Consider the following 111,731-nt stretch of genomic DNA (forward strand, 5'->3'; position numbering starts at 1 on the left):
TTCCACTGCTATTGCACAGGTTGGTACTATCTCTGCAAACTCCGACGAAACCGTAGGTAAACTGATCGCAGAAGCGATGGACAAAGTCGGTAAAGAAGGTGTAATCACCGTTGAAGAAGGTACTGGCCTGGAAGATGAGCTGGATGTTGTTGAAGGTATGCAGTTCGACCGTGGTTACCTGTCTCCTTATTTCATCAACAAACCAGAATCGGGTTCTGTTGAACTGGAAAACCCATACATCCTGCTGGTTGATAAGAAAATTTCCAACATCCGTGAACTACTGCCAGTTCTGGAAGGCGTCGCTAAGGCAAGCAAGCCTTTGATGATTATTGCTGAAGATGTTGAAGGCGAAGCATTGGCAACTCTGGTTGTTAACAACATGCGTGGTATCGTGAAAGTTGCTGCGGTTAAAGCACCTGGCTTCGGTGATCGCCGTAAAGCAATGTTGCAAGATATCGCTACCCTGACCAACGGTACTGTTATCTCTGAAGAGATTGGTCTGGAGCTGGAAAAAGCGACTCTGGAAGATCTGGGCCAAGCAAAACGTGTTGTTATCAACAAAGACACTACAACTATCATTGATGGTGTAGGTGAAGAAAGCGCAATTGCTGCACGTGTTACTCAGATCCGTCAGCAAATCGAAGAATCTACTTCTGATTATGACCGTGAAAAACTGCAAGAGCGTGTTGCTAAACTGGCAGGCGGTGTTGCTGTAATCAAAGTAGGTGCAGCAACTGAAGTTGAAATGAAAGAAAAACGCGCTCGCGTTGATGATGCATTGCACGCAACTCGTGCGGCTGTAGAAGAAGGTGTTGTTGCTGGTGGCGGTGTTGCTCTGGTTCGTGTTGCCAGCGCGATCACTGACCTGACTGGTGACAACGAAGATCAGAACGTCGGTATTCGCGTTGCACTGCGTGCAATGGAAGCACCAATGCGTCAGATCGTAGAAAACGCAGGTGAAGAACCTTCTGTTGTTGTAAACAACGTGAAAGCAGGTAAGGACAACTACGGTTATAACGCTGCAACTGAACAGTACGGCGATATGATCGAAATGGGTATTTTGGATCCAACTAAAGTAACCCGTTCTGCACTGCAATTCGCAGCTTCTATCGCTGGTTTGATGATCACTACCGAAGCAATGGTGACTGAACTACCTAAAGATGACAAAGCTGACTTAGGTGCTGCTGGTGGCATGGGCGGCATGGGTGGAATGGGCGGCATGATGTAGTGCTGTTCATCCTGATGATGGCATTGCCCATCCGTTAGGATAAGCCTTTAAAGGCGAGCAGGGAAAACTTGCTCGCCTTTTTATTGTTCCTATAACTAATGAGGGAAGTTATGCGAATTAAAATTTTGTTTGGTGCGTCAGTATTACTGTTGGCAGGGTGCACCACAACTCATCAATTAACCTCCGCTGGTGCTAATGTGCGTTTTGCGGATACCCAACCAGGAAGTGAATGCCAGCGGTTAGGTGAAGTGACTGGTACTCAAAGCAACTGGCTCAATGGCGTTAGTAATGAGAGCAGTTCTATGCGCAGTGCAGCCAATGACTTACGTAATAAAGCGGCTGAAATGGGCGGTAATGTTATTTATGGGATAAATAGTCCATCAGAGGGATTACTGGCAAGTTTTGTCCCCCTCGATAGCAAAATGGCTGGCCAGGTCTATAAGTGCCCTTAGATATTAATAGATGGGGCTAGTGAGAAAGTGGTTTGGGCAATGCCCAGAAAGAATGTTTCGAAACAGCAAGATTTGCGTATACATTCAGTTTCTGTGCGCTGCCCATTTAGAAGAACTCAATAATGATGGAATTAACCTAATCAGTTATCGATTGGCATAGGAACTATCACTAGTTTTGTGCTAGCCCTAAATCCAGCGGGGTTTTGCTTGGTTCTCCACCAATTTCCCTGGTCAGACTCGGAACCAGATAACCGGATACTTTAGTCAATAATTCTCGCATGATAGTTTTTGCCTCGTCATCGTCCACGAGAAAATGTGCGGCACCTTGAACTTTATCCAGCACGTGAATGTAGTAAGGTAATATGCCTGCGTCAAAGAGTGCATTACTTAAATCAGCCAAAGTATCTGCATTATTATTGACATCACGTAACATCACACTTTGATTCAGCAGTGTCACTCCAGCTTGTTTTAGTCGCATCATACTTGTGCGGAACGCATCATCAATTTCATTTGCATGGTTGATATGGGTCACCATGATCACCTGCAAACGAGTTTGTTCTAAACGATTACACAGTGAAAGCGTGATTCGATCAGGGATCACAACCGGCAAACGCGTATGGATACGTAATCGCTTAATGTGTGGAATTGACTCAAGGCGGCTGATTAACCAATCCAGTTCATGATCCTTAGCCATTAGCGGATCACCACCAGAGAAGATAATCTCGTCAAGTTCAGGGTGTTGTTCAATATAATCCAGAGCAAGCAGCCAATTGTTTTTATTGCCTTTATTGTCTCCGTAAGGGAAATGACGACGAAAACAATAGCGACAATTAACCGCGCAGCCCCCTTTGACCAATAGCAAGGCTCGATTGTGATATTTATGCAATAGACCTGGAACAACACTGCGTTGTTCATCCAACGGATCGGTGGAGAAACCAGGGGATATTGTAAACTCTTCCCGTAAGGTCAGGACTTGTAATAGAAGAGGATCACGGGGATCGCCCTTTTTCATCCGTGTTACAAATGCTCTTGGCACACGCAGAGGAAATAAGCGCTTTGCTTCATTGCCTTCTTGCAGCTTCGTGTGTGTATTTAAGGATAATAGTTGCAACAACTCATTGGGATCAGTAATAACATCCGCGAGTTGTTGTAGCCAGACTTCTCTGACGGGGTGAATATGGTTTATAATGTGTGCCATTTTTTGGCTAAGCCATTTTGTTAAAAATTAGAGGATCTCCATGGCTACTTATAGTACCAATGAATTCCGTTCAGGTCTTAAAATCATGTTAGATGGCGAGCCGTGCGCTATTCTTGACAGTGAATTTGTTAAACCAGGTAAAGGACAGGCATTCGCCCGTGTTCGTATTCGTAAACTGATCTCTGGTAAACTGCTAGAAAAAACTTTTAAATCAACAGATTCTGTTGAAAGTGCAGATGTCATGGATGTCAACCTGACTTATTTGTACAACGACGGTGAATTCTGGCATTTCATGAACAACGAAACTTTCGAGCAGTTGGCTGCGGATGAGAAAGCCGTTGGTGACAATGCAAAATGGCTGATCGATCAGGCAGAATGTATTCTGACTCTGTGGGATGGCCGTCCTATCGCTGTAACTCCACCAAACTTTGTTGAACTGGAAATCGTTGATACTGATCCAGGTCTGAAAGGTGATACTGCGGGTACTGGCGGTAAACCTGCAACCTTGAGCACCGGTGCTGTCGTTAAAGTCCCTCTGTTTGTACAGATTGGCGAAGTGATCAAAGTTGACACTCGTTCTGGCGAATACGTTTCTCGCGTGAAATAATCGCGTTTGCTATTCTAAAAAAACCGCAGCCTCTTCGTCCAGAGGCTGTGTTTTTTTTGTTATAACTCCTTGGTTATTATCATTGCAAGCTATCAGATCGGATAGCTATAATCCAATTTCATTTCTTATCGTTATCCTGGACGACCTGGATCAACGTCATTTCATCGGGGACGGCCCCACTTGTCTCATATAAAGGGCAAAATATGTCTTGGTTGATCCTTCTTATTGCTGGTTTATTAGAAGTAGTGTGGGCGGTAGGCCTAAAATATACCCACGGTTTTTCACGCTTGGTGCCGAGTTTAATTACGATCAGCGCGATGGTGGTCAGTATGGGGTTACTGGCCTATGCCATGAAAAATCTACCGGCAGGAACTGCCTATGCAGTGTGGACAGGTATTGGCGCGGTAGGTACGGCGATTTTCGGCATCATGGTGCTAGGGGAATCTGCAAATTTCACTCGGATATTGAGCCTTGGCCTGATTGTGATTGGCATTATTGGCTTAAAGTTGGCGAGCTGATTACTTATAAATAAACCCAGCGTAGTGCTGGGCTTATGATTATTTCTTTTCATAACGCGAAGGCCATATTTCTTCTGGCGTGCGTCCCAGCGCTGTTGCAATAAGACGCTCGCCTTTTGGCCAGTGTCGTTGCAATGCATTGGCAAGAGTTGATGACGCCAGTCCTGCTGCTCGCGATACTTCTGACAGTGTTGTCCCGCGTTTTTTCAATTCAGCGATGATGTCAGCAGAATGCCAGTCTTTTTTTTCCATCCTTAAGCTCTCCAGTTATCAATCATCTTTTCAATTAAAAAGTGAGTGAGTATTCAGTAGACTATAAGTCACACATCATAGCATAACTCTAGCTGAAACGTGACTCATAGTCCGTGGTCGGATAAGTAACATGAATCGATACTTATCGGATGAAAAAATCGAACAACATCAGATCCCTTTTTGGTCAAAGAATTAGGTATCTCAGGAGAGAGGCTGGGATGTCACAGGAGGCTTTTGCCGATAAGTGTGGACTGGATCGCACTTATGTCAGTGGTATTGAACGTGGTGTCAGGAACCCTACCTTGGAAATTATTAATGTGATAGCAAATGGATTACAGATTGAACTCAGTGAATTGTTCGATTTTGGGACAATACACCCTCCCCATTAAAACCAATGATCAAGATAAAATACAGATCGTTAGAAATATAAATTTCAGCAACTAATCCCCTATATTTTCATCTTCTTTACTTTCAATTGCAAAGTTGCAGCCAATAAAGCTGCGACTTGAAAGAATCGTGTTTCCTTGTCGTTTGGCCTTAGTACCAAACTGAGAGATATATTCTATTTTTGAATATGATATTTATTTTTGTCATATTATAAGCAATGCTTGCTGAAACTTGGTAAGAAAATGATCTTTGATTAGATATCAGCTGGGAACAAAATGATGTTAGTGATCCCTGAACTTGCGATTGGGGCGATTGTTGGTTTGATTATCAGTACTACCGGTGTTGGTGGTGGAGTGATAGTTTTGCCGATCCTGACCTATTTTTTTGGATTAGATGCACTAGCTTCTGTCGCGACGGCTAATTTTCTTTCAATGTTGATGAAAATATCATCTTCTTATATACACTTTCGCATGGGAAATATTCCCTTACGCCAATCTTTGATTATTCTGCTGATTATGATACCCGGTACGGTATTCGCCAGTTATGGCGTCACAATGCTGAGTCATTTAAGCCATAATCGAGTACAATTTGAATGGGGAATTAATTTACTGGTTTTATTGGCTATCTTGTTTTCCCTTTATCTTTTTTACTGCCGAATACGTCAGCCACAGTTACACATGAACCAAACGCAACCACAATTACAATCTGAGTTGATTAAGCCTTTTTTGCTGCCTGGTACGGGGGCTGGGTTGGTGCTTGGGGCGACAGGAGTTGGTGGTGGCATAGTGGTATTGCCACTATTATTACGCTATGGGCAAATGAGTATTAAACAAGCGGTTGGTGTTTCCCTTTTTATCACGATGATGTTATCCGGCTCATCTGCTTTTGCTTATGCCTATGGAGGGCATACGGATTGGAAACTGGCGTTGGTACTGTTTATTGGTTCTTTGCTGGCTATCCCTTTTGCCAGGTATTTGATAAAGCATTTGTCTGACAAAGCACTACAATATGCCACATTATTCCTGATCTTATGTAGTGCTGTGTTGATGGGTATCCGGTTAGTTTGATAGAAATTCTTTGACTATTGAGGCAGAGAGATAACCTCAATAGTCAAAGAATAAATTAATAATATCAGTAAGTTGTTTCACCAATGTTTTTCAGAGCATCAATCACTAATTGCCAGAATTTGGCATGATCCAATTTGACAGCAACTTGCGTATGGCAATCTTCAGGTGGTGGAAAACGGAAATCTGCAACTGTCATTCCTGTTGTTAAAGTTCCCATCAGTTCAATATTAACGGGGACTTTTTGGGTCGTCATAACATCAGGATTGATCACATAGGCTACAGCACAGGGATCATGCACAGGAGGATAGCCAAATCCTTGATGTTCACGATACCTGTCACCATAAAATTTCAGTGCATCCAAAACGAACTGGGCGGAACGTGTTTTAATCTGGGCAATTGCTTCGATAATTTCAGGTGTTGCTTGCGCTTGGTGAGTGAGATCTAAACCAACCATCGTCAGCGGCCATTTTTCATTAAAAACAATGTGAGCGGCTTCTGGATCGATCACGATATTGAATTCTGCAACTGCACTTCTGTTTCCTTTATGATAACCACCTCCCATTAATACAACTTCTTTTACACGCTCAACAATTTGCGGTGCTTTGCGTGCAGCCATAGCGATATTCGTCAAACCCGCAGTTGGCACCAAAGTCACACTTTTGGGCGGATTTTCCATAATCACATCAATAATGAGATCAACTGCGTGGCGCGCATCTAGTTTCATGTTAGGTTCAGGAAGAATAGGGCCATCCAGACCCGTTTCCCCATGAATGTCTGGAGCTGTATTGATCTCCCGAACAAGTGGACGGTGGCAACCTGCTGCGAAAGGAACGTTATGAATATTAGCGATGCGTGCAACGCAAAGAGCATTGCGGGTGACTTTATTCAGGGTTTGATTACCAACAACTGTCGTTACAGCCAATAATTCAATATTGGGGTTCCCGTGGGCAAGCAGGAGAGCAATGGCATCATCATGCCCGGGATCGCAGTCAAGGATAATTTTCTTGGGTAGCATACTTATTCCTTTCCAGTAATTATGAACTTCATTTCTCAAGTTGCTGTTTTGTCGGCTACAACTCGAAACCTATTAAGTACATATGTAAATATTTATGTTCAGGATAATTTACTAACAGAAAAAATTCCTTCCAACTCCATCACAAAATGAAAATGTAAAAATTACAATTTGTTAATAAACATTTTAATAATTGTGATTTGATTAACATGAAAACAACAAATGGTTTGAGCATTTCAAGTACATATGATTCATATATATATCAGACATGAAATGCATGGATGTCTGTTTTTATTAATTTATTAACTTATTAATATTTTGTTCTTTATTGTTTTGTTAATACACATGAACAACTAATGTTCAAAAAATGTGATAAGCACCCCTGATAAAAGGAGTAGCAAGGCAACACCATCAGGGGATAAGCAGATGCTCATGGGGTATAACATGAATAATAAACTTGATTCATTAACATATTATACGACGACGAAAAAATATGATCTTCGTTTTCCAATGCTGACAGAAGATTTGGATGTTGATGTAGTTATCATTGGCGGAGGCTTTTCCGGTATCAATACGGCATTAGAGCTGGCAGAAAAAGGCATCACCAATATTGCTATTTTGGAAGGCCGAACGTTGGGATATGGCGGTACAGGCCGTAATGGTGGACAGGTGATGACGGGTATTGGTCATGATTTGGATAAGATCAAACGCCATGTGGGTAAAAAAGGCCTGGAAACTATATTTAAAATCAGCAACTTGGGGGCGGGAATTATTCGTGATCGAATTGCCAAATATGATATTCAGGCTGACTTTTGCCAAGGTTATGCCTATCTTGGCTGGAATTCGCGACATGATAAAACCCTGCATAGTTGGTTACAGGAATTTCGTTCGGCTTCCCCTGATGAAGAAATTGAGCTTTATACTGGTGCAGATGTTAAAAAAGTCATTGGCTCAGACCGTTATACCAGTGCATTAAAACATATGGGGGGCGGGCATGTGCACTCACTCAACTTGCTGCTAGGAGAAGCCAAAGCTGTCACTGAATATGGCGTCAAAATCTTCGAAAACAGTCAGGTTGTGAGCGTAGAGTATGGTCCCAGGGTTATAGTACGTACAGTAACGGGATCAGTTCGTGCCAGTAAGATGCTGTGGGCATGTAATGCCTTTTTGGATGGGCTCGAACCGACTATTTATAGAAAGACGATCAATACTTATGCTTTTCAATTGATGACAGAAGAATTGTCGGACGATTTGATTGAAAAGATCAGCCCAATTCGTGGGGCATACAGTGATATTAGTCCGGTCATTGATTACTACCGTGTTACCAAAGAAAATCGCCTGTTATATGGCAGCGCGACACACTTTCTTGAATATATACCTTCCGATTTAAAAGCATGGAACCGCAATCTCATGCTCAAGACTTTCCCTTACTTGAAAGATGTGGAGATAGAACTGGCATGGGGCGGGCCATTATGTTGCAGCGCTAACCTGTTTCCGCAAATGGGTTCTCTGCCTAATCATAAAAATGTGTTCTATGTTCAAGGCTATTCGGGTTTTGGTGTAACGCCGAGCCACATCATCTGCAAAATTCTGGCTGAGGGAATGAGCGAAGGCTCAGAGCGTTATTCGCTACTCAGTTCGATTCCACACCTTGATATTATCGGGAAAGACAAACTGAGAAATGTATTGCTCTCTGTCGGTAAGACCTGGCACCAGGCTTCAGGTTACTGGAAAGGGCGTCGTTAGTTTTTCTTTTTACATTTTTGGAACGGTCACAGTTAAAGGTAAAAGTCATGATAAAGCCATTATTGTTAGATAAAGCTCTTCCTGAATTAATGCCAATTGGCAGTGTCACTCATCTTGGTTCTGTTGTGGTGGAAGGTGATCCGCAGGCAAGTGTAGCCATGATCTACGGGGAACCATCGGATAATCTGACATGTGGTATTTTTGCCTGTACCAAGGGCAAATTTAAAATGACCTATCCCTTTGATGAGATGGCAACGGTGCATGAGGGTTCAGTGAAATTGACCGATGTCAAAACAGGGGTGATGGTTGAATATCATAAAGGTGATTCGTGGTTTGCGGCAAAAGGAAGTGAAATATTGTGGGAAATCACCAGCGAGCGTTTTGTCAAACATTATATGGCTTGTATAAATGGGGAATTGTCTGACTAGACAGGGGAAAAGATGATGAGTGAAGTTAATTTGCTGGAGTCCGTTACAACTTTTTTGCAGCGCTCTCATGGTCATTATATTAATGGAGTCTCTGTTCTTGGTCAGGAAAATGAAGCTTTTTCTGTTATTAACCCTGCTTCTGGTGAAGTGATAGCTACGGTTAATCAAGGAGGAGAGCACGAAGTTAATCAGGCAATGCAGGCAGCATCAGATGCTTTTCACGGCGCATGGGCACAGATTTCTCCTATGGAACGGGGGAATTGCCTGAATCGGTTGGCTGATCTATTACAAAAAAATAGTGAGGAGTTGGCACAACTGGAAAGTTTATGCTCTGGTAAACCGATTCAATTATCCCGTATGTTGGATGTGGGAGCATCAGCCGATTATTTACGCTATTTTGCCGGATGGTCGACCAAAATCACGGGTGAAACACTGAATGTTTCATTGCCATCGCTTAAAGGGGAAAAATATTCCGCGTTCACGCGCCGTGAGCCTATCGGTGTCGTAGTTGGCATTATTCCGTGGAATTTTTCCATCATGATTGCGATCTGGAAATTGGGGGCGGCATTGGCCTGTGGTTGTACGATTGTGCTTAAACCCAGTGAATATACCCCCTTAACCATACTTCGTGTGGCGGAACTGGCAAAAGAAGCGGGAATTCCAGATGGTGTGATCAATATTGTCAATGGTTCAGGTGCTCACGTGGGTACTTCTCTCATTAATCATCCTCAATGTGCCAAAGTCACTTTTACAGGCTCTGTTCCAACAGGAATGAACGTGGGAAAATTGGCCTTGGAGCAGGGATTAAAGCGCACAACGCTGGAACTTGGCGGCAAAAACGCCGCGGCTTTTCTGTCTGATATGACAGTTGAAAAGATCGTTGATGGCATCCTGGAAGCGGGATATGTGTATCAAGGGCAAATTTGTGCAGCCGCAGAGCGCTTTTATATTCCATCCGTTCATATGGATGCGGTTTTGGTATTACTTTCTGAACGTTTATCTGCAATGAAAATTGGTTCCCCCCTTGATGAATCGACGGAAATGGGGCCTTTGGCAAATAAAGAACATTACGAAAAAATTCTGTCTATGTTTGAGACGGCGCGTCAGGAAGGCAATGAAATTGTCCACGGAGGCTATGCTTTGGAGGGGCCGGGATTTTTTGTCGCACCAACAGTGATTAAAGCCAATAGTGTTGAAGACACATTAATGAACGAGGAGACATTCGGGCCGATTGGCACTTTCCTCAGTTATGATGATGAGGAAGAGCTAATTACTATGATGAATGCAACGCCATTTGGTCTGTCAGCCAGCCTATGGACGAATGATATGAGCAAGGCGATGCGTATGATCCCTGATATTAAAGCGGGAATACTGTGGATTAATATGCATACGTTCCTGGATCCTGCGGTTCCATTTGGTGGGATTAAATCTTCAGGGATTGGTCGTGAGTTTGGCAGTGCATTCATTGAGCATTATACGGAGCTGAAATCGGTCATGATGCGTTATTGATGGATGCGTTAAGTCACCAATGGAATAGGGAATTATATTGGTAGAGCGCTGTTTGGCCTTTGTCTGCTGAGGCGCTCATTTTTTTCTTCTTGCCTTGCAGAAAAAATCGTTGTCACAAGAATGTCGCCATAGGTTCAAATAATTGTCATGTGACATATCTATTATCCGGGCAATTCAACATGATGATTTTTTTTATCCTATTCATCCGATTGCAAGGAAAATCCTATGTCGCGTAATCATGAAAAAAACCTGCTTGCTATGGTAGTTGCTGCATTGATGTCAGGGGTTACAGTGCCTGTATGGGCTGTCAGCGATTCAAATCACATTATGGCGCAACAGCGTGCAGCCCAAGGCAATATTACCGAATTTGGTGGTGCCCGCCGTCTTACCCAAGATCAAACTGAAGCGCTTAAGGCTGAATTAAGCAATAACAAAGCTAAAAATGTGATCCTGTTTATCGGTGATGGTATGGGGGATTCTGAAATAACCATTGCCCGTAATTATGCCGAAGGTGCAGGTGGATTCTTTAAAGGGATAGATGCCTTGCCATTCACGGGGCAATATACACACTACTCATTAGACAAGAAGACGAAGAAACCTAACTATGTTACAGATTCAGCGGCTTCTGCCACGGCCTGGGCAACAGGAGTAAAAACTTATAATGGGGCGTTGGGAATCGATGTCTTTGGCAACCCTCATCAATCTCTTTTGGAGCTGGCTAAAAAGAACGGTAAGGCAACGGGAAATATCACCACGGCCGAAATTCAGGATGCAACACCAGCGGCTTTATACGCCCATATTACGCATCGTAACTGCTACGGCCCTAAAGAAACTTCAAAGTATTGCGCCACAGATGCCCTGGAAAATGGAGGTAAAGGCTCTATTACTGAACAATTGCTGACCGCACGTGCGGATGTCACCTTGGGAGGTGGTGCAAAATCGTTTACCCAGCAATCGAGATCCGGCGCCAATAAAGGGAAGACATTGCAACAACAGGCATTGGAGCAGGGATACCAATGGGTAACGGATGCGAAGTCTTTGGCAGCCGTCAAAGACGCCAATCAACAACAACCCTTGTTGGGTTTATTCCATGATGGAAATATGGATGTCGCCTGGGAAGGGCCAAAAGCAGTTTACCACGGTAATATCAATGAAAAGCCAGTGAAATGTGCAGTGAATGCTAAATTAGATCCTAACGCACCTACATTGGAGCAAATGACAGAAAAGGCGATTGATTTACTGAAAAAGAATAAAAATGGCTTTTTCCTGCAAGTGGAAAGCGCTTCGATTGATAAACAGGATCATAATGCCAACCCTTGTGCACAAATTGGTGAAACAGTAGCTTTGGATAAGGCCGTACAAGCTGGCCTTAAGTTTGCCAAAGAACATGGTGATACTCTGGTGATTGTGACTGCCGATCATGCGCATGCTAGCCAAATCATTGAGCCTGATGTCAAATCCCCTGGCTTGACTCGATCGCTGATTACAAAAGATGGCGCAGTCATGACCGTAAACTATGGTAATTCGGAAGGAGATAGACAGGAACATACCGGTACACAGCTACGTGTTGCCGCTTATGGAGCACATGCTGCCAATGTTGTCGGTTTGACTGATCAGACCGATCTGTTCTTTACCATACGTGACGCAATGGCGTTAAAATAATCATATCTTGCTTATAATCCCTGTCATTTACTTTCAACTTGTGATTAATTCGCTACCATATATGGTATTGAGAATCATTATTGTTATAGTGGGTGGCTACTATGTTTAGCGAAAAGTGGAATTTAAAGCTGTTTTTTTGCCAAAGCATGATGGGATAAGGTATGACGGGATTCTGGGGATTACTGTTATTCAGCTTGATCGCATCGGTAGTGGTTGTGTCAGTGCTGGAAATAGTCTGTGCAGGTGTAGTGGTCAAGGAATTCCGGACACATTTTTAGCCTCTTCCCTCTGTTTTTCATATTCAGCCGGTGAAATTCCTCCATTAAGACTATGTGGGTGGGTGATTGTAATAACCTCCCAAATATTGAGTGATATCCCGTATAGCATCATGGATATCACGATATTTTCCACTGCATTTTCTCGATAAATCTGACCATCATCCTCGTGAAAAGTCGCATCTAATACCCAATGGAGATTATTCTCAATACGCCAATAGTTGCGTACTGCCTGTGCGAAGTTTTCTTCTGTCAATGTGGCTGAGCTAATGTAATAGCGATACCTGTGCCAGTGGCAAACTTACAGATACCCGTTCTTTCAGGCTCTATTCTGAACGTGGATAAGGGTAATCGGCACGAAAGTAGATAACTGAATCACTGGCATTGAGTTCATGCAAAAGCGTGGGAATATCACTTTGGGCACTGCTTGGCGCATTCTGTTAAGTTGGCCGAAACCAAGCCAGCTTAACTCTTTTTCAGGCGAAACACGGATGTCCGCAAGAAACGGTCATTGAACCCCATCGGTTTCAGCAGGAGACTCAGGCTGCTAAGCTTGATTTCACCTCCACGGTGGCTGAGGGTTTTCAATGCTTAATAAAAGAAATAATTCAATTGAAAGTGATTATAATTTGTGTTTATATTATCATTAATAGTATTAATCATTATGGATTTTTTTAAGTGTCAGACAATTTACTTACTGGATTAGTACTTATTGCGGGATACCATGGTGTAAATTTAGATAGTCAGATGATAAAACAGAGGTTTTGTGATAAAAATGGCAACGTTGGCGTGACTCAGTGTTTGCTGGCTGCTAAAAAAAAAAGCTATCACAAGTTGCAGCACCTATTATTAGATTAGCCCAATTGTGGCAAGATTTTCAGCAAGTAAGTATATCAGTTGCTAGATTGGGTGATATATTAAATTCTCCAATAGAGCACTCAAAAAATAGCTTAACGTTATCGAATCTACAAGGAAAAATCACTTTTGATAAGGTTAATTTTCGTTATAGTCCTAATGGTAAATGGAATATTGATAATATTTCATTAAATATTAGACCTGGTGAAATCATTGGTATTGTTGGAGAATCAGGTTCAGGTAAAAGTACAATAACAAAATTACTTCAACGTTTTTATACTCCAGAAACGGGAAATATTACTATTGATGATTTAGATCTTTCTTTAGTTGATCCAATCTGGTTACGCCAAAATGTAGGTGTTGTTCAACAAGAAAACGTTTTACTAAATCGGACAATAAAAGAAAACGTATCACTAACAAAACCATCAGCATCTTTAGAACAAATTATATTAGCATGCAAACAAGCTGGAGCGCATGATTTTATTATGCAATTATCAGAAGGATATAATACACAATTAGGAGAAAATGGTGTTGGATTATCGGGAGGCCAAAGACAAAGAATAGCCATCGCAAGAATATTACTAAATAACCCCAAAATACTTATTCTAGATGAAGCTACAAGTGCACTCGATTATGAGTCAGAAAAAATTATTATGAATAATATGCCTCTCATATGCCAGAATAAGACTGTGATTATAATTGCACATAGATTATCTACAGTAAGAATAGCGAACCGGATAATAGTAATGGATAAAGGCAGAGTCATTGAAGAGGGCACGCACGATAATTTAATGGCAATTGAAAATGGCGCTTATCGCAAAATGATTGAGTGTGTAAGATAATGAATATACTTACTAATATTCATATTCGGCTTAAAGGAGTAATATATTTTCTTCAGTATTATAAGTCGACTTTTTTTAAGGTTTAGCACATTCGCCATAAACTATCCTCAACCAAATATATTAAAGATGAAAGAGCATTTTTGCCTGATTATTTACAATTAATAGAAAATCCACCTTCGCCGACAGTAAGGTGGACCTCTTGCTCTATTGTCATCTTTTCATTATTAATCATTATATGGTCATTTATAGGTAAAATTGATATTCATGTTATTTCACAAGGGAAGATCATAAGTAATGGTAGAAGTAAGATTATTCAGCCTTTAGAAACCGGAAGAATAAAGGCTATATACGTTAATGAAGGGCAAATAGTAAATAAAGGCGACAAATTAATTAATATAGAAGTTATTGGCGCTGAAGAGATATATTTGCAAAATGAATCAGACTTAATTTCATCTTTTATTAACTATCAGATTGGTCATTCGGTAATAATAGCAATGTCTTCAACTTCATTTAATTTTGAATGGTTAAATGAGTTACTTCACAATGGAAAAAAGTATATAAAATCTGATATGAAAACCACTTACATTAAACAAAATCATGAGGGAGAGAAAATAGCTCTATCGATATATCAGTCATGGATAAATAAAATAAGAAAATTAACAGAAAGGAAAAAACAAATAGAATCAGAGATGTTGGCTACAAAAGAAGAGATAAAGTCATTGTCTTTTTCTATTAGTTTGGAATCTAATAAATTAAATGACTACCAAAAATTGAATAGTAAAAATTATTTATCACATCATGAATTAATTAACCAGAAAGATAAAATATCAAAATTAAATCATCAATGTGAAATTACAAAAAGCAAATACAATGAGCTTTCTTATAAAAACAATGAGATAGATAATGAAATGGAAATAAATACCCAAGAGGTATTAAGAAATGCTATTGAAATGAAAAGAAATGCCGATAATGAAATAAAGAAATTAATTATAGAAATGATAAAAAACAAAAAAAGATATCAGACAACAACCTTAACTAGTCCTGTTGATGGTAGAGTACAACAACTATCAGTTAATACGATTAATGGCGTGGTTACGACCGCCACACCTTTAATGGTTATTGTACCGAATGATTCACCATATGAAATAGAAATAATGATAGAAAATAAAGATATTGGATTTATTAGAGAAAATCAATCTGTCATTGTAAAAATAGATTCATTTCCTTATACAAGATATGGTTATTTAACGGGTAAAATAAAAAGTATCAGTTATGATTCAGTAAAAGATGATGATAAGGGATATGTATTCCCTGCAATAGTAAATCTTGTAAATAATAAAATAATTATCAATGGTGAGTCTGTAAATTTAAAAGCTGGAATGACTGTAACTTCAGAAATAAAAACAGGGGAAAGAAAGGTTATTGATTATGTAATTAGTCCATTACAAACAAAGATAGATGAAAGTTTTTGGGAAAGATAAGTTAATAATTCTAAAAAGAGGTAATGATGAATAATTTTTTTAAATCATTAATAATACCATTGTCAGTGTTAATGGGGGGATGTTCCCATAATAATGGGATGCCAAAAATGAATGATGGGGATTTATTAAAAGAAGCTAATGATCTTTATTGGAATAAAAAGGAATACAACAAAGCTTTCGACTATTACTTATATTTGTCTAACAAAGATGATATGGTTGCCATGAATAATCTAGGTTTCATGTATGAACGAGGGGAAGGGGTAAGACAAGACTATCAAAAGGCTTTTGAATATTATAGTAAAGCAGCAAAAAAAAGATCATTCTAGTGCTATAAGTAATTTGGCTGGGTTATATTTGAATGGACTAGGAGTAAAAAAAGATAAAGAAAAGGCCATTAATTTGCTAGAAAAGGCTGCAAAACTAGGAAATAAACAAGCAGCTGACGATTTATATTGGTTAACACACCCAGAATCAAAAGAAAATTATTAATATCTAAGGAAATATATTATGGAGAATATACTCAAAATACCAAATGAACATGGAGCCTATACTTTTCAACATGAAGTCACTGTGCATGTTGCTAAACCTGGAACTAAAATTAAAAATTCTAATGGTTCATATGATACTTCAAAAACGGGTCATGTTTGGCTTAGCATTGAAATGCCTGGCTCTACGAGGACTTTTAAAACTGATGCTGGGTGGTCAACAGGTGACTCAATGAAAGTTGGCGGTTATGATAATGTTAACCTAAATGATAGTGAAATGTATGATAAAAGTACAGTAAAAAGTGTCACCATTAATATGGCTTACTCAAACGTAGAAAAATTGGCAGAATTTGTTAATAAAGCTCCATTAGGATTAATAAAGGGTTTTTCCAGTAATTATAATCTTTTAACTAATAATTGTATTCACTTTGTAAGATTCGCTCTTAATTATGTGGATTCTAATGCAGGTAATAAAGTACTTCCATACTTCACACCAAATCAAAATTATGGAAGTCTAGAGTCAATGATAAATAATAATATTAATCTTCCTTCTCCATTAGTTATCGATTTAAATAATGATGGAGTTAAAACCATTGCAGAAGGAAGTGTATTTTTTGATCTTGATAATAATAACTCTAAAGAATCAGTTGGATGGATAGATAAAAATGATGGCTTCATCGTGTATGATAAAAATAATGATGGGAAAATTGATTCAGGTGCTTTTCTTTTTGGAAATCATACTGAAATTAATGGATTAAGTAATTTTAAAAATGGCTTTCATGCTTTATCACAATTAGATTCAAATAACGATTTGATTATATCAAAGGATGATAATGATTGGAATAACTTAAAGGTTTGGCAAGATAAAAATACTAATGGAATTGTGGATAATGATGAATTAAATACATTATCTGATATTGGAATTAAAGAGATTGATTTGAATTACAAAGGAAAACCTTTTATAGATGATAATAAAAACTTACATAAGGATATTTCACAAGTAACTTGGGATTATGGAGATAAAACTGATATCGTAGATGTTTGGTTTTTAACTCATCCTAAAGTTACGAAAGAAAATTCTAATCCAGTTATTCAGCAGGAAATTCATAAAATTGTTAATTCAATGGTTGAGTTTAATGGGGAAATATCAAGTTTTTCTGAAAATCAAATTTTATCTAGACAAAACACAATGTCTGAAATATTAACTATTCCTAACTAATTTCTTTAATTAACATTCTCGCTTTATGGGTTATATTGCGGGAATGTTTTTAGTTTGTGTCCCTTAATTATATAATTTCCGGCAACAGAGTCGAATACAGACTAATTTCACCATGGACAGGTAGTTTCGCGCTGTCTTTTCGTAACGTGTTACGATACTCTGTAGTGATGTGATGGACGTCCCCTTTTTCAGCAGCAAATAGTGCCATCTTTTTTTCCGATGCACTGAATTTCGGGAGAACATCTCATGAATGCGATTAAAGTCATTGGCATTGACCTCGCCAAAAACGTTTTTCAAGTCTGTGTCTGGATGGAGGACGGTTCTGTCGCCTCGAACCGAAAAATTTCACGGCAAAAATTGCTTGATACTGTGCGCACTTTTTCGCCAGGAACCCTCATTGCTATGGAGGCCTGTGCAACTTCTCACTATTGGGGCAGAACCCTTCAGGCGATGGGATTTATCATCAGGCTTGTGCCGACCCAGCATGTTAAAGCTTTCAGCCATCATCAAAAAAATGATGCCAATGATGCACTGGCTATCTGCGAAACGGCCTGCCGACCCGGTATCCATTTTGTTCCGGTCAAGACGGTGGAACAGCAAGATATCAAGGCACTGCGCAGTGCCCGACAACTCATGGTGGAACAACGTACCGCACTCGCCAACCAGATTCGGGCTTTCCTCGCTGAGGAGGGGGTGATCGTTCCTGCTGGTATTCAGAAACTGCAACAGTACCTGCCTGAGATTCTAGAAGAGGAGAGCCATGAGCTGTCCTCTGTACTACGACGTTTGCTTCATACTTTGGGGGAAGACCTACGGAATCTGAACATTCGCATTCATGAAATGGATAATGAAATAGCGGCACTTTCTCGTCAGCAAAGTGGTTATCACCATCTGCTCACGATCCCCGGCGTCGGTCCTCTTATTGCAGCCGCCTTCGTGAGTGAAGTCAGTGCGCCCCAATTTGCCAATGGCCGGCAACTTTCTGCCTGGTGTGGCCTGGTTCCCCGACAACACAGTTCAGGTGGAAAAAACCGGCTGTCTTCCCTGAGCAAAAATGGAAACCGTCATCTCCGAACGTTAATTATCCACGGTGCTCGTGCCGTGATGCGCTGTGTCCAAAATCGTGATGATTGTCTGGGAGAATGGTTGAGAAAACTGATTGCCCGATGTGGGTTTATGAAAGCCACGATCGCTTTAGCCAACAAACTGACCCGGATTATCTGGCGTGTTCTGCGGGATGAAGTGGATTTTAATATGCAAAAAGCTTTTACTATTAATTAATTGAGCAACAAAAATAGACGCATTATCGAGTTTGCAAACACTGATGAGAAAACGGCTACCGTCCCTGTAATAGCCTGTTCTTATACAAGGTAGTGATATACCGATGTGTGAGAAGGAAGCAGGGTGCGGATGACATCATGGCGCGGATAATTTTTCCATTATGACGCCGGATATATGGTCGCAAACCGTATAACTTAGTGCTTGCACAACTGGGGCGTCCATATATGGTATAAGAACCCTTGACACTTTATAATCCTGCTAAGTTTGTGTACAAGGCCTATAAAACAAAAGTGAAGTTAAATATTTTCGTAAAAATTCGATCTCCGGAACGTGACGACCTTGCCGCTTGGAAGAAGTGATATTCAGCTTATCTGCGAGATAGATGAACAATGGTCGTTTGTCGGAAGTAAGAAAAATCAGCGCTGGCTTTGGTATGCTTATTAGGAACCCCCGAATGAAACGCATTGTGGCGCATGTTTTTGGTGATCGCAGGAGGAAAACACGGGATAAATTACTAGCGCAGCTGTTTCCCTTTAACATTCGGTTCTATTGCACGGATGATTATGTTGTTTATCATTGCTTTCCGGAAGAAAACCAGCTTGTTGGAAAGACGTTTACCCAACGAATAGAGCGAAATAATCTCACTCATTGTACCCGGCTAAAAAAGCTGAATCGAAAAACAATAGGCTATTCTAAATCGGAAGAAATGCACGATAAAGTGATAGAGACATTTATTGAGTGTGAAAACTACGTTTAGCGAGTGATCTAACCATTCAATACATGACCAGATTTTTCACTCTGAATACGCGTATTGCCCTTTAAAACCCTTATCACAGTGAGTGGTTCTGTTGCATAAACCCAGTTGGCTCAATGGAAGCAAAGCTGTAAGATACGATATTTAAACATTGTTGAGAAGCTCAAGTTTTGTTATTGCCCCAGCAGTTCTCCATGCCAACATTTTACACGTATTATGAATAGACCTGTGCTTGCGTTATCTGGGACATTAAGGAAGATCGGGGAAACAACGAGAAAGAGAAGAAAAATGTAACAGTGGTGCGAAGGGGGGGACTTGAACCCCCACGTCCGTAAGGACACTAACACCTGAAGCTAGCGCGTCTACCAATTCCGCCACCCTCGCAGGTACTGCCATTTATCTAGTTTGTTTAATCGATAGCCATCTGATTTGGTGCGAAGGGGGGGACTTGAACCCCCACGTCCGTAAGAACACTAACACCTGAAGCTAGCGCGTCTACCAATTCCGCCACCCTCGCGTTAATCAGATACTATTACTTAAACGAATAGCATGGAGGCGCATTCTAGAGATTTTATGGCTGGCGTCAATCATTATTTAGGGAGAAAACGTGTGATTGGTGTAAAAATCAGCATGTCGATATGTTTGGCAAGGGCAGAAATGAAATGCCAGAAAATAGAAATTGCCTGCCCGTTAAGTTGAGGCAGGCAACACAGGAATTGCGTTTGCTGCTCCAATTATTTCTTAGTCGCTTGGTATACTTTGAATTTACCTGTTTGCGCAATAACTTCATGGTGGCCAAAGGCATTATCTAGCAGATCAGGATAAGGTAAGAAAGCGTTTGCAACGATCCGCAATTTACCGCCGGATTTTAGATAATTGGGTGCCATGCGGATCATATCTTCAGCCGCCACCAGGTTGGTTTTTATGCCATCATGGAAGGGGGGATTAGAAATGATCCAGTCAAATTTTTCTTCAATGGCAGAATACACATTACTTGTGACTACATTGCCTTTCAGTTTATTGGCTTGCAGGGTCGCCTTACTCGATACGATAGCGGCAGCATTGACATCACTCAATGTCAGGGACAAGTCGGGGTTCTTTTTACCCAATACGGTAGCCAGTACTCCGGCACCACAAGCCAAATCCAACAGACTGCCAGAGATAGGAGCATCGAAAGTAGAAAGTAGCAGACGACTGCCGATATCCAAATCATCCTGGCTAAATACGCCGGGCAGCGTATTGACGGTGACATCTCCCACCTGATAACTGTTCCACCAATTGTTTTGGTCAAACTGAACCTGGTTTTTCAATTGACCGTAAAACAGGCTGCAACGGCGTGCTGTATCAATTTTGCGGAAAGTAGCGATGCCTTCCATTAACTTATCAATACTGCGTACACCACTACGGTTTTCACCCACAATAAAGATATCAGTACCGGATGGCAGGATAGAAAATAGATTGCGTAGTTGAAAACGCGCTTCCTGTTTGCTTTTTGGCCAGTAATAAATCAGCGTATCACATCCTCCGATAAATGCGCTGTCCGCTACGAGGCCAAACCAGGCATTGTCACCAAGCTGGCGGATCAGGGATTGCCAGTGGTGATATTGGTTAGTATGCACACGCACACTTGCAGCTTCGATTTCCGTTGCCAGGTTATCCTGAAGATCACCGGCAAAAAGCAGATGATGGGAGCGAAATTGCTCATGATGGCGCAGGATAACTTCGCTGGCCGGGGTTAATACTGACATCTATGTATAGCTCCTTATAAATCTTTATCTGAATATCAATATCAGCGGGCAGTGCTGACAAGCTGGTTGGCGCAGAGCTAAGCCCTCTGATAATATATTACCTGTTATTTTTTATGGCAGATGGAATAAAACACGATGACAAAGCGTGACAGATTACTCTCCCGGTTGGGGATCACCCAATGGGTTTTGCGTAGCCCAATGGCTTTGCAAGGTGAATTATCTGTCCTCATCCCTGATTCAACCCGTCTATTGATCATTAGCCATGATCACATTGACTTAAGTCATTCATTGTTTGCTGATATTTTTACAGCCATGGGGATCGATGCCTCATCGGTATATTGCATCACGACAAAAGATGTTGAGCTACTTTCGGAATCAATCCACTGCCCAAGCTGGCTGCTGGGGGTTGATATTACCTTACCAGTACAAGGGATTTCTTTGAGAAGCCCGGCATTAAATGATTTATCTCTTGATGGGAATGCAAAACGCGCTCTTTGGCAACAAATTTACCATTATGAAGAATATTTCTCTATTAACTCCCGTTGATCTTCCCGCAGCATTTCAAATAGAACAGGCCAGTCATGCGTTTCCGTGGAGTGAAAAAACCTTTTACTCCAATCAGGGGGAACGTTATCTCAACTATAAGATATCGCAGAATGACCAGATTATCGGTTTTGCGATAACACAGTATGTCATGGATGAAGCAACACTATTTAATATCGCTATTCATCCTGAATATCAATCACGGGGATATGGCAGGGCATTGCTGGCGCATCTCATCAACATATTACCTGAAAAACAGATCAATACATTGTGGCTTGAAGTCCGACGCTCTAACCAGGCTGCCATTCGTTTATACGAAGAGATGGGTTTCAATGAAGTTTCCATCCGCAAGAATTATTACCCGACTGCGGCAGGTAAGGAAGATGCCATTATTATGGCATTGCCGTTGTTTGAAGTCGATTTGGATAATAAGTCGCAAAATCACTGATTGTTTATAAATCCAAGTTCAGCGAAAATAAGCGCCAATCACGACTAACACGACGGATTGAGGCGCTTTCCAAGTGATATCAATCCGCCTACGAACCAGAAGATTCTAATTGATGTCAAATTCCCCATTTCAGCAGGAAGTCGCGAAACGGCGCACTTTTGCAATAATTTCTCACCCCAATCATTGCTCTGGTTTTATTTGCTTTTAACTGCTTGCACCTGCATTCACTTACCTTCATGGATTCCTCTTAACTTCAAGTGAAATAGCTATTGTTGTTTTATTTTTGCTCTAACAATTTTCAAGTAGATCTAACTTGCTTCGAGTGTTGTACATAATTTTATGTACAGAGTTTTGTACATAATGCTATAACAAGCCATTGACACATAAAAATATGTACAAGGTGAGTTATGGCGCTATCAGATACGTGGCTTAGGTCTATTGTTGGGAAAGAAAGAGATAAACAAATAGTTAAATCGGATAGAGACGGTTTATCTGTCAGGATCACCCCAAAAGGAAAGGTGATTTTCCAATTTAGATTTCAGTGGGGTGGTAAAGGAGAAAGAGTCGATATCGGTACATACCCAGCAACAACTCTGAAAGATGCCAGAGATGAAGTGATTAGGCTCAAGGGGGAAATTGAATCCAATCGTAACCCTAGGTTTGTAAAAAAGCAGCAAAAAATAACTGCCTTCACCGAAGAAACAAATGAGGGGATTATCAGGAAGTGGCATGAGGCATATTGCGTAAAAAACAAAAAAGATGCTGTGGGGATAATCCGCTCTTTTGAGCTTCATGTCTTTCCAAAAATCGGTAATAGACCGCATAGTTTAACCACATTACATGATTGGTTAGAGTTATTAGAAGGGTTAGCTGTACACTCTGAATCAATAGCTGACAGAATACTCATAAATACAAAGCAAGCTCATAAGTGGGGTGTAAAGAGGGAGTTGATACTCGGTGAGCCTCTAATGCAGATGACGGGAAAGGATCTAGGGGTTCATAAGCGAGAAGGAACTAGAGTTCTGGACGATAGAGAAATAAAAATTCTGTTTCATGCGTTAGAAAAATCAAGAGCATCATTAAAATATGAGCTGCTTGTTAAATTACTGCTACTTTTTGCTTGCAGGCTTGGTGAGCTGATTAATGCTGAAATAAGTCATTTTGATCTTGATAACAAGTTATGGACTATTCCGCCAGAAGGCCATAAAACCGGCTCTTCTACGGGGAGGTCACTAATTCGCCCAATCATCCCTCAAGCAGAAGAGATGATTAGGCAATTAATGGGTATGAGTAAAGGGTCAAAATATTTAATAACAAAAGATAAAAGCATTGAAAAGATAAGAGGAAGTTCATTAAGTTCTTTGCCATATAATTTAATGAGATTTGCATGGAAAAAGCTAGACTACCAATTCCCGCATTGGTCTCTCCATGACTTAAGAAGAACCGCCAGAACTAACTTTTCTGATTTTACCGAGCCTCATGTTGCCGAAATTATGTTAGGTCACAAATTGCCAGGAGTTTGGCAGGTGTATGATAAAAGTTACTATATAGCCGAACAAAGGAAAGCTTATGGCTTATGGTGGGCGAGAGTTGAAACCATTGTATATGGGGATGGCAAAGTATCTTTATTAGTCGCCGGATAACCCAGCAAATTTCATGATCTTGTCTTTAGCCCATAGGTTGGGACAAGATCTTACATCTGGGTCTGGGAAATCTGGCTTATATTTTTTACCAGTCTTACCGTTGATGCTGTTCCACCGCTGAATGGTAGATTTAGATCTCCCGAACAAGTTTGCGACTTCCTCTGTATCCATAAAGTTACTCATCTTTCATCTCCTGTTGAATCATCCGCACATAATACGCCAGCACTGATTTAGCGCTAAATCGCATATGGTTGAGTGGTTTAAATTTGGGGGTGTATTTATCGAGAATTGCGGTTACTGATTTGTCGTCGTATTTGGGCAGGGCGGTTAATTCTTTCAGGCAATCCCTCGCCACCTTCCTCCTTGCGTTCTCGAATTCGCTAGTCATCGGTGATTTTGACTGTGACGTCTTCCAGTTTTATTCCCTGAAATCCAGCTCTCAATAAAATAGTTTTCACATCGCCACGGATTAATTCTGGATATTCAGATTCAGGCACAGGATAATCACTATTAACATATTCCCGAACTTCTTTTTTGTTCATATCAATTGTTACTTTCATGCCATTTTCCTTATTTCGTTATTACCTATATTGAATAGGTGTTCTTTATCAACAGTGGTTATTAATTTTCGTGGGGTAATAAAAGAACGCCAAATTAAAAACATGGAGCCTTTTGTATTGGAATTTCTCTTTCTTTGTTCTACTGGTATAAATTGAACTCTTCCACCAGTTATTAACCTGACCTCATCAACCGTCTCCAGCGCCAATTTAAACCAGCCCACAGAGGTATCAGCGGGAACTAACATAACGATTGGTTGTAATTGTTTCTGGCATTCTATAGCCGCTTTTTCTACCCACGGCGTAATATTAGAATAGGGGGGATTACACCAAATAGAACCGTAACTCACCCAATCACATTCCAGTGCATTATCTCGTTCCGTGAGATAATGGGCGCACAGGGTATTTTGAGTAGATGCAGCCGCATCTAAATAAAATCCGAATTCTAAATTGAGTGCCAGAAATAACGGGAGTGGAGTTTGCCAGAGGTCGCGAAGTTCTTTTGGTGTATTACTTCCTCCGAAATCGCTCATAATCCTCCCCGCACTCCCGGCTACAGAATGCACCACATGTCGCTGGCTCCGTCTCACACCACCGGCACATACCGTTGACGCTGGTTAGTGCTGGTGGTCTGTTCTGGAGGGCATGAGATATATTCAGCTCATTTAATTCATTCGCTGCGTCGATAATATCCATGATGTTCTCACTGTTTGTTGGGGTGGCGTATCTTGTAAACTGAGTTTTGAGTTTTTATATACCCGTCAGTTTTATAGGTTTTATTATTTATTACTGGTGATGTCATTATTTCAGTTCCATCCTCCCATCGTTTTTTGCTGTCATTGAATATTTTTCCATACGCTAATGCCAGCTCACCATTATCAATAAAATCAGTCATCTCTATTTCAGCGGTGTATTGAAACGCCTCCCTGCATAAATCTGAATTAGTCATTATTATTCTCTCTCAATTCTTCTATTATAAAATAATCATTAGCTCCACATTTAGGACAAATAGAAATTAACCATGTTGGAAATTCAGGGTCTGGAACTTCAAGCCGATCATTTTCATAATGAATATGTTTACACTTGCGTTTAGCGCATTCTATTTTGTCATTTCTCATTTAAACTCCCTGCATATATTCGCTGCTTTATTACACATATCAGTATCAAACCAGCCGAAATGACACTCGTTGAAACTGATATCTAGTTTGTTTGCTAACCATTGATACGCGTCCGTGCGCTCTAAATTACGACTCCTAACGACATCATCGAAATGCCGATGTGCTGAGAGCCTCGCTATCCGTGTCGGCCTATCTGCCAGTGACCCCATCGGGATATCGGTTCCCGGATGAATACCAACACGCGCACCGCACGTCCAACAGTGGTATAACCACGGCCAGCGGTTATCATGTACTCGATTAAACACATTCAAATGGTGCGCAATCATGACGTGCCTGCCACAATATCGGCAGTGTGTCGGAATGGGATAGGGATCGTTAACTCTGAGGATGGCTATTGGGTTGGGATTCCACGGTGTGAACATACAACCTCCTTAATGCTGCTTTCACGGCATTTAGACGAGAATCCATCCTTTTGTATTTTGGAGTGTCAGTTTCTAGCTTAGGAGCAAGGTATCTAATGAGATACCCGTTATCAGCCTTGAGAACGAAATTAGTTAATGAGCCGCCCATTGCAGTCCAAAATGCACTCCATGAGTCACCGTACTCAGAGATTGTTATCCGGCCCATCTTATTACCATAATCTTCCAAATAAACATGAATAGGGTCATGTCGCGGTATATCCGTGATTTGTAATTTCACGACATTTGATGTTTCAATTTGCACAATAATCCTCCCGCCACTGAGGTGGCGTTAGTTAATGGGGTTAAAATAAATTGAGCTGGCATTCACACAGCGCATTTTGCATCGCGGCGCGAATATATTGTTTTTGCGACGGCATACGGGCGGCTAATTCATCCCGTCCATCATCGGCGAACATTTGTATGATGCCGTCAAATGAGTTTTTACCACGGTACATAATGAGGTCGGTTCCATTTCGATTTTCCATTTTTCTAACCTCATTTGAGGCGAGGATCTCTCGGAACTGGGCGGCGAGTTCCGGCTCATCCTTGGCGGCTAATGCGATTTTCTGAATGCTTTTCTTGATGCAGAAACAGCAATTACCGAGATGCTCCGGTATTTGCAGGTCGAACGGTTGGCGACTCCACCAATCGATAATGCCGTGTTTATCAATGTCAGAAATATCTGCTAAATAACTCACGCGCGGCTTGTGTTTTATCCGTTTTGGCTCATCTGCACGAATGCCAATCCATGTGTGATACGATTTTTTCCCGATATGCTCGTCACAATATTTCTGAAATGGAACCAATTTCATTCTGTCCGTGCAGAACTCGCCGCCAACGTAGGGCGTACCATATTTTTTTAGCATTGCCTTCCATGGCGCCAGGTCATTCGTTATTTTATCCAGACTCAGAATTTCATACCCGTTTCCTTTACCCAGCTCTGGATTAATAACCACTCGCAGACAAACTAAATTAATTTTCCAATACCGAACTAAATCACGAATAAATTCGTAGGTTTTAGGGTGCTCCGCGCCCGTGTCCATAAACACATAGCGGACATTCTCACCTCGTTTGCGGCGCCGTTCCATGAGATATACGAGGTACGCCGATGTCCTGCCGCCAGAGAAACTGACAACATTTATCATGTTATATCCTAGATGGGGGGTTAGATGGTTTTGTTTGGGTTGTTGAATGGACTAGAACGGAATATCGTCGTCAAAATCCACTGGAGGCGCTGACTGCGATTGCTGCCCCTGCGGTTGCTGTGGCGCGCCCCATCCGTGAGACTGTTGCTGCCCCGAATGTGGCTGCTGGGGTTGCTGATTTCCCTGTCTGCCACCCAGCATTTGCAGAGTGCCGCCTATAGGATTAACTGCAACTTCCGTGGTGTATCTGTCCTGTCCCTGTTGATCCTGCCATTTGCGAGTCTGTAAAGAACCTTCGATATATACCTGAGAACCCTTGCGCAGGTATTCACCGGCAACCTCTGCCAATTTGCCGAATATGACTACGCGATGCCATTCGGTTTTCTCTCTCATCTCGCCTGACTGTTTATCACGCCACGTTTCCGATGTAGCCAGAGTGATATTGGCGACTGCACCGCCATTCGGTAGATAGCGAACTTCCGGGTCTTGCCCCAAATTACCCACTAAAATAACTTTGTTTATGCCGCGACTAGCCATGCTCTACCTCCTGTGGCTCAAATTCTGATTTCCTGAGTTCATATATTTCCTGCGCTGTTCCTTGCTCTGGCGTATTTCTGAGAGAATTATATGCCTCAGCGAATGCAGTTTTAAGTTCGTCCATGTTTTGGGCTTTTGCTGCACTATCAGCAAAGTGAGTCAGATCTATTTCGGCTTTACTTCTTCCATCGTTCAGCCAATCCGTTAACCGTTTCCCCGTGTTTTCATCAATGACAGTGAAATCAGCATTACTGAATAATCCTGTTCTGTCTTTACTGGCTGTCGCTGTGTGAGTCTCATGGTTCAAATCCAGAACGGTAGTAAATTCATATTCAACCCCGTCGCGTTGCTCTGACTTCATGCCCAGCTTATCGACTCGCTTTTTCCCGCTACCATTATCAACTTGTGCCGTTTCTGTCTTACTGCGCATCGTGGCGATGATGTTCATATCCGAACGCAATATGGCATCTAAAAATTTATTGTGGCGGGGGGTAATATCGCTCCATGCTGACCATGTATTCCCACGATATTTTGCTTTAGCTAATCCATCCAGTATTTCCAGACAGCCACCCGTTCCACTCCATTCGTGAGTGATACTATCGATGATAAGGTTATCGTATCCGGCGTCTTGTGCCGCGCTGATAGCCTCAATGAATCGTTCTGGCGTGAAAGGAGGAGCTAACTCCAGAACATCAAAATTGAATCGGTCAGAATACAGTGAGGCACTGCCTTTTTCGGTATCAATAACCGCTGTTGTGCCACCAAGCCCCCTGGCAATGATTAAAGCCCCGTAGGTTTTACCTGATCCGCTGGGACCTGTTAAGGCCAGTCTTAATTTGGCCTGTTTTCTCATGGCTTTTGCAAATTTCATAACTACCTCGATAACCAATAATTGAGGGTAAATTCAATATCAGGATCAATGTCAGGCTGCTTTAATAGCCATGTAAAATAGCTGGGGTTAGTTTTTTTAACCTCTTCGAATGTCATGCCTTTGTGCTTGCCAAATCTGAACTTGTGCAGCAATGAGGGCTGGTGACTCATTTCCAGTATTTCCTCATCAGACCAACCTGATTCATCCTTGATACGCTTAAATAGTGCGGCGGTGACTATGCAGTCATACAGCGCCCTGTGTGCATGTAACCCATCCGGTACAAAAACATCCAGTTTTAGTGCATACCGGAGATATTGGTTGCTGTGACTTTCCATGTCTGGCCATAAACGCTTGGCTAATTTCAATGTGCAGATAAACGGTGCATCCATCTCCGGCATCATGTGCGAATCGAAAGCGGCATTATGTGCAACTAGAAAGTCAGCCCCTTTGTATTTATCAATAACATCATCAATTAGCGGAGAATTAGCGACCATATCATCCGTAATATGGTGAATAGCCATCGCGCTAATTGAAATAGGTTTTTGAGGGTCTACGAAATGAGATTGTTTTTCGATGTAATTGATTGTGTTATTCACAATATCAATACTGGCTATCTCAACAATCCCGCTCTCCATATCACAGGTTTCTGTGTCTACTACTCTGTAAATTGTCAAAATTAATCTCCTGTCCAAACGCCACCATGATGGCGGCTCGGTGATTCACCACGATATAAATCGTGTTCCGTGTGATGGGTTGCGTAGTAATCCCTCCACTCCTGCCGTTTTTGTTCGGTGCGTTGTTCTGCTATGTGCTGGGGTAGCGGGGGGTGATTTAATGCGGCGTAATGATTGATATTTCGTAGCCGTTCTGCTTTAACTTGTTCTGCTATAGGTAACTCAGCGGGGTGAGAGGTGTTACTGGTGATGGCGGCGATCAGATCCCTGAGATATTATTGACGCTCTGTTGGGTCTTTCGGCACATAACAGCCAGTTGAGCGCCGAGGGTACAGGTTCATGTGAAATCCCCCGCGAAATCCTGAGCACTGGCGGGTAATCCCTCCATACCCAACACCTCCCGCTTGTATTCCAGCTCCCTATGCTGGGCTATTTGTTCGTCTGTATATTTACGTTTCTGCTGCTCATCCTTAGCATTGTAAGGGTTGCAATCGAAATGTCTCATAATGGAACCTCCGCGAATTTGAGAGAGCGTTGGTTATTTCGTGCCTTAAATTGGCGAATTTGTATTTCATCCATAAGGTGTTTCAGCTCAAATTCAGATAACTCTAATTCCTGAGCGATCCGCGCTATTTTTTCCATGCCATGACGTTTTTTAATTGGAAATGTTGCTAATGACATTGTTATTTCTCCTAAACCGGAATAAATACGACTATTGAGATGATGAGTAATGCAACTAGGCGCTTCCATGCGCGCCGGTTCCTGACTGCCTGTGGTTTTTTGGGTACGACTGCGCACCCATCAAACATGTTGTTACGCACGTAAAAATCCCTCGTTAGTGAAAACGATTAATGATTTATGGTTTGAATTATTTAGAGGTTAGAGAAATAAGCGCCTTAGCGTGCAGCTCGGCGGATTCGCGTTTGAGGTGAACAAGCCCATTTTCTAAATGTGCCATCTCATAGATAAGACAATTTTCTTCGCCCCATTCATAATTAAATGTATATTTGCAAGGCTCTGTTTTTATATATCCTATATTTGGTATCCAGTACATAGTTCCTACTTTGGGCGCTTCTCTTTCTGGCTCCGGTACATCATATTCCCCGATTTTGATAGTAGGAGTTACTATGCGATATTCATTAAGACTGTTAAAAGTTAAGTTTTGACCGCATTTTTTCCAAGTTTCATAGTTATACTTTCTATGTTCAAAATACTCCCACGGCCTATCGGTAATATGAGACAATCTGGCGTACTCAGATATTAAATCAGCGTGAATGTGTTTAGGCATTATTTATCCTCCCAATCATCTTCGTCCTCTTGGCAAACACAGTCATTTATTTTTTCAGCTAAATCAGCCATATCTGAGGCAATTGCTACTTTAGCTGCTAATTCATTCTCTATTTGTTTTTTCATGGTTAATGCCAACGCCGCGAATGCAATTGATGGCTTACCACCCTCCAAGAGACTTTTAAATTGAGTCTTTATTTCACCATCATCTGACTCAGATAATGTTATTGTTATTATGAATTCATTTTTCATTATTTACTTTCCTATATTCAGGTAATAAAAAGCCCCGCATTGGCGAGGCTGTTATTTAACTCACCACAGCCCACTCGGAAATGGGCTGGAGTTAGTCAACTGAGAGCCGCCCATTCACGATAGTACTTACGTTCGACCCAACACAGTTTTGCCAAACGACGACGAATTTCAGAACGCGGCGCTTCGGATATAGCCCACTGACGATAACGTTCAAATTTTTCTTTATGTTCAGCCACAAATTTCATTGCTGTAGTCATTTTTATTCCCTCAGAATTAATATTGTTTATTTGGAATGAGCTGGAGTTAGTTGCCTGATTTGATAACCCACTCAGGCGGCGTGGGATTCCTCACTTAACTCACCACAGCCCACTCGGAAATGAGCTGTAATTAGTTAACTGAGAGCCAACCATTTACGATAACGTGCACGTTGATTCCAACACAATTGTGTCAAACTACGACGAAACATAGAGCGCGGTTCATGAGATAACGCACGAGCACGATAATACTCATAGTCTTCTTTACATTCAGCCGCAAATTTCATTGGTGTAGTCATTTTTATTTCCTTTCAGAATTAATGCTGTTTATTTGGAATTAGCTGGAGTTAGTTAATTTCCACCGACAGTTAAATCGAATTCTCTTTTAGTAATGGCTGGCTGCAACCCGTTTACAAACAGTATTTCATTCTCCGGTTCTGGTGACTTTATAAAACGCCAGCCTTTGAATAACCTCCCTGTGAAAATGTTATCCATGTAACTTGGGAAGCAACCTATTTCATCCCGTAAAAATTCCAGTGCTGCCATTCTTTCCGCTATATCGGATTTCATGCGATTAATTTCGTATTCAGTCATCACACCCTCGCAGTAACCCCGCCTGACTCCAAACGACGGCGGGATTTGGTTTTGGTTGAAACTGACTTTTTCGATGGAGCGCCGTTAACTGTCGTAATGAAACTGGTTAATGCGTTAACAGTGTCGCGTTCCTGCTGGGTCATGCGTTGTTTGGGCTGGCGATTATTTCGGAAATTCTCGCATTGTTTTTGCCGAGACTGAAAAAAGAAATTGTCGAGAGTATTTTCCAGCCAGTAATCTTTATCGTTCATGGAATTTCTCCGTTAATTAACTCACCATAGATCACTCATTGAATGACCTACAGTCAATCAACCACACTTTCGCAGTGGCCTCGCTCATGCCCTTGAGTTCCTGTCGCATCTTTGCCGCTAATAACCGGTGCAAGTTGGCTGCCTTGCTGCTTTACCGGAGCTACTTTTCATCATTAACCCTAACCCGTCGCTACACAGGCTCACCGCAATGTGATTCGGAGCTGTGTCATTACCACAGCGTCAAGTTAAACTTCGCGGCCTATCCGCTTTGCTAAACCATGATTAATTCTCCTTTGGTTAATTACAGCGCTTTCTCTGATAGTGCTGCCCGTTCGCGCTCTTCCGAGGCTAATCTTCTCACTGGCATACCGATCAACTACCAGTGATACATCGCATTTGTGCGTTGGGGGATAACAGAGTGAATACGCTGTTTGGGGTTCGGATTGTTAAAGAGCGTGTTACAGATTGGTACTTCTCTTACTGCCTATCGAATCATCTACCTCTTCATATGCCGGTAGCGGCTACTTCGTGGGCGTCCTGCCTGTTCGATGCAAATAGTTAAACATAAAACTTAATGCGCAGTCAACATTAAGTTTAAATAATTTTAAGTTTAATGCTTAATGTTTTGGTGTGAGTATAAAAAACCAGCACTAGGCTGGTTTGAATACATAGTCAGGAGGGTGATCTCTGCTAAGAAGTTTTAGCTCTTGAGATTGGAATTCATCTGTATCAAGAATTCCCTTATTTTTTAGTTCAGTTAGTCGTTCTAACTTAACGATTAGATCGTTATTTGTATTAATTATTTGTTTTAATTCTATTTATTCTATTTATTCTATTTATTCTATTTTTGATCTTAGGGGAGGGTGGTTCTTGCTTCAGTGGCTGATATCAAATTTATCAATAACTTACTGTCATAAAGAAAGCATAAAGTCTAACTAATAATCATGTGTGGTTACAATGAGTTAATAATTAAAAGATAGGATATTTATGCTTTCTTTTGCCTTCTTTTATGTAATAATTCTTCTAGTAAACCATCGTAATGCCGTTTTTTCTCTTCAAGATTTTTTAACAGCAAATCAGCTTCCTCATCGGGCAACTCATTGAAAAGCTCTAATAAAATCCTTTCTCTATTGGTTAATTCTGGTCTTGGCAAGATTGCATCATTAATATTTACATTCTCGTCGCTTTCTCCTAGTAGCCAGGCAACAGAAACTCCAAGTGAATCAGCAAGTTTCATTGCTGATTCCTTTCCTATGCTTCCCCTTGTATACCAACCATTGACTGATTGTGGTGTAACACCACAAATTTTAGCCATATCAGATTTAGATATACCACGGGTTTTTATCAGCTGATCTAACCGCACTGAGAGTGGGTTGATATTCATATGTTGTTTTTTCATCCGTATATTTTAAACAAAAAGTTTAATATTTGAAATAAACTGCAAATTGACTTTTAGTTAAGCTTTATGTTTAAATTCTCATTATTAAATTATGAGGAGATAAACATGACAGCTTTAACCAAGGCCATTCACCTTGCCGGTTCGGCAACTAATCTTGCAAGAAGATTGGGGGTATCCAACATGACAGTGAGTCAATGGAAAAATCGTTATAGAGGCATTGTTCCTGCTGAACGAGTTATCCCAATTTACAAATTAACAGGGGTTACACCTCATGAATTGCGCCCCGATATATACCCAAATCTCAAAGATGGGTTATCTGATTCCACTGAACCAAGTGGCGTAGATATTAACCATAAGTTTTGAATAAATATCATTTTTAAATTATTTCGCTCTTTAACAATCTACCCTCACGACAGCCTACTGGTGATCCCTAGCAAACTGAAATAGCGCCGGGTAGTCACTCAGGCAATCGGGGATCCCCCGTAAAGGCTCACTCACCATGATGCTGATCGTGTTAACCATCATCTATCCCAAGATAGCTGATACCTATGTTTATCAATTAACAAAATTTAATGTTAGGTAATTTAACTTATGGAACACGCAAACGCACGCAAAACACGTAATGCGAGTAAAAAGTTTATAAGTAACCATTTGCTTTCATCGGTATTGCAACCAATACGCGATATAACTCAACAAGTTATAGCCAGTAATCTAGGTGTAGCAGATTCAACTATAACCCGAAGAATAATTCATTTCCCTAAACTCACTGAAATTATGGCTGAAGCTGGAATAACAGATTTAGTAATGAAAGGTGAGAGGAAGATTGGTGAAGAAGAGTATCGATACTGGATCACTCGGATGATGCAGGCTTCTATCCAGAATCTGGAACTGAATTTTAATGGAGAAGTGAAAATATCTAACGAGGAATATCGATATTTGCTTAAGCAGCAGATTGAATTATCAGAAATAAAACTCAGAGATGTTATATGAAAAAGCCTCAACTATTGCGAGTAGCTGAGGCCTGTAAAGCATTCATGAAGTAGAAAACATTACGAGGTAATTATACATGAAAAATAAATTTAATCACAGTGCTGTGCATAAAAACAACATGTGCGACAGGTTGGCTCGTTCCATTACTGAGGATGGAATGAAGAAACTACGTGATGCTCTGGAAGAAGCGAAGTTGCGCAAGGAACATCGGGAAGAGCTGACAGGGGAAGATCGCCATGAGTAATGTTGCATACGCTGATTTTGGAGCTAAAAGAAAACAAGAAGAGAGGCCAGTAGTGGCAGATCTTGATAATGGATACACTAGGGTAGCTGATGAGATTCTAGAGGCTACTATGGCCTCTGGTTTAAATGAAACAGAGCTTTGTATCATCTTAGCTGTATGGAGAAAGACATATGGCTACAACAAAAAAATTGATTGGATAAGCAACGAACAATTTGAATCAATGATAGCAAAACACAGCACTCATTGTTCCACTGCTAAAAATCAACTTATTAACAAGAAAGTGCTTATTCAACAAGGCCGTAAGGTTGGTATAAACACTAATCTGAATGAGTGGGAAACAAAGAATAACGGATTCTGCAAAACATTAGCTAAATCTGCTAAGAAAAGTTTAGCAGGTTCTGCTAAAGCAACTAAGCAGAAGTTGCTAAACACAAAAGACAATATTACAAAAGACAAGAAAGACAATAATACACCCCTAACCCCTCACGAGGGGAATGAGGGTGAGGTTGCTAAACCTAAAAAGCGAAAACCCACACCCCAAATCAACTATGACGACTATCTCAATGCCTACAACGAAGAAGTGGGCGACCGACTGCCTCACGCTGTAGAAGCCAATACCAAGCGCCAAAGAGCCTTAAAGAAAATCATTTCAAAGCTGGCTACTCAGAACGTGGACGGCTGGAGAGCTTACGTTAGGGCATTTGTGAAGATGGCTCGTCCGTTTTACTTCGGAGGGGGTGATCGAGGATGGACGGCAGATATTGATTTTTTGCTGAAAGAGACAACGTTAACAGGTGTTCGTGAGGGAAAATTTGCGGGGAAAGATGATGAATAATTACATCGAAAACAGCCATGAATATGAAACCAGTGTGATTGGTGGGTTGCTGGTCGGAGGGTTAACGCCAGATGCCAGCGATGTACTGGCAACGCTGGAGCCAGAAATATTTAGATCGCCGTTCTGCCGTGAGGTGTTCAAGATTATTCGCTCACAGGCCAAGACCAGAGGTCTGATTGATTCTCTAATGGTGGCTGATGCGATGGGGGACGGTAATTTCGCTAATGTCATGATGACAGCCAAGAACTGTCCCAGCGCTGCTAACCTCAGCGGCTACGCGAACATGGTCTCAGCCAATCATGAGCGCAGGCGAATGATTGAGCTGATGGACGAGGCCAGACAGCGTATTCTGAGTGGAACGATTGAAAGCGCGGCGGAATCTATGGACTGGTTTATTTCCCAAGTGTTCGAGGTGCGCAAACCACGTGATGAGATCCAGCCACTGCACATATCTGAGTTACTGGATGATTACACCGAAGTGCTGGAGAAGAGACTCAAGAACGGTGAGCAATCTGACACGTTGAAGACCGGCATTGATGAGCTGGACGAAATCACAGGTGGTATAAACCCAGTTGATTTGGTGATTGTTGCCGCCCGCCCTGCCATGGGTAAAACAGAATTCGCATTGAAGGTTGCCGAGGGTGTGGCAAGTCAAACGGTTACAGGAACTGACCAGAAACGCGGCGTGTTGGTTTTCTCAATGGAAATGGATTCCCAGCAAATTATCGAGCGTCAGTTAGCGGGAGCCTCCAATCTGTCTGTTTCAGTATTACGAAATCCGGCGCGGTTGGATGATGAGGGTTGGAACTGGGTTACTGTTGGTCTGGGAAAATTGCAACAGCTAGATATTTGGGTTGTCGATGCCAGCAAATTGACTGTTGAACAGATTGCTGCAATTTCAAGGCGACACAAGAAAGCTCATCCGGCATTGTCACTCATCATGGTTGATTATCTGGGGCTGATTGGCAAACCCAAAGCCGAACGTAATGATCTGGCTATCGCGCACATCTCATCCAGTCTGAAACGTTTAGCGAAAGACCTCAAGACGCCTGTTATGTCATTGAGTCAACTCTCGCGTGATGTTGAGAAACGCCCCAATAAACGCCCAACAAACGCTGATTTACGAGATTCGGGCAGCATTGAACAAGATGCGGACAGTATCATCATGCTGTATCGCGATGCAGTGTACAATGAGAATTCCCCCGCAGCGCCCTATGCTGAAATTATCGTAACGAAAAACAGGTTCGGGCAACTCGGCACGGTTTACCAGCGGTTCCGCAATGGTCATTTTATGCCAACCGATCAGGACGAGGCCGCCAGAGTTTGCCAGAGCAACGACAACAAACCGCATAAACGTTTTGCTAAAGGAGCAAATGTATGAGTCAGGATTACATAGATTACCTAGAACAACTTGATAAATTGGTTCGTGTTGATGAAACGCACATCATTCTAAATACCGATCCAGGCGGAACAAACAACGAGTATGAAATACTGTTACAAGAATGCGGCACACCAGAACAAATACTGTGGTGGACATTTCATTTGACCGAAAAAAATTGGGTAACAACAGACATGTTACGCAGATTCATTCGACTAGCGACAGTTAAGGCGAAGATAAAAATTGATTAATTAACGGTTCCTGCGGGGGAATTCACCATAAGGACTTTTGAGATGAGATATTACAAACAATATCCCGTGACGCTAGAGCATTATTTAGATAATCCGGCGTGGGCTGTAATTGCTGGGTATGATTACACGTTCGGTGATGTCATCTGCTTTCAGGTTAATGCCTTTCTGGGAACAATAAAATATGTGTTCAGTAGAGATGGATTAGATGATTTTTTGGATTATCAAATCAGGGAGCTGCCTGAATTTATAGCAAAATTAATTGGATTCTTGTTGCTGATAGTTTTATATCCAACATCATTCTGGCTTTTCGCCATCATCCAAATGAATTACCACAAAAGCACCAGAGAAAAATATCGTAATGGTCTACCCGACGATGTGAATAATCACATTATTTATTGGCTCAGGAGATTCAAGAAATGAAAATCAAAACGAGGGAACTGACAGGTAGGGCGTTGGACTGGGCTGTAGCGGTTGCAACTAATATGGATATTTATATTTGCGGGCGTTCGCGTGATGCTGAATATGGCTGGATTGGTAATTATAACGTCACCGCGGCGGCATTTAAGAAACCGGTTATCACCGTTAGCCCCTGTGGCGATGTTTATATTGAATTTCAGGCAGAGGTAAAATTGTATTCCCCTTCAACTGATTGGGCGCAGTGTGGGGAGTTGATCGAGAAGTACGAAATGGACTTATGCCCAGTTATGGGCGGGTCGTATTGTGCTGGTTTATCAATCACTACAGGTGCGTTATGTACTGATGATTATGTGAGCATAGATATGTACGGAAAAACACCACAAATCGCCATCTGCCGCGCTGTCGTCGCTGCGAAATTGGGTGACGAGGTTGAAATTCCTGATGAGCTGGAGGGGGCTGATAATGAAAACATTGAAAATTGACTGGTTAGGTCGTTGTGATAGATGCGAGCGAGAGGACGCGTTGGTCGAAACTGAAAATGGAACGTCAGATTGGCTGTATGAGGGCGATCGGGTAATGTGCAGCTGCGGACATACAGGTTACGTCGCCGTTTCATCATGTGAACCAGTTGCCTATGCAGTATGGGATGAATTGGTGGAGGGGTATGACCGGAGGGCAAATGACGATGGCTAGAAATGCAATTGAACGACTGAACAATTCAGCAGGCCATAATTACCAATGGTCAGTAATGTGTCGGGTTCACATCTGTGAAAAATGCGGCACAGCAGAGCATCGCAGTGGTTGGTATTGGTGGGCGGGTTACAAATCGAAAGTTGAGCCACCGTGTTACCAGCGATGTACTGAGGGTGATCTACTGAAATGGCAAGAAGATGATGCTATTTTCGAGGGATTATAGGAGGTTAGATGAATGGCTAATCCGAAATTATGCAGTAATTGTGGAACGAATGAGCTTGTATTTATAGAGTCAAAATATTTTAAAAGAGAAAAAAAGTTTAAAAGTTTTGTTGTATGTAAATTGTGCAATAAAAGAGTTACTCCCGTGCAATGGTTAAGATGTGAAAGCGAAGTTAGAGATCAAGCATTAAGTAACTGGAATAATGAAAATTAAGGGCTTTTATGGAATGTGATTTTCTATTCCATGAATCAACCAAACAAGCCGCATGGCAACAACTCAAAGAGGTTCTCGCAACAAACCAACCTCACCGCCTCATCATCAAACCGTGGAAAAACACCAGAAGCCTATCTCAGAACGCGACTGCGCATATGTGGTTCGGCGAGATTAGTCGTTTCCTGAAATCTAACGGCGCGAAATATTCACCGGATGACGTCAAAGAAATGATGAAGCACACATTTCTAGGCTACGAGGTTGTGGAGCGGATTGATGTCAGAACTCAGGAGCCAGAGCGTGTCAGAACACTGCGTCAGACATCCAAATTGGATACAGGCGAAATGTTTCGATTCATGGAGCAGATTGAACGGTGGGCTGTGGATATCGGTTGCCTCGTGACAATACCCGACGACAGCGAATACATGAAACTCAAACAGGAGCAGGAACAGTGAAACTAGAAAAAGGCAAGATTTACGATGTCCTCCATGAAGAATGGATGGAGCATAACAGGGCTGAATATCACTCAACCCGATATCGGGAATCCGATAATGAGCCGCTTCACGACATGATCATTAGAATGGTGGACGGTAATTTAGATATGGGATCGTTTTTTACAAAAGAAGTTGTCGGGCTATCCAAAACTCAGGAAATTTAGGGGATCAGCAATGCTGATGATGGGATTTATGTTGATGTAGGGGGATGCAGTGGCAAAGGCAAAACTAAACATGCTGGATGCAATGAATAAGTGGATAGAACACTCTCACAAGTTAATACAACCTCATGAACCTCACGCCGAGCAACCCAAGAAACCGCCGCTGAAATTAACCAAAAAGCAGCGAGCGGTTATCCGGGAAAAATTCGGCGGTCGCTGTGCATATTGTGGACACGAATTACCCGCGACAGGCTGGCATGCTGACCATGCAGAGCCCGTGTTCAGGTTATCTAAATTTGTCAAAAATGAGAATGAGCGCGGTGGAAAATTCATTCCTACTGGAGAAATGATGAATCCAGAGAATGACACCATTGAAAATATGATGCCCGCCTGTCGTAGCTGCAATATTTATAAACACAGTGCAGATATCGAAACATTCAGACGAATGATCACCAGACAATTACAAAATTCAATTAACAGAACGCAATGCCTGAGAACAGGTCTACGGCTCGGTATATTGAAACTGGATGCTGCGCCAATTGTATTCTGGTTTGAGAAATATGGGGAAATGGAGAATGGCAAATCTACGCAAAGAAGCGCGGGGTCGAGAATGTCAGGTCAGGATACCGGGCATCTGTAACGGTAACAGCGAGACGGTGGTACTGGCTCATTACCGGATGGCTGGCATTTGTGGCATGGGGATGAAACCGCCCGATCTGTTTGGAGCATGGGCGTGTTCATGTTGTCACGATGAGATAGACCGCAGAACGAGCCTGACAGAGACTGACTATGCACACATGGCTCATTTGGAAGGTGTAATCAGGACGCAATCAATATTGCTATCGGAGGGTAAGATTTGACGTGAAAGCCTATGATATATCGCCAGTCCCCAAGCCACGGATGACGCAGGCGGACAGATGGCGAAAACGAAAGCCGGTATTAAATTACTACGCATTCAAGGATGAAGTCAGACTCAACAAAATTACTCTTCCCGAATCGAATTACCACATCATCTTTGTACTACCCATGCCGCCAAGCTGGAGCAAGAAAAAGCGCTCAGAAATGAACGGCAAGCCACACCAACAAAAACCCGATAAAGACAATCTTGAAAAAGCGTTGCTTGATGCCGTCTTTGATGATGACTCTCGCATCTGGGATGGTCGGGTTACGAAGATCTGGGGTGAAAAGGGGCAGATTATTATCAGGGAGCTGGAGATATGAATACTGAAATAACATCAATCCCCGAACTGCTTGTAAAACACAGGGGAAATCAAACCCAATTAGCCCATGAGTTAGGCATTAACCGAATGACAGTTGGCAAATTCGCACGTGATTTCAAATGTCAGTATCACATTATATGCAATGGGGTACTGATGACAAAATCAAAGCTGAAAGGGAACCAGAGAGGAATAAGATGAGGAGAAAAGAATCATTCCCGTTGCTGGCCTATGTTGCCAATAAAAAAGATTTGCGTCGGGTATGGGGTAAAGGCCGGAAAACCATTACATCAAGTCAGCGCGTTTGGGTTAGGTATTTAATGATGATTTGGGGTAAACAATACGGAGGGAATGAATATCCCGGTGAAGAATGTAGCGTCATAGGTCGATTAATGACTCGTGAAGATTGGACTGATGCCGAAGGTGAGCGGATCGTTAAGGTGGTTAAAGACCTGTATAAACTAGGCTATGACGGAGAGGAGTTATTCCAGAAGGCTCATGAAGTTTTAAACCCCAAGCAATCATTAAGTGACATCATCGCTCTCGCCAAAGAATCAGACGATGCCGCTTTCATTGAAATGGTACTGAATAAAACATTTAAACGAGGTAGCCCTATTCGGGATATCGCTATTAAACGATATTGCGAACGCAAATACCCGCAAAAGATCGCCCGTGAATTATCAGGGTTAACTGGCTGCGATGTTCAATGGGCTAGGAAACGCGCCGAATGGTCAGAGGAGTTACTGGAAGAGGAAATGTATTATGCTATTAGGAGGGAAATTAGAAAAGAAAACTGCGAAACATATCACTAAATATAAATATTTTCTAAATAAGCTTGATTTTGAGAAATTTAGGTGTATATTTTGTGTTATGCTCAGGCAGTAAAACCGAAAAGCAGTTAAGCCTCACTAAATCCAGTGGGGCTTTTTCATTTCTACCCGCCGTAAATCCAACTACGAAAAGATATTTCGTAGTTCGAAATCCGCAAGTCCGGGATGTTCAGAGGAATATTTCAAGGCTGCGCTCCGGCGTGGCCTTTTTTCGTATCTGCAATCCTAACTATTTGATATTCATTCGATACCGGAATTCCGGTAACGACCTCCTATTAACTCACTCGTGAGGTGAATGATGAAGATTATAGTAAATTTCCCTAAAGTGAATTCGAGATTGGAATTTAAAAACAATGATGGCATGAAACAGCAAAGCATATTGTCTTTTTCTTCTAAACGAGTGGCAACACTAGAAGCTGATGTTTATGTTTGCCTGCAAAAAGAAGATGAAGTCCTTTTTCATGAAACGCCTCATGTAAAATTATTTTATGTCGAAGACTATGATGAAAGATCGACGTTTTCAGATTTTGAACTCAGAGCAACAGAGTGGGCTAAAAGTAAGTCGTTAGAATTTGTGAGTCATATTAATAAGGTGCAATCACTTGCACCTTGATTTGCTATTTCAGAAGGTTGATTAAGTCCTTGCCAGCATGTCCCCTTGCGTGACTTGAGACGTGTTTTAATACCATCTTTTCTAACTTCTTCTTTGTCTCTTCTGGATTAGCGGATTCTGAGATAAGAAACTCAATTATTGCAACAGTTAATTCATAGCTTAATTGGGACTTGTCATAAAGAAAATTTTGTTCTGGTGACATTCTATGCCCGCCAATGACAATCATATTTTTTCCTTTGTTCAGAGGTAATCAGCCATCCCTCTATTGATTGATTGATTTTTGGCTGATCTAACAGCTTACCTTAACTATCAACCCATTACTTTTAACCAACTCACAGGGGTAACCATCGTTCACCCCACGGACGCCCATTGTTCAGATGGGGTGGAATATGAAGATGAAAGAAAATCCTGACTTATGGGCTGACATATTAAACGGCCTAAAAAAACTCATGGCCGCAAATATCCGGCTCTGTTTTGGCTGCCTTGATTTGCTACGGTCGCCTGATTTATGACGGCGTGGAACGAAAGAACCGCTGGGTCGAGGCACTGCTGTGTGGTGCGCTATCATGGAGTGTGTCCAGTGGATTAGAGATGTTTGGTATTCCTGCCAGTTTTGCACCGGCTATCGGGGGTGCCATTGGGTTTATTGGTGTTGAGAAGCTACGCGAGTTTGCTGTTCGTGCCATTAATAAACGTTTGGGAGGTAAAGAATGAGTCAGGGCGACAGAGGCATTCGTAATAACAACCCCGGCAATATCGATCACCACCCAAAGAACAAGTGGCAAGGCCAGTTGCCCCATGACCCGAAGATTGAATCTCGGTTCTGTCGGTTCGAATCGGCTGAATATGGCATTCGGGCATTGTTCAAATTGCTGCGAAACTATCAGCGCAAACACCAATTGCACACGATTAGACAAATCATCAATCGCTATGCGCCTCCCGTGGAGAACGACACGGAAAGCTACATCCAGTTTGCGGCTGAAAAGGTTGGCATCTCGGCGGATGAGAAGATATCGACTCAGGATAAGAAAGTCCTGTTTGCTCTGGCAGAGGGGATTATCAAGATGGAGAACGGCAAGCAGCCTTATTCAGAGGCAACGTTTGAAAAAGCGTTTGAGCTGCTATGAACTGGAAGCTGAAACTGATTGCTGCGTCGATCGGTATTGCATTGATTGGATCGGCTCTCTACTCCGTTTATTCAGTATATGCAGAAAACAGGGAGCTAGCTGGTGCGAATCAATCGTTGACCACTAAGCTATCTGAACAAGTTGCTATTAACACCACCCAACAAGAACGCATCCAGCGCCTCGTAGAACTAGATACCAAGCACACTCAGGAACTCGCCCATGCTAAAGTTGAAATTGACACTCTTCAGGCTGATGTTGCCGCTGGCCGTCGCAAGCTGCGCATCAAGGCCGTCTGTCCCTCCGTGTCTGAAACCGTTACCGCCGGCGGCGTGGTCGATGGAACCCCCGTCGAACTCACTGGAGAAACTGGATCAACTGTTCTCGATATTCGAGAAGGCATCATCAACGACCGGGCAAAACTGAGATATTTGCAGGAATATGTTAAGGCTGAATGCAGAGGAAACAATGGAAAACCAACACCGTAAAATCACTGGCTACCGTGAATTAACCCAAGATGAAATTGATTGCATGAACAAGATTAAGGCGCTTGGGGAGGATCTGGATACGCTTTATGACTATCTTGTCATCACAAATACACAAACGGGCAATCACCAAATTGACATGCGTTGGCTGAACGAAGGCCGCACAGATCTACAAAAAGGGATTATGTGCTGGGTTCGTGCAGTGGCTCAACCAACGACATTTTGATTGGTTGCCCCAGGGCAAATGATGCTGGGGCGGCAATGGGTGAGTTGGGGTTATTTTCCCGACTGATTGAGAGACCTCAGTGCAGCGTATTTTTCGTTACGGTAGTCCTCGATGATGTAGCGCAACGATTTGTGGTGGGTGTACCCGTTGCGGTTCGATCTGGCCTCAGACTCCGCAACTATTTCTGCAATGCGTTCATCAGTGGTATCCGCCTCAATGTCACGAAATATTTCCGCCATGGCCCAGTCACACGAGGCCTCACTGCTCAGCGGGGTATAACGACCCGGTTTATAAACCTCTACCACATTTTTATCAATGGATTGATAGCGATAACCCTGTGGGTCACGGTCACGTACCGCATCCCACATAGAATAAATCGCCTCGCGAGCTGCCTCGATGGTTGGGTATCTGCCGTGTAAATATACTGACATTTCACCAACCGTCCCGCAATAACCCAAAACCCCCATAATGGAATCTATAGGTGCGGCGCGGCTTATTGTTATGGTATCGAGATCCACATACGCTGGCGCGTTGTCGTACGGGCCTTCGTATTTAGTTTCAATTAAAAAATAGGTTATGGCGTTAGTGGTTGCAGTCTGGGGGGCTGCTGAGAAAATTTGAGATTTGTTCATTTTGGAGTCCTCGATTGTTCATAGTTCCGCTCTGTCGGTGAGCTGTTATCAGTTCATGGTTTAAATATAGTTCATCGGTATTTGTTTGTCAATACAATTAAAATTAGAATAATGCAATTTAGTGATTCTGATCACGCGACTCAATTTTATTGTGAGAGAGATCGCATAGGTTAATTGTTAACATTTTCTAATGTTGACAGTAGGTCTAATTTGATATTTACTAGAGATGTTCCCTAGCGAGTTCATTAGGGATAAACCGTTATTATGTATGTGTGTAAAAATATATATGTTCCCCATTTTATGGGGATGCACCGACGGAATGTTACTTTTGATGGATGAGTAATACATGTTCTCCGTGTAAACGGAGATAAACCGTTTTTATTTTTACTTCTGTCTGAGTATCAATTTATGTTCCCCGTGTAAACGGGGATTTATTCAATCCCCCTGTCATTTCCCTGTTATAGAGGAATAATGTCCGTTATGTCTATAAGAAACAATAAAAATTTCAAACGAATTCGTCTCGCGTTAGAGCTAACTAAGCACGACATTTTTGATATTTTGGGTGAGAAATACTCTAAATCACAAATAGATGGATGGAGCCGGGGGGCTAACGCCAGAAAACTGGCGTCAGGAAACAGCCCTGCGGAGACTGTTTCCCGTTTTAGGGCTATGACCGACCAGCAATTTGATGATTTTTGCGAGGGGTTAGTTGATTGGATGAAATCGACAGATGAGGATAGTTAATCCTCACTGGCGGCGTTCAGGTATTTCAACGCCCACGCACTCAGTTTCATGCCCTCACGTTGCGCTTGTTTTACGTAGCGCGATTTTAATTGTGAATTCAGCCGAATAGTCAACATGCTATCAGCAGGCAAAACCCCCGCTGCATTGAGATTGCCAATATTTCCGTGGAAACCCTGCGGGGGGTTCCCTGCCATACCATCACGGTAACCCGTTTCCATATCAGGGTTGGCGTTTTTTTGTGTGGATTCAACGGGGGTGTTGTTATGGAAATAACTGCGCAATCCTCGTTGATATCCAATGAAATAATCACCACCAATCGACTCTGCGGCAGCTAGATAGGTTTTAAATTGACGTTCGTTCATGTTTCACCTAGTAGAATGGGTGGCTATGCCACCCACGTTAATTATTTATTGTTCAATTTCAATACCAACTCGGAGTGCATCCTCTAATATTAGCTCAATACCTGCGGGATGTTCATACAGGGAGCTAACATTACTGCCAACAGGATAGAGTCCGTTTATTTCAATGCGAGTGACATTTTCGCCAGTTTCCATATATAAAATGTCAACATTACCGGATTGATTGATGCGACCAAAAATTTCGTTGATATTAGCCATTTTGTTTTCCTCTTGATTAGGGTTCCGCCCTATCGGTGAACTGCCATTCAGTTCATGATTTAAATATAGCTCATTGGGTTTTGTTTGTAAACACAATCAAACTATAAATATTCTATATTGCGATTTCTATCACATTTTTATTACGATTCGAGTTCAAACCATCGAAACTCAGCAGCACGTAGAATTCTAACCAGTGACTCTGGGGCTGTATTACCCTGCTCTATGAAATCGGACTCCTCGGTGTAGGAGAGTGAGGTGCTCAGTTTGTAATTGCAAAATGCCGCCGCTTTTTCTACCAATACATCTAATTCAATGGTGCTTTTTGCGTGATCAATCTTATGAGTAGTAATCATGGCATTTACACTCCTGCATAAAATTAGCTGTTAGATGATGGGTTTTAAATCGCCACAGTTCCATTCGTTTTTGACGCAATCGTAAAACGCTTTAAATGGGATTAGTTGGTACGCTCTGGAATTGGAAATGCGTTCACCGTTCAATCTGGCTGAACTGATATTGCCTGTCTTGTACCACGACAACTCCAGCCCGAATACTTCCCCGAATCGTTCTATGTTGATATAGATGCGGCGGTGTCCGTGATTTTCCCAAACACTGAATCCCATTTTGAGTAATTTGTTCTCAGTGCTAATCATGGAGCTGTAGACGTCACGCAGAGCCAGAGAAAACGCGATTTGATAATCGCCAACGATAGCGACGGTGTTTTTAGCAATTTTGTGGGCTGCTGAGAAAATTTGAGATTTGTTCATTTTGGAGTCCTTGATTATTCAGAGTTCCGCTCTGTCGGTGAGCTGTTATCAGTTCATGGTTTAAATATAGTTCATCGGTATTTGTTTGTCAATACAATTAAAATTAGAATAATGCAATTTAGTGATTCTGATCACACAATTCAGCATTCCATGCCATCACCTCCCGTGGTGGTTTTTTTATTTCTGCACCCATTCCCTTGGGTGACTATAACAACACCCCAAGCCATCACATCCGTGGTGGCTTCTCTTGCTGAACAATGGGACGCATTGAGGTCCCAGAGTAAATGAGACTGGGATTGCAGGAGTATGTTAGGACACAGTGTGTGAGATGAAAGCCCCTACAATGAGGGGCTAACTATTAGATAACTGAAAGTGATAGCTTTTTACCTACAGCGGCAAGTGCCCGGCTAATAGTATCAATTTTAGTTGTGTGGCGTGGTGCGAGTATTCGTTGGATTTCAGGAGGACGAATACCGGTTAAGCGCGATAATTCAGCTTTACTGACTTTAGCCGTTAGAAGCTCATTATTGAGTAAAATTTTGGCATACACGCTATCAGGTAAGTATACCCAATGTTCATCTTCTTGAAGCTCAGATGCGGGTGAAGGAAATGCCTTATCCATATCGAAGTAAATTTCAACACTGGAAAGTAAAACATCTTCGGCCATTTCCATTGCTTCAGGGATATCTGCACCACAAGTGATAGCTTCGGGGATACCTCTAAATGTTACTGTATATCCATTATCTTCTTTCGCAAATTTTGCAGGATAGTACATGTTGACCTCTTTAATAATCTATCGGTGCAGTGATAGCCCTCGCATTGAGGGCTAGAGTTTATTTTAAATCTAATTGTTTCTTGACTCCTTCGACCAACCCCTTTGTCAGTTCCTGACTTGGGTGTCTGGGGAGGTGGCTTATTTTACCTTTGTAGTAGAGTTTCAGATGCTTTTTGCCATTTTCTGCCTCGACTCCTTGAGCTTTTAGCCACTTTAAAAATTCACTTTGTTTCACTGCACCTCCGTTTCGTTAACTTGAAATCATTGTATGCAAAAATGCTAATAATAGCAAGTTAAAATTAGCATTTTTGCATATAAATGTTATCGCGCATTAGCACGCGCTTATCTAATCCAAGAGCCTACAGAAAGTGAACCTGAGAAAACCGTTAATTATGTGGCGTTCTTGGGGCGGCTTTTCTGTGCTAACAGGTTCACTTTCTATAGGAAACCACATAATGAAATACCCAACAGTCACTATTAATGGCATCTCTGTTCGTGTCGATAACGAAGGACGTTATAACCTAAATGACTTACATGCTGCTGCTGTTGCTAACGGAGAAGCAACCGAATCTCAAAAGCCGAGCAAATTTATTCGCAGTGCTCAGGTCAAGAGGTTTATAGAGGCACTGACCAAAGGACAAAAAAGTCCTCTGGAACAAAATCAACCACTTATAATCAATAATGGCGGTGATAATCCAGGAGTATGGGGTGTTGAGTTATTAGTAATCAGATATGCGGCTTGGCTTAAACCTGAATTTGAAATTCGGGTTTATAACACCTTTCGTGATGCTGTCCGGAACGAGTTTGATGTAATGACCCGTCTGAATCGCTTAGATCTGACCATTGAAGCAGAGGCAAGGGATATCAGTGCTTGTGCTCGCAAAATGAGTAATTGGGGTGTGGGAGGGAGAAAGCAGTTATTGCTTGCTGCCCGTGAACGAATGATTGAGCAGGTTCAACCATTCTTACCGGGGGTGCAGTCGATGCCTCCTCAAAATTGAGTTTACTGATTTTATTAGTAAAAGTGACGATGGTTAGCAAAGTAAGGAACAAAAATGGCTAAACCAGATTGGGAGGCCATCGAATCGGCTTACCGGGCTGGTTTGCTGTCTCTTCGGGAGATTGCCTCACAACATGGCATCAGTGAAGGTGCTATCCGTAAGCGAGCAAAGCGGGATGATTGGTCTCGTGACCTTGCCGCAAAAGTCAAAGAACGCACGGATGACATGGTACGCAAAGAAGAGGTACGCAATCAGGTACGCAGTCAAACAACTCTCTCTGAACGCGTACTGATTGAAGCCTCTGCGGAGGTCATTACTAAGGTTCGCATGGAGCATCGCGGTGATATCCGTCGAGCCAGAGATATTGCGAATGCACTATTTGATGAGCTGGGTGCGGAATGTGCCGATATCGATGCGTTGAGGCAATTAGGGCAACTCATGCATGAACCTGATGATAACGGGCGAGACAGACTCAATGAACTCTATCACGCCATTATCAGTCTGCCTGAGCGGGTGAAGTCGATGAAAGCCTTGAGCGAGACACTCAAGAACCTGATTGGGCTGGAGCGTCAGGCATACGGACTTGATGAGTTACAACCGAATAAAGCGGTCGATCAGCTATCGAATTTAATGGACGAACTGTCTAAGGGATAACATGAAGTCGGAACATTTAATGTTACTGCGCGATAAACTGTGGCGGCTGAATAATCTCTACTGGATAACGGACAAAGAAGGGAAGACTATCCGGTTTAAGATGACACCGGAACAGCTTGAGTACTTCGAAGGCATGCACACCCGTAACATCATTCTCAAAGCGCGACAGCTCGGTTTCACGACTGAGGTATGCATTATCCAGCTCGATGCAGCGCTATTCGAATCCGCTAAATGCGCCTTGATAGCCCATACGCTAAACGACGCCAAGCGCCTGTTCCGTGAGAAGGTCAAATATGCCTACGACCGATTGCCGGATGAGGTTAAGGCAGCAAATCCTGCCAGTAACGATGCAGCAGGGGAGCTGGTCTTTCGCAAAGGCGGTTCATTGTATGTCTCAACCTCGTTTCGTGGTGGCACATTGCGCTATCTGCATGTATCAGAGTTCGGGAAGATTTGTGCCAAGTTCCCCGACAAAGCGCGTGAGATAGTTACGGGTGCGTTTGAGGCAGTATCAACAGATTGTTTCACCACGATTGAGAGTACGGCAGAGGGGCGGGCTGGTTATTTCTTTGACTACTGCCAGACTGCCGAGAAAGCCCTGATACAAGGCAAACGACTCTCTAACCTAGACTGGAAGTTCTTTTTCTTTTCATGGTGGAAAAACCCACTGTATGCCATTGATCCGGTAGAACCCACACCGCAGCGATTGTCTGATTACTTTGCTGAACTGAGAGTCAAACACGGTATCACTCTCACCGAACGCCAGCAGGCTTGGTATCTCGCCAAAGAGAAAACGCTGGGCGATGACATGAAACGGGAATACCCCTCGATCCCCGCCGAAGCTTTCCAGCAATCGGTTGAAGGCGCTTATTACGCTAAGCAATTCCGCTGGCTGTACGAAAACAAACGCATTGGAAAATTGCCGGATAACTCCCATCTGCCTGTCCATACGTTCTGGGATATCGGTGTCGGGGATTCAACGGCTATCTGGTTTGTGCGTGAAGTCGGGGGAGAGTTTCACGTTATCGACTACTACGAGAACTCAGGTGAAGGGCTGCGGCACTATATGAAGGTGCTGAAAGACAAGGGTTACACCTACAGCGAGCACTGGGGACCACATGATATCGATAATCGGGAATTTGGTGCAGATGCGAAATCACGCCGGGAACTGGCGCGGGAAGGATATGAAATCGATGGTCAGCGTTATTCTCTTATCTTCAAGGTCGTGCCGAAAGTGGCGGTAGATACCGGTATCGAATCTGTGCGTGAAATATTGCCCAAGTGTGTCTTTGACGAGGAGAAATGCAGTGAAGGTATCTCCCATCTGGAAAGCTACCGTAAAGAGTGGGATGACAAACGCGGCTGCTGGAAAGATAAACCGCTGCATGACTTCACATCGCACGGTGCTGATGGTTTCCGTTATTTCGCTGTTGCCAAGAACAACCACAAGACGGTTGGTGCATTTTTCTTCTAAGGAGAGTCTTTCGTGAATGAAAAAACAGAATTTCTTGTTAATAGCCTAGCTGACACTATCGCCAAACGGATGATTTATGCGGCTGGTGGTGTTAGTGGCAATACGAAACGCACCAATATCTATTCTGAGTTCGGTTATCCCGAACAACTCAGGTTCAGAGAATATTACAACGCCTATGAGCGTAATGCTGTGGCACATGCTGCTGTGCATCGTTTACTGGATGGGTGCTGGCAGGATAATCCGACCATTATTGATGGCGAGGAAAAGAAAGAATCGGATGTCACAAGCTCATGGGAGACAAAAGTAACAAAATTATTAAAGCCGTATTGGCCGAAAATCAAAGACGCCGATCGCCGTAATATGATTGGTCACTATTCGGCGCTGCTCATTCAAGTTCGGGATAGCAGGGCATGGAGTGAGCCTATTGATACCACGGTAGTGTCACGGTTGAAGGGCGAAGCACTGGTAAACTTGATCCCAGTTTGGGAGCCTCAGCTTACGGTTGCAGAATGGGACACGGATATTAACTCCGAAACCTACGGGCAGCCGGCGATGTTCAACTTTGATGAACGCCCGATAGGTCAGGTTGAGATACAAGGGCCAGCAAAACAATTAACTATCCATCCATCGCGGGTCATTATTTTGTGCGAAGGGGCTGAGGATGGGAATATTTTTTCAGGTACACCGTTACTCAGGGCGGGATATAACAAGCTATTGGACATTGAAAAAGTCTCTGGCGGTAGTTCTGAGGGCTTTTTGAAAAACGCCTCTCGTCAAATTGGGGTGGAGTTTGATAAAGAAACCAGCATCAATGATCTTAGCCAAGTGGCAAAAGACGCTGGATATAAAAACCTCGGCGAGGCTTTAGAAGATAAAATCAATAAACTCAATCGTGGGACAGACTCAGCCGCTGTGATGCAGGCGGGTAAGCTGAATGTATTATCAGTCGCGCCGGGCGATCCAACGCCGACATGGGAAGTCACGATTCGTGAGTTTTGCGCCTCTGTGCAAGTGCCGTTTACCATTCTGTTTGGTACTCAAACGGGAAAATTAGCCGGGGATAAAGATGACGCGGCATGGAAAGTACGCCTGAACGGTCGCCGATGGGGATTTTTGACCCAATATGTAACACGATTGATAAATCGATTGTGGGAAATTGGCATTATCGAGCCACCTTCTTCTGGCGAGGTCACTATTGCATGGTCTGACATGCTCGCCGCCAGTGAGCAGGAGAAGATCGATAATATGATTAAGATGGCAGAGGCGGCACTGAAAACCCAGCAGGCGTTCGGGACATCAATATTCACTCCTAATGAGATTCGCACTGTGGGGGAATTGGAGCCACTGGAAGAAGAGCCAGAGCCACAGGGTGCAACAGGAGACCCGCTAACTGATGACCAAGAACAGAATCGGAACCCCGATCATACCGAGAAATAAGAGCGACCCTACCCAGTCATACCGACCCGTTAATAAGATGTTCCGGGATATCGAACGGCGATATTACGACATCAAAAAAGCCCTCAGACAGCGCTTTGATCTGCAATTAACCGGCAGAACGCAGGCAAGCAATGCGGGGCTATCGCATACCCTGCATGGCAACACACTCTATCAGGTCAATGCGGGGAGTTTCATCTATGACCTGTCAGCCTCTGAGCTGGCTTTACTGCTTGAGCGGATACAAAGCATTCTGGACGACTATCTGCTGGCAGGCGGTAAAGAAAATCTATGGGCGTTCGGCTATGTGGCGCAGGAGTATCAACGCGGCACCGTAAACGCTTATACCAATCTGTCGGCACAGTCCGCCGTCTATGCCCAGCAAACTACGTTATCAGCCTTGTTATCAACGCCTGCTTATCAGAATCAGGTGGCGACTGCGTTCGTGTCCACCTATAGCGATTGGAAGGGGCTGTCTGATGCAGCAAGAGCTGATTTGTCCAATGTCATATCCTCAGCTATCGCTCGCGGAATTAATCCCAGAGAAACAGCAAGGATTATCAGCAAGCGCCTTGATGTCTCAATGGGGTTAGCCAAGAACATCGCCCAAACGGAGCAGGTTGGTGCATTACGGCAAGCCAACTGGAACGAAGTGGCATGGGCTAAAGAGCGATTAGGTTTAAATACCCGTCTGCTTTGGCTCTCAGCCCTGAAACCAACTACCAGATCATGGCACGCTGCACGGCACGGGAAACTTTACACCAAGCAGGAAGTAGAGGAATTCTACGCCAAAAATGGCAACCGCTATCGCTGCTACTGCGCACAACAGCCTGTGGTGCTGGACGATGACGACAAACTGTATAACACGGGCCTAACAGCGCGGCTGGGTGAAGAGCGCAAAGGCTGGCAGGGCAATTCATCTAAGTAACAACTCAAAGAGGTGACGACATGGGATTCTTTGGAATTCATGTTAAGTCACTGGCCTTAAACTCCGCCAATATCTCAACAGAATCCCTTGATGGTGATGAGCATATCGTCATTCGTGGCGTGGTGCCTGTCGTGGATGATGTTGTGATGAACGGAGGATTATATCCCGCCAGTGAGATTAACAAGAGCTATCAGTCAATGGAGGGGAAACAGGTTCCTTACGGACACCCCAAAATTGACGGTCAGTATATTTCGGCTGATATGCCCAGAGCGGTGAATCAGTTTCATATCGGTGCATGGGCGGAGAACGTACGCAAAGACGGTGACCGGGTGATGATGGATGTGAAGGTCAACCGACGATTTGCGGAATCCTCTGATAAAGGGAAAGAATTTTTATCCCGCGTGGATGACATTATTGCCGGGAACAGTACCGATCCTATCCATGTTTCCACCGGATTACTGCTCCAGCGAGAGCAAAATAAGGGAAAGTCAAAAGGCAAGGCGTATAGCTGGATTGCTCGGAATATGCACTTTGACCATATCGCCGTCCTCCCTGCCAGTGCGCCGGGGGCAGCGACACCGGAAGAAGGCGTGGGGATGTTTGTTAACGCTGACGGTGAGCAGGTTGAAGTTGAACAGGTTAATCTGTCTGAAGCTGCCAATTGCACCCAAGAGAGGCTGATTGATAAGACGAAGTTCTTCTTTAGCAACGCATCAAATTTCGCCTTCGACGACATTTATTCTGCTCTGAGAACGAAGTTAAAAACTACCTACACCGATGATGACTGGCCTTACCCGGAAACGGTCTGGCCTGACAAATTCATCTATTACCGAACCGGTAAAACCTACCAGCAAAAATACCTCATGAACGATGACGGCACTGCCGAACTCGTGGGTGAGCCTGTGGAAGTGGTACGCAAACCCACTGAATACGAAGAAGTGAAGACCAATAAGGAACATAACCCGATGAAAGACATGATTATCAATGCCCTGAAAGCCGCCAACAAAGAGACGGACGGCAAATCTGACGCGGAATTGCTGACGACCTATAACGCACTGAAAGAATCAGAGCAAAAGGCCAAGGAAGAGGACGAGAAAAAAGCAAAAGAGAAGAAAGAGAAGGATGTGGCAACCAATGCCAACGATATGCCCGATTGGGCAAGGCTCATGAGCGATGAGCTTAAGGGGCTGAAAAGCGCATTGACTGCCAATGCGGATAAAGAAAAGGCGGACAAGCGGGCTGCGGTAAAAGCCAAATTCGGTCTGGATGATATGGCCGTTAACGCACTGGATGGCGCGGCGCTCGATGGCTTCTATGCACAATGTCAGACCTCAGTCGGGCTGAATTCATCATTCACAAACAACAATTCTTCTGAATCATTCACCTCTATGCCGGAGTAATAGAAATGGCGAAAAATGGAAAACGCGTTATTCATGCGGGCGGTTTATTCCCTAACCCGATGCTGAACAGAGAAGGTGCGGCAGCAGTCGATACGTTGCCCGGTACGATTGGTTATTTTGATAAAGGCAGGTTCAAAGCCTCAGTAGATGGCAAGGAAGCGGCAATCCTATATGTTGCCAATATTGATTATCTTCGTTGTCAGACCATTGATGACCCTATTACGGCTGGTAGCGTGGTTGTCAGTATTCACCCTATGGCGGGGGTATTTCTAAACGTTCGTGCGACAGAGGGAACATATAAAAAAGGGCAGACTGTAACAGTCACTAACGGTCAGATTAAAGCTGCTAACGATGGGGCTATTTTTGCCTATGTCGAAGAAGACGAACTCACAGCAAAAACAGGCGACTTGGTTCGTGTGGTGTTTAAATAAGGAGAACTGAATGTTTTATTTTTCAACCAAAAAGGCAACTGAAACCAGAAACCTTGAGGCTAACCAAGCTCAGTTTGGTGAGTTGACATTAGCCCGTAACTCATCGGCTCAGGCGGTAGCGGATTTTATTTCTCGCGCGCGTTTTCGTAGTGAAGACGCTCCGCGACTTGATGCGGTTAATGCCATTGATGATATCAAGCGCCTGTATCGTTCGTATGACCAGACAGTGCTGGCGGAATTCGAGCCTAACACTGAATTTACTCTTCTGAATGATCTAATGCCGTTGTCACGCTCTGTTCGTCTGGAAGAGTCTGTTTATGAGTACGCCCGCACAGGCGGTACTGGTTGGGCGCATACGTCAATGTCCGGTCAGATTGGTGCAGCTCTGGATGCCCGTTCTTACAGCTTTGACGGTACTATGGTGCCAATTCATGACACCGGATTTAAATTTAACTGGCGTGATCCTGTATTTAACAAAGGTTCCGCCCTAGCCTCATTGTCTGATGCGCAGGCCGACTCGGTGAAAGTTGTTCGTCGTAAATATCTCGACTTTATCTGGAATGGCTTTCGTGACAGTGAAGGTAATTTCATTAAGTTTGATGACAAGACGTGGAAAGGCTTACGCGCTGATGAGCGTGTCGCACAGGTAACACTGAACGTCGATCACACCACGAGTACAGATGGTCAGGCAATGCGCAGTGAAGTAATGAAAGTGCGTGACGTGTTGAAATTACAAAACTACCAATACGGAGTCCAAACTTGGTATGTATCAGGTGAAATCCTGTCCAACTGGGAAAAGCTGTATTACGACGTTAACCAAACGCGCACCGTGCTTGAAGAAATCAAGAAAATCACCGGCATTGCTGGCATCAAAGAAGACTTTGAGTTGAAAGGTAATGAAATGATGATTGTTCCTTTGGGTGCTGGCGTTATCGCTCCGATTGTCGGTCAGGCTTTTGGTACAGTTGCCGACCCTCGCCAGTTTTACAACTCTGATTACGTGTGGCGTACATGGGGGGCGGCTGGATTGATGGTTAAGCAAGACATCAACGGTCACTTCTCAGTTATTCACGCGAAAGGCGCATAAAGGGGACTTATGGCATTGGTAAGGGTTATTTCAAATAACTTTTTTGCTGGTGCCAACCTCAAAAAGCTAGAGGTTGGCGCTCTGCTAGAAGTTTCAGAAGGCAATGCGGGATCATGGGTTAAAGCTGGTCTGGTAGAGAGAATCGAAGACAGAAAGCTTGAAGTTGCCACACCAGCCAAAGCAAAAGGCAAAGGTAAGAAGGATAAACACGATGGTGCAGATAGCGCTGAATGATATCAAGCCAATGATAGCCGAACTTGGGTTTACATTGCCTGATTCAGTTCTTGAGTTGTTACTGGGTCGGGTAAATGAAAAATCTGAGTGTATGGCGGCTCATGGTTACGATGAAAAGTTGCAAAAGCTATTGCTTATCTATTCCGCTGTTCGTCTGGCCTCGCTGTCAGGCGCAAGGAAAATTGCCTCGCAGAGTGCACCTTCCGGTGCTTCCCGTTCATTCGCTTATGATTCCGCTGGCACGGATTATCCGCTTAAGCAAATCAGAATGTGGGATACATCCGGCTGCTTGTCTGGCTTACCACTGGAGAGTAAATCTGTCGGCTTCTTTGATGTGGTGGGGTGAGTATGAGTAGTGTTGCTAGCTGGGGCTATACCGCCCCTTGTACCTTCTGGAAGCTGTTAGGAACTGATGAATATGGCCGACCGTTGGGTTATGAAACACCACAAATCATCCTATGTGATTATCAGGGTGGGCTGTCCAGCAAAATATCAGGCATTGGTACTGAACTGGTCGCTAAAAACACCTTCTGGACGGAGTTTGCTAATGCATCCACAGGTGATTACATATTGATTGGCGAGTCCTCTAATCCAAATCCTATAGAGGCAGACGCTGATGAAATCAAACATATTGTTCGTTATGCAGATACCTTTGAACGTACAGCGGATGATTACGCATTAGTAACAGGTGTGTGATATGGGCGTAAAGGTGAAAGGCATTAGTGAAGCAAAGACAAAACTCAACGCCCTAATCGGTGATATACGAGGACGGAAAGTTGTCCGTGCCATATATAAGGCTCTGTATATCGGAAGTGCTCAGGCTGCGCTTTATACTCCGATTGATACTTCCACGCTGATTAACTCTCAGTTCCGTGATGTGCGTTTTGATGGCGTACTGCTCACTGGACGTGTGGGTTATTCGGCAAACTATGCCGTTTATGTCCATGATCCGAATGTGAAGCAGACATTCCGACGAGCAACAGCGAAGAAGGCGTTTCTGAAACTGGGCTTTGATGAGATGAGGCAGCAGATCGATAAGGCTGTGGCACAGGAGCTGAAACTATGATGGTCTTTGAGCAATTCCGCCATTATCTGGGGAAAGCAGCACTCACTGACGGTTTTAAAATCCAGATGCTCAACTGGATTGAGCAAAAAGGGGATGACGGTCAGACACAATATATGGTCTTTCAGCCTGCTGGGGGAACAGGTCGGCTGGATGATTTAGGGGCTGACGACAATGTGCAGGTCATTCTGGTCAGCGGACAGAATAATCCCCAACCCGTTATCCAGCACGCCCAGAAGATACTCGATTATGTGGCGGTGCATCCTGATGATGACTGCCTGAACGCGGTCTTTAATCTGGGTGGCCTGCCCGTCCCTATTCCCACCCAAGAGAACCGGTACGTTATCCGGTTGCTCTTTCGCTGTACATCCTAATCAGGTCGCCTTACGCGGCCTTTTTTATTTTTATTATAAGAGGTTATTCACATGGCAGATTGCCCAGTAGAAACCAATAAGCTCATTGGTCGTAACGCTATTATACGCCTTGCGCAGGGCTGCCCTGATGCAGCGCCAGACCAATCAGCGTTTTTTCGGATAGGTGCATTGACCACCAAATCATTTGACCTGTCACCCAATACTCTGACCTCAGAGGCTGATGATTCAAAAGGGCTGGTGGAAAGTGTTGTTACTAGTATGGACTTAACCATTAGTTTTGATGGTGAATACCGCAAGCGAGATAAAAGTGAAGACTTTGGTCCATTGCGTTTGTTGAAGGAAATCCCGAAGGAGGTTCAAGCGGGGCGCCAACCTGCGTATTGGGTGCAGATGGACTTCACCGGAGAAGATTCGCTGGTATTACAGGCGTACATGGTATTTACGTCATGGTCCTCTCAGTTTGGTTCTAGCGAGTTTGCGACATACTCTGGCGAGCTGAAAGTGAGTGATGCCGATACGGTTGATTGGTTGATTGAAGAGGTTGCGGTGCAGTCAGTTTCTGTTAACCCTCAGTCATTGACAGTAGCGAAAGGGAAAGCAGGTTCTTTTATGGTGAATTTCAATCCTGCTGATGCTACTGACAAAACCTATACCGCAGTATCAGACAAACCCAGTATTGCGACAGTGAGCCAGATAGGTAATGTCGTAACAGTAAAAGGCATTGCAGAAGGCTCTGCCAACATCACAGTTACTACGAGGGATGGCAGTAAGACAATTAAGTGTGGAGTTACCGTCACGGCATAACATCACAAAGGGCACTTCCGAGCGCCCTTGATAATGTTCAGGAGGAATTATGACGCCTATTATTGATATTGGTGAGATGGTTATCTCTACTGATAAAACCGATTATTTACTGCGCCCCTCTTTCTCTGCAATGACACGTATCGGTACACCTCGACAAATTGTGGAGACGTACACTTTTCTCAATGGGGCAGAGACTCAGGAGTTAATTAACCGTGCGCTGGTGGCTTATGGCACACTTCCCGACTGGCTGATTAAACTAATGCGTAAACCTGTATTTGGGCGCGCTATTCTGTCAGCGTCCATGATAGTTATACAGGCGTGCTGTGAAGAAGATGCGGACGAACTGATCGGGGAATGGCGACCAGGGCGAAAAGGAATTATATATCGTCCGGGAAGAGTACCAATAAATGACATCATTGTTATTGCTCGCGAACTGATAACGCATGGTGTTATTGGTCGGGTCAAAATCAGAAGACTCCAGCGTCATGAAGGAACGGAAGCGTTTTCTGACCAGTTTAAAGCCATTGAATACATCAACGCAGCCCGCGCTCATTTCAATATGTCACGCGAAGAAGCCGAGCAGTTAACGATGACTGAATTTCAGATGATGCTGAAAGCCAAGTTTCCTGATGAGAAAGGTTTTACTCGCGAAGAGTACGACGCCGTTATTGATGCTGATGATCAGCGCACTAATGACCTGATGAGTGGTAAGCGAAGGTTAGTGAGTATGAAAAAATAATAGTCGCAAACTAGAGCGTTCAATATACCGATTAATTATCCCAGCCCGCCCGCGCAGATTTTTCATTTGTGCCTGAATAACCCCTTGTTATTGGACCTAGCCTTTTTTGCGCTAGTTGTTCTCAGAGTTTTTTCTATCTGTTGAATATTCTGCACCACATCCTTAAGCAAGGCTAAAATTGTCGTTTTTTCAGGTGAAGCCGGAGACAGAATTGCGCGGATGACACTGGGAGAGATAGAGAGACTAATTTTATCGGAATCTAAGGCTTCCTTATGTTCAATAGCAAATTTTAACATCTCAATGAGTTCCGAATTCATTGAACGTCCGTTTTTCTTTGCTAGTTTAGCTATCTCACCCCTCATGCCGGTAGGCATACGGACGTTAAATCTATCCATTTCTTGGCTGGGGCATCTCTTAGTCATGGTGTACCTCAAATTATGATGAATTAATCATAGTGCAAATTTAGCATCATTTATGCAGCACGGCTTACAGTGATGGCACCAAGCCAAGGGCGGTGATCAAATACTGATCTGTTCAACAGAATTGGCTAATTTAACAGTGATTGTTAGTATTAACAATACATATTTACGCGCATTACGTGTGTAGTTGGTTGAATATTCGAAGCATATCGCAATTCTCAATCGATTTCCTTTACAAAACGTTACAATTACGCAATAAATAGTACCGTTCCAAAACGGAAAAGCCCCCAACTGCTGGAACAGTCAGGGGCTTCTAAATCGTCTAATACCTAGATAGGGGAATATAGACATGCTTATTATAGCAACTAAAGAAGTTAGTAAAACTATTAATGTCCCATTTTATGGCTCAGATCTCTATGTCGTTAATTATAACGGTGAGCCATATGTACCGATGATGGACTCAACTGTTATTGACATTATAAACATTGCTTTATACACTTGTCTTAGAGGCGTCAGAACCTCAAGTAAGCGGTCAAAACCAACCCCGTCAGTGTTGGATTTTTTATGCCTAATTTTTGATGGTAGCCTTACGGCTATCACTCCCCTGACTCAAAGTCGGGAGGGCGACGAATATAACACCCGAAAGGGGAATGAGTCCGCGGCGCTTACTGCCGTTCTGAACCTCCCGGCACCATTTTATGGTTGTTCACTTTTCAGAAAAAAGTAAGGAGTCATTTATGGCTAATCAAATTATCATCTCTGATATCACTATTCACCAAGACGCCAAAGGGCGTTATTCCATTAATGACCTTCATCAGGCTTCTGGCGGAGAGCGTAAACATGAACCTGCAGCTTGGCTTAGACTTGATCAAACCAATGAATTAATTCAGGAAATTTTAAATACACAGATCTGCGTATTTAATCCTGTCGAATCCCGTAAAGGTCGCTATGGCGGCACTTATGTTTGTAAAGAGCTTGTTTATTCCTATGCAATGTGGATTAGCGCCACATTCGCCCTAAAAGTCATTAGGGCGTATGATAACTTGGTTAATGGTCGTATTAATGCAGTAGAAAGTAAAACCACAGTCCAACAACGTAACCCATTAAAGAACGCCATTAACCTTTTGGTGAGCAAGAAAAGCATCATGTACCCAGAAGCTTATTCTTTAGTTCACCAACGGTTCAATGTAGAGCATATAGATGAATTGACAGCCGATCAGTTACCACAGGCTATCGAATATGTTCACAAGATGGCAATGGAGGGTGAATATCTTGGCAAAGAAGAGTTACCATCTCAACCTACACAAATGGATTTGTCGCTTGAGCTAAATAACATTGGAGTGATTCATAGTCGTCTCAGAAAAATGGTCGACATATGGGAAGAGTCTATATCACCAGCACTAAAATTAGTGAATTCACCAATAGCTTCACGGTTTCACGCTTACTTATGGGATACCACTGGGACAACTTACTCGACGAAGTGTGCAATTGAACGAAAGGCTAAGAAGTTACTGAGCTAACCCCAAGCCACGGATGGCTTTGAATCAAATCACCATCACATAAATGCCACTTAAATGTGGCTTTTTGCGTTCTTTTGCGCTAACTGGTTGGTATTATAAGCAAAATTTGATGATGGGGATTGTGATGAGGAAGTTATTAATAGCCGGAGTTTCTTTTTCAGCGTTGATACTGTCTGGGTGTATGGCAACGCCCAATGAAGCCAGAAATAAAAGTCCGAATTTTGAAAGCCAGAGTAGCAGAAATGCACAAGATCTCGCTGGTTGCATATATAACGGGTGGACGAATACAAGGATATTATTGGGAAGAGATAATACAGTCCACACCGAATCATTCAATGGCGTTACCACTATATTTACTTATAGTGATTCTATATTTGCAGACGTGAAAGGCACTCCCAACGGTTCAGAAGTGAAATTTTATAAAACGATACTTGGGGCTGTTCCAGTTGAACAGAATAGAAGAGAAATCTTAGAGAAGTGCTTGGCTAGCGATGAGAAGTTATGATGAAAAAATTCTTTTCAGCCATGATATGCTGCTTATTTCTGATCGGTTGTGATAGCTCAGTTGAGGTGTTTGGCATAACTCTTGGTGGAGATTTTGATAAATTAAAAAAACGGGAGTTAGTAGAGAAAATTGATTTAATTCCATCAAAAAAACATTTCATATTAGCTGATCTAAAAAAAGTTCCAAGCCCAGAAGCCGGAGATTCTGCAAATTATTTCGTTCAAGTTATTGATGGTAAAATAGTTAGTGTTGCAGCAACGGTGAAAGATGATTCATCATCATATTATAAGAATCTTTCCTCTTATGCGCGTAGCAAACTTGGTGAGTCAGTGGCAACAGAGAATAGTGTTACAGATAGTGACGCAGTGAAAAAAATTCCATATGGTTGTGTGAGGGAAAAATCTTGTCTAGATACTAAGTACAATGTGTACAGAAAAGGTAATGTTAACTCTATTATTTCAACTAGTAATGGAGAAACGAAAATCCAATTTGACACCGATGATTTGAAAAGCGCCTTGTAATAAAAAATTAATTGGTGACTAAGACCTCGCTTCGGCGGGGTTTTCTTTTTTTAAGGAAACTGAAAATGGCTGAACATCAGGTAGGTAATATTGTTTATCAGGTTTCGATGGATGTAGCTCAACTTCTGACAGCGCAACGGCAAGTTAACGAACGACTTGAAAGGATGGAGCAAGGTTTTAACCAAACGGGAAGAGCTGCTCAAGGAGCAGAAAGAGCTTTATCCTCGGTTTCTAAAGTTGCCGTAGCTCTCACCTCAGCGTTATCAGTTCAGCAAGTAGCGGCTTATGCAGATGCGTGGACAGTTCTGAATAATAAACTGGTTAACTCAGTTCGGACTAATGAGCAATTGGTCGATGTAACTAATAGAGTATTTCAGATTTCTCAGGATAGTCGCACTAGTTTAAACGGAACGGCAACACTTTATTCTCGACTGGAGAGAGGGACGAGAGAATACAACACATCAGCGGCGGATTTGATAAGGCTAACGGAAATCATCAACCAAGGATTTATTGTCTCCGGTGCAACAGCAACGGAAGCTGAAAACGCAATCATCCAGTTATCACAAGGCATAGCGTCTGGCGTTCTGCGTGGAGAGGAATTTAACTCTGTGGCAGAGCAAGGCAGTCGAATAATGGTTGCTTTAGCTGACTCTCTGGGCGTTGGCATTGGTGAGCTGCGTAAGATGGCCGCACAAGGGAAATTGACGACAGATGTGATAGTCAATGGATTACTGTCTCAAGGCAATATTATTGGCAAAGAATTTGCGAAGACCACCATGACAATGGGTCAATCTATGCAAGTGGCGGGCAATAATCTGACCAAATTTTTTGGTGAGTCATCCACAGTAAAAGCCGGAGTTAGCGCATTTAATGATGTGATCATTACCTTGAGTGAAAATATGGATGCTGTTTCAAATGTGGTTCTGGTGGTCGCTGCTGTAATGGGTTCTCGATTCGTTGGGGCGTTGGCGCTAGCTACGAGAAAAAAATTGGAGAGCACTGCTGCATCCATTGGTGAGGCGAGAGCAACACAGGTTTCAGCTCGGAATGCATTATATGCCGCTCAAGCAGCAACAAGAAAGGCGTGGGCTGATAAAGATGCTGCTGCCTCTGCGCTAAATCTTGCTCAGGCTGAGTATAACGTAGCAAAAGGGAGTGCTGCGGAAGCATTTGCATTGGATAATCTCAACGCTAAGAAATCAGCCGCTATAGCTACATCAGCGGTTTATGTCCAAGCCAAAAATGCAGAAACGGCAGCGACAGAACGATCAGCTGTGGCAAATAGAGCGGCTAGTATAACCTTGACAGGGTTAAAGGGCGCACTTGCTTTAATTGGTGGGCCTATGGGGGCTGCTATGTTAGCTGGTGGAGCGATATTCTATTACTACCAACAGGCACAACAAGCAAAGCAAGCCACTATGGAGTTTGGAGAAACCTTGCCAGATGTTATTAAAAAATTAAAAGAAATGAATAACGTACAGGCAGAGGCATCTGGAGCCAAAACGATAGAGTATATAAAAAACTTAAAGGATGAAATGAATGATCTAGAGGAAGAGCTTAAGGAAGCAAATAGAGAGCAAAAGAAGTATTGGGATTTAGCTGTTCAATTTGGAGTAACCACAGATCAAAATAGTGGTTACATGGTCAATTATAATAAGAATGTCAGGAAAGCAAAAGAATTAGCGGGAGATATCTATACCAAGAAAACAAAATTAGCTGATGCAGAAGGATTTTTGGCGCTAATATATAAGCGAGTTAATGAAACTATCGTTGAACAAATGAAAGCTGCTAAGGAAAATGCAGAGGCTCAAGATCAGGCTATAACTTCAATTGCTAGAATGACTGGCGCACAGGAGCATTTTGCTCAAATTCTAGGTATAGCGACTAATGAGTTAAAAGAGTTTAACTCCGAATATCTCAAAATAAATTGGGGTGGAGCGGAGGGAGAAAAGCTAATAAAGCAAGCTGAAAGGCGTTTAGCTTTGAGTAAACTGGAAGGGAAAGCCAGAGCGGAACAACAAGCTGAATATGATGCTGAGGATGCAGGCACCACAGATGGAAATGCCATTAACATATTGAAAGAAACATATGCACAGATATGGGAAAATGGAGAAGCATCAAAAAAATCCAATAAAAAATCATCAAAATCAGCTAATGAAGCCGCTGAATCTTTAAAACGTCAGCAAGAAGCCTTAGACCGACTTAATACTGGATATAAAGAGGGCAGTATTGAGATGGCGAAATATGATGCTGTTAAGGCGCTAGGTGACAAAGCCACTCCAAAGCAAATTGCCCAAGCAAAAGCAACCTCGACTAAATTATATGAAATATACCAGCGGGATAAAGATAAGAAAGACGCTCTTGAAAAAGATACTCTTGCCAAAGCTGAACAGGCGCGAAAACTAGACAGTGAACAATTAGAACGACAGCTTAAGGGAGATCTGGTAACAAAAGAGCAATATCATCAGCGTGAGTTGGAAATTGCTGCTAAATACTCAAAAGCCATCGCAGAAATTAATGTAAACAAAGTCGTCACCCCTCAGCAAGAACTCACTGCACAGATTGACCCGATTCAGGAGCTTGCTAACCGCCACAATAAACAGCTTGAGATGATCACTCAGTTCGAAACTGAAAAAGGCAAGTTAACTCAGCGTGGCATTGAACTGACGAATGCGGCCAATACCAAATATGAGCAAGATCGCCTGAATGCCTCGTGGGAGATATGGCGTAACCAGAACCAAGCTAATCAGTTTTTGGCTAACTCACTAGACGCATTAGGGCAACGTTCCGCTAATGCCATCACCGGGCTGTTAACCGGCACTCAAACCGCCGACGAAGCCATGCGCAATCTGGCTTTAACCATTACCAATGAGGCGGTTTCCGCACTGGTTCAGATGGGGATGCAGCAAATCAAGAATATGATGATGGGGGTAGCCGCTAACAAAGTTGCGGCTGCATCGTCTGTTGCTACGGGTGCGACGATTACTACGGCAATGGCTCCAGCGGCTGCGGCGCAAAGTGTCGCCACAATGGGGACAGCCGCGACTGTCGGTATGGCAGCCATGACAGCCGCAGTACCAGCCATGATTGCCTTACTGGGGGCGCGTAAAAATGGTGGGCCAGTCAGTCCGAACGGTGCTTACCGTATTGGTGAAAATAACAAGCCGGAGATATTCAAGGCCAATAACGGTCATCAATACATGATACCGGGTGACAGGGGTCAGGTGATTAGTAATAGGGATATGGGGAAAGGGGGTAAGACGGTCATTCTCCAACAAACAAACCAGATTACAATCAGTACACAAGGTGGCGTTACTGAGCAGGATGCGAGAATGCTTTCAAATATCATTGATGCTAAAATGAACGAGTTTGTCGTAAACCAAATGAGAGACAATGGTCTTTTTGAGAAAGTCGGATATTAAGGGCTGTAAATAAAATCAGTAGCACGTTCCCAATAATTGATGCTTAAATTGTGTAATAAAACTTCTGTTATTGGAGTGGGTGATGGATACTGAACTGGAGAGAGTCGAAAGTAATGAGAAGAAACTTTGGGAGAAATTTAAATCAGTTACCCCTTTAAATTTTTCTTTATTTCTGAAAGATAAAGGAATTGTCACAGCTTCATGCCTAATGTGTGGTAATACGGATATTAGATTTCCCTCAATGGCTGATGCCCCCAAAGAAGAATTCTTTCTTATTCCGATAGAGGTCAATGAGTTAGTTTCTAAAAGCAAATATTATATAGCTAATTATGAATACAGGGGCATTTGCCCAGATTGTGGCTACGAGATATATTTTAATGCTTATCCTGTTATTAATTGGATAGAAAATAGTGATAAACAGGGTAGGGAAGATAAAAATGGCTGAACGTTCAGAAAATGTGATTCCCATACGTAAAGAGGATTCCTTGCCAAGAATAGAAACAGGTGATCACACTGGTGGAAATGGCGGAGGTGGAGATATGGAAGCAAGAGTAGCAAAACTTGAATCAGACATTGCACATATCAAAACCACCATGAATGATATGAAGTCTGATCTAAAAACCGTTACAGGTGATGTCAGTGCCATGAAAACTAAGATCGCCGTAATAGAATCTAATTATGCCACTAAAGCAGATGTCACAAGTTCTGCTAACAAAATAATTTTTTGGGTTGCTGGAGCCGTTATCTTTTCTCAGCTACTACCCGCAATACCCAAAATAATTGATGCATTTATAAAATAACCCTCTTCGGAGGGTTTTTTATTGGGTGAAATATGACAAGACCAGAATTTAAATGGCGGCCTCAGGATAACCATGAGGTGACTCATGAGCCGCGAGTAAAGGTTATCAAGTTTGGTGACGGTTATGAGCAACGTATCAAAGACGGCATCAATAACCAGTTAAAACGCTACCAGCTCAGCTTTGTCGGGAGCGTAGAAACCGGACGTGCTATTGATGAGTTTCTACGAGCGCGAGGGGCAGTGGAGTCATTCACATGGCGAACCAGTGATGATAACCAATTGCGCACTTTTGTGTGTCGATCTTGGACGGTCAACCGCCATCGGATGCGTTGGTCTATTAGCTGCGTCTTTGAGGAGGTAGTGGCATGAGAGACATCCCAAAAGAAATGCGGATTGAGGTCACTGAGCTTAGCCAGAACGCCATTCTCAATCTGTATGAAATCGATTTAACGGCCTTTGGTGGTGATATATACCGTTTTCATGACGGTATGAACGGAAAGTTACAGCCGGTTATCTGGCAGGGGGTGCGCTATGAGCCTTATCCGGTTGAGGTGACAGGGTTTGAGATGAGCGGGAAAGGACCAAGTTCCAGACCGAAAATGGTCTTTGCCAACATTGACGGATTCCTTACGGCAATAAATCAGGATTTCAATGATGCCTTGGGCGCAGTTGTAACGCGTCATCAAGTGCCTGAGATTTATCTGGATGCAGTGAATTTTCCGAACGGTAACCCACAGTCTGATCCAACACGAGAAGCGGTGAGTAAGTACCTGATAGAACAAAAACAAGATTCCAATGCTGATTTCGTGACGTATGTGCTGGCCTTACCCAGTGAAACCGACGGAGCGCTTATTCCGGCGCGGGTGATTCAGGCGGATATCTGTTGCTGGCAGTACCGTTCTGCCGATTGTGGTTATGATGGCCCACCGGTCGCCGATGAAAAAGACCAGCCAACCCCCCATCCACAGAAAGATAGGTGCTCAAAGAAATACAGTGGCTGTCTTAAGCGTTTTCCCCGTCCTTTGTCCATGCCCTTTGGCGGCTTTTTAGGTGCTAACAGGTTAGGTTAATCATGATTGAACAAGACATTATCGCCCACGCGAAAGCGGAAGGGGTGAGGGAAGCGTGCGGCCTGATTTCTGATGGACGCTATTTCCCGTGCCGCAATATTTCACCCGATCCTGAGCGCTACTTCGAAATTAATCCGGATGACTGGATAACCGCAGAGTGCTTTGCAGACATTGAAGCCATTGTTCACAGTCATCCAAATGGAAAACCTCGACTGAGTACGGGAGACAGAGAACAGCAAATTAAAACAGGTCTGCCGTGGTGGTTAGTCTGCGGTGATCGGGTGCATAAATTCCGCCCCGTCCCACGGTTATTGGGTCGAGAGTTTATACATGGCACGCAGGATTGCTATTCCCTCATCCGGGATGCTTATCATCTTGCAGGTATCGAATTAATAGATGCCGAGCGTGAGGATGAGTGGTGGAACAAAGGGCAAAACCTGTATCTTGATCACAGTCTCAGTCAGGGGTTTGAACAGGTTGATGATATTCAGCCCGGCGACATCATTCTTATTTGTCTGGGGAGTCAAACGCCCTGCCACGGGGCTATCTATATCGGTCATCAGCAAATCCTACACCATCGACCAGACCGTATTAGCAAACGCGATATTTATGACGGTTTTTGGCTCAGATATACACATTCAATATGGAGGCATAAACAATGGTCAAATTACAGCTGGGAGGCCATCTTAGAAGATTTGGTCGTCGCTACGAGTTAGAGGTTCGTGATGCAGCGGAGGCCGTCAGATGCTTATGCTACCAGTTGAAAGGCTTCCAGAAAGCGCTTTCTGATGGCCTGATCCGTGTTCGCATTGCTGGACGCGATATGACAGAAAATAGCATTCCCGTTGGTATGAACCATCCGCTGAATGATGGTGATACCGTTACTATTGTTCCGGTTGTTGGTGGCGCTGGTGGTAATGGGGTCGGCATGGCTATTTTGGGCGTTGTGGCTGTTGCGGCGGCATTCTATACGGGGGGGGCATCCATTGCGGCATGGGCGGGTACATCTGGCGCAGTGGCAACCGGCTTAGCGGTTGCAGGTGTTGCCCTAATCAGTGCTGGACTGGCATCAATGCTAACCAAAATGCCTCAACCCCCTGAAATGGGTTCAAGCAAATCGGATGGCAACCAGTATTTCAATTCATTAGAGAATCGTATCGGTCAGGGCTATCCGGTTCCCATTGCATACGGTGAGTTGGTGGTGGGGTCGAACGTGATTTCTCAAGGCTTGGAGACAGAATAATGGGAAAAGGTGGAGGCGGTGGCAGTACACCGAAACTGCTTGATGATAACCTGAAAAATAAGCAGTTTCTGAACATTGTTGATTTGATTAGTGAAGGACAAATTGAAGGGCCGGTCGGCGGCCTGCATGGGTTCAGAATTAATGAAACTCCTGTTGTTGACAAGAGCGGCAATCCCAGCATCCACGGAGTCACTGTCCAGTGGCGGGCAGGGACGCAATCTCAGGAGCCGTTAAGCGATTATCCGTTTGTCGAAAGTGAAATTCCGGTCAGTGTCGAAGTGAAGAAAGACACGCCTATTTTGAGGTCAGTATCAAATCGGGATGTAGACAGGGTCAGGTTTACGGTGGGGGTGAGCCAGCTCGTTAAGACTGATGACAAGGGCAATCAGGAAAACAGTTCTGTGCAACTGTCTATCGATGTGAATGATGGCTCTGGCTGGTATAACGCCAAGTTTGTGCATATCGGCCCAGCGAAAATCAGCGGGCAATATCTGGAATCCCATACCATTGATGCCCCCAAGAAAAAACCGTTCCAGATTAGGGTGTCCCGCTTAACGGAGGACAGCAAAAGCGACCAGCTTCGCAATGGCACGGTCTGGGCCAGTTATACCGAAATCACTGATACCCTGATGAGTTATCCCAACAGTGCAGTGGCGGGGATGCGAATTGATCGCTCACTATTTGCCGATACTCCCAAGCGCACTTATCACATTAAGGGCATGATTGTTCAGGTGCCCGATAATTACGACCCAGAAACCCGTGAATATAAGGGGGTATGGACAGGGCGCTTTAAGCCAGCGTACACCAATAATCCTGCGTGGATATTCTACGATTTGGTGACCAACACCCGCTATGGCATCGGGCGGCTAATGGGGTCATTTGGTTGTGACAAATTCGCCCTGTATGCCATCGCGCAATATTGCGACCAGTTTGTGCCGGATGGATTTGGCGGGACTGAACCCCGCTTTACCTGTAATGCCTACATCGCAACACAACGTAAAGCACGGGATGTACTGGATGATTTAGCTTCCGTCTTTCGTGGTATGCAGGTCTGGAACGGACTGCAACTGACCTGTTTTCAGGACAGGCCCACAGATCCGGTCTGGGCATTCACCAATGCTAACGTGGTTGAGGGTAAATTTAACTACAGTGCGGCGGCAAAGAAAGCCCGGCATACAGTTATCGAAGTCACGTGGACTAATCCAGATAACGGCTGGAAGAATGAGCGGGAAATCATTCAAGATGATGAACTGGTCGCGCGTTTTGGTATTAACGTCAAAAAGATTGTCGCATTCGGCTGTACCAGTCGCGGGCAAGCGCATCGTGTCGGCAAATGGATAATTGAAACTGAGAAACTCGAAACGGATTCCGTGACGTTCAGTACAGGTAAAGAGGGGATTAACTGCATACCCGGTGACATCGTTGAAATTGCCGATAACACTTTCGCCGCCGCCCGAATCGGCGGACGTGTGCTTTCTTTCTCCGGTAAGGCGGTGCGTCTTGATGCACCCGCAGAATTTGTACAGGGTGAGTCCGGTTATTTCTCTTACATGGGAACCGAAGGGAAGTTTGTTCGGGTTGATATCGAATCGGTCAGTGGTGATGTTGTTACCCTGAAAGATGTGCCTGTTGGCTTGCGACAATGGGGCATTTTTTCCATTTCCAAAAAATCACTGGTCACTCGATTGTTCAGAGTGATGAGTATTGCCGAAGACAATAAGACGGGAAATTACAATTTTACCTGCATTCAGCATGAACCACAGAAAGAAGCGATTGTTGATAATGGCGTTGATTTTCAGGGTACGCCCGCCACACAAAACGTGATCCGCATTCCCAATATTGAACGCCTGAGCATGGCTTACATTCAGGATAGCACTCAGGTGCAGGCTCGCGCGATGTGGGCGACCACGACGATAAACCGCAACATCACGTTTGATGTGTCGGTATATCGTGATAATAAGGTGGTATCACGCGGAAGCACAAAGGAGTTGGAATACTATTTTAATGGTCTGGATGCGGGCATTTACATGGTCGGGGTTCGTGCCCGTGACGACAGCGGCATGTTGGGGGAGGAATCCAAAGTTCAGATGATCATTGGCGCACCGGCAGCCCCTTCGGTCATCAATATTGAACCCGGCTTTTTTGAGCTGAAAGCCATCCCGCATATCAGTGCCCCCAAAACGCTGGATACCCAGTTTGAATTCTGGTTTTCAGAGAGGCAGATCCGTAATATCAACGAGATTGAAACCAAAGCGGATTTTCTGGGGGTAGCGAAGTTCTGGACAAAAGGGCAACTCAAAGCCGGAACCTCTTACTGGTTCTACGTTCGCAGCGTGAATGAGTTCGGTAAGTCGCATTTTGTCGAAGCACAAGGCAAGCCCGATGATAGAGCCAAAGAGATATTAGACATTACCGATAAGCAGTTTCTGTCCTCTGAAAGTGGGAAACGTCTGGCAGAAGACATCAGACACAATGCAGACAAGGTTGGGGAGATAGAGAAGGTCACACAGGCGCTGGGTGATAAGACGATTGAACTGGAATCCACCACTCACCAACTGAGCAACAAAACGGTCAATCTTGAGGATCAGCTGGTTTATGTCGCTGAGGGGACGTTAGAAAATACCCACTTCACCACAGAGGTCAGTCAAAGGGTCACAGAGGAGTCCGCTGATCGCAAAGCTGAAATTTATCGACTTGAACAGGTTCAGGCTAACGACAGAGAAGCTCACACCAAATTCCAGGAGCAAATCAGTGCTGAGGTTGCGGAGAATACCGCAGCGGCGCTGGCGGTTAAAGAAGCACAAGCGACACAAGAAGCGGCTTTCTCTCAGGAACTGAATCAGGTTAAGGCTTCTCTTAAGGAGACTGAGGAAGGGGTACAGGACGTTGCAGGGCGTGTCACTCATCATTCGGCGGCGATAGCTAATCTCTCTGAGGCGCAGGCGAAATTCGAGCAGACGACAACATCCCAGTTTGCATCACAAAAAAGTGACCTTAGCCGGATTGAGACCTCCGTCACCAATACCGAGAAGGCGCTGGCGGAGTCAATACTGCAAACATCGGCTGAATTCAATGAGTTTAATGAACGTCAGCTGACTTCTGAAGCCAGGATCATCAAGAACGAGAAGGCCATTGCCACGGAGTCGGCCGCGCGTGCTGAGATGGGGATTCAGCTCGCGGCTAAGTTTGAAGCGTCAGAGGCTGCCATTGTTGAGATTAAGCACGCGCAATCTGAGACCGACAAGGCTTTTGCGGAATCTGCCCTGCAACTGGCGGCACAAGCCAGCGGAACCGCGGGTGAGCAGCGACAAATCCGAGCCGAAATCTCACGAGTAGATCGCGCCTTCGCGGATGAAAAAACGGCGACGGCTGAATCCTTTAAAGAGGTTAAAGCCGATATTGTGGACGTCAAGAATGACGTGAAAACCGAGGTCAAGACCAGTATTCAGAACAGCCAGAAAGCGATTGCCAAAATGGACAAAGCGTTGGCAGACAGTGAACAGCGTACTCAGGCGCAGTTTAATAATCAGTCTGCGATTATCCGCGAGAAAGCGACTGCGGTGTTTGATATCGACGGTAATGGCTATGCCATCAAGGATATCGGGGCAGGCGTCTGGTTCAACGGTCAGTTTTATAAATCCGGTATGGTCATCGGGGCTGAGGTCAAAAACGGCACGGTGGAAACGCACTTTGGTGTACGGGCCAATCAGTTTTCGGTGATGAATCCGAGTAATGGCAAGTTGGAGTCTGTCTTCATGGTGAAAGACGGGCAGGTGTTTATCAAGGAAGCCTTTCTGGGCACCGCAGTGATTGATGGAGCCAAAATTAACGATGCGTCCATCACGATGGCAAAAATTGCTGACGGGCTGCGTTCAAATAACTGGCCGCACGGTGGCTGGAATTTGCCGAAGAATGGAGCCTTTGAGATGAAAGGGTCGTCAGGCGGAGTGAGGATCGCCCTCGATAATACCGGGCTGGCGGTCTTTGATGGCAATGGCGTGTTAAGGGTTAAGGTGGGGGAAATATAAATGAGTGACATAGGATTATTGGTGCATCCGGGGGACGGGGGAAAACCTTACCGGCTGGATTCTGACCGGGCACAGACGCTGAGCCTGATACGAACAATAGCGGTAGATTTGCACGGTGATTACCGCAAGCAGGGCTGGCAACAATCCCGTCATATTCCGGAAGCCAAGGATTTTAATATTGTCCTGATACCGACAAAAACGGTAATGGTGGGGCAGGATGGCAACGTCTCTGCCATTGTCGATATCCGGATCACTAACATCCGCATGGAGGGGGAATATCTGCGCTTTGAATACAGTGACAGCCCCAATGGTAAACCCGACTGGTATGGCAACGTCACGGGCTGGTTCACTCCCTTTTTTGAACACGAACGGAATTTCTATATTCAGGTGTGTGGGTATCCCAAGCACAGAGAATCATTTGGTATTCAACTGGCAGGTATGAATGGGATTTCTACCCTGTCTAATCAGAACCGGATGGGATATTGCGTTTATCGGGGAAAAGTTACCTTAGAAAAATGGGGGCAATGGCGGGTGCCGGATGCCATCCCAAACCGAGAACAGTGTCTGGTGTTTGCCCGAACAGAAACATCAGGGGCGGCGGTTGGCATGAATCACAATAAAGTCATTATGAACAATGACGTGCCCTGCGAAGTGTCTATCGTGATTTTCTCCAGCGGTTTCTCCCTCAAAAAACCCGATGTGGGGGTGGCTGTTTATAACGCGTCAGGGGAGATGACCTACTCGTCTTATTACACGCCGTTCTTTTTAGGCGAAATGATCCCCGTCAGAAACGGGAGCGGGTCAGCCAAAACCATTGCCCGACCGATGGTACATGTTAACCGGCTGGCAAAACTGGCTAAGAATATCGGGGGAAACAGCTGGCGTTTTGCCGACTCCGGTTTCAGCTTCTCAGGCAGCACCATTTCGGTGAGAGAAGCCGGAAAAATGGATTTTGAATATTTTCAGGTGAACAGCTTCAGCTACAAACCCATCGATTACGACATTTACGCGATTAACTTCGACGATTACTTCTAATTTTTTATCTTCAGGAATTTATCATGATTTACACACAAGGCACGATTTCCACGGTGTCCGGTTCAGCTATTGTCCGGGGCACGGGTACAAAATTTAAAGATAACCTGAACGGTATTGCGCCGGGACAGGTGATCATCATCCAGTCAGGTAGCAGCAATTTACTGCATATGATACAGGCGGTGAATTCCGATACCGAACTGGTACTGGCGGATACGGTCAACGTGACGCTGAATAACGTCACTTACCAGATTCAGACGACCGTGCCCAACTCCATCTCAGATGGCGTCCGACATATGTGCGCCATTAACAGTAATGTCATTCAGTTTCTCCAGAATATGGACAAATGGATGTCGCAAAATGGCGTGGTGGACGTGACCTTACCGAACGGACAAACCGTGGCACTGCAATCGATACGGGCATTGCAGGCGGCGATGCTGGACAAGAATAAGAACGGCGCGGATATCCCCAACAAACCGGAATTTGTGAAAAACCTCGGTTTGGCGGGAACGGCGGAACTGGCGAAAAATGCCCTGTCCAAATCAGCAAATGGCGCGGATATTCCGGATAAAGCGGCGTTTGTAAACAACCTTGGCATTCAGAAGGTTATAGAAACTAATGGTTCTGGTTTTATTCGGTACAAACTTATTTATCCCAAGTTTATAGGTGAATTCACTGCGTGGATAAAATCATTACCCAACGCAGGGCATGCATTTCGTTTTGGTGATCACGCTGGGGAAACGGGTTATCCCTGGTCATGTGGCTATATCACCAGAGCCGCAGATACATGGGCTGGATTCGTTGCACACTACAACCACGGCGTAGTATTCATACACGGCAATGATGCTGGCGGTAATACCAAACTTAGCTACGTGTGGACTGACAAAAACACCTACGTAGACGGCAGCGGCAATATTAAAAGAGCCTCTCCCATTATCGAAATTCACTCCGATGGCGCATTTGAGACAAATGACGAATCTGAGGGCGCTACGGTTGAACGTCTATCCGAGGGCGTCTATCTCATCAAAAACGTACTGGGATTCAATGCCGATGCAGCATGGGGTGGGGTTGATGGCGGTATCGAAATTCCGCTGTGCAAAAATAAATTACCGTTGATTTGGGTGGATTACAAAGTGTTGCCGGACGGTTCAATCAAACTCATGACCTACCATCGTGAGCACCCAAACGCACCCACATTCGCCCGAAATGTGCGGGACGGCTACGCTGATGGTGACCCGATTGACATCCCCGTCGGCAGGTCTATTTCCGTTCGGGTGCAAATGCCGGAAGATTCTATTTGGAATCAAAAACAAAAATTGACTGAATCAGAATGAGGGGGTAGGGGCATCATGATCTGCCCCTGAAAATTATTTTAATTAATCGGATTTTCGTTGCTGTTGATTCCACGCTGAATCAGCCGGCATCTGGACGCGGATGTCTAACCGGGTGCCGGCGGGTAAATCACAGGGTTCATCATCCGTGTAATAGGTCGACTCATCTACTGACTTCATGCGCCTGTTCTGCAATCGGGCAGGCATATGCGCGTTCTGTCGGTGGGTCACCCTGATTTCAATAGCCCCATTCGGCAGCACTTTATCATCGACATACACTAACTCATTACCATTGACGTCACGGGGAACACTGATACCGCCATGAACACCCCATGCGCCATCGGCGTTATAGCCAAGGATACCGGATATTTTGTAGTGGCCAAGACCGAGTCTGGTGACTGTTGCACCTTCGGATTCGTCATTGGTAGTGAATTTGCCATCGGGGTGAATTTCAATGATAGGGGAACCCTGCTTAATAAATCCGTTGTTATCACGCCAGCAGTTAGTTCCCAAAGATAATAGCGTGCCGTTTCCTTTAGGCAGTGTTTGCACGCTCCTGTTTGAACCATCAGGATTTCGATCTATGAAATTCAGCATGAACGGATCTTCATCCATCCCCCCTTCTATTCTCCAAAATGTTCCGCTGGGTCGGTATACGCTCACCCCTCCCCACCACGCGGTTGATTGGATAATCAACCTGCTCGTGGTCACCTGTGAAAAGCGAAAATCGCTCGAATAGTTTCCACCATTAGCTGATACCGCACCAATATTCCGCACAAACGCCGATTTATCCGGGATATCCGCACCATTTGCTGATTTGGACAGGGCATTTTTCGCCAGCTCCGCCGTTCCCACCAAACCGAGGTTTTATGAAATTACGCAATAGGTTGATTCGTGCAGTAAAAACGGGTATCTGGCTGTTGAATGTGCTGAAATTAAACAAATTATTAGTTCAATAAATGAGCAAAATGAGGATTTGGAGGGGTATAGGAATGATTGGGTTAAATTTAATCAGTCACTGATGTGGCTAATACATCAAGTGGCGTGGAATGCGAGGCAGGGGGAGGTGGGGGATTTTGGTGTCGCATGATAAGTTGTAATTTGCAAAGGCGACTTAGCAGTGTAAAATTTTCGCAAATTTATTTTCTGTACATACTATTGTACATAATTGGAAAAATTTCTATGCAAAACCCAATTTTCGCCAGTGAAGTCGCCAAGCGAAGAACGTTTGCAATAATTTCTCACCCGGATGCGGGTAAAACAACCATTACCGAAAAAGTATTACTGTTCGGACAGGCGATCCAGAAAGCGGGAACGGTAAAAGGCCGCGGCTCCAACCAACACGCAAAATCAGACTGGATGGAGATGGAAAAACAGCGTGGTATTTCCATTACCACTTCCGTGATGCAGTTTCCCTATGCTGACTGTTTGGTTAACTTACTGGATACCCCAGGGCACGAAGACTTTTCGGAAGATACTTACCGCACTTTGACAGCCGTTGACTGCTGTTTGATGGTCATTGATGCCGCGAAAGGGGTTGAGGATCGCACCCGTAAGTTGATGGAAGTGACTCGCCTGCGTGATACACCGATCCTGACATTCATGAACAAGCTCGACCGTGATATTCGTGATCCAATGGAGCTCATGGATGAAGTGGAAAATGAGCTGAATATTGCCTGTAGCCCAATCACATGGCCAATCGGCTGTGGTAAATACTTTAAAGGCGTTTATCACCTCTATCTTGATGAAACTTACCTGCACCAATCAGGACAAGGGCATACCATTCAGGAAGTTCGTGTTATCAAAGGAGTGGACAACCCTGAGCTGGATGTGGCAGTGGGTGAAGATTTGGCGAACCAATTGCGCGAAGAGCTGGAACTCGTCAAAGGTGCGTCCCATGAATTTGATCAGGAAGCCTTTTTACAGGGAGAATTAACACCGGTCTTCTTCGGTACTGCATTGGGTAACTTTGGTGTTGATCATATGCTGGATGGCCTGGTTAAATGGGCTCCAACCCCAATGCCGCGTCAGGCTGATGCACGTGAAGTGCCTGCCAGCGAAGAGAAATTCACCGGTTTTGTTTTCAAAATTCAGGCGAATATGGACCCGAAACACCGTGACCGTGTGGCATTTTTGCGGGTTGTTTCCGGTAAATATGAAAAAGGCATGAAACTGCGCCAGGTTCGCATTAAGAAAGATGTTGTCATTTCTGATGCACTGACCTTTATGGCAGGGGATCGTTCTCATGTCGAGCACGCTTATCCGGGGGACATTATCGGTCTGCACAATCATGGCACTATTCAGATTGGCGATACCTTCACTCAAGGTGAAGAGCTGAAGTTTACCGGCATCCCTAACTTTGCACCTGAATTGTTCCGCCGGATTCGCTTGCGCGACCCGTTGAAGCAGAAACAATTGCTGAAAGGTCTGGTGCAATTATCAGAAGAAGGTGCTGTGCAGGTATTCCGTCCGCTATCCAATAACGATCTGATCGTCGGGGCGGTAGGTGTGCTGCAGTTCGACGTAGTTGTTGCCCGTTTGAAGAGCGAATACAACGTTGAAGCGCTGTATGAACCGGTTAACGTTTCTACGGCCCGCTGGGTAGAGTGCAGCGATGCGAAGAAATTGGAAGAGTTCAAGCGCAAAAATGAGCAGAATCTGGCTCTTGATGGTGGTGATAACTTAACTTACATTGCACCAACCATGGTCAATTTAAACTTGACCAGTGAGCGCTATCCTGAGGTTTCCTTCCGTAAAACACGGGAACATTAATATCTTTTCAGGGCCAGCTATCCTGTTGGCCCTTATTCTTTATCTTATCTTTATATTCTGCTTTTAATGACAATAGAAGAATAATTCTCTGGATTAATGAAAATATACGTTATTTTTTGTAAATCTGATTTTATCATTATTGTCTAATTGACATACTGCCTTAGTGGTCGTTCAAGCTGAAGTTAAAAAGGTGGTAGGATGAAAAATATCAAGTTTACACATTCACTACTGGCTGTTGTTCTAGGCTCGGTATTGGCTAGTAGTAGTGCTCTGGCAGCGGATCTTTCTGTGGGAAAAACGTTGGAGAATACAGGGCAGCAAATCGATAAATCTCTAGACAGCGCAGGGAAAAAAATTGATAACTCCTTACAAAAAGCAGATGCTTATTTAGACGATAGTGCCATCACAGCAAAAGTGAAGGAAAAATTGCTGGAACATAAGGGCATAAATAGTCATGACATTTCGGTGAAAACGGAAAAAGGTGTTGTCCATCTTGCCGGTTTTGTCAAAAACAAACATCAAGCAGCGAAAATAGCTAAGATTGTTCATGGAATAAAAGGTGTCAAAGCAGTAAAAAGCACGATAGAGATTAAGAAATAATTTTAATCTGAAAAAATAACAGACATTGTGAATAGAGTGGCTGATAATAGCCACTCCTTCTGCTTCTTTTCCTCAAATAATATCTTGTCAATTTACGAAATTATTCATAGGAATGTTATTCGTTGGCGGCATTCCGATAACTTGCTATTTTCATATCACTCGTATCAATTTAACTATTGATGCTTTGTTTTTCACTTTTTATAAAAATGTTACAAGCAAGTTGTTCGAGCAACGATATACTGATAGATATTCAGCGGCTTTCAGAGGGAGAGAAGAGTGGGGAAACATATTTCAATAACATTGGGTAATATTGAACCTTTAGCTTATAAATCACAGATTAAACCTGGGAAAATTGCTCTCGTTTGTGAAGGTGGTGGTCAGCGAGGTATTTTTACCGCCGGTGTTTTGGATGAATTTCTCCGTCTTGGTTTTAATCCGTTTGAACTGTTCCTTGGGACATCTGCGGGAGCGCAAAACCTTTCTGCTTATATTTGTGGTCAGAGGGGGTATGCACGCAAGGTCATCAACCGTTATACAACCGACCCCGCTTTTTTTAATCCATTGCGCTTTGTACGCGGCGGGCATTTAATCGATTTAGATTGGTATGTTGATACCCTATCTGAGCAGTTACCACTCAATCTTTCTATCGCAATGCGTCAGTTTGATTCTGGACGTGAATTCTATATGTGTGCTTGCCGATCGGACAATTTTGAGCCAAGTTACCTGCATCCAGATGACAAAAACTGGATGGATATTGTCAAGGCCTCAAGCGCCATTCCGGGGTTTTATCGTAATGGCGTTACTCTGGGTGATGTGGTTTATCAAGATGGTGGTATTTGTGATGCGATCCCAGTGCAGGAGGCCTATCGCCGAGGAGCGGATACTATCGTTGTGATTCGCACAGTGCCTTCACAGCTTTACTATACGCCTCAGTGGTTCAAGCGCATGGAGCGCTGGTTAGAGGTTAGTAGTTTGCAAAAAATGGTCAAGATGCTTAACCTTCATGCACAAAGTTACCGTCGAACCCAGAAATTTATCGAAAATCCACCGGATGATGTGCAAATCTTCGAAATTTATCCACCAGCACCATTGGCAACAATGGCTTTAGGCAGTCGGCTCAGTGCGCTAAATCAGGATTATCATTTAGGCCGGCGTTGTGGACGATATTTTCTGGCAACGATTGGGCATACTTTTGTTGAAGGAAAATTTGGGTATACAGAACGTAAGAGTTATGGGGTATGCCGTACAGGGTTAAGTTCTGATCGCAACTGTTTTCGGCGAAACCATTTCCTGAACAGCGGCAATCACTGCCCGCCAGTGGAACCCCCTGTGCCTGAGGTGGTGGAGCCGTCAGGAACTCTGATGATGGATAAGTTGGACTAAATGCTTATTGATACACATTGCCATTTTGATTTCCCTCCTTTTGTTGGTGATGAAATAGCGAGCCTGCAACAAGCCAGACAAATGGGCGTGGAAAAAATTATCGTTCCCACAATAAGTCAAACAAATTTCCAGAGAGTTTCTGCGTTGGCTGAGGCTTATTCTCCGATTTATGCCGCATTTGGTTTACATCCACTCTATATTGCTGAACACCAAGAGGTTCATTTGGATGAGTTGGAGCAAAAACTACAGGAAAAAGAGGCCAAATGCGTGGCGGTAGGTGAAATCGGTCTTGACCTTTATATGCCAGAGCCGCAGTTTGAAAAGCAGAAAAGCATGTTAGAAGCACAGCTAAAACTCGCGAAACAATATGAGCTACCTGTGATCCTCCATTCCAGAAAAAGCCATGATCAATTGGCGGCAATCTTGAGAAAACACAAGTTACCACGAGCAGGGGTTATTCATGGTTTTGCGGGGAGTTTATCCCAGGCTCAAGTCTTTATTCGCCAGGGGTTTTACATTGGTGTCGGGGGGACAATTACCTATGACAGAGCGCAAAAAACACGTAACACCATTTCACAATTGCCCCTGTCATCTTTGGTATTGGAAACAGATGCACCTGATATGCCGTTATCTGGGTTTCAGGGGCAGCCAAATCGACCAGAGAGAGTTGCACAGGTTTTCTCTGCATTGTGTGAGTTGCGGCGAGAGCCGTCAGATGAAATTGCCAATCAAATTTACCAAAATAGTATGGCCCTATTTGCATTGAGTTGACTTATAACATATTAATAATGCTTAACTTGTATTTCTTGCCTGTTTATCCTGTTTTTCACCTTTTCCTCCGTTAAATTATCTAATCTCACCGAAATTAGATGGATTTATGTGATGTATATCTCATTTTTCATTTTTATATTGCTTTTTGCGACATTAATTTGTGATGTTAGTTGCTTGTTCTTTTTTAGTCCTAGGTATAATCGGCCCACACACAATGTCAGTAGAATCTTATGGAATAACTGACATATTTTCTTATTATTTTTTAGTGAACAGGGATTCTTCCAATGCAACTCCTTATGAGCCTGGTCGGGATGGTAGTGCTGATTTTTATCGCGGTACTCTTTTCCAGTAATTATCGAGCCATTAAAATCCGCACTGTCCTGGGCGCCTTTCTGATTCAGGTTGCCGTTGGGGCATTTGTACTGTACGTACCAGCCGGTAAAGACATTTTGGAGGCAATATCCTCAGGTGTTTCCAATGTGATTGGATACGGACAAAAAGGAACAGATTTTATTTTTGGCGGCCTGGTGTCCGACAAAATGTTTGAATTGTTCGGCGGCGGCGGTTTTGTTTTTGCTCTGCGTGTCCTGCCAGTCATTGTTTTCTTCTCATCTCTCATTGCGGTGTTGTATTACATGGGCATTATGCAGCTCATCATCAAAATATTGGGTGGTGGATTGCAGAAATTATTGGGAACCTCACGGACTGAATCTTTGTCTGCAACGGCGAATATTTTCGTAGGTCAAACCGAAGCTCCTTTGGTTGTACGTCCGTACATTTCGACCATGACCCAGTCTGAATTGTTCGCTGTGATGTGTGGTGGATTGGCTTCTGTTGCCGGCTCTGTACTAGCGGGCTATGCATCTATGGGTGTTCCATTGGAATACCTGATTGCGGCCTCATTTATGGCAGCACCAGGTGGTTTGCTGTTTGCAAAATTGCTGGTGCCGGAAACAGAAAAAACTCGCGATACTGATGATGCGATGTCGTTGGTTGCGGCGGAAGATCGTCCTGCAAATATTATTGATGCTGCGGCATCGGGTGCAGCATCCGGTATGCAGTTAGCTTTGAATGTCGGTGCCATGCTGTTGGCGTTCACCGCATTGATTGCTTTGCTGAACGGTATCTTAGGCGGTATTGGCGGCTGGTTTGATTATCCTCAATTATCAATGGAATTGATTTTGGGTTGGGTTTTTGCACCAATCGCCTACCTGATCGGTATTCCGTGGAATGAGGCAACAATTGCGGGTTCTTTCATCGGGCAGAAATTAGTTGTTAATGAATTCGTGGCATTTATGAGCTTTAGTGAATACCTGCAAGCAGATGATGTCGTCCAGGCTGCGGGTCTGCAAGTGCTTTCTGGTCATACTAAAGCTATTATCTCTTTTGCTCTGTGTGGTTTCGCTAACTTGTCTTCTGTTGCGATCCTTCTGGGCGGCTTAGGTGGTATGGCACCAAACCGTCGTGGTGATATTGCCCGTTACGGTTTGAAAGCCGTATTGGCGGGTTCACTCTCTAACTTGATGAGTGCAACAATTGCCGGATTCTTCCTCTCGTTGTAAGACGCAGGAAGTCTATATCAAATTGAATGCAGGTGAGATTTCTCACCTGCATTTGTTTTAAGTCTGTTGTCTGATTCAGTGACGATAATAATACCGTTGGAGAGTTTTATGACCGATTTAACTGCCGCCGCTCAGCAGGCGCTGAGTTTGATGGATTTAACTACACTTAATGATGATGATACAGATGAAAAAGTGGCAGCACTTTGTCGTCAGGCAAACAGCCCTGCCGGACAGACGGCAGCTATCTGTATCTACCCACGTTTTATCCCTTGGGCACGTAAAGTATTACGCGAACAGGGAACCCCTGATATTCGTATTGCCACGGTGACTAACTTCCCACATGGTAATGATGATATCGACATTGCATTGGCTGAAACTCGTGCTGCCATAGCTTATGGTGCTGATGAAGTGGATGTTGTTTTTCCTTATCGCGCCTTGATGGCCGGTAATGAGCAGATTGGTTTTGACTTGGTAACAGCCTGTAAAACGGCCTGTGCTGAATCAGGCGTCTGGCTAAAAGTCATCATTGAAACGGGGGAATTAAAAGAAGCGACTTTGATTCGCAAGGCATCTGAAATTTCCGTTAAAGCTGGAGCGGATTTCATCAAAACTTCAACCGGTAAGGTTCCTGTTAATGCGACGCTGGAAAGTGCTGAAATTATGCTGGGTGTGATCCGTGATATGGGCGTAGGTGATAGCGTTGGTTTTAAACCGGCAGGCGGTGTACGTACTAGCGAAGAAGCGGCACAATATCTGGCGTTGGCAGAACGTATTATGGGAAACAAATGGGTTGATTCCCGTCATTTCCGTTTCGGTGCTTCCAGTTTGTTGGACAGTTTGTTGACTACTCTTGGACACCAGAGTCAAAAACAGAGTAGTGGTTATTGAGATCAATAATGACTCATTGCACACACGATAAGATAGTGTGTATTACTGCCATTCTTTTCAGATAATAATGATTGGGAGGTAGCTTTGTTTTTGGCACAGGAAATTATCCGCAAAAAACGTGATGGTCATCCATTGAATGAAGAAGAAATCCGCTTCTTTATTAACGGCGTCCGCGATAATACGGTTTCCGAAGGGCAGATTGCTGCACTGGCAATGACTATCTATTTCCATGACATGACGATGGATGAACGTGTCGCACTGACATTAGCGATGCGTGATTCTGGTACGGTTTTAGACTGGAAGAAATTGAATTTACCTGGCCCGATTGTCGATAAACACTCGACGGGCGGTGTGGGGGATGTCACTTCCCTGATGCTTGGCCCAATGGTGGCGGCTTGTGGGGGATATGTGCCGATGATATCGGGACGTGGCTTGGGACATACCGGAGGAACACTGGATAAATTAGAATCCATTCCCGGTTTTGACATTTTCCCTGATGGGTGCCGTTTCCGCGATATTATTCGCAATGTAGGTATTGCCATTATCGGACAGACAAATTCGCTGGCACCTGCGGATAAACGCTTTTATGCGACGCGCGATATTACGGCGACCGTTGATTCTATCCCTTTGATTACCGCCTCTATCTTGGGTAAAAAATTAGCCGAAGGGCTGGATGCTTTAGTCATGGATGTGAAAGTGGGTTCTGGGGCATTTATGCCGACCTACGAACAATCGGAACGGCTGGCCGAAGCCATCGTTGAAGTCGCCAATGGTGCGGGATGTAAGACCACGGTACTATTGACGGATATGAATCAAGTTTTGGCATCCAGCGCGGGTAATGCTTTGGAAGTGCGTGAAGCTGTCCAATTCCTGACGGGGGAATATCGTAACCCCCGGTTACTTGAAGTCACCATGGCATTGTCTGCTGAAATGCTGGTGTCAGGTAATTTGGCTATTGATCGTGACGATGCATATCATAAGTTACAAGCAGCATTGGACAGTGGCAGGGCGGCGGAAACATTTGGTCGCATGGTGGCAGCGCAGAAAGGGCCTATTGATTTTGTTGAAAATTACACTCGTTACCTCCCGACTGCGGACTTTGTCAAGCCAGTATTGGCTGGAGAGGTGTTAGCTGAACAGATGTTAGCGGGAAAAAATTGCATTGTTGCAGAAATGGATACCCGTGTCTTAGGAATGTCTGTTGTTGCATTGGGTGGAGGACGTCGTAAGGCGACAGATCCTATTAATTACAGTGTGGGGCTCAGTGATATCATTGCGCTAGGCACAAACGTGAATGCGGATACTCCTTTGGCAATGATTCATGCTAGCAGTGAGCATGACTGGCATGAAGCCGCAGAAGCAGTACGTAAGGCTCTTGTTTTTAAGGAAAGCGAGACACAAGCCACTACACCGATGGTTTATCGTTATATCCGTGGATAAACCATACAAGCATTGAAATTGATTTTAATAGCTGGCAGTTTCCGCATTGATAGCGTGAATTGACGCAGGAGAAAATTATGAAACGTACATTCATCATGGTATTGGATTCCTTTGGTATCGGTGCAACTGCTGATGCTGAAAAGTTTGGTGACAAGGGATCTAATACTTTGGGTCATATAGCAGAACGCTGTGCCCGTGGTGAGGCTGATATTGGCCGTAAGGGACCACTACATTTGCCAAACCTGAGCCGTCTGGGATTGGGTAAGGCAGCAGAAGAGTCTTGCGGAACGTTCCCGATTGGTCTGGATAAAGATGCCGAAATTATTGGCGCTTATGGTTACGCGAGTGAGCTTTCTTCTGGTAAAGACACGCCGTCAGGACATTGGGAAATTGCCGGCGTTCCGGTTCTGTTTGACTGGGGTTATTTCCGTGATGAAGAAAACAGCTTTCCACAGGAATTGCTGGATAAACTGGTCGAACGTGCAAATCTGCCTGGTTATCTGGGTAACTGTCACTCTTCCGGTACCGTTATTCTGGACAAGTTGGGTGAAGAGCACATGAAAACCGGTAAACCGATTTTCTATACTTCTGCGGATTCTGTTTTCCAGATTGCTTGCCATGAAGAGACATTTGGCCTGGATCGTCTGTATGAGCTGTGTGAAATCGCTCGTGAAGAGTTGAATATTGGCGAATATAACATTGGTCGCGTTATTGCCCGTCCATTTGTGGGGGATAAAGCCGGGAATTTCCAGCGTACTGGCAACCGTCATGATTTGGCCGTTGAGCCACCAGCCCCAACTGTCCTGAAAAAACTGGTTGATGAAAAGCAGGGAGAAGTGGTTTCCATTGGCAAAATTGCAGATATCTACGCGAATGTAGGGATCACCAAAAAGGTCAAGGCGACAGGCATTGATGCCCTGTTTGATGCTTCGCTGATTGAAATGGAGCAGGCGGGGGATAACACTATCGTATTTACCAACTTTGTTGATTTTGACTCTTCTTATGGCCACCGCCGTGATGTCGCCGGTTACGCGGCAGCACTGGAGCTGTTTGACCGTCGTTTGCCAGAAATGCTGAAATTGGTTAAAGAAGATGACATTCTGATCTTGACCGCTGACCATGGTTGTGACCCAACTTGGGCGGGAACAGATCATACCCGTGAACATGTCCCGGTTCTGGTTTACGGACCTAAAGTTAAACCAGGTTCATTAGGACATCGTGAAACGTTCGCCGATATGGGTCAGACAGTAGCTAAATACTTCGATCTGACACCAATGGATTATGGTAAAGCGATGTTTTAAGTTTTGGCGGAGACCTACAGGTCTCCCCATTTTCATCTATTTTGATACGTAATAAAAACAAGGAAATAAATTTATGGCCACCCCACATATTAATGCTGAGATGGGCGATTTTGCTGATGTTGTTTTGATGCCTGGTGACCCACTGCGTGCAAAATACATTGCGGAAACTTTTCTGGAAGATGCTCGTCAGGTTAACAATGTTCGCGGTATGCTGGGTTTCACCGGTACTTACAAAGGCCGCCGCATCTCTGTGATGGGCCATGGAATGGGTATCCCATCTTGCTCTATCTATGCCAAAGAGCTGATCACTGAATTTGGTGTTAAAAAAATCATCCGTATCGGTTCCTGCGGTGCAGTCAGCAAAGACGTTAAAATCCGTGATGTTGTGATCGGTATGGGTGCATGTACTGATTCCAAAGTAAACCGCATGCGTTTTAAAGATCACGACTTCGCCGCTATTGCTGACTTTGATCTGGTTCGTAATGCAGTGGATGCAGCGAAGGCGAAGAATATCAACGCGCGTGTCGGTAATATCTTCTCTGTGGATCTGTTTTATACGCCAGATCCTCAAATGTTCGATGTAATGGAAAAATACGGCATCTTAGGTGTTGAAATGGAAGCTGCGGGTATTTACGGTGTTGCTGCTGAATTTGGTGCAAAAGCGTTGGCGATTTGTACTGTGTCTGACCATATCCGTACTGGTGAACAAACCACTGCTGAAGAGCGGCAAAATACATTTAATGACATGATTGAGATTGCGCTTGAATCCATCCTGATGGGTGACAATTAAAAAAGTGTAAATAGTTTTAGTCTTTCATTAAAGAATTACAGGCCCTTTCCATTATTGGAAAGGGTTTTTTTTATAAATTACATGCCAATTGATATCTATTATTGAGAATAGTTTTTAGCTATTTATTTAATAAGTATTTCTTTTCTTCTAATTTGACTGGAAAACGAATGAAAAATAATAAGCTTAACAATATTTGGACGATTTTTTTAAGTGATATTTTCAATTAACAATTAGCTTGATAATTATGTTTTCTGGATAAATGTACTGATTTTATATTGACGTTCCCGATAATCATGACAATAAAAACCAAATGTTATGGTTATAACGGGATAATAAAATGCACATGTCTTTCAGGAAGATAAAACAGAGCAATAAAACAACGCCAATTAAGATGCTAAATTACTAAACATTGTTCGATATAACTTAGGGGAATAACCCAAAATTGAAAAATAATTAGTAAAATACACTACTCATTATGCGTACTTTTTTGCAAAAATTCATATTTCATATGATGTTAAGGATCATAAGCAGATTTATCGGCTGAAATTTGACTTAAGATTTATTATGTACAATGATATTGCCGGTTTGGTTTATTTTGACTGGTTATGATTTTTGTCAAAAAACTAAATAATCATTTGCCTAAGTGTCAGAAATTAATTTCTGCGCTTCGGCTTCCCTTTGGTTATGAATATCTACTTTTTGATTAAAGGAATAAGTTAAATTATGAAACTTAACAAATTGGCAATGGTTTTAGGTTTTGGTGTGGCTTTAGCTGCTGGCGCTGCAAGTGCGACTAACCAAGGTAGTGGTACAGTTAAATTCAGAGGTTCTATCATTGATGCGCCTTGCTCAATCAAACACACCAATGTCGAAGTTGATCTGGGCGCTGTTTCTAGTCAGGTTCTGGACAAGGGCGGTCGTTCAGCTTCTAAGGCTTTTAAAATTGAATTAGAAGGTTGTACGACTGAGACTCAAAAAAGCGTGAAAACCACCTTTACTGGCCCAGAAGCGAGTGAGAAAGGTTTACTGGCTATCGAAGGTACAGCACAAGGTGCAGCAATCGCAATCACTAACCACGGTAACAAAGTGATTCCTTTGGGGACAGAATCAGACGCAATGTCTCTGCATGATGGCAACAACGATCTGAATTTCGCAGCACATCTGAAAGGTCTGACAAGTCAGGCAGGTCAGGCTGGAGAGGAAGGTGGAAATACTGTGAAAGTCGTACCAGGTGATTTCACTGCTATCGCAAACTTTACTTTAAGCTACCTATAATATTGCAAGCTATCTGATATTTTTTAATGCTTGAATATCAGGAAATTCACTTTAATTGTTAATCTTGACTTTCCTGATAATATATTTAGGGTATTTCTGGGATATAACGTGTAAGTAAGGTATGACTACAATATTCTGTAACAAGATCTGTTTTATTGATGTAAATCAATATTATTCATGCTTGAGTAAGCAGATTATGTCATTAACGAAATGATCCCTGTAGCAGTAAATTGAAATACCCTTTTTTATTTATTTAATCAGTGAAGCATAAACAGAGAACGTAACATATTACGGCTAGGCAGGACATGTGGCTATCTCTGCAATCCCAGTATCGGTCAGGGTCCTCAATTTAGATCGATGAACTTTAATGACGCCATGTATGAGGTAAGAACTCCTGTGCGCTTACAGACAGGATCATGTCTGACAGCGGCTAATTTCAAACTGGATGATTAACGATTCATTGTTCAGAGGATGCTATGGCTTTGTTTTCAGATTCTATGAATCATGATTTTTTATCTAATAATAGAAAAATAATCAGTAATAAAAAGACAAACAGTAATAGAAATAATGTGATTAATCAAAAAAGAATAGCTAATAAAATAAAAACAGAACACCTACTATTCGGAATTAATCCTCTTTTTGCTCTTATACTGTTTGCGTTGTCTGGCATTCAGGTTACTCATTCCAGACCATCAATTGAATTCAATATTGGTGCACTGGATGTCAATGAACGTGCCAATATTGATTTGGATAAATTTGCCCGTGCAGGGTACATCATGCCGGGTAACTATATGATGAGTGTTCGGATGAATCAGCATGAACTCTCGGATACCTATTCTATCGATTTCATTGCACCGCCTGATGATCCAACGGGTAGTGAAGCCTGTATATCTCCTGAATTGGTGAAACAAATCGCCCTGAAACAACAGTGGGTAGAAAAATTAGGTTGGCAGAATGAAGGTAAATGTCTTGATCTCAATACGTTGCCAGGTACGTCAGCCAGAGGTGATCTCGCTACTTATACGCTTTATTTAATCATACCTAAAATTTACCTGGAATATGACTTACCAGACTGGGACCCCCCTGCCCGTTGGGATAATGGGATACCTGGGTTACTGTTTGATTATAACGTTAACGCACAAACCTCTAAACCTGTTCACGGGAGTAGTAACCAACAAATAAGTGCTATCGGAACAGCGGGCATGAATGTAGGGGAGTGGCGTTTTCGGGCTGATTGGCAGGCCAGATATAACCGTTTCAAAAACCAAAGTGGCGATAAATTAGGCTCTTCTGGTGGGAGAGAACGCGATTGGGACTGGAGCCGTTACTACATGTATCGTGCGATTCCTCGCCTGGAAGCGAAATTGACATTGGGGGAGGATTACCTCAATTCCAGCATTTTCGATAGTTTCCGTTATACGGGGGTCAGTCTAGTGACTGATGAAAATATGTTGCCCCCGAATTTACGTGGATATGCGCCTGAAGTCACGGGTGTAGCACGGACTAATGCCAAGGTGACAGTGAGGCAACAGGGAAGAGTGCTGTATGAAACTCAGGTCGCTTCTGGCCCATTCCGGATTCAGGATCTTAGTGATGCGGTGGTAGGAACGCTGGATGTCAGAGTCGAAGAGCAAGATGGTGGTGTGCAAGAGTTTCAGGTTAATACTGCGACGATCCCTTATCTGACCCGCCCCGGACGAGTACAGTATAAATTTGTTGGTGGTCAATCCACGAATGATAAGCACCGTCGTGAAGGGCCTGCGTTCGGCCTGGGTGAATTCTCGTGGGGAATTAACAACGGTTGGTCACTGTATGGTGGTCTCTTAGCCGCGGGAGATTATAACGCCCTGTCACTGGGGATCGGCCGCGACTTGATGATGTTTGGTGCACTGTCGTTTGATGTGACGGAATCAAGGGCAAGATTACCGGGAGAAAACAAAACTCTTACCGGTGGATCTTATCGTTTCAGTTATTCGAAACGTTTTGATCAATATAACAGTCAGGTGACGTTTGCCGGATATCGTTTCTCTGAGCGCAATTTCATGAATATGGGGCAGTATATCGATCGCCGCTATCGCAACGTTTCTTCTAATAGCGGTAAAGAGATGTATACCATTACCTTCAACAAACAATTTATAGATATTGGTTTAAGTGCCTACCTTAACTATAGCCATCAAACTTACTGGAATCGGCCAACAAACGATCGCTATAACATTTCCTTATCCAAGTATTTTGATATTGGGCGTTATAAAAATATCAGCGTCAATCTGTCAGCCTATCGTAACAATTTTGACAATAAAAAAGATGATGGCATGTATCTGAATCTTTCCATTCCGTGGGGAGAAAGTGGCACTGTCAGCTACAACGGATTGGTCAATCGTCAGGGCAATGCTCATACAGTGGGTTATTTTGATCGTATTGATGATCGCAATAACTATCGTGTTTCAATGGGTACGAGTATCGATGGCAGGGCATCAGTTGACGGTTATTACAACCATTATGGTGACCAGACGTTGCTCACTGCCAGTGCCAGTTATCGGGATGGTGGCAATACTACGGCAGCCCTTGGCCTGCAAGGTGGGGTGACTGTAACGGCAAAAGGGGCTGCACTGCACCGTACTAATATGCCTGGCGCGACGCGCTTGATGGTAGATACAGAAGGGGTTAGCAATGTGCCTATTCGGGGATTTGGTTCAGCGGTGTATACCAACTACTTTGGTAAAGCTGTGTTGGCCGATGTGAATAACTACTATCGCAACAGGGCAAATATTGACTTAGATAACTTACCTGATGATGTAGAAGCACTGCGTTCTGTTCAGCAAGCAACATTAACGGAAGGCGCAATTGGTTATCGTAAATTCCAAGTGATATCAGGAATTAAAGCAATGACAATTATCCGGTTATCTGACGGATCATTTCCACCTTTTGGTGCTTCTGTCTTGAATTCTGCCCAGCGTGAAATCGGAATTGTCAGTGATGATGGATATGCTTATCTGAGCGGAATAAATCAGGGTGAAAAGCTGCAAGTGCATTGGGATGGACAAGTTCAGTGCGAGATTACAGTGCCAGATGAAATGACCTCAGAGCCTTTAACTTCACTTTTGCTACCTTGCCAGTTTTTAACAGGTGATGATAAGTAAATTGTAATGAAACGATCTGAAAAATCTTTATTTAATAGAGTATTATGTTTATTTGATTTGAAAAATATGGCGATTAGTTAGTGCAGCAAATATAAACATGAATCTCTTTTGAGCTTGAGCAAATGACACTATGAAACTGAAAAATATTCTAATGATAACCGCTATGACGGTAAGTTGTTTGATGCCAATTCATCAGGCAACAGCGGCGATAGCGTTAGATCGCACTCGCGTAATTTTTAATGGAAATATGAAATCCGTCAGCTTGAACATTGAAAATCAGCATCTTGATTTGCCTTATCTGGCACAGGCATGGATTGAAGATGATAAGGGAAATAAGATAAATGGCCCGATTGTCGTGGTCCCGCCAGTACAGCGTGTTGAAGCTGGAGCGAAGAGCCAAGTCAAAATTCAAACACTGCCAGCGATAGCCCAATTGCCACAAGATCGGGAAAGTTTGTTCTATTTCAACTTACGTGAAATTCCACCACGCAGTGAAAAACCAAACGTGCTGCAAATCGCCTTGCAGACACGTGTCAAGCTGTTCTATCGCCCGGAAGCCGTGATTGCACGCCGTATTGATCTTGATAATCCCTGGCAGGAAAAACTCACCTTAACCCGCGAAGGCAATCAATATGTGGTGAATAACCCAACACCTTATTACATCACTATTTCAGAAGCATCGAATAAGGTGAACGGTAAAAGTGTCGAGGGGTTTGAGCCTCTTATGTTGGCACCCAGAAGCAGTGAAAAACTTGGAGGAAGCGCTAACTCATTAGGCAATACGCCAGTACTGACCTATGTCAATGATTATGGTGGACGTCCACAGTTAACATTCAACTGTAGTGGCAATCCCTGCGCAGTGACAAAAGTTGTTACTGATGGAAACTGATTAAGTTGTATCGATGATGTTCCATCAATCAAGGTGTTGACTGGGCATCAACACAGAATTAGCCGAAATATGATGCGTTTTTTCGGTAATTAGTTGGATAAATGTAGGGTAAATAATCATGAATCCGTTAAGTATCAGATTATCCAGATATGTATTGCCAATGCTGTTTCTTTTCGGCATTGGTAGTCAGCAAAGTGCCTATGCACAAGATAATCTGCGTCAGGATGTCAGAATTACGCTAACTGTACTTGCTCCTACTTGTTCGATTAAGACAGAAGATCAAAACATAGAAGTGGATTTTGGAAATATTCTTAACAGTGATCTTTATCTGAAACATCGTACAAAGGGCGAGCTATTTTATCTGTATTTAGAGGATTGTGATCCTCAAATGATAAAGCGACTAAAAATCAAATTCTTAGGAGAGCCAAGCGAAGAGTTACCGGGGCTGTTGGCAATTAGATCTAATGGCCGCATTCGCGGAGTTGCCATTGGTATGGAAAAAATTGATGGTACGCCGATGCCGTTTAATAAAACCAGTGAATTCCCGTTATTAGCTAATAAAAAAGAGAATGTGATTCCATTCCGAGCATACATACAAGCAGCTCCCCGTGCTATTCAAGAGAAAAAGATTGGTTTTGGTCCATTTACTGCTGTCGCAACTTTTGAAGTTAATTACGACTAGTCATGCTGACTGGTTTTTCATCCACGATCTTGAGTCAGAGTTTGATGTTATTGGAAAATAAGTTATGTGCCATGTTAAAAAATCGTTGTTGAAGCTAGCAGCCTTGTTATTTTTGGTCAGTACCACGCATGTTTATGGCGGGGCTTATGTTATGCCGGTGAATACGCTTCCCTCAGGTAATCAAGCTATTACGACCATGGAAATCGTTGCATGGACAGAGGAAGAAGGGATACCAAATCCTTGCTACGGAAATACCGAATGCTATGTTGGCCCAGATGTGAAGTATAAGAATGGGCATCAACCGGGAATGTACGGCTCCTGTAGAGGGGCGAGGGTATGTTTGAATGATGCAAATAAATACCGGACAACTGCCGACGTTATGCGAGCCTATAAACACAAATTTGGCATTCCTAAACAGGTAACATTTACCATCATGACCACAGAGGCGGATTGTATCGGTTTGTTTTATACAACAAAGATAGATCCGGGATACGGTCAGGCTCAACAATTTCCCAATTCCACTTGCAACAAAATGCCACCTCCAAATCAAAGTTGTGAAATCCATTTACCTTCTGAAATTGCTTATGGGGAATTAACCGCTACAGAAGTGAATAATGCGACCCGCACAATTGACGGTACATTTAAATGTGCTGTTTATAGTAACAAGATTATGTTGCATGCCAAATCAACTAATAATGAAACAAAAATCTATCTCGATTCCGATAAGCAAATATATTCGACGTTACAGATTAATAAAATAAATGCAGCAAATGGAGTGAATGTCACTACTGATGGGAAGAATGTTGCCACGCCTTTCACACTGACGTCAGTATTGCACACACTAACACCACCGAAAGCCGGAAAATATGAAGGTACCGCAATAGTTTATTTAACTTATTTATAAATTGAGAGTAAAGATATTATGCAAGTCAGTATGCTGGTAGGAAAAAGAATCCAAATGAAAAGAAAAGAAATTGGAGTGACAGCAGCAGAGCTGGCAGACAAAATTGGAGTTAGTCATCAGCAATTGTCACGTTATGAACGCGGAACCAATAAAATCAGTCTGGAGCATTTGGTCGCTATTTCTATTGCCCTGGAAACGCCCGCAAACTGGTTTTTAGAGGATTGTTTTACTCCCCCTAAGGTTCATATGAATAATCAATATACCTGTGTAGCAGAAACAATATTGGGTTTGTAACACGAGCTTATTTATATTGATAGCAGCCATTCCAATTCAGGAATGGCTTTGTTTTTTTTACCGCCAAAAATGGCGGTATCTTATGGTAGGGTTATTTTATTTAGCAATTTTAGCATGCATTTCTTGTACAGAAATAACCTGCTCAGTAGGATCAGCGCTAAGTGCCATAGTGGTTGCAAAGCCACCATTCAGAGTTGTGTCATAGTGCACTTTATATTGCAGTGCGCTGCGGCGCAGCAGTTTTGAATCTTCAATTGCTTGGCGACCCGCAGTGGTATTAACGATGTAGTCATATTCACCATTTTTGATTCTGTCCTGAATATGCGGGCGTCCTTCATGAACTTTGTTCACCAAACGTGGGTTGATCCCTGCTTCACCCAATACAATCGCTGTACCGTGCGTTGCATCCAGTTCAAAGCCATGTTTAAGTAATTTAGCGGCTAAATCAACAACGCGCTCTTTATCACCTTCGCGTACAGACAGTAGTGCCCGGCCTTTTTTGCGCATGGTGGAATTACTGCCTAACATTGCTTTTGAAAAGGCTTCGGCAAAGGTCCGGCCAACCCCCATTACTTCACCGGTAGAACGCATTTCTGGTCCCAGAATTGGGTCAACGCCTGGGAATTTATTGAATGGCAGTACCACTTCTTTTACGGAGTAGTAAGGTGGAATGATCTCTTCCATTGTACCTTGCTCAAGCAGAGACTGGCCTGCCATCACACGTGCCGCTATTTTTGCCAGCGGCATACCCGTTGCCTTGGAAACAAATGGGACGGTACGTGCTGCACGTGGGTTCACTTCAATCAGGTAAACTTCGTTGTCTTTCACCGCAAACTGGACGTTCATCAGGCCGCGGACACGCAGTTCAAAGGCCAGTTTTTCAACTTGCTGGCGCATAACATCCTGAATTTCTTTGCTCAAGGTATAAGCAGGCAGAGAACAGGCTGAGTCACCGGAGTGAACACCCGCTTGCTCAATATGTTCCATAATGCCGCCAATCAGGACACGTTCACCATCACAGATAGCATCCACATCAACTTCAACAGCATCATCAAGGAAGCGATCCAGCAGGACTGGCGCATCGTTGGATACGCTGACCGCAGTCTGGAAGTAACGGCGCAAGTCTGACTCGTCGTATACAATTTCCATTGCACGCCCACCCAGCACATACGATGGACGAACGACCAGCGGATAACCAATCTCATTACCTTTTTCAACCGCCTGCTCGATAGTGGATACTGTGGCATTGGCTGGTTGTTTCAGGCCAAGACGATTAACGGCTTGCTGGAAACGTTCACGGTCTTCTGCCCGGTCAATGGCATCAGGGCTGGTGCCAATAATGGGTACACCGGCTGCTTCCAGTTCACGAGCCAGTTTCAGTGGTGTCTGGCCGCCATACTGGACAATAACGCCTTTTGGCTGTTCAACACGCACGATTTCCAGCACGTCTTCCAGTGTAACAGGTTCAAAATAAAGACGATCGGAAGTGTCATAATCGGTAGAAACGGTTTCTGGGTTACAGTTCACCATGATGGTCTCAAAACCATCTTCACGCAGAGCCAGAGCAGCATGTACGCAGCAATAATCGAACTCAATGCCTTGCCCGATGCGGTTCGGGCCTCCGCCTAATACCATGATTTTCGGTTTGTCGTTGTTCGGGTTGGCTTCACATTCGTCTTCGTATGTGGAGTACATGTAAGCAGTATCGGTAGCAAATTCTGCCGCACAGGTGTCAACACGCTTATAAACGGGGTATAAGTTGTAGTCATAGCGTAGCTTACGGATCTCTTTATCAGAGACTCCCACCAGTTTCGCCAGACGCGCATCCGCAAAACCTTTGCGTTTAAGATGGCGCAAGAAATCAAGGGTCAGGCCGTTAATACCTTGTTCTGCAACTTGTTCTTCCAGACGAATCAACTCTTCAATTTGTACCAAGAACCAGCGGTCGATATTGGTCAGGTTGAAGAGTCCATCAACGGACATACCAGCGCGGAAAGCATCAGCGATATACCAAATACGCTCAGCACCTGCATCTTTCAATTCACTACGGATTTTAGTCAGGGATTGTGGATCATCCAGATTGACTTTAGCATCAAATCCGGTCGCGCCAACTTCCAGACCACGCAGGGCTTTCTGCATGGACTCTTGGAAAGTACGGCCAATTGCCATCACTTCACCAACAGATTTCATCTGAGTGGTGAGGCGGTCATTGCTGCCGGCAAATTTCTCAAAGTTGAAGCGAGGAATTTTCGTCACAACATAATCGATGGAAGGTTCGAAAGACGCAGGGGTGAGTCCGCCCGTGATGTCGTTCATCAATTCATCAAGGGTATAACCGACCGCCAGTTTTGCGGCGATTTTCGCGATTGGGAAACCTGTTGCCTTGGAAGCCAATGCTGATGAACGAGAGACTCGTGGATTCATTTCAATGACGATCAGGCGGCCATTTTTCGGGTTCACTGCAAACTGAACGTTTGAACCACCGGTTTCGACACCAATTTCACGCAATACCGCCATCGAAGCGTTACGCATGATTTGGTATTCTTTGTCGGTCAGTGTCTGTGCTGGTGCTACGGTGATGGAGTCACCAGTATGGATGCCCATTGGATCGAAGTTTTCAATGGAACAGACGATAATGCAGTTATCGTTTTTATCCCGCACCACTTCCATTTCATACTCTTTCCAGCCAATCAGGGATTCATCGATCAGCAATTCATTAGTTGGGGAAAGGTCTAAGCCGCGTTCGCAGATTTCTTCGAACTCTTCACGGTTGTAAGCGATACCGCCCCCGCTTCCACCCATGGTAAAAGAGGGGCGGATAATGCAAGGGAAACCCACTTCTTCAGCTACCGCCAGCGCTTCTTCCATCGTGTGGGCAATGCCAGAACGAGCGGTGTCTAAGCCAATTTTCTTCATCGCCTTGTCAAAACGCTGGCGATCTTCTGCTTTATCGATGGCATCAGCGGTCGCCCCAATCATGGTGACGCTAAATTCTTTCAGTACGCCCTGACGCTCCAGTTCCAATGCACAGTTTAGTGCCGTTTGCCCACCCATTGTTGGCAGGATGGCATCCGGGCGCTCTTTTTCAATGATTTTGCGTACTACTTCCCACTGGATCGGCTCGATATAAGTTGCATCAGCCATTTCAGGATCGGTCATTATTGTTGCTGGGTTCGAGTTTACCAGAATGACGCGATAACCTTCTTCTCTCAGCGCCTTACAAGCCTGTGCGCCGGAGTAGTCAAATTCACAAGCCTGGCCGATAACAATGGGGCCAGCACCTAAGATCAGGATACTTTTAATATCAGTACGTTTTGCCATTTTTTTCTTCTCCTGATTATTTGGTGTTCTGAACGTTTGTCAGGCGATATTGCTCAATTAACTCGATAAAATGATCGAACAGTGAAGCGGCTTCATGTGGGCCTGGGCTAGCTTCTGGGTGCCCCTGAAAACTGAATGCTGGCTTGTCAGTACGATGAATGCCTTGCAATGTGCCATCAAAAAGTGACTTATGTGTTACACGCAGATTGGCTGGCAGTGAACTTTCATCAACAGCAAAACCGTGGTTCTGTGCCGTGATCATGACAACATTGCGATCCAGATCTTTGACCGGATGGTTGCCACCATGATGACCAAACTTCATTTTCACCGTTTTTGCGCCGCTGGCCAGTGCCAGCAACTGGTGCCCTAAACAGATGCCAAATACAGGGATTTCGGTATTCAGGAAGGTTTTGATTGCTTCGATAGCATAGTCGCATGGCTCTGGATCACCAGGTCCATTGGACAGGAAAATGCCATCCGGTGCCATTTTCAGTACTTCGTCGGCGGGAGTTTTTGCCGGTACAACTGTAACGCGGCAGCCGCGATCGACCAGCATACGCAGGATATTGCGCTTCACCCCAAAATCATAGGCCACAATATGGTAAGGCAATTCTTGCTCTTTGCGAGCTTCGGGTAGCCCATCCGCTAATGTCCAGCTTCCTTGTACCCATTGGTAAGATTGTGCTGTCGTGACTTCTTTTGCCAAATCCATGCCTTTCAGGCCAGGAAATGCTTTTGCTTTTTCCAGTGCAATCTGAGCATCTGCATCATTACCTGCAATGATACAGCCGTTCTGTGCCCCTTTTTCTCTTAATAGTCGGGTCAGTTTGCGTGTATCGATATCCGCGATGGCGACGATATTATGACGTTTCAGGTAATCAGACAGGTTTTCTTCGCTGCGGAAGTTACTGGTCACTAAGGGTAAATCACGAATAACTAAGCCTTGGGCTTGAATGGCGGGGGATTCTTCATCAGCGGCATTGATGCCGACATTACCAATATGGGGATAAGTAAGAGTAACAATTTGGCGGGAATAGGAAGGGTCGGTAAGTATTTCTTGATATCCGGTCATTGAGGTATTGAAGACCACTTCTCCAACAGCCACACCTTCTGCACCAATGGCGCGACCGTGAAATTGGGTTCCATCTTCCAGAACCAATATAGCTGACTTAATCAAAACGCCCTCCAAAAATGAATAATCAGTCGCATCCAATGCATATTAATTCAGAATTAGTCCTTAAAATCAATGCCAATCATGATTTTTGTCAAAATTTTGGCAAATTGCGCGCATTCTAATGATGAGAAGGGGGGTTGTCTACAAAAAATGGCATTTTTATTGGCTTTTTTACAACTCCCGGTTTGAGTTTGAATAAATATAGCTGAAAAGTATAAGGAAAGGGTGAGCAGATAAACGATTATGGTGGGAGAAAACTTAAGAACAGAAAAAATATGTGGTTTTTTTCGTGTTTATGAGAAAAAGACCACAAAAAGACTAAATATTATTACATAAATAGTCATTAATTGGGGTATTTTATCATAGATTGTCTATATATCATTTTTACGCAATTATTTTTTAAATAATTGCGTAAAAACATAATGTTATAATATTTTAAAATTAAATTTTATCAAGATTTAGTACATCTTTCATATTATAAAGTCCACTGTTTTTTCCTGTTAACCATATGGCTGCCTTAATTGCGCCATTAGCAAAGGTCATGCGGCTTGAAGCCTTGTGGCTTATCTCTACACGTTCACCGATATCGGCAAAGATCGCAGTATGCTCTCCCACAATATCACCTGCTCGGATGGTGGCAAATCCAATGCTTTTAGGATCGCGTTCTCCTGTATGGCCTTCACGGGCATAAACTGCGCTGGTTTTGAGATCGCGGCCTAATGCACTGGCGATGGATTCCCCCATTGCCAATGCTGTTCCTGATGGAGCATCTACCTTATGGCGATGGTGGGCTTCAATAATCTCGATGTCAGTATATTCCCCCATCACTGCGGCAGCTTTTTCCAGCAATTTTAATACCAGATTGACGCCGACACTAAAATTCGCAGCAAAAACAATGGAGATCTCACGGGAGGCTTCTGCAATGGCTTGTTTACCGGCATCATCAAAACCTGTTGTGCCGATGACCATTGATTTGCGATATTGCCGACAAATGGAGAGGTAGGCCAATGTGCCTTCAGGGCGAGTAAAATCGACCAGTACATCAAAGTGTTCAATGACCTGATGCAGGTCATCATTAATCATCACGCCGTTTTTACCAATCCCAGCCAGCTCTCCCGCATCGATTCCCACCAATGATGAGCCGGAACGCTCTAATGCTGCACCAAGCGTAACACCATCCAACAACTGGATAGCCTGAATGAGGTGGCGTCCCATGCGCCCGCCAGCGCCCACGATAGCAACACGAATATCTGTATCAGCCATAAGGCCCTCTCTATAAATCATTTTTAATTGAGGTGACAAAGGAAAGTTCTACAGCTTAACTGGCAAGAACTGGCAGCGCCAGATTTATAGCTTGGTCATAAGAAAAACAGGGATCATGTTGGAAATTATAAAATTTATCTATCTTCCTGCCTCTGGCAATTCGTAATGAAGATATTTGGTATTAAATCCTGCTAACAGTCATAAATGGCGTTTTAGCATTAGCAATAATAGTTATAAATATATAATGTGTTGATTTAATATACTGAATTATTGAGGTAATCTCTGGTAATGAGAAAAATGAAGAGGATAGTATTGCAAACTCGGTTTTTGTTGGAAATCGTATCAGAATAAATTGCTTATACGTTCCAACCTAAAAAAACCGAGTTTAAATAAAATTGAAGCTAATTAACTTCTTTCACTTCAACCCGTAACTCTTTTGGTACTTCAAAAACAATATTTTCTTCTCGGCCATGCAGCTCGTTAAGCGTTTCTGCACCGAAAGTTTTCAAACGTTCAATCACCTGTTGTACCAAAATATCAGGCGCAGATGCACCTGCCGTGACACCCACTGCATCCACACCTGTGATCCATTCTTCCTGGATATCCTTAGCTGAATCAATCAAATAGGCAGGCTTGCCTACGCGTTGTGCAAGTTCGGCCAAGCGATTTGAGTTTGATGAGTTTTTAGAACCAACCACTAGAACCACATCAGCCCCTAATGCCAAATCACGTACCGCTTCCTGACGGTTAGTTGTGGCATAGCAGATATCATCTTTGCGTGGGCCGACAATATTGGGGAACCTTGCATTAAGCGCATCAATCACTTCTGAGGTGTCATCAACAGAAAGTGTTGTTTGGGTCATAAAGCAGAGGTTATTTTCATCCTTAACTTGCAGTTTCCACACGTCTTCCGGTGATTCCACCAGATACATGCCACCATTAGGGTTATTGTATTGCCCCATGGTGCCTTCTACTTCGGGATGACCGGCATGTCCGATTAAAATTGCCTCTTTGCCTTTGCGACTCGCCCTTGCCACTTCCATATGGACTTTGGTAACCAGCGGGCAGGTAGCATCAAACAGCATGGTTAAATTACGGGAGCGGGCTTCTGCACGAATGGCCTGGGAAACACCATGGGCAGAGAAGATCAAAATGGCGCCATCAGGCACTTCTGAAATTTCTTCAATGAAAATGGCGCCGAGTTTCCTGAGGTTGTCAACCACATAACGGTTGTGTACCACTTCATGGCGAACATAGATGGGGGCACCGTACAATTCCAGTGCACGCTCCACGATGCTGATAGCACGATCAACACCGGCACAGAAACCACGAGGGTTAGCCAGCAATATTTGCATGGGTTTCCTCCAACTGAGGGTCAATTTCCAGCACTTCAATTTCAAAAGTGATGTTTTGTTCAGCCAGTGGATGGTTAAAATCAACAGTAATGGAACCTTCAGCCACTTCTTTGACAAACCCCGGCATTTCACTGCCGTTTATGGCTGTAAATAACATGATGGTTCCCACTTCTGGGATACCGGCATCGGAAAAATCACGAGGAGTGAAGTATTGGACTAAATCAGGATTGTGTTTGCCAAAAATGGTTTCCCCAGCCAGCGTAAATTGATGCTTATCACCAACTTTCAACCCAAGAAGCTGCTCTTCCAGTGGGGCAGAGAGGCTACCATCACCGAGGCGGAATAATGCGGGTTTATCTTGACTATAAGTCGAGTCTGCCGTAGAGCCATCATCCAGCTTTAATGTGAAATGTAATAAAACTGCACTGTGCGCTTGCACCTGCATTGACATGTTGCTCAAGCCTTTTACTTAAAAATGATTGCAAGTATACCGCTATTGGGTATAGACGAAGTTACCAGCCCCAGTTAACCATGCTGGGGCTGGTTTATTATCATTCTTTCAATGACTAAGTTTTCGAGACTGCTTGCTTGTCCTTGTTATCAGGGCTGATAAAGCTCTCTATGATAATGAGAGCAGCACCGATACAAATTGCAGAATCGGCAATATTAAAGGTAGGCCAGTGCCATTCTCCGACATAAAAGTCGATAAAATCGACAACAAAGCCATGCACCAGCCTATCGAACAAATTTCCCAAAGCCCCACCAATCACTAAGGCGTAGGCAATATTGCTCAGTTTTTGCTTGGCATTGGAACGATACATCATTACCAGCAGAACAACCGTGATGGCAACTGCCACCAATGCAAAGAACCAACGCTGCCAGCCACCCTTATCGGCCAGAAAACTAAAGGCTGCCCCTAAATTCTGGGCGTAAGTCAGATTGAAATAAGGTATCAATGGAATGGATTCGTACAGCGTGAAATGCTGCAACACTAAGTACTTGCTTCCCAAATCCAGGATGAATACCACAACAACCAGCCAAAGCCAGCGAAGTCCGGTGGAACAAATGGGCTTACTCATCAGGCAAATTTACGCTCTTCACCGTTACCGGCAACGTTAGTCACACAGCGGCCGCAAAGTTCTGCATGTTCCGCCACCAGACCCACGTTTTTAGCATAGTGCCAGCAACGTGGACATTTTTCTCCGTCTGCTTTGCGCAAAGCCACTTTAAGACCTGCCATTTCACTTTGTTGTGCATTCTCACTGGCGGCTGCATAAGCAGCAACTTCAACCTGAGAGGTCAGCAGGACAAAGCGCAGTTCATCAGACAGTTTGTCGAGTTTTTCTGCCAGTGCTTCATCTGCATAGAGTGTGACAGCCGCTTCCAGTGAACTGCGGATATGCTTATCATTACGAGCCTGTTCCAGAACTTTGTTCACTTCGCTACGTACTGCCAGCAGGTCAGCCCAGAAAGTATCGTTCATATCTTCGCCATCTGCCAGACCAAACAGCCCGTCATACCACTCTTCGGTAAAGACGTATTGAACACGTTTACCTGGCAATTCATGCCAAATTTCATCAGCAGTAAACGACAGAATCGGCATCATCCAGCGAACCAGGGCTTCTGCGATATGGAACAAGGCAGTCTGGCAGCTACGACGGGCAAGGCCGTCACTTTTCGCGGTATACTGGCGATCTTTGATGATATCCAGATAGAACGAACCCATTTCCACGGAACAGAATTGCATCAAGCGTTGAACCACAGAGTGGAAATCATACTCTTCATAGTATTTAAGGATATCTGCCTGTGCGGCCTGAGCGCGGCCTACAGCCCAGCGATCCAGAACAACCATATCTTCTGCTTTTACCATGTGCTCTTCTGGGTTGAAACCATTCAGATTTGCCAGCAGGAAGCGGGCGGTGTTGCGGATACGGCGGTAAGCATCAGCAGAACGTTTCAAGATCTCGTCAGAAACAGCGATTTCGCCAGTATAATCAGTGGCTGCCACCCATAAACGCAGGATATCTGCGCCCAGTTTGTTCATCACATCTTGCGGGCTGATGGTATTGCCGATGGATTTGGACATTTTACGCCCTTGTTCATCAACGGTGAAACCATGAGTCAGAACCTGGCGGTAAGGGGCTTTGCCTTTGATCGCAGTGGACAGCATCAATGAAGACATGAACCAGCCACGGTGCTGGTCAGAACCTTCCAGATACAGATCGGCTGAATTGCCGTTGAATTCTGGACGGGCATCCACAACCGAAGAATGGGTACTTCCTGAATCAAACCAAACATCCAGCGTATCTGGCGCTTTGGTGTAATCTGCGGCCTCATCACCCAGCAGGTCTGCTGCGTCCAGATCCCACCATGCCTGAATGCCATCGACTTCAACGCGTTTAGCGACTTCTTCGATCAATTCAACGGTACGAGGATGTGGCTCTTGTGTCTCTTTATGAATGAACAGAGACATGGGTACGCCCCATGTACGCTGGCGAGAAATACACCAGTCTGGACGGTTTTCTACCATTGATTCGATACGCGCTTGTCCCCAACCAGGTATCCACTGAACATCTTTGATCTCTTTTAGGGATTGTGCACGTAAACCATTTTTGTCCATGCTAATGAACCATTGTGGTGTTGCACGGAAGATGATGGGTTTTTTGTGGCGCCAGCAGCACGGGTAGCTGTGTTGGATTTTTTCCAGATTCAGCAATGTGCCTTTCTCTTTCAGCAATTCAACAATGATGTCGTTGGCTTTAAAGACAAATTGTCCATCCAGTGAAGGATAAGTGCCAGAGAGATAGCAGCCATTAGGGCCAACCGGGTTAGCGATTTCAAGGCCATATTTTAAGCTGATAGAGTAATCGTCTGGACCGTGACCACCAGCAGTATGTACTGCACCTGTACCGGCTTCAAGCGTTACGTGATCACCGAGGATGGCGGGAACATCGTAGCCCATGAATGGATGGTTGAAGCGCAACAGTTCCAGAGCTGCGCCCGTGCAATCGCCTAAAACTTCCCATGCAGTGATACCTGCGCGCTGCATAACGCTTTCGACAAGTTCAGCCGCCAGAATGATGCATTCATCATTGATTTTGACCAATTGGTAGGTAATTTCCGCACCCAAGGCAATTGCACGGTTTGCTGGCAATGTCCACGGGGTGGTGGTCCAGATGATTAAAGAAACAGGCAGCCCTTGTGGTTGTACATCAAATTTGGCGTACACGGCATCGGCATCAACGGCCGCGAAGCGCACGTCGATGGAAGGGGAGGTTTTATCGTAGTATTCCACTTCCGCTTCGGCGAGGGAGGAACCACAGTCAGTACACCAGTGAACAGGTTTTACACCTTTCAGCAAGTGCCCATTTTTGATAATACGGCCTAGTGCACGAATGATGTCGGCTTCGGTTTTGAAGTCCATGGTCAGGTAAGGTTTATCCCAATCGCCCAAGACACCCAGACGTTTGAAGTCCGCTTTTTGTGCTTCGACCTGAGTCATGGCATATTTACGGCACTCAGCACGGAATTCAGCGGCGGAAAATTTTTCCCCTGGCTTGCCGATAATCTGCTCAACCTTGAGCTCAATAGGCAAACCGTGGCAGTCCCAACCCGGAATATAAGGTGAGTCGAAGCCTGACAGCCCCTTGGACTTAATAACAATATCTTTGAGAATTTTATTAACTGAGTGACCAATATGAATATCGCCGTTTGCATAAGGAGGGCCATCATGCAAAATAAACGTTTTCTTGCCAGATTTTGCTTTTCTAATTGCCTGATACAAACCTTCTTTGTACCAACGTTTCAACATATCTGGTTCGCGCTTAGCTAAATCCCCGCGCATAGGGAACCCTGTTTCCGGTAAATTCAGGGTGTCTTTATAGTCACTCATTATAGATTCTCAGTTCCAATTTTCCGCTAGATACATGACTTGGCTCGCTGCAAGAGATAGTCTCTCGCAGCAACCACATCATTTGCGATTTGCTGTTTAAGCGCATCAAGCGAAGCAAATCGCTGCTCATTACGCAATTTTTTACGTAATACCACATCGATATGATGCCCATACAGATCCATTTGGGTATCAATCAAATGCACTTCAAGTTGCTGGCCAAGGCCTGCAACTGTGGGGCGATTGCCTATGTTTGCAACACCCGGTAGGGGGTTATCGCCCAGTCCGTGGACTTCAACAGCATAAACGCCCTTAACAGGCGCAACGAGACGTTTCAACGGTAAGTTGGCTGTGGGAAAACCGATGGTGCGCCCCAATTGCTTACCGTGAACAACTCTGCCACTTATACTGTAAGGATGCCCCAATAATATTTCGGCCAAAGCCAAGTCATCACTTTGCAGTGCCTGACGAATGGCTGTACTGCTGATCCTAAGACCGCTATCACAAAAACTGTCTGTGCTGGCGACATCAAAACTGTATTGTTTACCTGCTTGTTGTAAGTAGTGGAAATCTCCGCGGCGATTTTTGCCAAAACGGAAATCGTCTCCTATTGCCAGAAACTTAACACCCAGTTTTTCAACGAGCAACTGTGAAACAAAGGCTTCAGGTGAGTTGGCTGCAAAATGTTTGTCAAATTTCACACATAACAGATAATCAACGCCATTTTGGGCTAGATATTTTATTTTATCTCTCAGCCTTGTCAGGCGAGCTGGCGCTTTATCTGCCACAAAAACTTCCAGAGGCTGCGGTTCGAAAATCATGACCATCGTCGGTAACCCGAGACGCAGCCCTTCTTGCTTCAAGTGTTTTAATAAAGCCTGATGCCCGCGATGGACACCATCAAAATTACCAATCGTCAGCACGCAACCATGGTGACGCGCCCGGATATTGTGTATACCGCGAATTAGCTCCATAGCTGGCTCAATACCGTGGAAATTGCCGGATTATACCTTGTACAAAGCTCAAGGTTAACCCACGATCACAAAGGGTTTTAATTAATAACCTGATTCATACAATAAAAATAGGCTAGATGCCCGAAAAATATTTAATTTATCGCATTTCTCTGTGATTCATTCAGTTTTTTATTGCGAAAGACTGTATTCCCTCTGAGTAAGCTGATAAAATCCCGCCCCATCACAACGTAACCAGCGTCGCTGTACAACGACGCTTATTTGCACAAATCCATTGACAAAAGAAGGCTGAACAGGCATATTCCTCGGCCTTTGAATTGTCCTCGATAGAATATATTTGGGAGTTGGACCTTGGCTAATATCAAATCAGCTAAGAAACGCGCCGTACAGTCTGAGAAACGCCGTCAGCACAATGCGAGCCGTCGTTCTATGGTGCGCACTTTTATCAAGAAAGTCTACGCGGCTATCGCTGCTGGCGACAAAGAAGCTGCACAGAAAGCATTCAATGACATGCAACCAATTGTTGATCGTCACGCCTGCAAAGGTCTGATCCACAAAAACAAAGCAGCACGTCATAAATCTGCTCTGGCAGCACAAATCAAAGCAATGTAATCATTCGTTTTGATGATGCTAAAAAAACCGGCTTTAAGCCGGTTTTTTTGTATCTGCTGGTTTTAACGTGTTAGTTTTAATCTGCTGTTTTTAAATAAAAACTTTAATATAATTTTTCAGGGCGACTTTTTGGTGGTGAACTGAATAAAGCAGAAAAATCTTTGTTACACACGCGCTGGACTGCCGGATGCTGAATCATACGCTCGGCAAAGATGACGTAATATTCTTCCTGTACCGTATCCAATCGACCTATCTCAACAATATCACTATCAGCAAAAATATCATTGGCGTAGAAAGAAGGCGCAATGAAAATGGCGTTGTGATACATACCAAATGCTTTCATCAAAGCGGCATCATCAAATTCACCCAGCACTTCAACTTCAAGATTTTTATTGCGTATCCATGTCAGGAGCTTTCTTCCCAACATTGAGCGGCGGCCCGGAATTAATAAACGGCGCTCTTCCAAACATGCTGGAAAGGATTTTTCTGGAATTGGTTGGCGGCAGTAAAAACTAATATTACATTCCCCCAATTTCACTGAAAACAATCCTTCCTGTTGAGAAGAATCCACTGGGCAATCGGATAGGATCATATCCAGCTTATGCTGGCTAAGTTGTTCAAGCAGCATTTCATGTGTCGATTCAAAACAACGCAAGTGGATCTTTTCGTGCTCTACAACGGTCGTTTCCAATACCTTACTTACTAAACGTTTGGACAGCGCATCAGCGACACCCACATCAAACAGCAAATTTGATTCTCGGCTGTAAGTCACGATGTCCATCATTTCCTGGCTGAGTGTAAACATCTTATCCGCATAGCGGAAAACTAATTGTCCCAGTTCTGAGGGCACTAATCCTCTTCCTTGGCGTTTGAATAACTTCCCACCCAGGCGCTCTTCCAACGCTTTTATCTGTCCTGTAATGGTTTGTGGGGTCAGATATAGTGCTTCTGCCGCTCCCACAACAGAGCCTTCCTTGCAAACGTGCCAAAAATAATAGAGGTGGTTAAAATTTAAATGTGAAACCCGCATATATTTATCCTTGTGTATTGCCTCGTATCTGTATAACAGCCGTGACCATACATTTCAGGTCGCCAGATTATGGCGTTTTCCTATTTTTCTATCACTATTTTTTATTACTATGAAAATATTCGCGACATCTCAGGTATCAAAGTTTTGCCGCGAATATTAAAAGAATGAGTTACCTCGGAAATTCTTTCTATATCTGTGCTTAAATTAATCTATTCATCTATTTTTGACCACGTTTTTTCTTCGGTAACAGTATGGTGAGTAACCCATAACCAACAACCGCCGCGGTTGTGGAACCCATCAATATGCCTAAGCGGGAATAAGTACTGAAGGTATCATTGAGACCTTCAAATGCCAGACCTGAGATAAAAATAGACATGGTAAAACCGATTCCACACAGTACGGAAACAGCGAAGATTTGTCTCATACCAATTTTTTCCGGCAATTTGGCGATCCCCAGTTTTACCGAAATCCAGCTAAACAGGAAAATACCCAATGGCTTACCAAGAAACAGGCCAAGTGCGATGCCTATAGGCAATATACTGGTTAAACCATCTAATGTGACACCCTGTAGTGAAACACCCGCATTGGCAAAAGCAAACAGTGGCAGAATTAAATAAGCGACCCATGAATGCAGTTCATGCTCCAGGGTTTCTGAGGGTGACTCACCTTTTTTATCTCGAAGGGGGATCAAGAATCCAACAATAACGCCAGCCAGTGTGGCATGAACACCTGATTTCAAGATACACACCCATAAAACAGCACCAACAATCAGATAAGCGGATGTTTTAGCTATTCCTTTCCAATTCATCCAAGCCAATAGCCCAATCATGGCGGTAGCCAAACCTAATGCAGCCAGGGATATTGTTTTGGTATAGAACAAAGCGATAATGATGATGACACCTAAATCATCAATAATCGCCAGCGCAAGCAAAAATACTTTTAATGCGGTGGGAACGCGTTTCCCCAACAACGCCATGATCCCTAATGCAAAAGCGATATCTGTTGCGCAGGGAATTGCCCAACCTTGTTGGGTGATCTCGTCACTGCCATTAAACAGCAGATAGATCAATGCCGGAGCCAACATCCCTCCAAGCGCCGCAATGGCGGGGAAAATGGCTTTGTCGCGACCAGCAAGTGAGCCTTCCATGAGTTCCCGTTTCACTTCCAGCCCGACAATGAGAAAAAACACGGCCATTAATCCATCATTTATCCATAGTAATAATGGCTTATTGATTTCCAGCGCTGCGAATTGCATTGCAACAGGAAGATTGAGAAATTGATGATAAATACCCTGCAATGGCGTATTCGCCATAACCAGCGCAAAAATGGCCGCTATAATGAGAAGGATTCCTCCAGCGGCCTCTAATTTCAAGAATTGGCGAATGATTGCAGTCATGGATAAATTAACCTATGAAATGGATCAAGGTCATGCATATTATGCTAGTCATGATATCGGAAAAAGCAGATTATTTGTGCTAAATTGTTCGTTATATTCGAATTATAACATAATGAAATAATGTTTTTCGAACTATTGATAAATTACACTGCATAGCAGAAGAGATTTTAATCATTATTTGTGCTAACGATATAAGAAAAATACTCTATGACAACGTTACTTTTCCTGTTTGTCCTTGGCGCAGCATTGCTACATGCCAGTTGGAATGCTTTGGTTAAGATTAGCGCAGATCGGTTCTTGGGCATTGCAATTATTGTCTTTTTTGCCGGAATTATCGCCACATTGGGATTGTTTTGGGTTGAATTGCCGTCATTATCCTCTCTGCCGTGGTTAATCTTCTCTGCTGTTTTACATACGACTTATTGTCTGTTTTTAAGCCGCTCTTATGCTACGGGAGATTTAGGGCAGGTATATCCAATTGCCAGAGGTTGTGCGCCACTCATTACCGCTTTATTTAGTTGGGTCATTTTGCAGGAAATGTTGCCGCCCCTTGCCATGCTCGGAGTAGGGCTTATTATCGTAGGGATTATGTTAATTGCTTTTCCACACGGGAAAAATTCTCTTCAACTGGATCGCAAAACGTTAATTGCAGCAATCATAACATCGGCATTTACCGCTGGTTATACTTTATCCGATGGAGCAGGCTCCAGAGCCAGCGATAATACTTTGACCTATATCTTATGGCTGTTTGCTATTAATGGCTGGGTAATGGGCGCGATTATGTATTTCCGGTATTGGAATACTGCCGGAAGGATGCTCCACCAATACTGGAAACAGGGAGTACTGGGCGGGCTGATGCAATTATTAAGTTATGGCATCGTAATTTGGGCGATGGGTCATGCGCCCATCGTGCTGGTTGCGGCATTGCGCGAAACTAGCGTGTTATTTGCAATGTTATTGTCAGTCGTTATCTTGCGGGAACCGTTTAGCAAAATGCGATTATTAGCTTGTATTGTGATTGTGGCTGGGGTTATTGCTACGAAGCTAGGGTAACTTCCCTTTAAAGTTGAGGGTGGCTTAATAGATTAGAAATCCCGCCTGATTATCAATACATTAGAAAGATAATCAGATGGGATTTATGCGAGATCTCACAAAGGTATTAAATTACTTAGTCAGATCATCAAAAAATTTCTTCACACCATCAAGGAAACTTTTGGAGCGAGGGCTATTGGTTTCACCGCTTTTTCCGCCAAAAGATTCGCCCAATTTACGCATCAGCTCTTTTTGCTCTTCATTCAGCTTAACCGGTGTTTCTACTACGACACGGCACAGCAAGTCGCCCTGAACACCGCCACGGACGGATTTAACACCTTTACCTTTCATACGGAACAACTTGCCAGTTTGGGTTTCCGCCGGGATTTTCAGGCTGACACGGCCATCAAGGGTTGGGACTTCAATTTCGCCGCCCAATGCCGCGGTTGCGAAGTTGATCGGAACTTCACAATAAAGATTGCTACCATCGCGCTCGAAGATATGGTGAGGCTTGACTTGCACCTGAACGTACAAATCGCCGGATGGTGCTCCGTGTTCACCGGCTTCACCTTCACCACTCAAGCGAATGCGATCGCCAGTGTCGACGCCTGCTGGAATTTTAACGGACAGCGTTTTGTATTTTTCAACACGACCATGTCCATGACATTTACCGCAAGGATCTTTGATGATTTTTCCGTGTCCATGACACTGCGGGCAAGCTTGTTGAACTGCGAAGAACCCTTGGCGCATTTGTACCTGACCTGCCCCGTGACAGGTTGGGCAAGTTTCTGGGCTGGTACCCGCTTTAGCTCCGCTGCCGTGACAGGTATCACAAGATTCCAGGGTTGGAATGCGGATCTCTTTGGTCACACCACGGACAGCTTCTTCCAGGGTTAATTCCATGCTGTAACGCAGGTCTGAGCCACGGCTAGGACGCTGCTGACGACGGCCACCACCGAAAATATCTCCGAAAACGTCACCAAAGATATCGCTAAAGTCAGCTCCGCCACCGAAACCACCTGAGCCACCGCCCATGCCACCTTGTTCAAAGGCAGCGTGACCATATTGGTCATAAGCGGCACGTTTCTGAGAATCTGTCAGGATCTCATACGCTTCTTTAATTTCTTTGAATTTACTTTCTGATTCTTTATCACCCTGGTTACGGTCTGGGTGATATTTCATTGCCAGCCGTTTATAGGCTTTTTTGATCTCTTTTTCGTCTGCGGTTTTGGAAACTCCCAAAACTTCGTAATAATCTTTTTTTGCCATCGTATTGTTTACCCTTAACACGCACGCACGGGCGTAGAGTTACCTCAACGCCCGTGCCAGTTAACAAGTAACAGGCGCCCTGTTACTTTGCCCGCTAAGGGCTATTATTTTTTGTCTTTAACTTCTTCGAATTCAGCGTCTACAACGTCGTCGTCTTTCTTCGCGTTGCTTGCGCCAGCATCGGCAGCACCAGCCTGAGCTTGTTGTTGGGCAATTTCCAGCAGTTTCTTGGATGCTTCAACCAAGGCTTGGATCTTCGCTTCAATTTCAGCTTTATCTTCGCCTTTCGCCGCAGTTTCCAGCTCAGAAGTTGCTTTCTCGATTGCCGCTTTATCGTCTGCTGCCAGTTTGTCACCCGCTTCTTCAACTTGCTTACGAGTGCCGTGGATCAGTTGGTCAGCTTGGTTACGGATTTGAACCAGCTCTTCAAACTTACGGTCAGCTTCTGCGTTTGCTTCTGCATCACGTACCATCTGTTGGATTTCTTCTTCGTTCAGACCAGAAGAGGCTTTGATGGTGATGTTTTGCTCGCGACCTGAGTTTTTGTCTTTCGCAGAAACGTGCAGGATGCCGTCAGCATCGATATCGAAAGTCACTTCGATCTGCGGAGTACCGCGCATTGCTGGTTGAATACCATCCAGGTTGAACTGACCCAGAGATTTGTTATCGCCGGCACGCTTACGCTCACCTTGTAATACATGGATCGTTACCGCAGACTGGTTGTCTTCCGCTGTAGAGAACACTTGACTATGTTTAGTTGGGATAGTGGTGTTCTTAGAAATCAGGGAAGTCATCACGCCGCCCATGGTTTCGATACCCAGAGACAGTGGAGTTACGTCCAGCAGCAGAACGTCTTTCACGTCACCAGCCAGTACACCACCTTGAACTGCTGCACCCATTGCCACTGCTTCGTCTGGGTTCACGTCTTTACGTGGTTCTTTGCCGAAGAAATCTGCGACTGCTTTCTGCACCAGTGGCATACGAGTCTGACCACCAACCAGAATAACGTCGTTGATGTCAGAGACAGACAGGCCAGCGTCATTCAATGCAACTTTCAGAGGTTCGATAGAACGTTTAACCAGGTCTTCAACCAGAGATTCCAGTTTTGCACGGGTAACTTTAATGTTCATGTGCTTAGGACCGGTTGCATCTGCTGTGATGTATGGCAGGTTTACATCAGTCTGCTGTGCAGAAGAAAGTTCGATCTTCGCTTTTTCTGCTGCTTCTTTCAGACGCTGCATTGCCAGTGGGT

At 43.9% G+C, this 111,731-nt stretch carries 133 protein-coding genes, 2 tRNA genes and 7 pseudogenes (2 of these 142 only partly in view); 90 read left to right on the forward strand and 52 right to left on the reverse strand.

Annotated elements, in window-relative coordinates; translation table 11 throughout:
* Together groL and BDE27_RS01265 are read left to right on the forward strand one after the other, a co-directional pair.
* Positions 1-1,228 carry the 3' portion of a chaperonin GroEL gene (gene groL, locus BDE27_RS01260; protein WP_099133146.1) on the forward strand. 419 nt of this gene lie to the left of the window's left edge, so the window shows 1,228 of its 1,647 coding nt (coding positions 420-1,647); its start codon lies off the left edge, out of view; the stop codon is at positions 1,226-1,228.
* Positions 1,229-1,338: 110 nt separating this feature from the next.
* Positions 1,339-1,680 (forward strand): DUF4156 domain-containing protein, encoded by a 342-nt coding sequence (locus BDE27_RS01265; RefSeq protein WP_099133147.1) that lies wholly within the window; start codon positions 1,339-1,341, stop codon positions 1,678-1,680.
* Positions 1,681-1,849: 169 nt separating this feature from the next.
* On the opposite strand, the gene epmB is transcribed toward BDE27_RS01265, so the two are convergent.
* Positions 1,850-2,878, reverse strand: a complete 1,029-nt coding sequence (gene epmB, locus BDE27_RS01270) for an EF-P beta-lysylation protein EpmB (RefSeq protein WP_099133148.1) — start codon at positions 2,876-2,878, stop codon at positions 1,850-1,852.
* Positions 2,879-2,918: 40 nt separating this feature from the next.
* Between epmB and efp the strand changes: the two genes are divergently transcribed.
* Entirely contained in the window at positions 2,919-3,485 is a 567-nt protein-coding gene (gene efp / locus BDE27_RS01275) for an elongation factor P (protein ID WP_099133149.1), read from the forward strand.
* A gap of 203 nt (positions 3,486-3,688) precedes the next feature.
* Complete coding sequence (sugE, locus tag BDE27_RS01280; RefSeq protein WP_099133150.1) at positions 3,689-4,003, forward strand: quaternary ammonium compound efflux SMR transporter SugE; 315 nt, start codon at positions 3,689-3,691, stop codon at positions 4,001-4,003.
* 39 nt (positions 4,004-4,042) lie between these two features.
* Here the strand turns inward: sugE and BDE27_RS01285 are convergent, their stop codons facing one another.
* On the reverse strand, positions 4,043-4,255 hold the full coding sequence (locus tag BDE27_RS01285; protein ID WP_099133151.1) for a helix-turn-helix domain-containing protein: 213 nt from the start codon (positions 4,253-4,255) through the stop codon (positions 4,043-4,045).
* Between the two features lie 218 nt (positions 4,256-4,473).
* Between BDE27_RS01285 and BDE27_RS01290 the strand changes: the two genes are divergently transcribed.
* Positions 4,474-4,644 carry a helix-turn-helix domain-containing protein gene (locus BDE27_RS01290; RefSeq protein ID WP_311062235.1) on the forward strand — a complete coding sequence of 57 codons (171 nt, stop codon included), beginning with the start codon at positions 4,474-4,476 and terminating at the stop codon, positions 4,642-4,644.
* 276 nt (positions 4,645-4,920) lie between these two features.
* Positions 4,921-5,709: a sulfite exporter TauE/SafE family protein gene (locus BDE27_RS01295; RefSeq protein WP_099133250.1), complete on the forward strand. Its 789-nt coding sequence runs from the start codon at positions 4,921-4,923 to the stop codon at positions 5,707-5,709.
* Positions 5,710-5,773: 64 nt separating this feature from the next.
* Here the strand turns inward: BDE27_RS01295 and uriH are convergent, their stop codons facing one another.
* Complete coding sequence (gene uriH / locus BDE27_RS01300; RefSeq protein WP_099133153.1) at positions 5,774-6,724, reverse strand: uridine-preferring nucleoside hydrolase UriH; 951 nt, start codon at positions 6,722-6,724, stop codon at positions 5,774-5,776.
* Positions 6,725-7,165: 441 nt separating this feature from the next.
* On the opposite strand from uriH, the gene BDE27_RS01305 reads away from it, so the two are divergent.
* The 4 genes from BDE27_RS01305 (at position 7,166) to phoA (ending at position 12,066) form a co-directional block, all read left to right on the forward strand.
* Entirely contained in the window at positions 7,166-8,467 is a 1,302-nt protein-coding gene (locus BDE27_RS01305) for an NAD(P)/FAD-dependent oxidoreductase (protein ID WP_099133252.1), read from the forward strand.
* A 47-nt stretch (positions 8,468-8,514) separates the two neighbouring features.
* On the forward strand, positions 8,515-8,895 hold the full coding sequence (locus BDE27_RS01310) for a cupin domain-containing protein (RefSeq protein WP_099133154.1): 381 nt from the start codon (positions 8,515-8,517) through the stop codon (positions 8,893-8,895).
* Positions 8,896-8,910: 15 nt separating this feature from the next.
* Positions 8,911-10,404, forward strand: coding sequence for an aldehyde dehydrogenase family protein (locus tag BDE27_RS01315; protein WP_099133253.1), 1,494 nt, complete (start codon positions 8,911-8,913; stop codon positions 10,402-10,404).
* A 225-nt stretch (positions 10,405-10,629) separates the two neighbouring features.
* On the forward strand, positions 10,630-12,066 hold the full coding sequence (gene phoA, locus BDE27_RS01320) for an alkaline phosphatase (protein ID WP_099133155.1): 1,437 nt from the start codon (positions 10,630-10,632) through the stop codon (positions 12,064-12,066).
* 360 nt (positions 12,067-12,426) lie between these two features.
* Here the strand turns inward: phoA and BDE27_RS20330 are convergent.
* Together BDE27_RS20330 and BDE27_RS01330 are read right to left on the reverse strand one after the other, a co-directional pair.
* Positions 12,427-12,624: pseudogene (locus tag BDE27_RS20330) on the reverse strand (ISAs1 family transposase); the annotation flags it as partial.
* 46 nt (positions 12,625-12,670) lie between these two features.
* Positions 12,671-12,920 (reverse strand): annotated as a pseudogene (locus BDE27_RS01330) (hypothetical protein); the annotation flags it as partial.
* 251 nt (positions 12,921-13,171) lie between these two features.
* Between BDE27_RS01330 and BDE27_RS01335 the strand changes: the two are divergent.
* The 5 genes and pseudogenes from BDE27_RS01335 to BDE27_RS01355 form a co-directional block, all read left to right on the forward strand.
* A pseudogene (locus BDE27_RS01335) lies at positions 13,172-14,038 on the forward strand (peptidase domain-containing ABC transporter); the annotation flags it as partial.
* 140 nt (positions 14,039-14,178) lie between these two features.
* The gene (locus tag BDE27_RS01340; RefSeq protein WP_167450509.1) at positions 14,179-15,519 is read left to right on the forward strand and encodes an HlyD family type I secretion periplasmic adaptor subunit; all 1,341 of its coding nucleotides are present in this window, start codon (positions 14,179-14,181) and stop codon (positions 15,517-15,519) included.
* A gap of 23 nt (positions 15,520-15,542) precedes the next feature.
* Positions 15,543-15,845: a tetratricopeptide repeat protein gene (locus BDE27_RS01345; protein ID WP_099133161.1), complete on the forward strand. Its 303-nt coding sequence runs from the start codon at positions 15,543-15,545 to the stop codon at positions 15,843-15,845.
* Positions 15,805-16,008 (forward strand): SEL1-like repeat protein, encoded by a 204-nt coding sequence (locus BDE27_RS19275; RefSeq protein ID WP_338066710.1) that lies wholly within the window; start codon positions 15,805-15,807, stop codon positions 16,006-16,008. The genes BDE27_RS01345 and BDE27_RS19275 overlap by 41 nt, the downstream gene beginning before the upstream one ends.
* Before the next feature lie 18 nt (positions 16,009-16,026).
* Positions 16,027-17,223, forward strand: a complete 1,197-nt coding sequence (locus BDE27_RS01355) for a hypothetical protein (protein ID WP_099133165.1) — start codon at positions 16,027-16,029, stop codon at positions 17,221-17,223.
* Between the two features lie 63 nt (positions 17,224-17,286).
* Here BDE27_RS01355 and BDE27_RS19720 read toward each other — a convergent pair.
* A pseudogene (locus tag BDE27_RS19720) lies at positions 17,287-17,379 on the reverse strand (IS5/IS1182 family transposase); the annotation flags it as partial.
* Between the two features lie 90 nt (positions 17,380-17,469).
* Between BDE27_RS19720 and BDE27_RS01365 the strand changes: the two are divergent.
* A complete protein-coding gene (locus BDE27_RS01365; protein ID WP_099133167.1) occupies positions 17,470-18,504 on the forward strand; it encodes an IS110 family RNA-guided transposase in 1,035 nt (344 codons plus the stop codon).
* 312 nt (positions 18,505-18,816) lie between these two features.
* Positions 18,817-19,261 (forward strand): annotated as a pseudogene (locus tag BDE27_RS01375) (IS1 family transposase); the annotation flags it as partial.
* A 294-nt stretch (positions 19,262-19,555) separates the two neighbouring features.
* On the opposite strand, the gene BDE27_RS01380 reads toward BDE27_RS01375, so the two are convergent.
* Positions 19,556-19,642: transfer RNA gene (locus BDE27_RS01380), tRNA-Leu, on the reverse strand.
* Between the two features lie 46 nt (positions 19,643-19,688).
* Positions 19,689-19,775, reverse strand: a tRNA-Leu gene (locus tag BDE27_RS01385).
* A 56-nt stretch (positions 19,776-19,831) separates the two neighbouring features.
* Here BDE27_RS01385 and BDE27_RS20120 point away from each other — a divergent pair.
* Complete coding sequence (locus tag BDE27_RS20120) at positions 19,832-19,957, forward strand: hypothetical protein (RefSeq protein WP_279628548.1); 126 nt, start codon at positions 19,832-19,834, stop codon at positions 19,955-19,957.
* Between the two features lie 35 nt (positions 19,958-19,992).
* Here the strand turns inward: BDE27_RS20120 and rsmC are convergent, their stop codons facing one another.
* Positions 19,993-21,006, reverse strand: coding sequence for a 16S rRNA (guanine(1207)-N(2))-methyltransferase RsmC (gene rsmC, locus BDE27_RS01390; RefSeq protein WP_099133172.1), 1,014 nt, complete (start codon positions 21,004-21,006; stop codon positions 19,993-19,995).
* 135 nt (positions 21,007-21,141) lie between these two features.
* Here rsmC and BDE27_RS01395 point away from each other — a divergent pair, with 135 nt between their 5' ends.
* The 3 genes from BDE27_RS01395 (at position 21,142) to BDE27_RS01410 (ending at position 23,640) form a co-directional block, all read left to right on the forward strand.
* Positions 21,142-21,552 carry a DNA polymerase III subunit psi gene (locus BDE27_RS01395; protein WP_099133173.1) on the forward strand — a complete coding sequence of 137 codons (411 nt, stop codon included), beginning with the start codon at positions 21,142-21,144 and terminating at the stop codon, positions 21,550-21,552.
* Positions 21,521-21,997, forward strand: coding sequence for a ribosomal protein S18-alanine N-acetyltransferase (rimI, locus tag BDE27_RS01400; RefSeq protein WP_099133174.1), 477 nt, complete (start codon positions 21,521-21,523; stop codon positions 21,995-21,997). Before BDE27_RS01395 ends, rimI begins: the two co-directional genes overlap by 32 nt.
* A gap of 407 nt (positions 21,998-22,404) precedes the next feature.
* Positions 22,405-23,640, forward strand: a complete 1,236-nt coding sequence (locus BDE27_RS01410; protein WP_099133177.1) for a tyrosine-type recombinase/integrase — start codon at positions 22,405-22,407, stop codon at positions 23,638-23,640.
* Here BDE27_RS01410 and BDE27_RS19565 read toward each other — a convergent pair.
* The 21 genes from BDE27_RS19565 to BDE27_RS01495 all read right to left on the reverse strand — a co-directional run bounded on the left by BDE27_RS19565 (position 23,626) and on the right by BDE27_RS01495 (position 33,040).
* Positions 23,626-23,823: a MerR family transcriptional regulator gene (locus tag BDE27_RS19565; protein WP_099133179.1), complete on the reverse strand. Its 198-nt coding sequence runs from the start codon at positions 23,821-23,823 to the stop codon at positions 23,626-23,628. The genes BDE27_RS01410 and BDE27_RS19565 overlap by 15 nt on opposite strands.
* Complete coding sequence (locus BDE27_RS19280; protein ID WP_099133181.1) at positions 23,816-24,028, reverse strand: hypothetical protein; 213 nt, start codon at positions 24,026-24,028, stop codon at positions 23,816-23,818. The genes BDE27_RS19565 and BDE27_RS19280 overlap by 8 nt, the downstream gene beginning before the upstream one ends.
* Entirely contained in the window at positions 24,021-24,200 is a 180-nt protein-coding gene (locus BDE27_RS01425) for a hypothetical protein (protein WP_099133183.1), read from the reverse strand. Before BDE27_RS01425 ends, BDE27_RS19280 begins: the two co-directional genes overlap by 8 nt.
* Positions 24,197-24,730 (reverse strand): phage N-6-adenine-methyltransferase, encoded by a 534-nt coding sequence (locus BDE27_RS01430; protein ID WP_120211293.1) that lies wholly within the window; start codon positions 24,728-24,730, stop codon positions 24,197-24,199. Before BDE27_RS01430 ends, BDE27_RS01425 begins: the two co-directional genes overlap by 4 nt.
* A gap of 170 nt (positions 24,731-24,900) precedes the next feature.
* Positions 24,901-25,146, reverse strand: coding sequence for a hypothetical protein (locus tag BDE27_RS01440; protein ID WP_099133188.1), 246 nt, complete (start codon positions 25,144-25,146; stop codon positions 24,901-24,903).
* A complete protein-coding gene (locus BDE27_RS19285; RefSeq protein WP_167450513.1) occupies positions 25,139-25,315 on the reverse strand; it encodes a hypothetical protein in 177 nt (58 codons plus the stop codon). The genes BDE27_RS01440 and BDE27_RS19285 overlap by 8 nt, the downstream gene beginning before the upstream one ends.
* Positions 25,312-25,737 carry a zinc-finger-containing protein gene (locus BDE27_RS01445; RefSeq protein ID WP_099133189.1) on the reverse strand — a complete coding sequence of 142 codons (426 nt, stop codon included), beginning with the start codon at positions 25,735-25,737 and terminating at the stop codon, positions 25,312-25,314. Before BDE27_RS01445 ends, BDE27_RS19285 begins: the two co-directional genes overlap by 4 nt.
* Positions 25,691-26,038 carry a phiTE_072 family protein gene (locus BDE27_RS20585; protein ID WP_478207878.1) on the reverse strand — a complete coding sequence of 116 codons (348 nt, stop codon included), beginning with the start codon at positions 26,036-26,038 and terminating at the stop codon, positions 25,691-25,693. The genes BDE27_RS01445 and BDE27_RS20585 overlap by 47 nt, the downstream gene beginning before the upstream one ends.
* Before the next feature lie 40 nt (positions 26,039-26,078).
* Positions 26,079-26,921 (reverse strand): phosphoadenosine phosphosulfate reductase domain-containing protein, encoded by an 843-nt coding sequence (locus BDE27_RS01450; RefSeq protein WP_099133191.1) that lies wholly within the window; start codon positions 26,919-26,921, stop codon positions 26,079-26,081.
* Between the two features lie 51 nt (positions 26,922-26,972).
* A complete protein-coding gene (locus BDE27_RS01455; RefSeq protein WP_099133193.1) occupies positions 26,973-27,458 on the reverse strand; it encodes a single-stranded DNA-binding protein in 486 nt (161 codons plus the stop codon).
* Complete coding sequence (locus BDE27_RS01460; RefSeq protein WP_099133194.1) at positions 27,451-28,329, reverse strand: ATP-binding protein; 879 nt, start codon at positions 28,327-28,329, stop codon at positions 27,451-27,453. The genes BDE27_RS01455 and BDE27_RS01460 overlap by 8 nt, the downstream gene beginning before the upstream one ends.
* A gap of 2 nt (positions 28,330-28,331) precedes the next feature.
* On the reverse strand, positions 28,332-29,006 hold the full coding sequence (gene exoX, locus BDE27_RS01465) for an exodeoxyribonuclease X (RefSeq protein WP_099133255.1): 675 nt from the start codon (positions 29,004-29,006) through the stop codon (positions 28,332-28,334).
* A 334-nt stretch (positions 29,007-29,340) separates the two neighbouring features.
* Positions 29,341-29,508 (reverse strand): hypothetical protein, encoded by a 168-nt coding sequence (locus BDE27_RS19290; protein WP_167450514.1) that lies wholly within the window; start codon positions 29,506-29,508, stop codon positions 29,341-29,343.
* Complete coding sequence (locus BDE27_RS01470) at positions 29,505-29,684, reverse strand: hypothetical protein (RefSeq protein WP_099133196.1); 180 nt, start codon at positions 29,682-29,684, stop codon at positions 29,505-29,507. Before BDE27_RS01470 ends, BDE27_RS19290 begins: the two co-directional genes overlap by 4 nt.
* 187 nt (positions 29,685-29,871) lie before the next feature.
* Complete coding sequence (locus BDE27_RS01475) at positions 29,872-30,291, reverse strand: hypothetical protein (protein WP_099133197.1); 420 nt, start codon at positions 30,289-30,291, stop codon at positions 29,872-29,874.
* On the reverse strand, positions 30,291-30,542 hold the full coding sequence (locus tag BDE27_RS01480) for a hypothetical protein (RefSeq protein WP_099133199.1): 252 nt from the start codon (positions 30,540-30,542) through the stop codon (positions 30,291-30,293). Before BDE27_RS01480 ends, BDE27_RS01475 begins: the two co-directional genes overlap by 1 nt.
* A 95-nt stretch (positions 30,543-30,637) precedes the next feature.
* Complete coding sequence (locus BDE27_RS19295) at positions 30,638-30,799, reverse strand: hypothetical protein (RefSeq protein ID WP_167450515.1); 162 nt, start codon at positions 30,797-30,799, stop codon at positions 30,638-30,640.
* A 134-nt stretch (positions 30,800-30,933) separates the two neighbouring features.
* Positions 30,934-31,095: a hypothetical protein gene (locus tag BDE27_RS19300; protein ID WP_167450516.1), complete on the reverse strand. Its 162-nt coding sequence runs from the start codon at positions 31,093-31,095 to the stop codon at positions 30,934-30,936.
* A gap of 52 nt (positions 31,096-31,147) precedes the next feature.
* Positions 31,148-31,390 carry a hypothetical protein gene (locus BDE27_RS01485; protein WP_099133200.1) on the reverse strand — a complete coding sequence of 81 codons (243 nt, stop codon included), beginning with the start codon at positions 31,388-31,390 and terminating at the stop codon, positions 31,148-31,150.
* Positions 31,390-31,641 carry a hypothetical protein gene (locus BDE27_RS01490; protein ID WP_099133202.1) on the reverse strand — a complete coding sequence of 84 codons (252 nt, stop codon included), beginning with the start codon at positions 31,639-31,641 and terminating at the stop codon, positions 31,390-31,392. Before BDE27_RS01490 ends, BDE27_RS01485 begins: the two co-directional genes overlap by 1 nt.
* Positions 31,642-32,626: 985 nt before the next feature.
* Entirely contained in the window at positions 32,627-33,040 is a 414-nt protein-coding gene (locus BDE27_RS01495) for a helix-turn-helix domain-containing protein (protein WP_099133203.1), read from the reverse strand.
* Between the two features lie 105 nt (positions 33,041-33,145).
* Between BDE27_RS01495 and BDE27_RS01500 the strand changes: the two genes are divergently transcribed.
* The 18 genes from BDE27_RS01500 to BDE27_RS01585 all read left to right on the forward strand — a co-directional run bounded on the left by BDE27_RS01500 (position 33,146) and on the right by BDE27_RS01585 (position 41,596).
* Positions 33,146-33,403, forward strand: a complete 258-nt coding sequence (locus BDE27_RS01500; RefSeq protein ID WP_099133205.1) for a transcriptional regulator — start codon at positions 33,146-33,148, stop codon at positions 33,401-33,403.
* 228 nt (positions 33,404-33,631) lie between these two features.
* Positions 33,632-34,030 (forward strand): hypothetical protein, encoded by a 399-nt coding sequence (locus tag BDE27_RS01505; RefSeq protein WP_208638548.1) that lies wholly within the window; start codon positions 33,632-33,634, stop codon positions 34,028-34,030.
* A gap of 76 nt (positions 34,031-34,106) precedes the next feature.
* On the forward strand, positions 34,107-34,274 hold the full coding sequence (locus BDE27_RS19305) for a hypothetical protein (protein WP_167450517.1): 168 nt from the start codon (positions 34,107-34,109) through the stop codon (positions 34,272-34,274).
* Complete coding sequence (locus BDE27_RS01510; protein WP_099133207.1) at positions 34,267-35,109, forward strand: replication protein; 843 nt, start codon at positions 34,267-34,269, stop codon at positions 35,107-35,109. Before BDE27_RS19305 ends, BDE27_RS01510 begins: the two co-directional genes overlap by 8 nt.
* Positions 35,099-36,490: a replicative DNA helicase gene (locus BDE27_RS01515; RefSeq protein ID WP_420882896.1), complete on the forward strand. Its 1,392-nt coding sequence runs from the start codon at positions 35,099-35,101 to the stop codon at positions 36,488-36,490. Before BDE27_RS01510 ends, BDE27_RS01515 begins: the two co-directional genes overlap by 11 nt.
* The gene (locus BDE27_RS01520; protein ID WP_099133209.1) at positions 36,487-36,738 is read left to right on the forward strand and encodes a hypothetical protein; all 252 of its coding nucleotides are present in this window, start codon (positions 36,487-36,489) and stop codon (positions 36,736-36,738) included. The genes BDE27_RS01515 and BDE27_RS01520 overlap by 4 nt, the downstream gene beginning before the upstream one ends.
* Positions 36,739-36,780: 42 nt before the next feature.
* Entirely contained in the window at positions 36,781-37,158 is a 378-nt protein-coding gene (locus BDE27_RS01525) for a hypothetical protein (protein ID WP_099133211.1), read from the forward strand.
* On the forward strand, positions 37,155-37,637 hold the full coding sequence (locus tag BDE27_RS01530; RefSeq protein WP_099133213.1) for a phage protein NinX family protein: 483 nt from the start codon (positions 37,155-37,157) through the stop codon (positions 37,635-37,637). Before BDE27_RS01525 ends, BDE27_RS01530 begins: the two co-directional genes overlap by 4 nt.
* A 182-nt stretch (positions 37,638-37,819) precedes the next feature.
* Positions 37,820-38,071, forward strand: coding sequence for a hypothetical protein (locus tag BDE27_RS01540; RefSeq protein WP_167450502.1), 252 nt, complete (start codon positions 37,820-37,822; stop codon positions 38,069-38,071).
* A gap of 12 nt (positions 38,072-38,083) precedes the next feature.
* On the forward strand, positions 38,084-38,284 hold the full coding sequence (locus BDE27_RS01545; protein WP_099133218.1) for a hypothetical protein: 201 nt from the start codon (positions 38,084-38,086) through the stop codon (positions 38,282-38,284).
* Positions 38,285-38,292: 8 nt separating this feature from the next.
* Complete coding sequence (locus tag BDE27_RS01550) at positions 38,293-38,736, forward strand: YbcN family protein (RefSeq protein ID WP_099133219.1); 444 nt, start codon at positions 38,293-38,295, stop codon at positions 38,734-38,736.
* Positions 38,733-38,939, forward strand: a complete 207-nt coding sequence (locus BDE27_RS01555; RefSeq protein ID WP_099133221.1) for a hypothetical protein — start codon at positions 38,733-38,735, stop codon at positions 38,937-38,939. Before BDE27_RS01550 ends, BDE27_RS01555 begins: the two co-directional genes overlap by 4 nt.
* A gap of 49 nt (positions 38,940-38,988) precedes the next feature.
* Positions 38,989-39,576 carry an HNH endonuclease gene (locus BDE27_RS01560; protein WP_099133222.1) on the forward strand — a complete coding sequence of 196 codons (588 nt, stop codon included), beginning with the start codon at positions 38,989-38,991 and terminating at the stop codon, positions 39,574-39,576.
* Positions 39,512-39,796 (forward strand): DUF1364 domain-containing protein, encoded by a 285-nt coding sequence (locus BDE27_RS01565; protein WP_099133224.1) that lies wholly within the window; start codon positions 39,512-39,514, stop codon positions 39,794-39,796. The genes BDE27_RS01560 and BDE27_RS01565 overlap by 65 nt, the downstream gene beginning before the upstream one ends.
* Position 39,797: 1 nt before the next feature.
* Entirely contained in the window at positions 39,798-40,157 is a 360-nt protein-coding gene (locus BDE27_RS01570) for a RusA family crossover junction endodeoxyribonuclease (RefSeq protein WP_099133226.1), read from the forward strand.
* Positions 40,154-40,354, forward strand: coding sequence for a helix-turn-helix domain-containing protein (locus tag BDE27_RS01575; RefSeq protein WP_099133227.1), 201 nt, complete (start codon positions 40,154-40,156; stop codon positions 40,352-40,354). Before BDE27_RS01570 ends, BDE27_RS01575 begins: the two co-directional genes overlap by 4 nt.
* A complete protein-coding gene (locus tag BDE27_RS01580) occupies positions 40,276-40,965 on the forward strand; it encodes a hypothetical protein (RefSeq protein WP_244208657.1) in 690 nt (229 codons plus the stop codon). Before BDE27_RS01575 ends, BDE27_RS01580 begins: the two co-directional genes overlap by 79 nt.
* A gap of 313 nt (positions 40,966-41,278) precedes the next feature.
* Entirely contained in the window at positions 41,279-41,596 is a 318-nt protein-coding gene (locus tag BDE27_RS01585) for a hypothetical protein (RefSeq protein WP_143707533.1), read from the forward strand.
* A gap of 4 nt (positions 41,597-41,600) precedes the next feature.
* Here the strand turns inward: BDE27_RS01585 and BDE27_RS01590 are convergent, their stop codons facing one another.
* A complete protein-coding gene (locus tag BDE27_RS01590; protein ID WP_038193254.1) occupies positions 41,601-41,822 on the reverse strand; it encodes a hypothetical protein in 222 nt (73 codons plus the stop codon).
* Between the two features lie 163 nt (positions 41,823-41,985).
* Here BDE27_RS01590 and BDE27_RS01595 point away from each other — a divergent pair.
* The 4 genes and pseudogenes from BDE27_RS01595 to BDE27_RS01610 all read left to right on the forward strand — a co-directional run bounded on the left by BDE27_RS01595 (position 41,986) and on the right by BDE27_RS01610 (position 43,431).
* Positions 41,986-42,310, forward strand: a pseudogene (locus BDE27_RS01595) (phage holin, lambda family).
* A complete protein-coding gene (locus BDE27_RS01600; RefSeq protein WP_099133233.1) occupies positions 42,307-42,723 on the forward strand; it encodes a structural protein in 417 nt (138 codons plus the stop codon). Before BDE27_RS01595 ends, BDE27_RS01600 begins: the two are co-directional and overlap by 4 nt.
* Positions 42,720-43,208, forward strand: a complete 489-nt coding sequence (locus tag BDE27_RS01605) for a lysis protein (RefSeq protein WP_099133234.1) — start codon at positions 42,720-42,722, stop codon at positions 43,206-43,208. Before BDE27_RS01600 ends, BDE27_RS01605 begins: the two co-directional genes overlap by 4 nt.
* Positions 43,189-43,431, forward strand: a complete 243-nt coding sequence (locus BDE27_RS01610; RefSeq protein ID WP_099133236.1) for an Acb2/Tad1 domain-containing protein — start codon at positions 43,189-43,191, stop codon at positions 43,429-43,431. Before BDE27_RS01605 ends, BDE27_RS01610 begins: the two co-directional genes overlap by 20 nt.
* A gap of 50 nt (positions 43,432-43,481) precedes the next feature.
* Here BDE27_RS01610 and BDE27_RS01615 read toward each other — a convergent pair whose 3' ends face one another.
* Positions 43,482-44,063, reverse strand: a complete 582-nt coding sequence (locus BDE27_RS01615) for a hypothetical protein (protein ID WP_099133238.1) — start codon at positions 44,061-44,063, stop codon at positions 43,482-43,484.
* Between the two features lie 480 nt (positions 44,064-44,543).
* On the opposite strand from BDE27_RS01615, the gene BDE27_RS01620 reads away from it, so the two are divergent.
* Positions 44,544-44,807 carry a DUF1456 family protein gene (locus BDE27_RS01620; RefSeq protein WP_099133240.1) on the forward strand — a complete coding sequence of 88 codons (264 nt, stop codon included), beginning with the start codon at positions 44,544-44,546 and terminating at the stop codon, positions 44,805-44,807.
* Here BDE27_RS01620 and BDE27_RS01625 read toward each other — a convergent pair.
* The 6 genes from BDE27_RS01625 to BDE27_RS01650 form a co-directional block, all read right to left on the reverse strand.
* A complete protein-coding gene (locus tag BDE27_RS01625) occupies positions 44,804-45,169 on the reverse strand; it encodes a hypothetical protein (protein ID WP_099133242.1) in 366 nt (121 codons plus the stop codon). The genes BDE27_RS01620 and BDE27_RS01625 overlap by 4 nt on opposite strands.
* Before the next feature lie 45 nt (positions 45,170-45,214).
* Complete coding sequence (locus BDE27_RS01630) at positions 45,215-45,424, reverse strand: hypothetical protein (RefSeq protein ID WP_099133243.1); 210 nt, start codon at positions 45,422-45,424, stop codon at positions 45,215-45,217.
* A gap of 140 nt (positions 45,425-45,564) precedes the next feature.
* Entirely contained in the window at positions 45,565-45,777 is a 213-nt protein-coding gene (locus BDE27_RS01635; RefSeq protein ID WP_099133245.1) for a hypothetical protein, read from the reverse strand.
* 30 nt (positions 45,778-45,807) lie between these two features.
* Positions 45,808-46,188, reverse strand: coding sequence for a hypothetical protein (locus tag BDE27_RS01640; RefSeq protein WP_099133246.1), 381 nt, complete (start codon positions 46,186-46,188; stop codon positions 45,808-45,810).
* 358 nt (positions 46,189-46,546) lie between these two features.
* Positions 46,547-46,963, reverse strand: a complete 417-nt coding sequence (locus BDE27_RS01645; RefSeq protein WP_099134131.1) for a type II toxin-antitoxin system HicB family antitoxin — start codon at positions 46,961-46,963, stop codon at positions 46,547-46,549.
* 58 nt (positions 46,964-47,021) lie between these two features.
* Positions 47,022-47,198 (reverse strand): type II toxin-antitoxin system HicA family toxin, encoded by a 177-nt coding sequence (locus BDE27_RS01650; RefSeq protein ID WP_099108575.1) that lies wholly within the window; start codon positions 47,196-47,198, stop codon positions 47,022-47,024.
* A gap of 220 nt (positions 47,199-47,418) precedes the next feature.
* Here BDE27_RS01650 and BDE27_RS01655 point away from each other — a divergent pair, with 220 nt between their 5' ends.
* The 15 genes from BDE27_RS01655 to BDE27_RS01725 all read left to right on the forward strand — a co-directional run bounded on the left by BDE27_RS01655 (position 47,419) and on the right by BDE27_RS01725 (position 58,586).
* Positions 47,419-47,964 carry a KilA-N domain-containing protein gene (locus BDE27_RS01655; RefSeq protein WP_099134132.1) on the forward strand — a complete coding sequence of 182 codons (546 nt, stop codon included), beginning with the start codon at positions 47,419-47,421 and terminating at the stop codon, positions 47,962-47,964.
* Between the two features lie 54 nt (positions 47,965-48,018).
* On the forward strand, positions 48,019-48,618 hold the full coding sequence (locus BDE27_RS01660) for a hypothetical protein (protein WP_099132791.1): 600 nt from the start codon (positions 48,019-48,021) through the stop codon (positions 48,616-48,618).
* Position 48,619: 1 nt separating this feature from the next.
* The gene (locus BDE27_RS01665; protein ID WP_099132790.1) at positions 48,620-50,092 is read left to right on the forward strand and encodes a terminase; all 1,473 of its coding nucleotides are present in this window, start codon (positions 48,620-48,622) and stop codon (positions 50,090-50,092) included.
* Between the two features lie 69 nt (positions 50,093-50,161).
* Complete coding sequence (locus BDE27_RS01670) at positions 50,162-51,529, forward strand: anti-CBASS protein Acb1 family protein (protein WP_099132798.1); 1,368 nt, start codon at positions 50,162-50,164, stop codon at positions 51,527-51,529.
* Positions 51,486-52,454: a phage minor head protein gene (locus BDE27_RS01675; protein ID WP_244208658.1), complete on the forward strand. Its 969-nt coding sequence runs from the start codon at positions 51,486-51,488 to the stop codon at positions 52,452-52,454. The genes BDE27_RS01670 and BDE27_RS01675 overlap by 44 nt, the downstream gene beginning before the upstream one ends.
* A gap of 20 nt (positions 52,455-52,474) precedes the next feature.
* Positions 52,475-53,854: a DUF2213 domain-containing protein gene (locus BDE27_RS01680; RefSeq protein WP_099132788.1), complete on the forward strand. Its 1,380-nt coding sequence runs from the start codon at positions 52,475-52,477 to the stop codon at positions 53,852-53,854.
* Between the two features lie 5 nt (positions 53,855-53,859).
* Positions 53,860-54,285: a hypothetical protein gene (locus BDE27_RS01685; protein ID WP_099132787.1), complete on the forward strand. Its 426-nt coding sequence runs from the start codon at positions 53,860-53,862 to the stop codon at positions 54,283-54,285.
* Positions 54,286-54,295: 10 nt separating this feature from the next.
* Positions 54,296-55,372, forward strand: coding sequence for a major capsid protein (locus BDE27_RS01690; RefSeq protein ID WP_099132786.1), 1,077 nt, complete (start codon positions 54,296-54,298; stop codon positions 55,370-55,372).
* A gap of 9 nt (positions 55,373-55,381) precedes the next feature.
* Positions 55,382-55,606 (forward strand): hypothetical protein, encoded by a 225-nt coding sequence (locus tag BDE27_RS01695; RefSeq protein ID WP_099132785.1) that lies wholly within the window; start codon positions 55,382-55,384, stop codon positions 55,604-55,606.
* The gene (locus BDE27_RS01700; RefSeq protein WP_099132784.1) at positions 55,584-55,952 is read left to right on the forward strand and encodes a DUF7370 family protein; all 369 of its coding nucleotides are present in this window, start codon (positions 55,584-55,586) and stop codon (positions 55,950-55,952) included. The genes BDE27_RS01695 and BDE27_RS01700 overlap by 23 nt, the downstream gene beginning before the upstream one ends.
* Positions 55,953-55,954: 2 nt before the next feature.
* A complete protein-coding gene (locus tag BDE27_RS01705; RefSeq protein ID WP_099132783.1) occupies positions 55,955-56,302 on the forward strand; it encodes a hypothetical protein in 348 nt (115 codons plus the stop codon).
* Between the two features lies 1 nt (position 56,303).
* Entirely contained in the window at positions 56,304-56,672 is a 369-nt protein-coding gene (locus tag BDE27_RS01710; RefSeq protein WP_099132782.1) for a hypothetical protein, read from the forward strand.
* Positions 56,669-57,043 (forward strand): phage tail termination protein, encoded by a 375-nt coding sequence (locus BDE27_RS01715; RefSeq protein ID WP_099132781.1) that lies wholly within the window; start codon positions 56,669-56,671, stop codon positions 57,041-57,043. Before BDE27_RS01710 ends, BDE27_RS01715 begins: the two co-directional genes overlap by 4 nt.
* A 51-nt stretch (positions 57,044-57,094) precedes the next feature.
* Complete coding sequence (locus tag BDE27_RS01720) at positions 57,095-57,847, forward strand: Ig-like domain-containing protein (RefSeq protein ID WP_099132780.1); 753 nt, start codon at positions 57,095-57,097, stop codon at positions 57,845-57,847.
* Positions 57,848-57,896: 49 nt separating this feature from the next.
* Entirely contained in the window at positions 57,897-58,586 is a 690-nt protein-coding gene (locus BDE27_RS01725; protein ID WP_099132779.1) for a DUF6246 family protein, read from the forward strand.
* A 62-nt stretch (positions 58,587-58,648) separates the two neighbouring features.
* Here the strand turns inward: BDE27_RS01725 and BDE27_RS01730 are convergent, their stop codons facing one another.
* Positions 58,649-59,008 carry an Arc family DNA-binding protein gene (locus BDE27_RS01730; protein ID WP_099132778.1) on the reverse strand — a complete coding sequence of 120 codons (360 nt, stop codon included), beginning with the start codon at positions 59,006-59,008 and terminating at the stop codon, positions 58,649-58,651.
* A gap of 346 nt (positions 59,009-59,354) precedes the next feature.
* Here BDE27_RS01730 and BDE27_RS20335 point away from each other — a divergent pair.
* The 14 genes and pseudogenes from BDE27_RS20335 to BDE27_RS01800 form a co-directional block, all read left to right on the forward strand.
* Positions 59,355-59,459 (forward strand): annotated as a pseudogene (locus tag BDE27_RS20335) (phage antirepressor N-terminal domain-containing protein); the annotation flags it as partial.
* Between the two features lie 283 nt (positions 59,460-59,742).
* Entirely contained in the window at positions 59,743-60,525 is a 783-nt protein-coding gene (locus tag BDE27_RS01740) for a KilA-N domain-containing protein (protein WP_099132776.1), read from the forward strand.
* A gap of 109 nt (positions 60,526-60,634) precedes the next feature.
* On the forward strand, positions 60,635-61,030 hold the full coding sequence (locus BDE27_RS01745; protein WP_147423937.1) for a hypothetical protein: 396 nt from the start codon (positions 60,635-60,637) through the stop codon (positions 61,028-61,030).
* On the forward strand, positions 61,027-61,551 hold the full coding sequence (locus tag BDE27_RS01750) for a hypothetical protein (protein ID WP_099132774.1): 525 nt from the start codon (positions 61,027-61,029) through the stop codon (positions 61,549-61,551). The genes BDE27_RS01745 and BDE27_RS01750 overlap by 4 nt, the downstream gene beginning before the upstream one ends.
* A 65-nt stretch (positions 61,552-61,616) precedes the next feature.
* Positions 61,617-64,973 carry a tape measure protein gene (locus BDE27_RS01755; RefSeq protein ID WP_099132773.1) on the forward strand — a complete coding sequence of 1,119 codons (3,357 nt, stop codon included), beginning with the start codon at positions 61,617-61,619 and terminating at the stop codon, positions 64,971-64,973.
* Between the two features lie 82 nt (positions 64,974-65,055).
* Entirely contained in the window at positions 65,056-65,418 is a 363-nt protein-coding gene (locus BDE27_RS01760; RefSeq protein WP_099132772.1) for a hypothetical protein, read from the forward strand.
* A complete protein-coding gene (locus BDE27_RS01765; RefSeq protein WP_099132771.1) occupies positions 65,411-65,773 on the forward strand; it encodes a hypothetical protein in 363 nt (120 codons plus the stop codon). Before BDE27_RS01760 ends, BDE27_RS01765 begins: the two co-directional genes overlap by 8 nt.
* A 32-nt stretch (positions 65,774-65,805) precedes the next feature.
* Entirely contained in the window at positions 65,806-66,141 is a 336-nt protein-coding gene (locus tag BDE27_RS01770) for a phage tail protein (RefSeq protein ID WP_099132770.1), read from the forward strand.
* Complete coding sequence (locus tag BDE27_RS01775) at positions 66,138-66,842, forward strand: phage minor tail protein L (protein ID WP_099132769.1); 705 nt, start codon at positions 66,138-66,140, stop codon at positions 66,840-66,842. The genes BDE27_RS01770 and BDE27_RS01775 overlap by 4 nt, the downstream gene beginning before the upstream one ends.
* 2 nt (positions 66,843-66,844) lie before the next feature.
* Complete coding sequence (locus BDE27_RS01780) at positions 66,845-67,558, forward strand: C40 family peptidase (protein WP_099132768.1); 714 nt, start codon at positions 66,845-66,847, stop codon at positions 67,556-67,558.
* A complete protein-coding gene (locus BDE27_RS01785) occupies positions 67,501-68,085 on the forward strand; it encodes a tail assembly protein (protein WP_099132767.1) in 585 nt (194 codons plus the stop codon). The genes BDE27_RS01780 and BDE27_RS01785 overlap by 58 nt, the downstream gene beginning before the upstream one ends.
* Positions 68,085-72,113: a phage tail tip protein J-related protein gene (locus tag BDE27_RS01790; RefSeq protein ID WP_099132766.1), complete on the forward strand. Its 4,029-nt coding sequence runs from the start codon at positions 68,085-68,087 to the stop codon at positions 72,111-72,113. Before BDE27_RS01785 ends, BDE27_RS01790 begins: the two co-directional genes overlap by 1 nt.
* On the forward strand, positions 72,114-73,148 hold the full coding sequence (locus BDE27_RS01795) for a DUF6453 family protein (protein WP_099132765.1): 1,035 nt from the start codon (positions 72,114-72,116) through the stop codon (positions 73,146-73,148).
* A 23-nt stretch (positions 73,149-73,171) separates the two neighbouring features.
* Positions 73,172-74,479: a phage tail fiber protein gene (locus tag BDE27_RS01800; RefSeq protein WP_120211296.1), complete on the forward strand. Its 1,308-nt coding sequence runs from the start codon at positions 73,172-73,174 to the stop codon at positions 74,477-74,479.
* A gap of 42 nt (positions 74,480-74,521) precedes the next feature.
* On the opposite strand, the gene BDE27_RS19725 is transcribed toward BDE27_RS01800, so the two are convergent.
* Positions 74,522-75,331, reverse strand: coding sequence for a phage tail fiber protein (locus tag BDE27_RS19725; RefSeq protein ID WP_479688245.1), 810 nt, complete (start codon positions 75,329-75,331; stop codon positions 74,522-74,524).
* A gap of 327 nt (positions 75,332-75,658) precedes the next feature.
* Between BDE27_RS19725 and prfC the strand changes: the two genes are divergently transcribed.
* The 15 genes from prfC to BDE27_RS01880 all read left to right on the forward strand — a co-directional run bounded on the left by prfC (position 75,659) and on the right by BDE27_RS01880 (position 93,167).
* Positions 75,659-77,248: a peptide chain release factor 3 gene (gene prfC, locus BDE27_RS01810; RefSeq protein WP_099132763.1), complete on the forward strand. Its 1,590-nt coding sequence runs from the start codon at positions 75,659-75,661 to the stop codon at positions 77,246-77,248.
* Between the two features lie 198 nt (positions 77,249-77,446).
* Positions 77,447-77,848 (forward strand): BON domain-containing protein, encoded by a 402-nt coding sequence (locus BDE27_RS01815; protein WP_099132762.1) that lies wholly within the window; start codon positions 77,447-77,449, stop codon positions 77,846-77,848.
* Between the two features lie 276 nt (positions 77,849-78,124).
* A complete protein-coding gene (locus BDE27_RS01820; protein WP_099132761.1) occupies positions 78,125-79,231 on the forward strand; it encodes a patatin-like phospholipase family protein in 1,107 nt (368 codons plus the stop codon).
* Positions 79,232-80,002 carry a TatD family hydrolase gene (locus BDE27_RS01825; protein ID WP_099132760.1) on the forward strand — a complete coding sequence of 257 codons (771 nt, stop codon included), beginning with the start codon at positions 79,232-79,234 and terminating at the stop codon, positions 80,000-80,002. It abuts the gene before it with no gap.
* 296 nt (positions 80,003-80,298) lie between these two features.
* Positions 80,299-81,564: a NupC/NupG family nucleoside CNT transporter gene (locus BDE27_RS01830; RefSeq protein WP_187652202.1), complete on the forward strand. Its 1,266-nt coding sequence runs from the start codon at positions 80,299-80,301 to the stop codon at positions 81,562-81,564.
* A gap of 108 nt (positions 81,565-81,672) precedes the next feature.
* Positions 81,673-82,452 (forward strand): deoxyribose-phosphate aldolase, encoded by a 780-nt coding sequence (gene deoC / locus BDE27_RS01835; RefSeq protein WP_099132758.1) that lies wholly within the window; start codon positions 81,673-81,675, stop codon positions 82,450-82,452.
* A gap of 84 nt (positions 82,453-82,536) precedes the next feature.
* Complete coding sequence (gene deoA / locus BDE27_RS01840) at positions 82,537-83,892, forward strand: thymidine phosphorylase (RefSeq protein ID WP_099132757.1); 1,356 nt, start codon at positions 82,537-82,539, stop codon at positions 83,890-83,892.
* A gap of 77 nt (positions 83,893-83,969) precedes the next feature.
* On the forward strand, positions 83,970-85,193 hold the full coding sequence (gene deoB, locus BDE27_RS01845) for a phosphopentomutase (protein WP_099132756.1): 1,224 nt from the start codon (positions 83,970-83,972) through the stop codon (positions 85,191-85,193).
* 73 nt (positions 85,194-85,266) lie between these two features.
* The gene (gene deoD, locus BDE27_RS01850) at positions 85,267-85,983 is read left to right on the forward strand and encodes a purine-nucleoside phosphorylase (protein ID WP_099132755.1); all 717 of its coding nucleotides are present in this window, start codon (positions 85,267-85,269) and stop codon (positions 85,981-85,983) included.
* A gap of 723 nt (positions 85,984-86,706) precedes the next feature.
* Entirely contained in the window at positions 86,707-87,258 is a 552-nt protein-coding gene (locus tag BDE27_RS01855; RefSeq protein ID WP_099132754.1) for a fimbrial protein, read from the forward strand.
* 497 nt (positions 87,259-87,755) lie between these two features.
* Positions 87,756-90,398 (forward strand): outer membrane usher protein, encoded by a 2,643-nt coding sequence (locus BDE27_RS01860; RefSeq protein WP_099132796.1) that lies wholly within the window; start codon positions 87,756-87,758, stop codon positions 90,396-90,398.
* A 130-nt stretch (positions 90,399-90,528) separates the two neighbouring features.
* Positions 90,529-91,287: a fimbria/pilus periplasmic chaperone gene (locus BDE27_RS01865; protein ID WP_099132753.1), complete on the forward strand. Its 759-nt coding sequence runs from the start codon at positions 90,529-90,531 to the stop codon at positions 91,285-91,287.
* A gap of 118 nt (positions 91,288-91,405) precedes the next feature.
* Positions 91,406-91,969, forward strand: coding sequence for a fimbrial protein (locus BDE27_RS01870; protein WP_099132752.1), 564 nt, complete (start codon positions 91,406-91,408; stop codon positions 91,967-91,969).
* Positions 91,970-92,033: 64 nt separating this feature from the next.
* Positions 92,034-92,873, forward strand: coding sequence for an MrpH family fimbial adhesin (locus BDE27_RS01875; RefSeq protein ID WP_099132751.1), 840 nt, complete (start codon positions 92,034-92,036; stop codon positions 92,871-92,873).
* Between the two features lie 30 nt (positions 92,874-92,903).
* Entirely contained in the window at positions 92,904-93,167 is a 264-nt protein-coding gene (locus BDE27_RS01880; protein WP_317618135.1) for a helix-turn-helix domain-containing protein, read from the forward strand.
* A gap of 96 nt (positions 93,168-93,263) precedes the next feature.
* Here BDE27_RS01880 and carB read toward each other — a convergent pair whose 3' ends face one another.
* From carB to ribF, 8 genes are all read right to left on the reverse strand, one after another.
* Positions 93,264-96,488 carry a carbamoyl-phosphate synthase large subunit gene (gene carB, locus BDE27_RS01885; RefSeq protein WP_099132749.1) on the reverse strand — a complete coding sequence of 1,075 codons (3,225 nt, stop codon included), beginning with the start codon at positions 96,486-96,488 and terminating at the stop codon, positions 93,264-93,266.
* A gap of 16 nt (positions 96,489-96,504) precedes the next feature.
* Positions 96,505-97,665: a glutamine-hydrolyzing carbamoyl-phosphate synthase small subunit gene (gene carA / locus BDE27_RS01890; RefSeq protein ID WP_099132748.1), complete on the reverse strand. Its 1,161-nt coding sequence runs from the start codon at positions 97,663-97,665 to the stop codon at positions 96,505-96,507.
* A gap of 438 nt (positions 97,666-98,103) precedes the next feature.
* Positions 98,104-98,925 carry a 4-hydroxy-tetrahydrodipicolinate reductase gene (gene dapB, locus BDE27_RS01895; protein WP_099132747.1) on the reverse strand — a complete coding sequence of 274 codons (822 nt, stop codon included), beginning with the start codon at positions 98,923-98,925 and terminating at the stop codon, positions 98,104-98,106.
* 401 nt (positions 98,926-99,326) lie between these two features.
* A complete protein-coding gene (gene ispH, locus BDE27_RS01900) occupies positions 99,327-100,280 on the reverse strand; it encodes a 4-hydroxy-3-methylbut-2-enyl diphosphate reductase (RefSeq protein ID WP_099132746.1) in 954 nt (317 codons plus the stop codon).
* Positions 100,261-100,731: an FKBP-type peptidyl-prolyl cis-trans isomerase gene (gene fkpB, locus BDE27_RS01905; RefSeq protein WP_099132745.1), complete on the reverse strand. Its 471-nt coding sequence runs from the start codon at positions 100,729-100,731 to the stop codon at positions 100,261-100,263. Before fkpB ends, ispH begins: the two co-directional genes overlap by 20 nt.
* Before the next feature lie 115 nt (positions 100,732-100,846).
* Entirely contained in the window at positions 100,847-101,359 is a 513-nt protein-coding gene (lspA, locus tag BDE27_RS01910) for a signal peptidase II (RefSeq protein WP_099132744.1), read from the reverse strand.
* Positions 101,359-104,172, reverse strand: coding sequence for an isoleucine--tRNA ligase (gene ileS, locus BDE27_RS01915; protein WP_099132743.1), 2,814 nt, complete (start codon positions 104,170-104,172; stop codon positions 101,359-101,361). Before ileS ends, lspA begins: the two co-directional genes overlap by 1 nt.
* Positions 104,173-104,198: 26 nt before the next feature.
* Positions 104,199-105,143, reverse strand: coding sequence for a bifunctional riboflavin kinase/FAD synthetase (ribF, locus tag BDE27_RS01920; protein WP_099132742.1), 945 nt, complete (start codon positions 105,141-105,143; stop codon positions 104,199-104,201).
* Positions 105,144-105,491: 348 nt separating this feature from the next.
* Between ribF and rpsT the strand changes: the two genes are divergently transcribed.
* Complete coding sequence (gene rpsT, locus BDE27_RS01930) at positions 105,492-105,752, forward strand: 30S ribosomal protein S20 (protein WP_038240544.1); 261 nt, start codon at positions 105,492-105,494, stop codon at positions 105,750-105,752.
* Between the two features lie 103 nt (positions 105,753-105,855).
* Here rpsT and nhaR read toward each other — a convergent pair whose 3' ends face one another.
* Complete coding sequence (gene nhaR / locus BDE27_RS01935; RefSeq protein ID WP_099132741.1) at positions 105,856-106,782, reverse strand: transcriptional activator NhaR; 927 nt, start codon at positions 106,780-106,782, stop codon at positions 105,856-105,858.
* Between the two features lie 217 nt (positions 106,783-106,999).
* On the reverse strand, positions 107,000-108,178 hold the full coding sequence (gene nhaA / locus BDE27_RS01940; RefSeq protein WP_099132740.1) for a Na+/H+ antiporter NhaA: 1,179 nt from the start codon (positions 108,176-108,178) through the stop codon (positions 107,000-107,002).
* A 207-nt stretch (positions 108,179-108,385) separates the two neighbouring features.
* Here nhaA and BDE27_RS01945 point away from each other — a divergent pair, with 207 nt between their 5' ends.
* A complete protein-coding gene (locus tag BDE27_RS01945) occupies positions 108,386-109,231 on the forward strand; it encodes a DMT family transporter (RefSeq protein WP_099132739.1) in 846 nt (281 codons plus the stop codon).
* Between the two features lie 111 nt (positions 109,232-109,342).
* Here BDE27_RS01945 and dnaJ read toward each other — a convergent pair whose 3' ends face one another.
* Both dnaJ and dnaK read right to left on the reverse strand, forming a co-directional pair.
* Positions 109,343-110,479 (reverse strand): molecular chaperone DnaJ, encoded by a 1,137-nt coding sequence (gene dnaJ, locus BDE27_RS01950; RefSeq protein ID WP_099132738.1) that lies wholly within the window; start codon positions 110,477-110,479, stop codon positions 109,343-109,345.
* Positions 110,480-110,583: 104 nt separating this feature from the next.
* A protein-coding gene (gene dnaK, locus BDE27_RS01955) for a molecular chaperone DnaK (protein ID WP_099132737.1) crosses the window boundary here: on the reverse strand, positions 110,584-111,731 show its 3' portion. 763 nt of this gene lie beyond the right edge of the window; the window shows 1,148 of its 1,911 coding nt (coding positions 764-1,911); its start codon lies beyond the right edge, outside the window; it ends in the stop codon at positions 110,584-110,586.

Source organism: Xenorhabdus ehlersii (assembly GCF_003610465.1).
Lineage (GTDB): Bacteria > Pseudomonadota > Gammaproteobacteria > Enterobacterales > Enterobacteriaceae > Xenorhabdus > Xenorhabdus ehlersii.

What these genes read in the sequence shown, in the direction of transcription:
- BDE27_RS01635 (WP_099133245.1), bottom strand. Translation starts at nt 45,777, where the DNA reads ATGATTACTACTCATAAGATTGATCACGCAAAAAGCACCATTGAATTA.
- BDE27_RS01680 (WP_099132788.1), top strand. Translation starts at nt 52,475, where the DNA reads ATGGGATTCTTTGGAATTCATGTTAAGTCACTGGCCTTAAACTCCGCC.
- BDE27_RS01870 (WP_099132752.1), top strand. Translation starts at nt 91,406, where the DNA reads ATGAATCCGTTAAGTATCAGATTATCCAGATATGTATTGCCAATGCTG.
- BDE27_RS19280 (WP_099133181.1), bottom strand. Translation starts at nt 24,028, where the DNA reads ATGACTAGCGAATTCGAGAACGCAAGGAGGAAGGTGGCGAGGGATTGC.
- BDE27_RS01575 (WP_099133227.1), top strand. Translation starts at nt 40,154, where the DNA reads ATGAATACTGAAATAACATCAATCCCCGAACTGCTTGTAAAACACAGG.
- BDE27_RS01880 (WP_317618135.1), top strand. Translation starts at nt 92,904, where the DNA reads ATGCTGGTAGGAAAAAGAATCCAAATGAAAAGAAAAGAAATTGGAGTG.
- BDE27_RS01675 (WP_244208658.1), top strand. Translation starts at nt 51,486, where the DNA reads ATGACCAAGAACAGAATCGGAACCCCGATCATACCGAGAAATAAGAGC.
- BDE27_RS01615 (WP_099133238.1), bottom strand. Translation starts at nt 44,063, where the DNA reads ATGAACAAATCTCAAATTTTCTCAGCAGCCCCCCAGACTGCAACCACT.
- deoC (WP_099132758.1), top strand. Translation starts at nt 81,673, where the DNA reads ATGACCGATTTAACTGCCGCCGCTCAGCAGGCGCTGAGTTTGATGGAT.
- BDE27_RS01355 (WP_099133165.1), top strand. Translation starts at nt 16,027, where the DNA reads ATGGAGAATATACTCAAAATACCAAATGAACATGGAGCCTATACTTTT.
- dapB (WP_099132747.1), bottom strand. Translation starts at nt 98,925, where the DNA reads ATGGCTGATACAGATATTCGTGTTGCTATCGTGGGCGCTGGCGGGCGC.
- BDE27_RS01605 (WP_099133234.1), top strand. Translation starts at nt 42,720, where the DNA reads ATGAACTGGAAGCTGAAACTGATTGCTGCGTCGATCGGTATTGCATTG.
- BDE27_RS01445 (WP_099133189.1), bottom strand. Translation starts at nt 25,737, where the DNA reads ATGTTCACACCGTGGAATCCCAACCCAATAGCCATCCTCAGAGTTAAC.
- BDE27_RS01310 (WP_099133154.1), top strand. Translation starts at nt 8,515, where the DNA reads ATGATAAAGCCATTATTGTTAGATAAAGCTCTTCCTGAATTAATGCCA.
- BDE27_RS01620 (WP_099133240.1), top strand. Translation starts at nt 44,544, where the DNA reads ATGTCTATAAGAAACAATAAAAATTTCAAACGAATTCGTCTCGCGTTA.
- BDE27_RS01395 (WP_099133173.1), top strand. Translation starts at nt 21,142, where the DNA reads ATGACAAAGCGTGACAGATTACTCTCCCGGTTGGGGATCACCCAATGG.
- BDE27_RS01365 (WP_099133167.1), top strand. Translation starts at nt 17,470, where the DNA reads ATGAATGCGATTAAAGTCATTGGCATTGACCTCGCCAAAAACGTTTTT.
- BDE27_RS01510 (WP_099133207.1), top strand. Translation starts at nt 34,267, where the DNA reads ATGAGTAATGTTGCATACGCTGATTTTGGAGCTAAAAGAAAACAAGAA.
- BDE27_RS01490 (WP_099133202.1), bottom strand. Translation starts at nt 31,641, where the DNA reads ATGAACGATAAAGATTACTGGCTGGAAAATACTCTCGACAATTTCTTT.
- BDE27_RS01720 (WP_099132780.1), top strand. Translation starts at nt 57,095, where the DNA reads ATGGCAGATTGCCCAGTAGAAACCAATAAGCTCATTGGTCGTAACGCT.
- BDE27_RS01945 (WP_099132739.1), top strand. Translation starts at nt 108,386, where the DNA reads ATGACAACGTTACTTTTCCTGTTTGTCCTTGGCGCAGCATTGCTACAT.
- BDE27_RS01725 (WP_099132779.1), top strand. Translation starts at nt 57,897, where the DNA reads ATGACGCCTATTATTGATATTGGTGAGATGGTTATCTCTACTGATAAA.
- BDE27_RS01800 (WP_120211296.1), top strand. Translation starts at nt 73,172, where the DNA reads ATGATTTACACACAAGGCACGATTTCCACGGTGTCCGGTTCAGCTATT.
- BDE27_RS01585 (WP_143707533.1), top strand. Translation starts at nt 41,279, where the DNA reads ATGATGAAGATTATAGTAAATTTCCCTAAAGTGAATTCGAGATTGGAA.
- BDE27_RS01545 (WP_099133218.1), top strand. Translation starts at nt 38,084, where the DNA reads ATGGCTAATCCGAAATTATGCAGTAATTGTGGAACGAATGAGCTTGTA.
- BDE27_RS01710 (WP_099132782.1), top strand. Translation starts at nt 56,304, where the DNA reads ATGGGCGTAAAGGTGAAAGGCATTAGTGAAGCAAAGACAAAACTCAAC.
- BDE27_RS19295 (WP_167450515.1), bottom strand. Translation starts at nt 30,799, where the DNA reads ATGACTACAGCAATGAAATTTGTGGCTGAACATAAAGAAAAATTTGAA.
- lspA (WP_099132744.1), bottom strand. Translation starts at nt 101,359, where the DNA reads ATGAGTAAGCCCATTTGTTCCACCGGACTTCGCTGGCTTTGGCTGGTT.
- BDE27_RS01865 (WP_099132753.1), top strand. Translation starts at nt 90,529, where the DNA reads ATGAAACTGAAAAATATTCTAATGATAACCGCTATGACGGTAAGTTGT.
- BDE27_RS01875 (WP_099132751.1), top strand. Translation starts at nt 92,034, where the DNA reads ATGTGCCATGTTAAAAAATCGTTGTTGAAGCTAGCAGCCTTGTTATTT.
- BDE27_RS01815 (WP_099132762.1), top strand. Translation starts at nt 77,447, where the DNA reads ATGAAAAATATCAAGTTTACACATTCACTACTGGCTGTTGTTCTAGGC.
- BDE27_RS01730 (WP_099132778.1), bottom strand. Translation starts at nt 59,008, where the DNA reads ATGACTAAGAGATGCCCCAGCCAAGAAATGGATAGATTTAACGTCCGT.
- BDE27_RS01440 (WP_099133188.1), bottom strand. Translation starts at nt 25,146, where the DNA reads ATGACTAATTCAGATTTATGCAGGGAGGCGTTTCAATACACCGCTGAA.
- BDE27_RS01760 (WP_099132772.1), top strand. Translation starts at nt 65,056, where the DNA reads ATGGATACTGAACTGGAGAGAGTCGAAAGTAATGAGAAGAAACTTTGG.
- BDE27_RS01500 (WP_099133205.1), top strand. Translation starts at nt 33,146, where the DNA reads ATGACAGCTTTAACCAAGGCCATTCACCTTGCCGGTTCGGCAACTAAT.
- BDE27_RS01285 (WP_099133151.1), bottom strand. Translation starts at nt 4,255, where the DNA reads ATGGAAAAAAAAGACTGGCATTCTGCTGACATCATCGCTGAATTGAAA.
- epmB (WP_099133148.1), bottom strand. Translation starts at nt 2,878, where the DNA reads ATGGCACACATTATAAACCATATTCACCCCGTCAGAGAAGTCTGGCTA.
- BDE27_RS01565 (WP_099133224.1), top strand. Translation starts at nt 39,512, where the DNA reads ATGGCAAATCTACGCAAAGAAGCGCGGGGTCGAGAATGTCAGGTCAGG.
- BDE27_RS01645 (WP_099134131.1), bottom strand. Translation starts at nt 46,963, where the DNA reads ATGTACTATCCTGCAAAATTTGCGAAAGAAGATAATGGATATACAGTA.
- BDE27_RS01740 (WP_099132776.1), top strand. Translation starts at nt 59,743, where the DNA reads ATGGCTAATCAAATTATCATCTCTGATATCACTATTCACCAAGACGCC.
- BDE27_RS01590 (WP_038193254.1), bottom strand. Translation starts at nt 41,822, where the DNA reads ATGATTGTCATTGGCGGGCATAGAATGTCACCAGAACAAAATTTTCTT.
- BDE27_RS01410 (WP_099133177.1), top strand. Translation starts at nt 22,405, where the DNA reads ATGGCGCTATCAGATACGTGGCTTAGGTCTATTGTTGGGAAAGAAAGA.
- BDE27_RS01690 (WP_099132786.1), top strand. Translation starts at nt 54,296, where the DNA reads ATGTTTTATTTTTCAACCAAAAAGGCAACTGAAACCAGAAACCTTGAG.
- BDE27_RS01540 (WP_167450502.1), top strand. Translation starts at nt 37,820, where the DNA reads ATGACCGGAGGGCAAATGACGATGGCTAGAAATGCAATTGAACGACTG.
- BDE27_RS01550 (WP_099133219.1), top strand. Translation starts at nt 38,293, where the DNA reads ATGGAATGTGATTTTCTATTCCATGAATCAACCAAACAAGCCGCATGG.
- BDE27_RS01695 (WP_099132785.1), top strand. Translation starts at nt 55,382, where the DNA reads ATGGCATTGGTAAGGGTTATTTCAAATAACTTTTTTGCTGGTGCCAAC.
- BDE27_RS01770 (WP_099132770.1), top strand. Translation starts at nt 65,806, where the DNA reads ATGACAAGACCAGAATTTAAATGGCGGCCTCAGGATAACCATGAGGTG.
- BDE27_RS01505 (WP_208638548.1), top strand. Translation starts at nt 33,632, where the DNA reads ATGGAACACGCAAACGCACGCAAAACACGTAATGCGAGTAAAAAGTTT.
- deoD (WP_099132755.1), top strand. Translation starts at nt 85,267, where the DNA reads ATGGCCACCCCACATATTAATGCTGAGATGGGCGATTTTGCTGATGTT.
- BDE27_RS01295 (WP_099133250.1), top strand. Translation starts at nt 4,921, where the DNA reads ATGTTAGTGATCCCTGAACTTGCGATTGGGGCGATTGTTGGTTTGATT.
- BDE27_RS01530 (WP_099133213.1), top strand. Translation starts at nt 37,155, where the DNA reads ATGAAAATCAAAACGAGGGAACTGACAGGTAGGGCGTTGGACTGGGCT.
- BDE27_RS19565 (WP_099133179.1), bottom strand. Translation starts at nt 23,823, where the DNA reads ATGAGTAACTTTATGGATACAGAGGAAGTCGCAAACTTGTTCGGGAGA.
- BDE27_RS01480 (WP_099133199.1), bottom strand. Translation starts at nt 30,542, where the DNA reads ATGAAAAATGAATTCATAATAACAATAACATTATCTGAGTCAGATGAT.
- BDE27_RS01315 (WP_099133253.1), top strand. Translation starts at nt 8,911, where the DNA reads ATGAGTGAAGTTAATTTGCTGGAGTCCGTTACAACTTTTTTGCAGCGC.
- nhaA (WP_099132740.1), bottom strand. Translation starts at nt 108,178, where the DNA reads ATGACTGCAATCATTCGCCAATTCTTGAAATTAGAGGCCGCTGGAGGA.
- BDE27_RS01670 (WP_099132798.1), top strand. Translation starts at nt 50,162, where the DNA reads ATGATTTATGCGGCTGGTGGTGTTAGTGGCAATACGAAACGCACCAAT.
- BDE27_RS01765 (WP_099132771.1), top strand. Translation starts at nt 65,411, where the DNA reads ATGGCTGAACGTTCAGAAAATGTGATTCCCATACGTAAAGAGGATTCC.
- BDE27_RS01460 (WP_099133194.1), bottom strand. Translation starts at nt 28,329, where the DNA reads ATGAAATTTGCAAAAGCCATGAGAAAACAGGCCAAATTAAGACTGGCC.
- BDE27_RS01775 (WP_099132769.1), top strand. Translation starts at nt 66,138, where the DNA reads ATGAGAGACATCCCAAAAGAAATGCGGATTGAGGTCACTGAGCTTAGC.
- BDE27_RS01520 (WP_099133209.1), top strand. Translation starts at nt 36,487, where the DNA reads ATGAGTCAGGATTACATAGATTACCTAGAACAACTTGATAAATTGGTT.
- BDE27_RS01580 (WP_244208657.1), top strand. Translation starts at nt 40,276, where the DNA reads ATGTCAGTATCACATTATATGCAATGGGGTACTGATGACAAAATCAAA.
- BDE27_RS19285 (WP_167450513.1), bottom strand. Translation starts at nt 25,315, where the DNA reads ATGAGAAATGACAAAATAGAATGCGCTAAACGCAAGTGTAAACATATT.
- BDE27_RS01715 (WP_099132781.1), top strand. Translation starts at nt 56,669, where the DNA reads ATGATGGTCTTTGAGCAATTCCGCCATTATCTGGGGAAAGCAGCACTC.
- BDE27_RS19305 (WP_167450517.1), top strand. Translation starts at nt 34,107, where the DNA reads ATGAAAAATAAATTTAATCACAGTGCTGTGCATAAAAACAACATGTGC.
- BDE27_RS01830 (WP_187652202.1), top strand. Translation starts at nt 80,299, where the DNA reads ATGAGCCTGGTCGGGATGGTAGTGCTGATTTTTATCGCGGTACTCTTT.
- phoA (WP_099133155.1), top strand. Translation starts at nt 10,630, where the DNA reads ATGTCGCGTAATCATGAAAAAAACCTGCTTGCTATGGTAGTTGCTGCA.
- BDE27_RS01485 (WP_099133200.1), bottom strand. Translation starts at nt 31,390, where the DNA reads ATGACTGAATACGAAATTAATCGCATGAAATCCGATATAGCGGAAAGA.
- BDE27_RS01855 (WP_099132754.1), top strand. Translation starts at nt 86,707, where the DNA reads ATGAAACTTAACAAATTGGCAATGGTTTTAGGTTTTGGTGTGGCTTTA.
- BDE27_RS01625 (WP_099133242.1), bottom strand. Translation starts at nt 45,169, where the DNA reads ATGAACGAACGTCAATTTAAAACCTATCTAGCTGCCGCAGAGTCGATT.
- BDE27_RS01290 (WP_311062235.1), top strand. Translation starts at nt 4,474, where the DNA reads ATGTCACAGGAGGCTTTTGCCGATAAGTGTGGACTGGATCGCACTTAT.
- BDE27_RS01685 (WP_099132787.1), top strand. Translation starts at nt 53,860, where the DNA reads ATGGCGAAAAATGGAAAACGCGTTATTCATGCGGGCGGTTTATTCCCT.
- BDE27_RS20120 (WP_279628548.1), top strand. Translation starts at nt 19,832, where the DNA reads ATGGCTGGCGTCAATCATTATTTAGGGAGAAAACGTGTGATTGGTGTA.
- uriH (WP_099133153.1), bottom strand. Translation starts at nt 6,724, where the DNA reads ATGCTACCCAAGAAAATTATCCTTGACTGCGATCCCGGGCATGATGAT.
- BDE27_RS01600 (WP_099133233.1), top strand. Translation starts at nt 42,307, where the DNA reads ATGAGTCAGGGCGACAGAGGCATTCGTAATAACAACCCCGGCAATATC.
- fkpB (WP_099132745.1), bottom strand. Translation starts at nt 100,731, where the DNA reads ATGTCAATGCAGGTGCAAGCGCACAGTGCAGTTTTATTACATTTCACA.
- ispH (WP_099132746.1), bottom strand. Translation starts at nt 100,280, where the DNA reads ATGCAAATATTGCTGGCTAACCCTCGTGGTTTCTGTGCCGGTGTTGAT.
- BDE27_RS01745 (WP_147423937.1), top strand. Translation starts at nt 60,635, where the DNA reads ATGATGGGGATTGTGATGAGGAAGTTATTAATAGCCGGAGTTTCTTTT.
- prfC (WP_099132763.1), top strand. Translation starts at nt 75,659, where the DNA reads ATGCAAAACCCAATTTTCGCCAGTGAAGTCGCCAAGCGAAGAACGTTT.
- BDE27_RS01425 (WP_099133183.1), bottom strand. Translation starts at nt 24,200, where the DNA reads ATGAAAGTAACAATTGATATGAACAAAAAAGAAGTTCGGGAATATGTT.
- BDE27_RS01660 (WP_099132791.1), top strand. Translation starts at nt 48,019, where the DNA reads ATGGCTAAACCAGATTGGGAGGCCATCGAATCGGCTTACCGGGCTGGT.
- BDE27_RS01700 (WP_099132784.1), top strand. Translation starts at nt 55,584, where the DNA reads ATGGTGCAGATAGCGCTGAATGATATCAAGCCAATGATAGCCGAACTT.
- BDE27_RS01860 (WP_099132796.1), top strand. Translation starts at nt 87,756, where the DNA reads ATGAATCATGATTTTTTATCTAATAATAGAAAAATAATCAGTAATAAA.
- BDE27_RS01790 (WP_099132766.1), top strand. Translation starts at nt 68,085, where the DNA reads ATGGGAAAAGGTGGAGGCGGTGGCAGTACACCGAAACTGCTTGATGAT.
- BDE27_RS01705 (WP_099132783.1), top strand. Translation starts at nt 55,955, where the DNA reads ATGAGTAGTGTTGCTAGCTGGGGCTATACCGCCCCTTGTACCTTCTGG.
- sugE (WP_099133150.1), top strand. Translation starts at nt 3,689, where the DNA reads ATGTCTTGGTTGATCCTTCTTATTGCTGGTTTATTAGAAGTAGTGTGG.
- BDE27_RS01640 (WP_099133246.1), bottom strand. Translation starts at nt 46,188, where the DNA reads ATGAACAAATCTCAAATTTTCTCAGCAGCCCACAAAATTGCTAAAAAC.
- dnaJ (WP_099132738.1), bottom strand. Translation starts at nt 110,479, where the DNA reads ATGGCAAAAAAAGATTATTACGAAGTTTTGGGAGTTTCCAAAACCGCA.
- BDE27_RS01495 (WP_099133203.1), bottom strand. Translation starts at nt 33,040, where the DNA reads ATGAAAAAACAACATATGAATATCAACCCACTCTCAGTGCGGTTAGAT.
- BDE27_RS01755 (WP_099132773.1), top strand. Translation starts at nt 61,617, where the DNA reads ATGGCTGAACATCAGGTAGGTAATATTGTTTATCAGGTTTCGATGGAT.
- BDE27_RS01430 (WP_120211293.1), bottom strand. Translation starts at nt 24,730, where the DNA reads ATGAGCGATTTCGGAGGAAGTAATACACCAAAAGAACTTCGCGACCTC.
- BDE27_RS01750 (WP_099132774.1), top strand. Translation starts at nt 61,027, where the DNA reads ATGATGAAAAAATTCTTTTCAGCCATGATATGCTGCTTATTTCTGATC.
- BDE27_RS01825 (WP_099132760.1), top strand. Translation starts at nt 79,232, where the DNA reads ATGCTTATTGATACACATTGCCATTTTGATTTCCCTCCTTTTGTTGGT.
- BDE27_RS19290 (WP_167450514.1), bottom strand. Translation starts at nt 29,508, where the DNA reads ATGAGACATTTCGATTGCAACCCTTACAATGCTAAGGATGAGCAGCAG.
- BDE27_RS01610 (WP_099133236.1), top strand. Translation starts at nt 43,189, where the DNA reads ATGGAAAACCAACACCGTAAAATCACTGGCTACCGTGAATTAACCCAA.
- BDE27_RS01345 (WP_099133161.1), top strand. Translation starts at nt 15,543, where the DNA reads ATGATGAATAATTTTTTTAAATCATTAATAATACCATTGTCAGTGTTA.
- BDE27_RS01665 (WP_099132790.1), top strand. Translation starts at nt 48,620, where the DNA reads ATGAAGTCGGAACATTTAATGTTACTGCGCGATAAACTGTGGCGGCTG.
- BDE27_RS01265 (WP_099133147.1), top strand. Translation starts at nt 1,339, where the DNA reads ATGCGAATTAAAATTTTGTTTGGTGCGTCAGTATTACTGTTGGCAGGG.
- BDE27_RS01470 (WP_099133196.1), bottom strand. Translation starts at nt 29,684, where the DNA reads ATGTCATTAGCAACATTTCCAATTAAAAAACGTCATGGCATGGAAAAA.
- BDE27_RS01305 (WP_099133252.1), top strand. Translation starts at nt 7,166, where the DNA reads ATGAATAATAAACTTGATTCATTAACATATTATACGACGACGAAAAAA.
- deoB (WP_099132756.1), top strand. Translation starts at nt 83,970, where the DNA reads ATGAAACGTACATTCATCATGGTATTGGATTCCTTTGGTATCGGTGCA.
- BDE27_RS01475 (WP_099133197.1), bottom strand. Translation starts at nt 30,291, where the DNA reads ATGCCTAAACACATTCACGCTGATTTAATATCTGAGTACGCCAGATTG.
- ileS (WP_099132743.1), bottom strand. Translation starts at nt 104,172, where the DNA reads ATGAGTGACTATAAAGACACCCTGAATTTACCGGAAACAGGGTTCCCT.
- efp (WP_099133149.1), top strand. Translation starts at nt 2,919, where the DNA reads ATGGCTACTTATAGTACCAATGAATTCCGTTCAGGTCTTAAAATCATG.
- BDE27_RS01455 (WP_099133193.1), bottom strand. Translation starts at nt 27,458, where the DNA reads ATGGCTAGTCGCGGCATAAACAAAGTTATTTTAGTGGGTAATTTGGGG.
- rimI (WP_099133174.1), top strand. Translation starts at nt 21,521, where the DNA reads ATGAAGAATATTTCTCTATTAACTCCCGTTGATCTTCCCGCAGCATTT.
- BDE27_RS01785 (WP_099132767.1), top strand. Translation starts at nt 67,501, where the DNA reads ATGGTCAAATTACAGCTGGGAGGCCATCTTAGAAGATTTGGTCGTCGC.
- nhaR (WP_099132741.1), bottom strand. Translation starts at nt 106,782, where the DNA reads ATGCGGGTTTCACATTTAAATTTTAACCACCTCTATTATTTTTGGCAC.
- BDE27_RS01780 (WP_099132768.1), top strand. Translation starts at nt 66,845, where the DNA reads ATGATTGAACAAGACATTATCGCCCACGCGAAAGCGGAAGGGGTGAGG.
- carB (WP_099132749.1), bottom strand. Translation starts at nt 96,488, where the DNA reads ATGGCAAAACGTACTGATATTAAAAGTATCCTGATCTTAGGTGCTGGC.
- rsmC (WP_099133172.1), bottom strand. Translation starts at nt 21,006, where the DNA reads ATGTCAGTATTAACCCCGGCCAGCGAAGTTATCCTGCGCCATCATGAG.
- ribF (WP_099132742.1), bottom strand. Translation starts at nt 105,143, where the DNA reads ATGGAGCTAATTCGCGGTATACACAATATCCGGGCGCGTCACCATGGT.
- BDE27_RS01450 (WP_099133191.1), bottom strand. Translation starts at nt 26,921, where the DNA reads ATGATAAATGTTGTCAGTTTCTCTGGCGGCAGGACATCGGCGTACCTC.
- BDE27_RS01795 (WP_099132765.1), top strand. Translation starts at nt 72,114, where the DNA reads ATGAGTGACATAGGATTATTGGTGCATCCGGGGGACGGGGGAAAACCT.
- BDE27_RS19300 (WP_167450516.1), bottom strand. Translation starts at nt 31,095, where the DNA reads ATGACTACACCAATGAAATTTGCGGCTGAATGTAAAGAAGACTATGAG.
- BDE27_RS01655 (WP_099134132.1), top strand. Translation starts at nt 47,419, where the DNA reads ATGAAATACCCAACAGTCACTATTAATGGCATCTCTGTTCGTGTCGAT.
- BDE27_RS01515 (WP_420882896.1), top strand. Translation starts at nt 35,099, where the DNA reads ATGATGAATAATTACATCGAAAACAGCCATGAATATGAAACCAGTGTG.
- BDE27_RS01525 (WP_099133211.1), top strand. Translation starts at nt 36,781, where the DNA reads ATGAGATATTACAAACAATATCCCGTGACGCTAGAGCATTATTTAGAT.
- BDE27_RS01630 (WP_099133243.1), bottom strand. Translation starts at nt 45,424, where the DNA reads ATGGCTAATATCAACGAAATTTTTGGTCGCATCAATCAATCCGGTAAT.